Below are 113,582 nucleotides of genomic sequence, written 5' to 3' on the forward strand. Positions count from 1 at the left end.
ACCTGCCGGGCTTCGGTGTCACGCTGGATACCGACAAGCTGAAGTTCTACCAGCGCCAGGCCGCGCGCTAGAACGCCCAGCGCCAGGACAGCGTCGCGCCGTGGTCCTGGTTGCCCGAGCCGAACTGGCCGGCGTAGGCAAGGCCCACCGTGGCGTTGCGGCCGACGGCGGCGTCCAGGCCCACTTCGACCAAGGCGGCATTGCGCGCGATCGGTGCACCCGCGACGGTGAACGCGTCGCCCGCGTCGAACGCCATGCGCGATACCGGTTTGACGTCGCCGAAGGCATGGCGCCAGCCCAGGCCGCCCGTGAGAGCGCCTTGCGTTGTACCCAGTGCCAGGTCGTGGCGGGCCCGCAGGCCCAGGGTGGTGGTCGTGGTGTGGGTGGTCTGGCTCTCGCCCGACAGCGCCGCGCTGCCGCCGCTTTCGCGGAACGCCCGGCTGCGCTGGCCGGCCCAGGCCGCGCCGGCATAAGGTTCCACGGTGAGCGCATCGCTCGCTTTGAACGCCCAGCCCAGTTCCGTGAAGACCTGCGTGGTGCTGGCGCCGTAGTCGGCGCGCAGCGTCTGGTCCAGCCCGCCCGCGGCGATGCGGCGTTGGGTGCTGATGTCGTGCCAGGTATAGGCCGCGCCCAGCAGCAGGTTGAGCGTGCCGGGGCCGGCCGCAAAGGCCTTGCCGCCGTAGACGATCGCGCTGTAGCTGGAAATGTCGGTCTTGGCATCCACGCCGTCGGTGCGCAGGTTGCTGTCGGTATAGCCCAGCGCGCCGCCCAGGCGCCAGCCGCCGCCGAGGGCGCCGTCTCCGCCCGCGAAAACGCCGCCCGTATGCAGGCGCACGGCGGACGTATCGGCCGTGGCGCCCAGGCGCTGCCAGTTGCCCACCACTTGCACCCACGCCGGCTGCGTGCGGGACGTGGGCAAGGTGGCGGCGGCGGGGGCGGCGTCGCTCATGCCGGCGGCGGCCGTGGGCGCACCCGGACGCAAGCCCGCGCCCAGGTTGGCGCGCAGCTGCGCCAGCGGTACGTTGCGGACCAGGCTGCCCAGGCCCTGCAACGCGCTGGCGGCGCTGGCGTGGGTCTCGCCGGACAAGGCGGCGAAGTACGACGGCGGCGCGCCTTCGGGCAGGGTCAGGGCGTGGCGATAGACCTCGTGGCTGACGGGCAGGCTGTTCACCGCGTTGGCGGTGGCGATGCCGTTGCGGCTGAAGACCAGATCGGCGAAGCGGATGGGGCGCGTGGCCGGCGGCTCGATCACCGGGGGCACGGGATTGCCTCCGGTGGCTGGCGGCGTGCCGGGGTCCGGGTCCGGCGTCACGGGCGGTACCTGCTTGGTCGCGAATTTCAGGTTCACCGTCTGGTCGTTGGCCGAGTAGTCCAGCGTCGTGTCCAGATACGCCAGGTTGGTGGTGACACTGGCAAAGCGCGTGCCGTTGAGCGTGCCGTTCGCCTGCAGGATGGGGTAGAGCGTGCCGGTGCCATAGCTGCCCGAGCCGCCTACGACCTTCACGGTTGCCCCGGACACATTGGCGCTGCCGGTCGTGGCCAGCAAGTCGGCCTGGCCATTTTCCATGCGCACGACGAAGGTGCCGCCGGTGCCGAAATCCACTGACCCCGTGACGCGTGCCAGTGCGGTGCCGGTGCCGGCATTGCTGCCGATCGCCAGCGTGTTGCCCGTGCCGGTGAAACGGATGTTGCCCGTCGTGGTCGCACCGCGCCACAGCGTCAAGGAGTTGTTGTTGCCTTCGAAAATGACGGCATCGGTGCCGCTGGACATCGTGCCCTTGTTGATCACGGTGGTGTTGCTGCCGGCCCGCAGCGCGGCCCCGTCAAGGCCTGGCCTGTCGAGCGGTCCTGCTGCGCCGCCGCCGCCGCCAGCGATAAGGCCTTCATTGGTGACCGTGCCGGACCCGATCGAGATGCCGGTGCCGCCGTTGCCGGCCAGCACTCCCGTCGTATTGGCGGACTGCACCGAGCCGCCCAGGCCGCCAGCAACGAAGGTCGATGGGCCTATCGTGATCGTGCCCGAGGTCAGGACGATTGCATCGCCGCCGGCCCCGCCTGCGATGCGTGATTCGCCGCCGCCGCCGCCGTAGATGCTCCCTCCCAAGAGCTGCAGCGTGCCAGAGGCCGCTACCACGCCCGCGCCGCCGCCGCCGCCGCCTGCGGCGGAATACGTCTGGCCCAACATGAATTCATAGAAACTGCCACTGCCTTGGCCGCCCTGGATGATGGCGCTACCGTTCGTCGTCAATGAAATACCCGGTAGTCCCACGACCGCCGCGCCACCGCCGCCGCCGCCGCCCAACCTGAGAGCATCGACTCCGCGCGCCCCGTTGATTGCGCCGCTGCTGATCGCGAGAAGGTACGTTGGCGGGGAGGAGTCCCCCCCGTTCCCGCCAGTAGCGAGCGTGTTGTTGCTGCCGTCACTGCCACCGCCGCCGCCCGACCCGATGGTGAGGCCGCCGCCGCCTCCGCCGCCGCCCAATTGGCCTCCCGCAGACGGAGCGCCAGCGGCGCCGCCCAGGCCGCCCTTGCCGGGCAAGCCGTCATTGCCCGAGGTGCCGGGCAGGCCGCCCGCGACTGCCGCTAAGCCGGGCGCGCCGCCGCCAGCCCCTGCCTGGTAGCCTTGATTCACCGGGAGGCCCAGGATATTGCCGCCGCCGTGGCCGCCGTCGCCGCCGGTGAGGCCGCCGCCTTGGCCGCCGCCCGCCCCGGACCCCGAGCCGGTGCCGGCTTGGCCACCGCCGCCGTAGCCCGCGGCCGCCTGGACATCGGCGGGCACTGCGGCCAGTACGCAGACGGCCAGCGCCCAACCCAGGGCCAGCGGCGCCAATGCTTGCCTGCCAGGCGCGAATGAGGCGTTTTGTGCGGTGGAGGTCGCATGCGCGGCGTAGCGAACGGAGGATGCAGAACGGCGTGTACGCGACGGGCAAGGCATGGGGCTGTGTCCCTGAATGATGGCTGACTGACGTTAGTGGCACCTTGGCGCGGATCGTCTCAGGAAAAGATGTAACGGCTCGAGCGGCGTGATTCCGGATCGGTTGGGCAGGCTTGACACGTAACCGACCAACTAGTAGATTGGCTGCATCGTGAACCTGGAAATCCCCGCATGAGTCTGGATTTGTCCCCCCGCGCCCTGGAAATCGTCGAGCAGACCCGGCTGCTGCTGGCCACCGGCGGCTATCACGGGTTCAGCTACGCCGACGTGTCCGAGAAAGTGGGTATCGGCAAGCCCAGCATCCACCACCATTTCCCCGCCAAGGAAAACCTGGTGCTGACCGTGGTGACGCTGCATCGCGACCAGGCCCGCACGGGCTTGGCGGCGCTGAACCAACATGTGCCGGACCCGCAGGCGCGCTTGACCGCTTACGTCGATTACTGGGCCAAATGCCTGCGTGACGGCTCGATGCCCATGTGCATCTGCGCGATGCTGGCGGCGGAACTGCCCGCGGTGCCGCAGGCGGTCGCGCAAGAGGTTCGGGCCTATTTCGGCGAACTGACGGGCTGGATCGCGGCCGTGCTGGACAGCGGCGTGGCCCAGGGGCAGTTCCGGCTGCGCGACACGGTGCAGGTCGAGGCGCAGACGTTCATGTCGACGGTGCACGGGGCGATGCTGACCGCCCGTGCGCTGGGCGATCCCGAGGTCTTTGCCTCGATCACGCGGGCGGCCATCGGCCAGTTGGCCACCGCAGGCTGAATGCAGCAGGGCGTGCACGGAGGCGTGCGCGTTTTTTTAACTCGCAGTACCGATCAACTAGTTGGTTGCCAACAGGAGCCTTACCCATGCCACATCCCATTTCCACCTTGGGGGCCGCGCATACCCTCATCAGCCTGGTGCCCGCCACCGTGGGCCTGTACAGCTTCGTGCGCTATCGCGGCATCGTTCCCGCGACCCCCACCGGCAAGATCTACCTGGGCGGGCTGCTGCTGGCCGTGCTCACCTCGTTCGGGCTGTCCAGTTCCGGCGGCTTCAACGCCGGGCATGCGCTGGGCATCCTGGCGCTGCTTGCCGTATCGGGCGCCTTGCTCGTCTCGCGCTTGCGATGGCTGTCGCGCGCACAGCCCTATCTGTCGCAGCTGGGCTTCTCGTTCAGTTTCTTCCTGATGTGGGTGCCGGGCATCGCGGAAACGCTGACGCGGCTGCCGGTGTCGCATCCGCTGGCCGACGGACCGCAGTCGCCGCTGGTGCGCGGCGCGCTGGGGGCCTGGTTCGCGGTGTTCCTGGTGGGCGCGGCCGTGCAGCAGTTCTGGATCCGGTCGCGGCAAAAGGTGTCGGCATGAGTACCCGCGCGATCGATCCGATCGGGGCCTTGCGCTTGCATGACGTGTGGGCGGCGTACCGCGCGGCCTCGGTCAAGCCGACGCGCGAGTCCTACACGGCCCACTGCGTGCGCAACGCCGCGCAGGCGTTCCATGCGCAGCTGGACCGGCTGAATGCGCAATCCGTGGCCGAGAACCAGGCCCAGCGGGACGCGCAGACCGCGCTGCAAGTGCGCGCCCAGGCCGCCAATGACCTGGGCACGATCCAGGGCGTGCTGGCGCTGCAGGGCCAGCGCTACGCGGTGGGCCTGCCCCCGCTGCGGCCGCGCAACGGAGTGGACGAATTCGACGGCGCGTGACGCCGCCGCGCCGGCCGCGTCGTCAGTCCATCCACTGCGTTTCGCCGCTCAGCCAGCAGCCCGGCGCATCGGTGCGGGCGCGCAGCTGAATGGCCGACGGCGACCCCATGGCCACGCCCTGGCGCACCGTACAGATGCGGCCTTTGGGCACCGCGCCCACGCGGTCCAGGTAGCCCCACAAAGCGGCCGCCGCGATGCCGGTGGCCGCGTCTTCGGGGTAGCCCGAAGACTTGGGGAACTGCCGTGCGTAGACGTCGTCGCCTTCCACGGCGTAGGGGTACAGGCCCGTGGAGTCCAGCGCTTCGCACAGCGCGCGCATGGCGTTGAAGTCGGGCGCCAGGGCGTTCAGCGCGGCCGCGTCCGGCAGACGCACCAGCGTCTTCACGCGGCTGGTGCTGGCATTGATGGCGTGCAGGCCGGGCAGGGCGGGGTCGATGCGCAGCACCTCGGCGATGGCGCGCGTCTCGGCCGGCGTCAGGTCGCGCGTGGTGACGGCCGGCTGCGAGATCCAGGTCCAGCCGCGGGCGTCGTCCCATTGCACATCGACGATGCCGCTGTGCGTCTGGACCTGTGCGGCCGGGGTGGTCCAAAGGCCCCATTGGCGCAGCGCCCACAGCGTACCCACGGTGGCGTGGCCGCACATTTCCATTTCGTGGCCGGGCACGAAGAAGCGCAGCCGGCACAACGCGCCAGGCCCGTCGGCGGGAAAGACGAACGACGACTCGTGGCCGTGGTGCGCGGCCAGCGCCTGCATGTCGGCCGCGCTCATGCCGCGGGCATCCTGCACCAGCGGCACGGGGTTGCCGCCGGTCTGGCTGGCAGAGGGATCGACGAACACGCGCAGCAGGGCCACGTCGCCGGCAGGCGGCGGCGTCAGGGGGCGGGCGGAAGATAGGTCAGTCAAACTGGACTCCAACAGTGGTGATGAGGTCGCGCCAGAAGGCGAGGTCTTGGGTCACGGCGCCGGTCAGGGCCTGGGGCGTGCCGGGCTTGACGTCGACGCCCTTGGCCGCCAGGTCGGCGGCGACGGCGGGATCGCGCAGCGCGGCATTCAGGGCCTGGTTCATGCGCTCGACGACGGCCGGCGGCGTGCCTTTGGGAAACGCCAGGCCGTACCAGAGCGATTGCGCGTAGGCCGGCATGCCCTGCGCGGCAAAGGTCGGCACGTCGGGCAGGATGGGCGTGGGCTGGGTGGTGGCCACGGCGGCGACCTTGCCGCTTTGCACGAACGGCGCCAGGCCCACGGGGTTGTCGAACATGATGTCCACCTGGCCGCCGACCAGGTCCGTATAGGCGGGCGCCGCACCCCGATAGGGCACGTGGGTCAGGTCGACCTGCTGGTCCTTGGCGAACATCGCGCCCAGCAGATGCGACAGCGTGCCGGCGCCGACCGAGGCGTAGGTGCCGCGGCCGCGCTGCTTCAGGGTCTGCACCAGGGCAGGCAGCGTGGCGGACTTCAGGGACGGATGCACGGCCAGCACATAGGGCGACGTGCCGATGAAGCCGATGTAGTCGAAGTCCTGGGCCGGCCGGTAGGGCAGGTTCTTGTACAGGCTGGGGCTGAGCGCGATGGTGCTGGTGGTGACGGCCAGCGCGGTGTAGCCATCGGGCTTGGCCCGCGCGGCCTGGCCTGACCCCACCGTGCCACCGGCGCCGCCGGCATTCTGGATGACCAGGGTCTGGCCCAGGTGGCGCGTCAGCGCCGGTTGCAGCGTGCGCACGACCAGGTCGGTGCCGCCGCCGGCCGGGAAAGGCACGATCAGGGTGACGGGCTTGTCCGGCCAGGCGGCCTGGGCCAGGGTGGCGGCAGGCGCCAGGGCGAGCGCCAGGCAGGGCAGCAGGATGGATGAAAACAGGCGCGACATGACATTCCCCTTGTTGTGGTGTGATGCCGTGATCGTAGGGACCGGCGGCGGAGCGAGCGAACCGTGGCGCGACAGCATGACGTCCAAAACGCGACAGCGGCGCGCGGTCTTGCAATAACGTTGGCGCGCGTCGATACTGATTCGACCTGTCCATTCACCGCCGCCCGCCTTGCCGGGCACCCCCGCCATGACGCGCCTCGTCCCGCTATCGTCCAAACTGGACCTGATCGCCCAGACCGGTTTTGCCCTGGCCGCCAGCCGCCAGCCGCGCTATGCCTTCCATTGGCACGAGCACGATTGCGCCATGCTGCTGTGGCCGCGCGCCGGCGCGCTCGACAGCGCCTGGCGCGATACCGACGGCGAATGCCGCCGGGGCCGGCTGGTGCGGGGGCAGGCGCTGCTGCTGCCCTCGCATGTCGAGCACAGCACGCGCGCCCAGAGCATCGCGCAGCAGCATGGCGAGCTCTATCTGTCGCCCGACCTGCTGCGGGCCTGCCGCGCCATGGGGGTGCTGCAACTGGATGGCGCCGCGCAGGCCATGCTGGACGCGCTCTGGAAGCCGGCCTTGTCGGCCAAGGCGCAGCCGGCATTGATCACCGCGTTGATCGCCCAGCTGGACAGCAGCCGTCCGGGCCAGGTGCTGGCCGCGCCGCCGCCGAACCTGGCGCGTCGCTGGGTCGATTCCTTGCGCCAGTGCCTGGAAGACGGCCAGCCGCCGCCTTCCGTTGCCGAATCCGCGATTGCATTGGGGGTATCCATCCGGACCTTGCAACGCGCCTGCGTGGACGCGTTCGGGCTGCCGCCGGTGGCTGTGCGCCGCACGCTGGTGGCGCAGGTCGCGCGCCAGCGCATCGCGCTGGGCGAACCCGCCGCGCGGGTCAGCGCCGAATTGGGATTCGCCAGCAGCGGCCACCTGGGCCGGCTGCTGCGCGCCATCGATGCCGATCAGGGCGTGCCCGCCGCAAAGCTCAGCGCATCCGGCGCCGCTGCCGACTGGCCCGGAATGGACGCCACCAGCTCGCGCGTGTAGTCGCTGGACGGGCGCAGGAACACATCCTGCGCCGGGCCGATCTCCACCACCTTGCCGCGTTGCATGACGGCGATGCGATGGCATAGCCGCGCCGCCACGCGCAGGTCGTGCGTGATGAAGATCATGCTGACGCCCAGCCGCTCGCGAATCGATTCCAGCAGATCGAGAATCTGCGCCTGCACCGACACGTCCAGCGCCGACACGGCTTCGTCGGCGATCAGGATTTCCGGCTCCATCATCAGCGCCCGCGCAATCGACAGCCGCTGCCGTTGGCCGCCCGAGAACTCGTGCGGAAAGCGCTGCAAGGCGCTCGGGTCCATGCGCACCAGGTCCAGCATGTCGAGCATGCGCGCATGCACGGCCTTGGGCTCGGCGCCGAAATTCAAGGGGCCTTCGGCCAGCGTCCGGCCCACCGTGCGGCGGGGGTTGAAGGAACGGAAGGGGTCCTGAAACACCATCTGCACGCGCTTGCAGTAGCCGCGCGCGGCGCGGCCGTGCAGCTTGACCACGGGCTGGCCGCCCAGCAGGATCTCGCCCGACGTCGGTGTGGCAAAGCGCGCCAGGCAACGCCCCAGCGTGGTCTTGCCCGAACCGGACTCGCCGACGATGCCCAGGGTTTCGCCGCGCGCCAGTTGCAGCGACACGCCGCCCAGGGCGTCGACGCTGCGGCGCCGGGACTTGAACATCGATGCGGTCTGAAAGCGCAGCGTCAGGTCACGCACTTCCAGCATCGGCGGGGCCGACGGCGGCAGGGCGGCTGCGCGAAAATCGCCGCGCGGACGTGCATCGAGCAGGCGCCGGGTATAGGCGTGCTGCGGATGATTGAGCACATCGGCCGCGGCGCCCTGTTCGACGATGCGGCCCGACTGCATCACCACCACGCGGTCCGCAATCTCGGCCACCACGTCGAAATCGTGCGTGATGAACAGCACGCCATTGTCGTGGCGGCCCCGCAGCTCGTTCAGCAGCCGCAGCACCTGCGCCTGCGAGGTCACGTCCAGCGCCGTCGTCGGTTCATCGGCGATGATCAGGCCGGGCTCCATCGCCAGGGCCATGGCGATCATCACGCGTTGGCGCTGGCCGCCGGAAAGCTGGTGCGGATAGGCATGCTGCAACGTTGCCGGCGACGGCAGCCGCACGTCGGTCAAGAGCGCCAGCACGCGCTGGGCCACCGCCTGGCGGTCCAGCGCCTTGGCATGGAACTCGAACACTTCGGCGATCTGGTCGCCCACGCGCATCAGCGGATTGAGCGCGGTCATCGGCTCCTGGAAGATCATGGCCATGCGGTCGCCGCGCAGCTTCTGCAGCGTCGACAGGCCGGCCTCGGTGATGTCGCGCCCGGCCAGCAGGATCTGCCCGCTTTCCAGGGCAAGAACGCCCTTGGGCAACAGGCCCATGATGGCGCTGGACGTCACCGATTTGCCGGACCCGGATTCGCCCACGATGCAGACGATCTCGCGGGCATGCACGGTCAGCGACAGGTCTTGCACCGCATAGCGGCGGTCGCCGCCGCCGGGCAGCCGGACGTGGAGATTGCGGATGTCCAGGATGGGCGATGCGGAGCCGGCCGGCTCCGCCTGGGAACGGGATGCGTCGCGCATGGCGTCAGCCTTTGGTTTTGCGTGAAAGACGGGGGTCGAGACGGTCGCGCAGCGCATCGCCGAACATGTTGACGGCCAGGATCAGCAGCGCAAGGAATATGCCGGGATACAGCACGATCCAGGGAGCGCGCTGGAAGAACGGCCGGCCTTCGGCGATGATGCTGCCCAGGCTGGGAATCTCGGGTGGAAAGCCCAGGCCCAGAAAGCCCAGCACGGCTTCGGTCAGGATGGCGGCGGCGCAGACGAAGGTGGCCTGCACCACCAGCGGATTGATGGTGCTGGGCATGATGTGCCGCCACAGCACCTTCAGGGCCGGCGTGCCGGCGCCGACCGACGCTTCGACGTACGGTTCTTCGCGCACCGACAGCACCACGCTGCGCACCAGCCGCGCAATCCGCGGTATTTCGGGGATGGCAATCGCCGTGACCATGGACACGATGTTCGCGCCGCCCAGCGCCACCATCGCCACGGCCAGCAGCAGGCCGGGAATGGCCATGATGCCGTCCATCAACCGCATGATGGGCGCGTCCAGCCGGCGCACGTAGCCGGCGGCCAGGCCGATGACCAGGCCCGCCACCACGGCGATGGCGCTGACCATCGCGGCCAGTGCGATCGACAGGCGGCCGCCATACAGCACCCGCGACAGCAGGTCGCGGCCCAGCGAATCGGTGCCCAGCCAATAGGTCTCGGACGAGGCTTGCAGCCGGGCGCGCGGCGTGAGCGCCGCAGGGTCATGCTGCGCCAGCCAGGGCGCGCCCACCGAGACGGCCACCAGCAACAGCAGCAACAGCAGGGACCCGAGCATGACCGGGTCCTGCAGCACGGCCGCGCAGGCCTGGCGCCAGCGCGAACGCGGCGCCGCCGGGGAAAGGGGAAGGGCGGGGGAAGAAGACATCGTAGCGCTCCAGGTCGTACGCGGCTCAATAGCGGATGCGCGGGTCGAGGACGACATAGGCCAGGTCAATCAGCAGATTGACGAAGACGTAGATGAAGGAAAAGAACAGGATCGTGCCCTGCACGACGGGGTAGTCGCGGGCCAGCACCGAGTCCACGATCAGGCGCCCGACGCCGGCGATGTTGAAGATGGTCTCGGTGACCACCACGCCGCTGATCAGCGTGGTGAGCGCCACGCCGACGATGGTCACGATGGGAATGGCCGCGTTGCGCAACGCATGGCGAAACAGCACGACGCGCTCGGTCACGCCCTTGGCGCGGGCAGTGCGCACGAAGTCTTCGCCCAGGACGTCCAGCAGGCTGGCCCGCGTGATGCGTGTGATAAGCGCAACGAACACCATGGCCAGCGTGATGGTCGGCAGCAGCAGGTGCGACGCATACCGGCCCACGCCGTCGGCCAGCGGTGAATAGCCTTGCACCGGCAGCCAGTTCAGCTTCACCGAGAACACCAGGATCAGCAGATAGGCCACCACGAAGGCGGGCACGGAAAAGGCCAGCACGGCGCCGGCCATGATGCCGCGATCCGCCAGGCCGCGGTGGCGCCATGCGGCCAGCACACCCAGCGGAATTGCGGCGGCGATGGTCAGCAGGATGGCCCACGCGGCCAGCGAGAACGTCGGGCCCAGCCGCGCCTTGATCAGCGAGGTCACCGATTGCCGGGACTGGATGGAGTGGCCCAGGTCGCCCTGCGCCAGCGCGGCCATCCAGCGCACGTACTGCGTGCCCAGCGATTGGTCCAGGCCCATGTCCTGGCGGATCTGCATGATGTCCGCCTCGCTGGCCATGTCGCCCGCGATGACGCGCGCCGGGTCGCCCGGCGCCAGGCGCAGCAGCAGGAACACTACGGTGGCGACGATCAGCATGACGGGAATCGCCGCCAGCAGGCGTTTGAGGATGAGTTCGATCATGGCTATGCCTTGCCGTTCGCGGCGCGGCCCGTGGGCCGCATCGCGGTTACTTCTGGCCCAGCCAGAAAAGAGGAATGGGCGCGTCCACCAGCGTGCCGAACTTGGCGGTGTTGTAGCCCTTGGCCTTCGAGTAGGCCCCCAGCGGAATGAAGAAGACCTGCTCGTAGCTCAGCTTCTGGATCGCCGCGGCGATCTCCTTGCGCTTGGACACATCGCTTTCGGCGGCGAACCGATCGCGCAGCGATTCCATCGCCTCGCTGCCGGTCCAGCCGATGTAGCCCGCTTCGCCGCGGCCATCCAGGTTGGGGTTGGTCAGCGGGTTCATCAGGTCGATGCTGGTGAAGCCGGTCTGGAAGATGCTCCAGCCGCCCTGGTCCACCGGGTCCTTCTTCGAATAGCGGGTCAGCAGCGTGGCCCAGTCCATGGACTGGATTTCCACGTTCATGCCGATGCTCTTGAGCGCCTGCGCCGTCACCGAGGCCAGGCTGGACAGCACGGGCAGGTCGGTCGGATGCAGGATCACGACCTTGCTGCCGTCGTAGCCGCTGTCCTTGAGCAGCACCCGGGCGTGCGCCAGATCGGGCTTTTGCGTCTGCGTGGCGCCTTCCTGCGAGGCGTACGGCGAGATGCAGCTGAGCACCGCGCCGCACAGTTGGTAGACCTTGTCGTCGCCGATCTGCGCGTCCAGATAATCGGCCTGGTAGACCGCGGCAAGCACGGCGCGGCGCACCTTGACGTTGTTGAACGGCGGCTGCAGCCAGTTCATGCGCATCGTGAACATGTTGGTGCTCTCGCCGTACGGCTTGAGCGCAATCGCCTTCACGCCTTCCAGTTGCGGCATGAGGTCGGGCGGCACGTCTTCGATGAAGTCGATCTCGCCGCGGCGCAGCGCGTTCACCGCCGTCTGCGAATCGGAGATGTTGACCAGCTCGATGCGGTCGGCAATGGCCACCTTGCCGCCCGCAAAGCCGCTGGCCGGCTCGTTGCGCGGCACGTAGCCGGTGAATTTGACGTAGGCGGCCTTCACGCCGGGCTGGAAACTGGCCGCATCGAACCGGTACGGGCCCGAGCCGATCACTTCGGTGATGGCCTGCGACGCCGGCACGGACGCGATGCGCTTGGGCATGATGAAGGGCACCGGCGCGCCGGATTTGGCCAGCGCCTCGTACAGCATGCCGAAGGGCTTGTTCAGCTTGAACACCACCGTCGCGGGGTCGGGGCTTTCCAGGCTGGCGGTCGCGGCCATCAGCCGCTGGCCCAGGGCGTCGCGGCCGGCCCAGCGCTTGAGCGAGGCGACGACGTCTTCGCTGGTGACGGGCGCGCCGTCATGAAAGGCCAGGCCCTTGCGCAGCGTCAGCGTCACGGTCAGCTTGTCGGGGGATTCCGTCCAGCTGTCCACCATTTCGGGCTGCGGCGCGCCGTTGGCGTCCATGGCGAACAGCGTGTCGAACACCATGTAGCCGTGGTTGCGCGTGATGTAGGCGTTGGTCAGGATGGGGTCGACGATACGCAGGGGCGCCTGCATGACGATCTTGGCGGTGGTCTCGGCCTGCACGGCGCCGGCCGCGGTGAACAGGGCGGCGCCGGCGGCGGCGCTGACGAGGGCGGGCGCGAAGGCGCGGCCCAGGCGGGACATCAGTGTGTTCATAGAGGTACCGTTCAGGCGAACAGGGGTTTGCGATCTGCCCAGGGGGCGGCGCGTTCAAGCTGCGCCGACAGGTCCAGCAGCGTGTCTTCGTGGCCGAAATGGCCGATCAACTGCGTGGCGACCGGCAAGCCGGCTTGCGTCCACCACAAGGGCAGGCTGGCCGCCGGCAGGCCGGCGCCGTTGACCACCGGCAGGAACGTCGAATAAGTGGCCGCGCGCGCCCGGTAGTCGCGAAACCCCAGCCCGTCGGCGGGGTTCAGCGACAGGTAGTCCAGCTTGCAGGGCAACTGGGCCAGCGTCGGGGTCAGCAGCACGTCCAGCCCGGCCATGGCGGCGGCAAAGGCGCGGCCCACGGCGTGCAGCCGCGACACGGCATCGATGTACGACACGGCGTTCAGGCCCTTGCCGACGTCGTAGCCGTCGCGGATGACCGATTCCAGGTCCTCGTCGCGCAGCTTGCGGCCCAGCGCGGCCAGGCGGGCATCCACGGCCACCACGATGTTGCTGGCCAGGATGCTGCCGTGGGCGTGCACGAAGCCGTCATAGTCGATGGCGGGCAGGGCGGCCTCGAAGACCTCGTGGCCCATGGCTTGCAGCAGCGACGCGGCATGGTCGACGGCCGCCTCGCATTCGGGAGCGATACCGATGCCGTTCCAGCCTTGGCGCAGGATGCCGACCCGCCGCGCCCGATGCGGCTGTTCGCGCACGGCGTCCACGAACAGGCGAGGCTTGGGCGGGGCCGCGTAGGGGGCGCCCGGTTCGTAGCCGCCGATCAGGTCCAGCGCTGCGGCCGTGTCGCGCACGCTGCGGCTGAGCACGCCGTCGGTCGACATGCCGGCCCAGCCTTCGCCGCGGTTCGGCCCCATGGGCACGCGGCCGCGCGAGGGCTTCAGGCCGAACACGCCGCAGCAGGCGGCCGGAATGCGGATCGAGCCGCCGCCGTCGCTGCCATGCGCCACCGGCACGATGCGGGCGGCCACCGCCGCGGCCGCGCCGCCGCTGGAGCCGCCCGCCGAGCGGGTGCGGTCCCATGGGTTGGGCGTGGGGCCGCCGTTGCGCACGGCTTCGGTGGTGCCGGCCATGCACAGTTCCGGCACCGTGGTGCGCGCAAACGGAATCAGGCCGGCAGCATCGAAGCGGCCGGCGACGGTCGCGTCATGGTCGTACGCGATGTCGTTGAACAGCGCCGAGCCGATGCTCGATGGAAAGCGCCGGTGGGCGAAGCCCGAATCCTTCAACAGGAAGGGAATGCCGCGGAACGGGCCGCGCGGCGTCCAGTCTGCCGCGATCTGGCGCGATTCCTCGTAGCGTGGGTAGGTGATGGCGTTCAAGCCGGGATTGCGCGCTTGGGCCAGGGCGATGGCGCAATCCATGAGTTCGGCGGAAGTCGTCTCGCCGCGTTCCAGCAAATCGGCCAAGGCCAGGCCGTCCAGATTTTCGTAGTCGTCGATATGCATGCTTTCCCCAGATTCCAGTGGTCTCGCCGTGCCGGTCGGCCACTGGATGCCCCAGAGTCTATGGACGCGTGCCGCGAGGGCCAAACCAGAATGCGACACGCGGCTGATCCGAAATGCGGCAGCCGGCGCGTGGCGCAGGGAAGGCCGGGGCGGCGCGGTGGTGCGGTTTCGGGTAATCCCTGATGGGGGTTCGAGGCCGATTTCCCGCGCTTGGCGCCGCAGCCGCGTTCAGCGCCATCCGATTTTCAAAATGTGAGGCCGGCTGACTTCGGCCGCGACAACGGCTAGGATGAGCCTTCCCATCAACAGGAGGCACCATGGATTGTTCAGTCGAAGGAAAGATCGCGTTCGCCGACGGCCACTCGTACCATTTCGCCACGGTGGATGCTGCGCTGGCGTTCGCCGAGTGCGTGAAAGGCAGCGGCAATCCCGCCCAATGCGCGGCCACCCACGGCAGCACCAGCCGGGTCAAGCTGGAAGACGTAAAGGCGCAGGAAGAGGCCGAGCGGCGCGAAGACGACGGGCCGGCGTCCTAGCGCTGGCGAAGCTCGGTCATGGAAAAGACGTTTTCCCGGCGTCCGCTGCGCGGCATGGAGGTGGCGTACCTGGATTGCACAGGCCACGTGTTTCCCAAGCACGCGCACGACGAATTCGTCATCGGCGCCAACTGGATCGGGCGAGAGAACATCTGGCTGGATGGCAAGTCGCTGCAAGCGGCCACGGACGACATCACGCAGTACAACCCCGGTCAACTTCAGGCCGGCGGGGCCGCTAGCGGGCAGGATGCCCGCTGGGCCTTCGTCAGCGTGTATGTCGACCCGGCCGTGCTGCCGGACTGGTTCGATGTGTCCGCGCAGGCGGTCTTTGATACGGCCGTCTGCACGCAACCCGGTCTGGCTCGGTGGTTGCGGACGGCGGCGGCCCACAGCCTGCGGCGCGATCTGTCGGACGAAGAGGCCGTGGAATCCCTCATGCCGGTGCTGGGCAGGATTTTCGAGTCGGCCTCGGTCAGGTCGCGGCCTGCGGTCTCATCGGCCCTGCCCGCGGTCGGCAGGGTCGCCGAGCGCCTGTTGGCCGAGCTGCCCGCCCCGCCCTCGCTGTCCGAACTGGCCAACGAACAGGGCTTGAGCCCCGTGCAGCTGGTGCGCGCCTTCACCCGCCAATTCGGCCTGCCGCCATTTGCGTGGCTGATGATGGAAAGACTGAAGCGCGCCCGTCGTCTGTTGACGGCCGGACAGGCCGTCGCGGCCGTCTCGGCGGACCTGGGCTTTGCCGACCAGGCGCATTTCACCCGCCGCTTCAAGGCGATGCATGGCGTGCCGCCCGCCGCCTGGCGACGCGGCTGAAATCACGTTCAAGACGGGCGCGTCCGCCCATGCAATGCTGGCCGGCAGCTACATTCCGGAATCCGCCGCCATGCGCATTGCCTTTGAATCGCCCGACCAGCCCGACGTCCGCGCCTTGATCGACGCGCTCGATGCCTACCAGGTGCCGCTCTATCCCGCCGAGAGCCATCATGGCGTGGATATCGCCGCGTTGTGCCGCCCCGACGTGCTGTTTGCCGTCGCCCGCGATGCGGCGGGTCGCGCGGTGGGGTGTGGCGCCCTCATCATCGGCACCGGGTATGGCGAGATCAAGCGCATGTACACCGACCCGTCGCAGCGGGGCAAGGGCGTCGGCAGCGCCTTGCTGCGGCGGCTGGAAGACGAAGCCCGCCAACGCGGCGTGACCCGGTTCGCGCTCGAGACCGGCAATCGGCAACCGCAAGCCGTCGCCCTGTACGCCCGCCTGGGTTACCGCACGTGCGGGCCCTTTGGCCCGTACGGGGACGATCCCCACAGCGTCTTCATGCAAAAGCCGGCCGTCGCCCAGGCGGACGAGGCCGGCGTGCAGGACGCGTCGTGTCAGCCCGTGGCCAGCTCAAAGACCTTGTAGATCACCATGCCCACCGCTACCAGCAGGTAGGCGCGCAGCACGCCCATCCACAGGCGGTGCGTGGCGGACAGCGACAGCGGTTTCAACTGATGCAGCGGCGGCATGCGCCAGTGATTGCGCAGGGCTTTGCTGGCGGCCGGGTCGGCCGGGACGCGATCGCGGCGGGTCCGCTGGCCGAAGAACTGGGCGGCGACCGTGACCACGGCGCCTGCGGCCGAACCGCCGGCAAGGATCCACGTGATGACCTGGCCCGAGATGTCTGGCCACATCACGGCGGCCGTGAGGATGATGGACAGCATCACCAGCACCGACACGATCACGCCGGTAAAGAGATTGGTGATGCGCGAATTCACCCACGGCCCCAGCACCGCCTTGTCATTGCACAGCAGCAGGAGGAACACCGAGGCGCTGGGCAGCAGCACGCCCGCCAGGGTCTGGACGGCGTTGGTCAGCAGCCCGAGCGGCACGCCGGGGATCAGCACCAGCGCCGCGGCGCCCGCGATCAACAGCCCGTAGACGGCGTAGAAGGCCTTGGCGTCGGTGGGCTTGCGGTGCAGGGAATGCTTCAGGCTCAGCACGTCGGCCACAGCGTAGGCGGTGGACAGCGAGACCGCCGCCGCGCCGATCAGGCTTGCATCGAGCAAGGTGACGGCGAACAGCACGCCGGCCAGGCGTCCGTGCGTATTGGCGATGGCCGATGCGACCGCGCCTGCATCCTGGAAGTTGCCGAAATCCGGGCTGCCGGCAAAGGTCGCGGCCGAAACGGCAATGATCGCGATCGCGCCGATGATGACCAGCGCGATGCCCAGCCACAGGTCGGCGCGCTCGTACGAGATGAAGCGCGGCGTCACGCGCTTGTCGATGACGTAGCTTTGCTGGAAGAACAATTGCCAGGGGGCGACTGTGGTGCCGACGATGCCGATGATGAGCAGCATGACATCGCTGAACTTGCCGCCCTCGGGCAATCCGGGAATCAGGAAGTCCCGGCCGATCTGCGCGGCGGGCGGATGCACCATGAGAAGCAAGGGCACCAGCAAGAGGCTGCCGAACACCAGCACGAGCGAAAAGCGCTCGAATTTTCGGAAGTCGCCGGTACTGACCGCCAGCATGACGAGGGCCGCCGCCGCGGCCACGCCGAGCAATTTGGGGATACCCAGGAAATCCAGCGCCAGCGTGATGCCGATGAATTCGGTGACGATGGTCAGCGCATTCAGGACGAACAGGTCGATGGCGCTGAAGGCGCCCCAGAACTTCCCGAACCGTTCCAGGATCAGGCGGGCATGGCCCACCCCCGTGACGGCGCCCAGCCTGAGCACCATTTCCTGGTTCACATACAACACGGGAATCAGCAGCGCCAGCGTCCACAGCAGCGTCGTGCCGTAGTTCTGGCCGGCCTGGGCATACGTGCTGAACGCCCCGGCATCGTTGTCGCCCACCATCACGATCAGGCCTGGCCCCAGAATGGCCAGCAATGTTCGGAACCGGTGCCACCAGTTCTTGCGGCGGGCGACGTCGCCTTCCTTGATGGTGCCGAAGGCCCCTCGAATATCACCGATATGCGCGTCGTCCAGGACCGCGACTTCTTTCGCTTTCTTCAACATGAATCACATTCCCAAGCATTCTGTACCTGCTGTATCTACCGCCACGCGATGCAGGGAATTCGGGATTCGTTGAGCAAAAGGGGGGCTATCGCGCGCGCTTCCCCCTGTCATGGGATGGCTCGCGACGCTCCGCTCGCGCACCACCGCATGCACGGCGATGGAACACCGTGCACGAGGCAGTATCTGAAAGCCCTGCAATCAATGGCGCCGAAATTGACAATCGACGACTGTCACCGTCTGACATAGATCTCCTGGAGTGCACAACCCGAACTGGCAAAAGGGGGATCGGGTTGGGTCGCGCTTTACGACGACTGCGCGATTGCAAACTATGGAGTCACTCTAGAGTCAAGGCTTTTTATTGATGAGGGCTGGCAGGGCGTTCAGCGCGGCAGCGCCACGCAAAACCGGGTGATGTCGTCGCGCGATTCGGCGTTGATGCGGCCGCCGTGCGACAGCACGATCTGCTGGGCGATGAACAGGCCCAGGCCCAGGCCGTGGTGCCCGCCGGCCGGGCGCGCGCCGCTGCGAAAGGGGTTGAACAGGTGCGGCAGCAGCTCGGGCGGGATGGTGCCGCCATTGCTGACGGTGACGACGACCTCGTCCGCGGCCGTGCCGTCCACGTCGACGCGCACCGCAGCATCGCGGGTGCCGTGGTGCAGGGCGTTGCCCAGCAGGTTGGCCAGCACCTGGGCCAGGCGTTCGCCGTCCCAGTTGCCGCTCAGGTCGCCCTTGAAGCTGGATTCGATCTGGCGCTCGGCGAAGCCGGTGCGCAGTTCGTCCAGCGTGCGATTGACCAGGCTTTCCAAATCGAACCGCGTGGGGGCCAGCGTCAGGCCGCCCGCCTGGCGGATGCGCGTGACGTCGAGCAAGTCTTCGATCAGGCGGCTCATGCGTTCACTGCTTTGCAGCATGCGTGTCGCCAGGCTGCCGACGCGGGCGTCGTCGCTCTGGCGCTGCAAGAGCGATGCGCCCATGACGATGGCTTGCAGCGGCGTGCGCAGGTCATGGCTCAGCACGGCCATGAACATCTCGTTCACGCGCAACGCCTCGGTGCGCTCTTCCAGTTGCTGCGCCAGCGCCCGCCGGCGTTCGTGCAGCTCGAAGAACACATTGGCCTTGGTCTTGAGCATGTACGGGTCGATGGGCTTGTATAGGAAGTCCACCGCGCCGCTTTCGTAGCCGCGGAACTGCCAGTTGTGCTCGCGCGAACCGGCGGTGATGAAGATCAGGGGAATGTGGCGGGTGCGCTCGCTGCCGCGGATCAGCTCGGCCAGTTCGAAGCCGTTCATGTCGGGCATCTGCACGTCCAGCAGCGCCAGCGCCACGTCGGGATGGGTCAGCAGCAGCTCCAACGCCTGCGGGCCGGACTGCGCCTTGAGCACCTCGACGCGGTCGCCCGCCAGCAACGCTTCCAGCGCAATCAGGTTCTCTGGCACGTCATCGACCAGCAGGCACTTGATACGGGCGTCCGGGGTTTTGGCAGAGGTCAGGATCATGATGTCAGAAGGGGTTGGAGTCAGGCCGATGCGTGGGCAACTGCGCGAACAAGGCGGCGATTTCCTCAAGCGTCAGGGCGGGCAGCGCGGGCGTACGCGCCAGGGCGGCCTCGGGCATGGCGGCCATGAATGCCGTGGCCGGCGCCTGGACCAGCGCGTGGCCGCCCACGGCATGGATCGCGGCCAGGCCGTCGGCGCCATCTTCATTGGCGCCCGACAGCAGCACGCCGAGCAGCCGGCGGCCATAGCAGTCGGCGGCGGAATGGAACAGCACGTCGATGGACGGCCGTGAGAAGAACACCGGCGGGTCGATGGACAACGCCAGCCGCGGGCCCGTGTCCACCAGCAGGTGGTAGTCGGGCGGCGCGAAATACAGATGGCCCGCTTGCAACGGCTGCTGGTCTTCGGCTTCCTGCACGGGCAGGGCGCAGCGGTCACGGAAGATATCGACCAGCAGGCTGCGGCGGTCGCGCGGCAGGTGCAGCACCACGATCACCGCGGCCCGCAGGCCGGCAGGCAGCGCAGGCAACAGGACATTCAAGGCGTCGATGGCCCCCGCCGAACCGCCGATGACGATCGCGTCCCAAGGGCCGTCGGACGGCACCTGGGGCAGGGGGGCGGCCGCGTTCGAGGTCACAGGCCGGCCTTCTTGCGATAGATGCGGTCCTGCGGCACGAAGTCGTCGAAGTTCTCGGCCTGCGCCGAGAAACGGATCGACTCGCGCGACCCCAGGCCCATGAAGCCGCGATGCACCAGCGCTTCATGGAACAGGCCCAGCGCGCGGTTCTGCAGGTCGCGTTCGAAGTAGATCAGCACGTTGCGGCAGGACACCAGGTGCACTTCGGCGAAGACGCTGTCGGTGGCCAGGCTGTGGTCCGAGAACACCATGTGTTCGCGCAGCGTCTTGTCGAACATGACCCGGCCGTAGCGTGCGGTGTAGTAGTCGGACAGCGAGCTGCGGCCGCCGGATTGCGCGTGGTTCGCGGTGAAGGCAGCCACGCGTTCCAGGTCGTACACGCCTTGTTCGGCGGCGCGCAGCGCATGCGGGTTGATGTCGGTGGCGTAGATCAGCGTGCGGTCCAGCAGGCCTTCTTCATGCAGCAGGATGGCCAGCGAATAGACCTCTTCACCCGCACTGCAACCGGCCACCCACACCTTGATCGACGGATAGGTGCGCAGGATGGGAACCACCTCGTTGCGCAGCGCCAGGAAATAGCTGGGGTCGCGGAACATGTCGCTGACCTGCACCGTCAGGAACTGCAGCAGGCCGGTGAACACCGCCGGTTCGTGCAGCACGCGGTCTTGCAGCTGCGACAGGGTCTTGCAGCCGAACTGGCTCAGCGCGCTGCGCAGGCGCCGCTTGAGCGAGGCCTGGGCATACGCCCGGAAATCGTAGTGGTACTGGTGATAGATCGCATCGAGCAGCAGCCGCTGCTCGATGTCTTCGATATGGGCACGGTTCCGGTGAGGCATGGTCGTGGCCGCCCGTTACTTGCGCATCCAGACGCGCACCAGCGACAGCAGGCGTTCCACGTCCAGCGGTTTGGCGATGTAGTCGTTGGCCCCGGCCGCCAGGCATTTTTCCTGGTCGTCCTTCATGGCCTTGGCGGTCAGCGCAATGATCGGCAGGCGGCGCCATTCGGGCCGGGTGCGGATCTCGCGCATGGCCGTGTAGCCATCCATCTCGGGCATCATGATGTCCATCAGCACCAGGTCGATCGTGCGGTGGCCGTTCGCGCCGGCGCGCTCCAGGGCAGTCAGCGCTTCCAGGCCATTGCGGGCGATCTCCACGTGCAGCCCGGTGGGTTCGAGGATGCTGGACAGCGCAAAGACATTGCGTACGTCGTCTTCCACCACCAGCACCGTGCGGCCTTCCAGCGTCGTGTCGCGGCTGCGGGCCAGTTCCAGCATCTGGCGTTGCTGCGGCGGCAGGTCGGCTTCGACCTGGTGCAGGAAAAGCGTGACCTCGTCGAGCAGGCGCTCGGGCGAGCGCGCGTCCTTGATGATGATGGACTTGGAAAAGCGGCGCAGGTGCTGCTCTTCGTCGCGCGACAGCGCGCGGCCGGTGTACACGATGACAGGCGGGAACGACACGCTGTCCTGCTCGGCCATTTGTTGCAGCAGGTCGTAGCCGCTCATGTCGGGCAGGTTCAGGTCCATCACGACGCAGTCGTAGGTGGTGTCGCGCAGCAGGTTCAGCGCGGCGGTGGCGGTGGCGGCCGGTACGATCTGCACGCCGTCGCGCGCCAGCAGTTCGCGCACGCTTTCACGCTGGCGGTCGTCGTCTTCGACCACCAGCACGCGGCGCACGTTTTGCGTGAACTTGGCTTCCAGGCGTTGCAGCGCATGGATCAGTTCTTCACGCTTGACCGGCTTGAGCGCATAGCCGATGGCGCCGCGGCCCAGGGCCTCTTGCGAGTAGTCGGCCACCGACACGATGTGCACGGGGATGTGGCGGGTGTTGGGATTGCGCTTGAGCTGGTCCAGCACGCCCAGCCCCGAGAAATCGGGCAGGTTCATGTCCAGCACGATCGCGTCGGGCCGGTGCTGCGCCGCCAGGGCCAGGCCATCGTTGGCGGTGTGGGCGGCCAGGTAGCCAAAGCCCATTTCGCGTGCCAGGTCGCCCAGGATGTCGGCGAAACGCTCGTCGTCTTCGATGACGAGGATGGTGCGGCCGTTGGCCGGGCCCGCGCCGGGCAGCGGCGCAGGGGGGGTGTTCGCCATCGCCGGGGCAGGCACGGCAGGTCCGGCGGGCAGGGGCGCGGGGGCCATCGGCACGGCGGCCTCGATGGGCGCCTGCACCGGCGCGACCGGCGCCGTGGCTTGCAGGCGCAGCGGCACCAGCAGCGTGAACACACTGCCTTTGCCGGGCGCGCTGACCAGGGACAGCGTGCCGCCCAGCAGCTTGGCCAGGTCGCGCGAGATCGACAGGCCCAGGCCCGTGCCGCCATGCTTGCGGTGCGTGCTGCCGTCGGCCTGGCGGAAGGCCTCGAAGATCAGTTCCTGCTGGTCGGCCGCGACGCCGATGCCGGTGTCCTGCACCGCGAACGACAGCATGTTGCGCGGCGCGCGCGATACCTTCAGCGCCACGGTGCCCTGCTCGGTGAATTTCAGGGCGTTGGACAAGAGGTTCTTGAGCACCTGGCCCAGACGCTGCGGGTCGGTGTGCAGCGTGGCCGGCACGTCCGGGGCGATGTCCAGTTCCAGCGCCAGGCGCTTTTCCTGCGCCATGGGCCGCAGCGGGTCCAGCAGGCGGTCCAGCGCGGACGCGATGGTGACCTCTTCGACGTCGACGGTGGCCTGGCCGGCCTCGATCTTGGACAGGTCCAGGATGTCGTTGATCAGCGCCAGCAGGTCGCTGCCCGCGGCGTGGATGGTCTGGGCATATTTGACCTGGTCGGCGCTCAGGTTGCCCGGCTTGTTGTCGGCCAGCAGCTTGGCCAGGATCAGCGTGGAATTGAGCGGCGTGCGCAGTTCGTGGCTCATGTTGGCCAGGAACTCGCTCTTGTACTGGCTGGCCTGCGTCAGCAGCCGCGCCTTGTCGGTCAGCGCGCCTTGCACCCGCAGCAGCTGTTCGGCCTGGGATTCCAGGTTGACGTTGGTCTGTTCCAGTTCGGTCTGCTGCAGCTCCATGCGCGCCTGCGATTCCTGCAGGATGCGGCTTTGCTGTTCCAGTTCTTCGTTGCTGACGCGCAGTTCTTCCTGCTGGGTCTGCAATTCTTCGGATTGGCGCTGCGTTTCCGCCAGCAGGGATTCCAGGCGGGTGCGGTCCAGGCCCGCGCGGATCGCGGACGCCAGCATTTCCGAGGCGCCTTCGAGCAAGTTGCGTTCGGCATCGCCCACGGCGTGGTTGAACCCCAGTTCGATCACGGCATACACGCGCTCATTCTGGATGGCGGGCGCCAGCACCAGTTCGGCCGGGTTGGACCGCCCGGTGGCCGAGGTGATTTCGAAGTGGCCCGCCGGCACGTTGCGCACGTGCATCAGCTTGCGCGAGGCGGCGACCTGGCCCGCCAGGCCCTGCGGCGCCGGAATTTTCTGCGCCAGGCGTTCGGGCGGCAGGGCGTAGCCGCCGAACAGTTCCAGTTCGTCGCCGCTGCCGTTGACCACGTAGCCGGCGCCGACGTTGGCATCCAGGTACTGCGCCAGGAAGTCCAGCGCCCGCTTGCCGATCTCGTCCAGGCGCAGGTCGCCCCGCAGGCTCAGGCTCAGGCCCGACAGGCCGGTGGTGACCCAGGCCTGGCGCGCCTTGGCGCGGTATTCGCGGATTGTCATGCCGGCCGACGCCAGGATCAGCACCAGCAGCAGCAGCGACCCGCCCCACGAGTAATAGGCCGACGTCGTGGCGGCCGCGGACCAGGCCTCGCGTTCGTCTTCCAGTTGGCCCATCTGCCGCGTGTACAGGTCGCCCACCAGGTCACGCAGCCGGTCCATCGCATCCTTGCCCGCATCGGTACGCACCACCGCCATGGCGCCTTCCACGTCGCCAGCCTTGCGCATCTCGACAGTCTCGCGCAGTTCGCTCAGCTTCTGCTGCGTGATGGCCGAGATGTCGTTGACGATGCGGCGCTGCGCCGAGTCCGTCGACGTGGCCTCTTTCACCAGGGCCAGGCGTTCATCGATCAGGGGCAGCGAGCGCACGTACGGCTGCAGATAGGTCAGGTCGCCCGTCAGCAGGTAGCCGCGTTGCCCCAGCTCGGCATCCTTGAGCGCCGAGTTGAACAGGCTGAGCTGGCGCAGCGTCTCGGTGACGCGGTTCATGGCGTTGACGGCCTGCACCCGCGTGTCCGCCGAACGCACATTGACGAAGGCGATGACGATGGTGGCCAGCGCCGCCGTCACGAAGCCGGCCATCAGGGTCTTGGGAACGGTATATCGGCGGACAGACTGAGACGTATTCGGCATGGGAACGGGTGGGCGGGCAGGGAAGGGGGGCGGTGGGCGCAACGATTATAGGGACGGGTTAACGTCGCAACGATCGGCAAACCCATGAAATATACAGGGGACGGACGCGGGTGTTTCGTCCGGATACAATTACGACACACATGAACGACATGCGTGACCTAGCATTCGCCCATTCACGCCTCACCAATCTCTAGTGCCTGCCGCCAGGACGCCCAGACGTGCCATCGCGGCAGTGCCGGCCACAGAACCATCATGAAAAAAATCCTCCTGGTCGACGACCAGCCCACCCTTGTCGCCCTGATGGGCGAATTCCTCACCGGCGAAGGCTATGCCGTCACGACGCATACCGACGGCCTGACGGCGTTGCAGCAGATGCTGAGCCTGCGTCCGGATCTGGTCATCACCGATTTCTCGATGCCCGGCATGGATGGCGGCGCTTTACTGACCGCCATGCGCGAGAACGCCTATCTGAGCGAGACGCCGGTACTGGTGCTGAGCGGCCGTCCCGAATATGAGATTGCCGCGGCGTGCGGTGATCGGGCGACGGTGATGCGCAAGCCGGCCGAGCCGCTGGACGTGCTGGCGGCTGTGCGCCGCCTGCTGCCGGAAACCGCGGCGCCGTCGCTTCATCGCGCGCGCCCGGACCTGCTGGCCAGCGCCGCCAGCCAGGCGGCCAACGGCCCCGCGGTGCTGGTCGCCTAGCGCGCCGGCCCGGCCAACTTGCAACTTTTCTTCACGGCGCTCAGCGGGCGCCAGCGGCTTGCAGCTGTTTGACGATCGCGTCCTGCCCGCGCTGGCGGGCATGCCATAGCGGGCTGCGTCCCTCGCCATCGGCCAGGTTCACGTTGGCCCCGGCCTGGATCAACTGCGCGACGACCGCCTGGTGATCCGGCCCGCCGTCGCTCAGGATGATGGCTTCCAGCAACCCCGTCCACCCCAGCCGATTGACATGATCGGGGTCGACGCCGGCTTGCAGCAATAGCCGCACGGTGTCGACCAGGCCACGCTCGCACGCCGGGATCAGCGCGGTGCCGCCATAGCGGTTGGTGCTGCGCAGGTCGGCGCCATGGCGCAGCGTCTGCGCCAGGATTCCGTTGTGGCCGCGCGCGCCGGCATAGAGATAGGCGCTGTCCTGCATGTGGTTCTTGGCGTTGACGTCGGCGCCCGCGTCCATCAACACGGTGGCCGCGGCCTCGTGGTTGGCCAGCGTGGCGCGCAGCAGGGGCGTGTTGCCCTCGCTGTCGCGCGCTTCCAGTGGCGCACCCTGCGCCAGCAGGGCCTTGACCCGCGTGGCGTCGCCGTCGGCCGCGGCTCGCAGCAGGTCGGCGCCGGTATCGCCCGGCGCTGCCGCGCCGCTTTCCGCGACCGCCAGCAGGGCCGCCGCCATGAATGTGCGCCAGGAACGGATGATGGACATGCGGGCGAGCCTCCTTGTGATGGCATGAATCGTGTCCTCGATTATGCCGTCATGGCGCGCGGTGTCACGGATGCAGCGCCAGCCCCTTCACCGTCTTGTCCACCGCTTTCTTCGGCCCGCGCACCGCGATGCCGACCAGGTTCATGTTGGCGGCGTCCTCGGCGCGAAAGACCTCGCGGTTGGCCTCGTCGTGGCCGGTGGCGAACATGGCCTGGATGAAGGGCACGACCGTGAGTTCGCGTTCGCGCGCCGTGCGGTGCGCGCCCTGCAAGCCGGCCAGATCGCCTTCGAACACCAGGATCGGCTGCACCGACATACTGGCGTAGGGGTGCCCCGTGGCGTCCACGTAGGGGGCGCCCAGCATCTCGGGCGCGGCGGACGCCAGGCCGGTGGACAGGAAGGCCACCACGTTCAGGCGCTGCCACGTGGCCAGGTCGCTACGGACGATGATGGCAACTTTGGTATCAAACACGTCAAGACTCCGCTAGGGGAAAAGCGCCCATGGTGGCGCAGTGCCCCCGCGAGGGTCTAGAACGTTTGTGCGCAGTGCAGGTATTTCGCCGGGGTGATCCGGTAAGCCCGCTTGAACCAGCGGCCCAGGTGGCTCTGGTCGGCAAAGCCGACCTGGGCGGCGACCTCGGCCGGGGCGATGCCGCGGGCCAGCAGCGCGCGCGCCCGCCGCAGCCGGGCGTTCACCAGGTAGGCATGCGGGGCCAGGCCGAATTCGCGGCGGAACTGCCGGGCCAGGGCGTAGCGGTCCATGCCGGAATGCTCGGCCACCTGGTCCATGCTGAGATCCCATGCCATATGGGCGTCGATGTATTCCTGGGCGCGGCGTGCGCGCGACGGCGAGGGGCGGGCGGGGGCGACCAGCAGGCGCTCATGGTCGGCGGCCAGGTGCTCGATCAGCGTATCCAGGGCCTCGTCGCGCGCCAGGCGCGGGTCGTCCGGTTCGAAACTGTGCAGGGCCGTGACGATGGCGTTGATCAGCGCGGGCTCGTTGGACAGCGACGCGCGAAACATCGAAAACGCCTGGCGGCCAGGCTTGCGTTCGCGCCGCGCTATCGCGGCATCGACCCAGGCCAGGGGCAGGTACAGCATCGAATATGTGAACCCCTGCTCGCTGCCGGCATGGCCGTCGTGCACGGCGCCGGGCTCGATCAGCATGGCGTTGCCCACCGTGCTGGTGACGATGCGCTTGGCGCACTGAAACTGCTGCACGCCTTGCAGCGTGACGCCCACCAGCATTTCGTCGTGGTCGTGGGGATCGTAGGCGTGCCCGCGGAAATGGGCATGCACCACCTCGATGCCCGTCGCAGGGTCGCGCCGTACCCGGATCCAGTCGTCTTGAGTCGTCATAACGGAAATTCCCTGCCAGCAGGCAGTCTTGGCGCGCTGGGGCGGCGTGGCTGCCCAACGGCTTGTTCGCCGGGTAGATTACTTGAATAATCGATGCGGCACGCATCCGCGAGATGCATTCAGGCAAGCAAGGAGACGGTTCATGGCAACACCCGGCAACCCCAAGGCGCTGTATCTGGACGACCTGTCGGTGGGCGACACCTTCACCAGCGCGACGCACCAGCTGGACGTCGATCAGGTGCGGCGCTTCGCCTCGGAATTCGACCCGCAGCCGTTCCACCTGGACGAAGACGCGGCGCGCCATTCCCTGTTCCAGGGGCTGGCGGCCAGCGGCTGGCATACCGTTGCCATCACCATGCGCCTGCTGGTCGACAGCATGCCGCTGGCCGATGGCGTGATCGGCGCCGGCGCCGAGATCAGCTGGGCCCGCCCGACGCGCCCGGGCGATACGCTGCATGTGAAAAGCACGATTCTTTCCATCACGCCGTCGCGCAGCAAACCTGACCGCGGCATCGTGCTGGTGGAAAGCGTGACGTTTAACCAGGACGGCGACGAAGTGCAGAAGCTGACCAGCAAGGTGGTGAGCTTTCGTCGCAAGTAGCGCGATGGCCGGATTAGCAACAATCGCAACAATAATTATCGGCATTCGCCTGGCCCTGCTCTCGCAAGCGCGCCTCGCCCATTGTTTCAGCAGGCATGCGAGCTATTGCGATCCGACCTCGAATCAGTAGTATGCCGGCTCCATTCAGCTTTCTTTCAAGGACCGAACCATGATGCCATCGCGCCCGCGCCTTGCCCTGTCCGCCCTGGCGCTTACGCTTGCGCTGTCCGGCTGCGTGAACCTGCCGAATTCCAACGGCGAAGGCACCATGGACGATCCGCGCTACGGACAGCTGCTGGACCTGATCGACGAGGCGCTCAAGGACGACATGGCCGTGGTGCTGGTGGCCGACCTGATGCCGCACGCCACGCTGAAAGACGCCATGACCATGACGCAGTGGACGGGCAACACGGTCTGGATGTTCGAGAAGGACCCGCGAATCACGTTCGGCCGCAAGTTCCAGAACAACTCGCTGAAACGGGACAAGGCGGAAACGTATCTGTTCAGGGCGTTCGAGGTGCACATCCTGCCGCCCGGCAAGTACCTGCTGACCGGCGGCGACGACTACAAGCTCAATGCCTTGCTGGACCAGGTGGGCGCCCCGCGCGGCGCGGTCGGTTCGGGCCGAGGCGCCAACGGCACGGCTTATTTGTCGCCCGAGCTGTACCGCGAGTTCTACAAAGAGACCAACTGGCATGAAGGGTCCACGGGGTCCCAACTGAAGACGCGCACGGTCTGCACCGCCGTGCACCGCGGTTCGGGCGCATGCGTGGCCTGGGGCGAAGAGCAATACACCGAAACCACGCCGGGCGTGCAGGCGGGGTACTACGAAGACACGGCGTACCGGGACATTCCCTCCATCAAGGTACAAGCGCGCATTCCGCCCAAGCAGGCCCTGGCCAGCTTCACGCTCAAGGGCGGCCAACTGGTGCTGAGCCAGCGCATGCACATGAAGACGCCCAGCTACCAGTACACGCAATCGGGATGCCGCGCGGTCGATCCCAAGATGATCGAGTGCCCGCTGGAAAACCTGACGGTCTACACCTGGCCGGCGCCGATGGACTTTGCGCAAAAGCTCTTTTCCCAGCGCACCAACATCAGTGACCCGCAGCGCGAGATGCTGTCCCGGATGATCCCCATGCAGATCACGCCGCTGGGCAAGCAGGGCATGCAGGATCCGGTGTGGGGCGTGCCGCTGTCGCGCAAGTAGATGAGCGCGTCCCTGCATACCGAGAACGCGCCGCTTGACGAGGAAGACAAGCGGCTGCTGCGATTGGCCGGCCGCTTCAAGGGGCTGGCGGCAGGGATGAATGTCCTGATGCTCGGGCTGCTGCTCGCGCTGATCATCGCCTGCGTCATGGGCCTGGTCGACAGCGGCATCCGCCGGCAGGCGGGCGTGGTGCTGGCGGGCATGCTGATCGCGACCCTCGCGCTGCTCGTGTCCTGTGCGCGTTACCTGCTGCGGCTGCCGCGGTCCTGGCGGCGCGTCAACCTGGCGTTGCGGGGACGTGTGACCAAGCAGATTGTGTCGGGCGTGACGACTTCATTCGGCGTTGCCGAACGCCCAGGCGTCAGCTACGGTTTCGGCGCCGAACGCGTGGACGTCGCTGTGCCGCGGTGGAACGATGTCGTGGCCGACACGGGCCGCGGCGCCCGGCCCGCCCTTGCAGCGGGGTTGATCGGCGTGCCGGTGCGCCTGCATCTGCTGACGCTGCTGCCGGAACGACCGCCGCTGCTGTTGCGTGCAGAGTATCCGTGCAGCGCGGCGGCCACCCTCGCCATCGAGGCCGTGAGCGACGCCGATCGCCAGGAAGTGCGGCAGGAAGAGTTGTGGCTGCGCAAGCTGTTCAACTGGGCCGCCCTGGCCATGCTGGGCGCGAGCGTGTTCGTCGGGCCCCTGATCCTGGCCGTGCCGGTCCTGTTTGTGCTGGGCCTGATCCTGGGGGCGCCCAGCCGCCGGCTCAAGCGGGCGGTCTATAAGCACGGCGTGCGCGGCGTCGTCGAGGAAAGCCTGGTCTACCGCCTGCGGCACGGCACGTCCACACCGCTCATCGTGCACAACTACCGGATCGGCGGCGTGCTGTACGAGACGTCGTACGGCGGCGACCCCGTGCCGCCCGGGCAGCGCGTGGCGTTCGAATTCCTGGACATGGGCAAGGCCGGCCTGCATCCGTTGTTTTTTCGGGTGGAAGGCGAGGCGGGGCCCGCCATCAACCAAACGTAAACGCATACGCCGACACTCCCGGGTCCAGGAACTCAATGGCGAAGGTGTGGTCGGCCGACGCATCCTGTTGGCGGACCAGCTGGTATAGACGCTGCTCGGTCACGGTTCCGGTGCCATCGGCGGTGACATCCATGCCGTGGTCGTTGCCGGGCGGCTTGCCGTCGATGGTGATCTTGAAGCGCACCGGCTTGCCGTCGGCGTCGGGGCCCAGCACCAGGTGCAGGTCGCGGGCGTGGAAGCGGTAGACGAGGCGGCCGGTGCCTTGGGCCAGCGTCGAGCGTTCGGCGCCGATGCGCCAGGCGCCGTCCAGCGCCCAGTGGTTCAGGGCCAGTTCGGCCGGCGCGGTGTAGGCGACCGGCGTGTCAGCGACGAACTTGTCGCGGGTTGCGAAACCTTCGGCGCGGTCGTAACCCAGGTAGGTTTCCGGTGAACGGACCTCGGCCGAATCGGCCGATGCCTGGACGCCTTGCGCCTGCACGGTCGCCAGGCCCGCATCCACGTTGGAGGCGCCGGCTTCGCGCAGCAGCTGCTGGATCACGCGTTCGGATTGGTCGTATTCGCCTTCGCCGAAGTGGTGATAGCGGATGCGACCTTGCGCGTCGATGAAGTAGTGCGCCGGCCAGTATTGGTTGCCGAAAGCCTTCCAGATGGCGTAGTTGTTGTCGATGGCGACTGGGTAGGTCACGCCCAGCTGCTTGGCAGCGCGCGTGACGTTGCCGATGTCGCGTTCGAAGGCGAATTCGGGGGCGTGCACGCCGATGACCACCAGGCCCTGGTCGCGATACTTCTGCGCCCAGGCCTCGACGTAGGGCAAGGCGCGCAGGCAGTTGATGCACGAGTACGTCCAGAAGTCGACCAGCACGACCTTGCCGCGCAGCTGTTCGGCCGACAAGGGCGGCGAGTTCAACCATTGCACTGCGCCATCCAGCGACGGGAGCGTGCCTTCGACGGGCAGCGTATCGCCGGTGCTTGCCGTGGTGCGGGGCGCAGCGGAATCGGGGGCGGCGCCCAGGCGGCCGATCAGGGCCTGTTCGAGATTGCCGGTGGACGCGGTGGACAGTTGCGTCAGCACGCCGGTGTCCCAGCCCAGGGCGATGGCTGCGGCGCCGGCCAGCATCAACACGCCCAGGCCGCGCCGGATCCATTCGCCCGCGCCCAGCGAACGCTTCATGGCGGCGAAGACTTTGCCGCCCAGCAACAGCGCGCAGGCCAGCGACGTGGCGGCGCCCAGCGCGTAGGCCAGCAGCAGCAAGCTGGTGCTGAGGCTGGCGCCTTGCAGGGCGGCGCCGGTCAGCACCAAGCCCAGGATCGGCCCGGCGCAGGGCGCCCACAGCAGGCCGGTGGCGATGCCCAGCAGGAATGAGGTCCTGGGGTGCGGTTCGGCCTCGTTGCCTGCCGCGCTGGTCAGGCGGTTGCCGGCATTGACCAGGGGATGCGTCAGCCGTTCGGCCAGGCGCGGAAACAGCAGCGTCAGCCCGAAGATGACGACCAGCGCCAGGGCCAGCCAGCGGCCATATTGGTTGGCGGCCACGACCCAGCCGCCGCCCACGGCCGCCAGCGAGGCCACCAGGGCAAAGGTGACGGCCATGCCCGCCAGCAGTGGCAGCCCGCTGCGCACGAAGGACTGGCCGGCGCGCGAGAAGACGAAGGGCAGGACGGGAAGGATGCAGGGGCTGACGATGGTCAGCACGCCGCCCAGGTAGGCAAGGAGAAGCAGCAGCATGATCGGTCCGGCTTGTGATCGAAGGTTATGGCTTGCGGGACGCCGGCATCCGCGAGGATGCCGCCGCGTTTGCCACAGCATAAGAGCGCAGCCGTACCGGGACTTTCACGCAAATCTAAATTTTTCGTGAAGATTGCGTGGAGGCTGTCAGCCGGCGCGTCGGCCTATTTGCCGCAGGGCTGCGGCACCTTGCGCAGGCTTTCGGTGTAGCCCAGTTCGGTGACCTTGGCGGCCAGCGCCGCGTAGGCCTCGTCGCTCAGGCACGGCACGCGCGCCATGATCCACACATAGTCGCGCTTGGAGCGGCCGATGATGGTGGTCTGGTAGGCATCGTCCAGGTAGGCAATGACGTATTCCGCCTGGATCGGCCAGATGAACTGCATGCCCCACACCGCGTTGCCGGTATCCGGCCTGACGGTGGCCACGGGGTGCATCGTGCTGACGTCGGCCTCGAAGCTGCCTTTGCGGTAGCGAAAGTCGGTCTGGATGCGGCCGTCGGGCAAGCGGCGGTAGCTTTCCACGGCGTCGTAGGCGTGGCGTTCGGGCCAGCTGGGGATATGGGCGATGACGTACCAATCGCCCATGAAGCGGTCCAGGTCCACATGGCTGACCGGCGGCATGGGCGGCGGCGCGGCGCAGCCGGTCAGGATGGCTGCCAGGGCGGCGGACAGGGCGCGCAACATGGTCGTCTCCTCAAGGCCGCGTGAACCGGTAGTGGCCCACGCCCCATTGCTGGCCTGCCTCGTAGCCGAACAGCTCGGCGCAGGCCATCCAGAACATGCGCCAGCGCTGGTGCCACAGGTCGGCCAGGCGCGGGCCATAGGCCTGGGTCAGCACGGCGCGGGCGGTGGCGGCCTGGGCATCCTGGTTGGCCAGCCAGTGGTTGGCCGTGCGTTCGTAGTGGGTGCCGTCCACGAACCACTTTTCTTCCAGTTGCAGGTCGCGCTGGAAGTGCAGCAGCGTGTCGGCGGCGGGCATGATGCCGCCGGTGAAGAAATGCCGGCCCATCCAGTTGTCGGCGCCTTCGGTCTCGAACGGATAGGCGCGTTCGCGGTGGGCGAAGATGTGCACGAACAGTTTGCCGCCGGGTCGCAGCCATTGTCCGATGCGGGCCATCAGGTCCTGGTAGTTGCGCATGTGCTCGAACATTTCCACCGACACGCAACGGTCGTAGGTGCTGGCGGGCAGCGCCAGCACGTTGACGTCGCAGGTGATGACGCGCACGTGCTGCCAGCCGCGTTCGCGGCAGCGCGCTTCGATGTGCTGGCGCTGGGTGGCCGAGTTCGACACGGCGGTGATGCGGGCGTTGGGGTAGTGCTCGGCCATCCACAGCGTCAGCGAGCCCCAGCCGCAGCCCAGCTCCAGGATGTCCTGGCCATCGGCCAGTTCGGCGCGTTCGCAGTACAGGCGCAGCATGGCGGCTTCGGCTTCATCCAGCGTTTCGGCGCCGGTGGGGTAGTAGCAGCCGGAATATTTCATGCGGGCGCCCAGGCACAGCTGGAAGAAGGCGGTGGGCAGTTCGTAGTGCTGGGCGTTGGCGGCGTCGGTGTGGATGGCGACGGGGCTGGTGCGCAGGCGTGCGATCAGTTGCTGGTCGCGCGCGGTCCAGGCGTCGATGCCGCCGGCGTATTCGGCGGCCAGGCGTTGGGCGCACAGGCGGCGGATGCCCAGGCGCAGCAGCGCGTCGGGCACCAGGCCGCGTTCGGCCAGGCCCAGCAGGCCGGGAGCGGGGCGGTCGGCGGCGAGCAGGGCGTCTTGCAGGGTGGCGGTCGTCATGGCGAGCCTCGTCAGAATTTGGGAAACCACGGGAAGAAGGCCGAAGTGCGGCGCTGGTAGTCGCGGTAGTCGTCGCCGCGGGTGCGCAGGGCCTGCTGTTCGGTGAAGGGAATGCCGCTGATCCAGCGCAGGAACACGAACATCAGCACCGGGCCCAGCCACGCCAGCCCGGCCAGGGGCGAGCCCCAGGCCAGCGCCACGTAGCCGAACCAATGGCACCATTCAAAGAAATAGTTGGGGTGGCGCGAAAAGCGCCACAGGCCGGCGCGGCAGGTCTGGCCGCGATGCGCGGGGTCGTCGCGAAAGCGGTCCAGCTGCCGGTCGGCGATGACTTCGCCGGTCAGCGCGGCCAGCCAGATCGCCACGCCCAGCGCAACCGCGCCGCCCTGCGCCGGGCTGACGCCCACCGCCAGGAATGGCAGGCAGAACAGCATCACCAGGCCCGCCTGGAACATGAACAGGCCGAAGAACTTGCCCTGGTGGCCATGCCAGCGCTCGCGCAGGGCGCGATAGCGTCCGTCTTCTTCCTGCCGCACGCGGCGCCACAGATGCGACGCCAGGCGCAGCGACCAGACGCCTGCCATGATGGCCAGGCATGCGCGCGGCAAGGCGGCGCCCGTGCCGGTGGCGGCGACGAGCACGGCGCTGGCGCCCATGCCCAGCGCCCAGACCACGTCGACGATGCCGGCATTGGCATGGCGGCGCTGCCAGCGCCAGGCCAGTGCCATCGCGACGATCATGCCGGCGGCAATCACCAGCCATTGATGCCAGGGACTCATGTTGCCCCCCTTGTCCAGCGCCAGGCGCGGGAAGTCAGCGCGGGCAGGATCAGGCCCCAGCCCAGCGCCAGTGCGGCCGTGGCGCGCCAGGCGGGTGCATCGAACTGCACGGCCTGCCAGCCGCGCGCCGCGCCCCAGTAGGCCAGGGGCCCGCCGAGGGCGCCGAACGCGCAGGCCAGCCAGGGGCGCGGGCGCAGGTAGGCCAGGGAATGGTTCAAGGTCAGGGCAAAGGCGGCCCACAGCGCCAGGATCCACAGCGGCGCAGGCCAGGCGCTGGCGGCATAGACAGACCAGCCCAGCGCCGACAGGCTGCCGTCCAGCAGGCAGCCGCACAGCAGCGCGGCCAGCGCCAGCTTCACGTCGGCCTGCCAGGTGCGCGACCAGACTAGCTGCGCCGCCACGAACAGCAGCGCGGCCACCACGCCCGGCCAGGCCAGGCCGCGGCCAGCGCCGATGACGGCGCTGAACCAGACTGCCTGGTAGCCGAGCAGGTTGGCCCAGAAGCGCATCACGCGTCCCCTTGAACCCAGCGTTCACCGGCGCTGCGCGCGCCGGGGTGCGTCAGCAGCAGGTGCGAGACGCCGATGGAACGCTCGCGAAAGCCGCCTTCGCAATAGGCCAGGTAGAACTCCCACAGGCGGCAAAAGCGCGCGTCAAAGCCCTGCGCCCGCACTTCGGGCAGGTGCGCCAGGAAGCGTTCGCGCCAGGCCTGCAAGGTCAGGGCATAGGAATGGCCGAAGTCCTCCAGGTGCACCAGCGCCAGGTCGCAGGCGCGGGTCTTGGCGCGCAGCATGGCGTCGATGGATGGAATGAAGCTGCCCGGGAAGATGTGGCGCTTGATGAAATCCACCGAGCCCAGCGCCTGCTGGTAGCGGTGGTCTTCAATGGTGATGGCCTGGATCAGCGCGCGGCCCCGCGGGGCCAGCAGGCTGGCGACCTTGCCGAAATAGGTTTCCAGGTACTGCGCGCCGATGGCCTCGATCATCTCGATGGACACGACCTTGTCGTACTGGCCTTGCAGGTCGCGGTAGTCTTGCAGCACCACGTCGACGCGGTCCTGCAGGCCGGCGGCGCGCACGCGGGCGGTGGCCAGGTCGTGCTGCTCGCGCGAGATGGTGGCGGTGGTGACGTGGCAGCCATGGTGGCGCGCGGCGTACATGGCAAAGCCGCCCCAGCCGCTGCCGATTTCCACCACGCGGTCGCCGGCCTGCAAGTCGAGCTTGCGGCAGATGACGGCCAGCTTGCGCTGCGAGGCCTCTTCCAGCGTGTCGTCGGCGTCGGCCCACAGCGCCGACGAATACATCAGGTCGGGCGACAGGAACAGCGAGAAGAAGTCGTTGCCCAGGTCGTAGTGCGCGGCGATGTTGCGGCGGCTGCCTTCGGGGGTATTGCGGTTGGCGGCGTGCCAGCGCTTGAGCGCCCAGCCGGCCAGCCGCGCCAGGCCCGATTCCATGCCGTCCAGCGTATCGCGGTTGCGCACCAGCAGGCGCACCAGGCCGACCAGGTCATCGCACGTCCACATGCCGTCGCCAAACGCTTCACCGGCGCCCACGCTGCCTTGCGTGGCTACCAGCCGGTAGAAGGCCATGTCGCGGATGGTCAGGCGCACCACGGCCGAGCCCTGGCCCAGCGTGGCGCTGCCCAGGCTGTCTTCGATGGCCAGGCGGCCGCCGGCCAGTTGCGCGAGGCTGGCGAACAGGCGTTTGCGCAGCAGGCGGTCCAGCGCGCCGGCCGGGCGGCTTGCCGCGACCGCGGCGTGTTCGGATGGCGTCATGGCTTTCATTGCGGTTCTCCGTTGGGCGTGCGGGGATGGTCGTGGATGGGATTGCGCTTGAGCCACAGGCGCAGCGCCTGCCAATGGATGCCGCCGATCACCTGCAGCGTCATCAGCGGAAAGCGCCACAGCAGCCGCGCCAGCGCGGCGCTGTCGAGCTCGCGGCGTTGCAAGGCCAGGTGGGCATCGAACTGGACCTGGTCGTGGCGGCTGACGCGCATGTGCACGCGCAGGTCGTCGCCGGGCGGGCTGAAGCGCCAGTCGTAGGCGCAGTCCATCGGCATGAAGGGCGACACATGGAAGCGCTTGTCGAACTGCCAGGCCAGCGACAGGCCGTGGCGTTCGGCGGTGGCCGCCGGCAGCACGATGCAGTGGCGCTGCTTCCAGGGGGTATTGGTGATTTCGGCGACGATGGCAGCCAGCGTCACGCCGTCTGCCTCGAAGCAGTAGTAGAAGCTGACCGGGTTGAAGACGTAGCCGGCATAACGCGGATGCGCCAGCAGCCGGATCGGGCCGGTGGGCGCTTCGCCCAGCGCGGTGCGCAGGCGGGCGCGCACGGCTTGCGCCAGCGGCACGCCCGTATCGCCATCCAGGTAATCGCTGCGCCGCCACTCGACCAGGTTGGGCCGGCGGGCCGACCACAGCCAGCGGTGCTCGAAGACCTGGTCGATCTCGTCCAGGTCCAGGTACAGCTGCGCCATGCGGTAGCTGAAACCGTGCGCGTGCGGCAGGTGGCGCTGGTGCGTCACGCGACCTTCATAGACGGCGCTGTGGTAGTTCATCATGCGGCCGCCAGGGTCAGGGGCGCTGCGCGCGACTGGATGCCGCGCACGACATCGAGCGCGCTGGCCACGCCGTCTTCATGGAAACCCCAGCCCCAGTAGGCGCCGGCGTACCAGCAGCGATGCGGGCCGGATATCTCGTCGCGGCGCGTCTGCGCGGCCACCGATTCCAGCGTGTAGACGGGATGGTGATACCGCATGCGGGCCAGCACGTGCGCGGGGTCGATGGCCTCGCTGCGGTTAAGCGTCACGATGAACGGCAGGCGCGACGACAGGCCCTGCAGCAGGTTCATGCAGTAGCTGACCGAGCAGGGCGCCGACGGGTCGGCCGGCACATAGGCGTTCCAGGCGGCCCAGGCCTTGCGGCGGCGCGGCAGCAGGCGGGCATCCGTGTGCAGCACGACGTCGTTGTGTTGGTAGGGGATGGCGCCCAGCACCTGGCGTTCGGCCGGCGTCGGGTCGGCCAGCAGTTTCAGGGCCTGGTCGCTGTGGCAGGCGAAGATGACTTCGTCGTAGTGCGGCTGGCCATCGCAGGAGGTCACCACCACGCCGCCGGCCTGGCGCGTCACGGCATGCACCGGGCAGTTCAGGCGTACCAGCACATTCCAGCGTTCGCGCAGCGCGCGGATATACCGGCTGGAACCGCCTTGCACCACACGCCATTCGGGCCGCTGGCTGATCTGCAGCATCTGGTGGTTGGCCATGAACTGCACCAGGTAGCGCGCCGGAAAGTCCAGAATGCGAGCCGCGGGCGCCGACCACAGCGCCGACGCCATCGGGATCAGGTGGTCGCTGCAAAAGGCGCTGCCGTAGCGGTGCTGTTCCAGGTAGTCGCCCAGCGTGGGGCCGGAGTCCTGGCTGGCCAGCAATGCAGGCGCTTCGCGATAAAAGCGCATCAGGTCGCGCACCATGCCCAGAAAGCGCGGCGACAGCAGATTGCGCCGTTGGCAGAACAGCGTGTCCAGCGTGGTTGCGTTGTATTCCAGGCCGCCGTCCGCCTTGTGCACCGAGAAGCTCATGGTGGTGGGCTGCGAGGCCACGCCCAGCTCGTCCAGCAGGGCCGTGAAGTGTGGATAGTTCACCGGGTTGTGCACGATGAAGCCGCTGTCCACCGCGAAGGTCTTGCCGTCCTGTTCGACCGTGTGGGTGTGCGTGTGGCCGCCCAGGTAGTCGTTGGCCTCGTACAGGGTCACGTCGTGATCGCGCCCCAGCTTCCAGGCGCAGACCAGCCCCGAGATGCCCGAGCCGATGATGGCGATGCGCATGATTACTCCTTGGCGCGCGCCAGCACCCAGGCCGGCACGGCTTTCAGGTCCCAGATCAGGCCGGTGGCCGCCAAGAGGCGCAGGCCGTACCAGGTGATGTCGATTTCGCGGGCGCGAAACCCCTGGCGGGCCGAGCCGGGGTAGAAGTGATGGTTGTTGTGCCAGCCTTCGCCGAAGGTCAGCAGCGCCAGCCAGGCGTTGTTGCGGCTGTCGTCGGCGGTGTCGTAGCGGCGCTTGCCGTAACGGTGCGCCAGCGAATTGATGGTGACCGTGGCGTGAAACAGCGCCACCGTCGAGATGACGAACCCCCACACCAGCATCTGCGGTCCGGTGGTGCCCAGGCCGGGCGCCACGCGTTCGAGCAGTGCGCCCAGGCCGTAGCACAGCAGCGCCAGGGCGATGGGCACGGCGGCGTCGAAACGGTCCAGCCAGCGCAGTTCGGGATAGCGGCGCAGGTCCGGCACGCGGGCCAGGTCGGTGGCGAAGGCGCGCGGCGTCAGGAACCAACCCATGTGGCTCCACCAGAAGCCGTGGCGGGCGGGCGAATGCAGGTCCTGCTCGTCATCGGCATGGCGGTGGTGGTGGCGATGGTGCGCCGCCCACCACAGCGGGCCGCGCTGGGCGCACGACGCGCCCAGGATGGCAAACACCAGCTGCATGCCGCGTGACGTGCGAAATGTGCGGTGCGAGAAATAGCGGTGGTAGAAGCCGGTCAGGGCGAACATGCGCACTGCGTACAGCGCCACGGCGACGGCCAGCGCCACCGGCGACACACCGGTCCACAGCGCGCCCAGGCAGCCCAGGTGCAGCAGCGCAAAGGGCAGGGCCCGCGCCCAGTCGATGCGGTCGGGGTTGCCCGCGGGCACGCCCTGGGCCTGGGTATCTACCCAGCGGCGTATCGAGGCGGTCCAGCCAGTGAATTCGGGGCGCATCATCGTGTCCTGTTCGAGCCTTGCCGGGATATACGGGCGCGGCGGTGCCGCGGATGCATTGGGGTAAACCCTGGGCTGGCTTGCCCTAGTCGCACCGGCCCGTCAGCGGCGTGGCGGACGCGGCGTCCAGGTCCTGCCTGGTGGGCGCGGGCAGGATCGCTTCCGGCGGGAATTCGATGCGCACGGTCTGCGTGCCGCCGTTGCCGTCACGCAGGTTGCTCACGCCTTCGAAGCGGCGCAGGCGGCGGCTGTCGCGGTCGTAGGTGACGCGCAGCGGCGGCGCGGCAAAGCCGTACCAGGCATCCAGCCGCAGGCGGAAGGTGCGTTCGCGGGCGTCGGGCAGGTCGCGCGCCTGCACTTCCAGCGGCACCCAGGCCAGCCGGCTGGGCAGCAGGAACTGCAAGGGGGCGGTGGGCGCGTCCCAATGCTGGCGCAGCCAGGCGTCGAAGCCGGCGTCTATCACTGGGTCTGGCGCAGCTGGCAGCTTCTGGCTTTGCATGGTCGCCCCGGCGCGGGCCTGGACGTAGACGTAGCGCTCGCCATTGCGCAGGCTGGCGCCTTCGCGGTAACCCTCGCGCTGGTCGAACAGCGCAAAATCGGGGGCCGGGTCATCCAGGGCGCCGCGCACCCACTTGCGTGCAAAGGCCGCGCCGTCGGGGCAGCGGTACAGCACCAGCCGTTCTTGTTGTGCGTTGTCGCGTACCACCCAGTGTTCTTCGCGATAGCGTTCGGCGCCGCCGTGCGGGGCGTAGGCGATGCCCACGTAATGTTCGTTCTGCGCCTGGGCGGCCCAGGGCGCCGACAGCAATACCAACACGAGCAGCAGACGCATGGTCATTCCCCTTGCGCCGCGCAGGGGGCGGCCACGAACGCGCTGACGTCGTCCAGCACCGGCGCGCGCCAGCGCAGCGGCCGCGACAAGGCCCCGACCAGCAGCTTGTGGCCCAGGTCGGGGTATTCGACGAGGCGGGCGCAGGCCCCGGCCGCGCGCAGCGCGAGCGCCAGGCTGACGCTGTTGCGCTGCGGGTCGACCGTGCTGTCGGCCGCGCCGGCCAGCAGCAGTCCCGGCGGCGCGGCGGCGCTGACGTGATGGATCGGTTGCGAGTCGGGCGGCGTATCGGGAAACAGGAACACCGGCCGTACGTCGCGCGCGACGATGGGCAGGAAGTCATACGGGCCGGCCAGGCCGATCCAGCCGGCCAGGGTGGCGGGGGCGGTGCCGGCGCCGTGCAGCCAGCGCGCATCCAGCGCCAACATGGCGGCGATGTAGCCGCCCGCGCTGTGGCCGGCCACGAAGACCCGCCGCGGGTCGCCGCCATAGGCGCCGATGTGCTGCTGGGTCCAGGCCACCACTTGCGCGGCGTCCTGCAGAAAGGCGGGGTAGCGGGCTTCGGGGTACAGGCGGTAATCGGCGATCACGGCGACGATGCCGCGCGATGCCAGCGCGTCGCCCGCGAAGCGATAGTCGGCCCGTTCGCCGCTGCGCCAGCTGCCGCCGTAGAAGAACACCACCACCGGGGCATGGGCGGCATTGGGCGGCGCGTAGATATCCAGGCGCTGGCGCGGCAGCGTGCCATAGGCCAGCCCCTGCGTGGCCTGGCTGGCGCCGTCGGGAATGGCGCCGTTCAGCAGTGTCAGGGGGGAGCAGGCGGCCAGCAGGCCCAGCGCCAGGCCGGCGACCAGCAGGATTTCAAAGAGGCCACGCGGGCCGGGGCCGATCCAGGAAGACATGGGGTGCTCCGCAACGGGGACACCCCTCTATACGGGCCGCGGCCCGTACTGGATGCAGCCTAGATCTTCAGCACGTCGCCGCTCATGATGATGGGGCCGGTGGGCTTGCCGGTGGGGGAGCCGCCCGGCGGTTCCAGCGTGATGGCCAGTTGCTGCACGCCGGCCAGGCCCTGCGCGCGCCGCAGCGCCGTCAGGCCGTCGGGCGACACCAGGCCGACCGACTGCGGCGCCTGGCCGGGCGGAATGGCCCAGAGTTCCAGGGCCTTGTCGCCCGCACGCGTCGCCAGGTTCTGCAAGGCATGGATGTGCAGGCCGCCGGCTTCGTCGGCGCGCACCACCAGCATGGCCTGCGCTTCGGGGCTTTGCAGCACGGCCATGAGTTGGGCCCGCGCGGCGCGGTCGACCTGCATGGGGTAGAAGACCACGCCGGCCACCAGCAGAGCCGCCAGCGCGCCGCTGGCCACGCGCCAGAACGCCAGGCCTTGCCACCACGGCCCGGCGCCGGGGCGCAGGCGCGCTTCGATCGCGCGCCAGACGCGGCCGGGCGGCGTCTTGGCCGGCAGTGACCAGAGCAGCGGATAGATGTCGTTTTCCCACTCGCGCACCTGGCGGCGCAGGTTGGCGTCGGCCGCCATCAGCCCCTCGAAACGGCGACGGGCGCCGCCGCGCATGGCGCCGGCCACGTAGTCGGCCGCCAGGCGGGCGCGTAACTGCGGATCGCGGTAGTTCATGACAGGCACCTCTTGAGCCGTTCCATGCCGCGGCGCACCCAGCTCTTGATCGTGCCCAGCGGCGTCTGCATGCGCTGGGCGATCTCGCTATGGCTCAGGTCATCGAAGAAGGACAGCGCGATGGCGGCGCGTTGCTGACCTTCGAGTTGCTTCAGGCAGTCGGCCAGGCGGCGGGCGTCCTGGTCCGTTTGCAGCCGTTCGAACGGCCCGGGGGCGTCGTCCGCCCACGCCAGCGTCAATTCGCCGTCGGCGTCCGGGCGCTCCAGGTCCGGCCTGCGCAGCAGGTCGATACAGCGGTTGCGCACGATGCGGGTCATCCAGGTCATGACTTGGCTCTGTTCCGAAGAATAGCGGGCGGCATTGCGCCAGATATTGATGAAGCTGTCCTGGAGGACTTCTTCCGCCCAGTCGCTTCGTCGCAATATACGTACGGCAAGCGCAAACAGATGCGGGGACGTTTGGCGATAGAGTTCGGCCAGCGCGGATTCCTGGCCGCGCGCGCAATCCTGTATCAGAGCCTGCAGACGAAGCGGATCAGCCATGGCGGATATCCGGGGTCAGATAGGTGCAGCCGCGTGAGGCGACGGGGAAGAGCATGCGCCACAGGCCGGGAACGGCTGTGGCCCCCAAATAATACAGGCAAGCGCCGCACGGGTTGGCTCGGGAAAAGGCCGGGTTTGTACGGGTTACTTCCGTGGCAGTTCAGTGGCGAAAGCGTCGGCGGCCAGGAACTTCGCCGCCTGCTCGGCGGTCGGATGCCAGGCGATCAGGTGGCTTGCGGCCAAGGGAAAGCGATGCGCCGCATCGCGGTGTGCGCGGCCAGGTCGATCGCCCGTAAAGGACCTGAATATGCGGCTATCCGCGGCAGTCATCGCATTCTTCCTGGCATCGCCTGTTTCCGCATGGGCGGACGAGGCTTCCGCCAACTCGGCGCTCGTGACGGGCGACGCCTCGATCAACAAGACGCCGCTGGACGTCGATGCTGCGGCCAGCGCAACGCAGGTGGCGGACGGCATCGGTTTTCCGGAAGGCACTGTGATGGTGCAGGACACGCTGTACTTCGTCGATTACCAGGCCTCGACCGTCAACCGGTTGACGCCTTCTGGCCAGGCGGTCGTCGCCCGCTTGCCGGGTTGCGGCGCCAACGGCCTGGTGGCCACGCCCGACGCGCTGCTGGTTGCCTGCTACGACAGCGGCACCGTGCAGCAGGTATCACGGGATGGCGTGAAGCAGCGGACGTTCGAGCGCGGCTCGAAAGGCGAACCCTTCTACCGGCCCAACGACCTGGTCGCCGACGCCCGCGGCGGCGTGTACTTCACCGCGTCGGGCGACGATTCGTGGCTGGGCAAGGTGTTCTACCTGGCGCCGCAGGGCGGCGCGCCGGTGGCCGTGGCCGACAACATCCGCAACGCCAACGGCATCGCCCTGTCGCCCGATGGCGGCATCCTGTATGTGGGCGAAAGCACCACCGACAGCATTCTGCGCTTTGACGTGCATCGCGACGGCACGCTGGAAGGCCGCGCATTGTTCGCCGATCTGGATGGGCTGGCGCCCGGCGGGCAGGCCTTTCGCCATACGCCGGACGGCATCCGCAGCGATGGCAGCGGTCACCTGTTCGTCGCGCTGTACAACGGTGGCGGGATGTGGGTGCTGGACGACCAGGGTCAGCTGATGACCCGCGTGGCCCTGCCGGGGGAACATCATTCAAACCTGGCTTTGTCGCGCGATCAGAAGACGATCTATGCGACGGCGCTGTCGGGGGCATCGGGGCAGATTTTCAAGCTGCCGAATCCGTTGCTGGGCCGCGCGCCTTGAGGGGCGCGCGCCGTCACACCCTTTCATTTCTTCACTGCACCCGAGTCGGCGTGGCCGTGCGCGAAGTCTGCGTTGGCATGCGTTCCTGCGTCAGCGTGCCCGGTTCGGCAGAAGACGGGCGCACCACCACGGCGTTGCCAGGCGGATTGGCGCCCAGGTTGGGCAGGTCGGCCGGGCGCGCGGCGACCGCGGCGAAGGGGCCGCCGCCGGTGGCGGGCACGCCGTCCAATGTCAGGGCGGTGGCCCACTGGCCGTCGCGGCGGGACAGCACCTGGTAGCGCTGCGGGCCGCCGGTGCTGCGCGCGACGATGTACACCGTGCCGTCGATCAGGTGCATCGCGGGCGGCGAGGCGGCTTCGGCGTCCAGTTTGGCGGGCTTGCCGTGTTCGACCAGCCAGAGCGGGCCGTTGGCGCGTTCCAGGATGGCCAGCACCACGTTGCCTTGCGCATCCGCATCGATGGCGGGGCGGCCGATGTAGGGCACGCCCAGGTCGGTGGGGGCGCTCCAGTCCATGTTGAGGTCGGTGGTGTCGCCGGTTTCTTCCAGGCGCGTCAGGTGGTTGTCGGCGCGTTGGCGGAAGTAGAGTTCGACGCGGTGTTCGTGGTTGCGGATCGCGGCCAGGCCGCCGGCGGCTTCGGGCGCGGGGATGCGGCGCCAGTGCTGCCAGTCGGGGCGTTGGCCCTTGGCGGCGGGCAGTTGCCGCGTGTAGAACAGTTGACCGGCGCCGGCCGACGCAAAGACGATGTAGCGGCCGTCGTCGCCGCGCACGACGGCGGGCGCGCCGGTGGCGCCGTCCAGCGGCGGCAGTTCCTGCCAGGGGCTCCAGCTGCCGTCGATGCCGGTGGGCGCGATCCAGTGCAGCCGGCCGTCGTAGCCCAGCGCCACGGCGGCGGCTTCGCCTCGTGGCGCCACGGCCGGAATCTGCGTGACGCGGATGCCGGCCAGCGCCTGCCAGCCTTGCCAGGTACCGTCATGGCGCTGCTTGTTGGCCCAGACGCCGCCCAGCGGGTCGCGCGCCATCAGGCCGGCGGTGCCGTCGGCGTGGGTGAATGACACCAGCGGCCCGCTGGTGCGTCCGCCCAGGCTTTGCCAGCGGTGTTGGCCGGCGTCCCAGCGGTTGACGGCGGCGTTGGTCTCGCCCGCCGCGAACACGACCAGGCCGCCGCGGCCGTCCGGATAGATCTGCGGCGGCATGTCCTGGCGCGACACGTAGTAGGCGCGCTGGACCCAGGCGGCCGCGGGGCCGGCGGGTTCCTTGCAGCCGGTGGGGCCGGCGCAATAGTGGTAGTCGTTCCAGGCGTAGTGCTGGAAGATCACCGACTTGCTGGCGATCTCGGCGTCGGCCAGGTTGGTGGCGCGTTCCTGGCTGGGGTAGTCGATGTAGCCGGTTTCGGCGTAGTTGCCCGGCACGCGCAGCATGGCCGCGCGCACCAGCCGCGCGCTGGCGATGTGGTCGGGATGGCCGTGGCCGGCGCAGCGCCAGCACAGCTGGGTGTAGGGCACGGCGATGGTGTCGTCCAGGTGGCGCACGGTGGTGGGCGCGTACTGGCGGATCAGTTCGGCAAGCGTGTCGACCAGTTGTTCGCGGGTGTAGGTTTCCGGGTAGGGGCCGAGGGTGTCGACGCTTTGGCCAGGCTCGGATTCCGTGCGGCTGAGCGGCGTGAGGCTGCCCCAGCCCTTGCCCAGCCAGGGGTCTTTCAAGCGCATGTGCCAGAGCTGCACGCGGGGGTCGCCTTCCAGGGTGAAGCGCGCGATGCGGCGGCCGGCGACGATGCCGGTGTCTTCCTTCCATTGGTCGGGCTTGCCGGCCATGTAGGCGTAGGCGGCGCGCACGCCGCGTTCGCGGCCCAGCATGTAGGTGTCGCCTTCGCCCGCGTCGCTGGCGGTCAGGTAGACCACCCGCACGCAGCCGCCCGCCGCCACGTTCGAGGCGATGTCGGGGTTCATGAACAGCAGGTCGTCATCCAGGTGGGCGACAAAAGCCAGGTCCTTGATGCCGTGGCATTGCGCCAGCGTGGGCGGCGCGGCAAGCACTTGGGGGCTGATCAGGGCGGCCAGCGTGAAAAGCAGTATCCGGCCAAGGGGGCGCAACAGGTCCGGGAGTCGGGGCATGGCATAGGGGCAGTCTGGCCCCGTTATTTTTAGACCCTTATTTATAGCGGATATGCCGAGCCGGGGTTCGTCATGGCCGTTACGCTTTTGTGCCGGACGTAACGGCGGCCGCGCGCGTCACACCGAAAACCCGGCGCAGCGCCCGGTTCGCCGGGTTGGAATAGCACCCCGCCACGAGGGCGCCGATCAGGCAGGAGGCCGCCAGATAGGCGCACAGCAAGGCCAGTCTGGCATCGCCGGGCGTCAAGGCGGGCGGCCAGGCCGTGCGCAGCAGGCCCAGCACGACCAGATGCAGCAGGTAGATCTCGTAGCAGTCGCGGCCGCAGCGTCCGAGCAGGCGCTGCGCCAAGCCGGTGCGTGGCCGGTCTGTCGCCGGCCGACGCAGCAGCAGCACGGCCGTGCCCAGCGCCATCGCGCTGGCGCCCAGTACATTGCTGGCGCTGATGGGCCAGGCCAGGTAGAAGAGCAGCATGGCGATGCCGACCGCTGCGTGCACGAGCCGCCGTTGCAGGAAGGCGGGCGGATGGCGACGGGCCAGGACCGCGGCAACGCCACCGATGGCGATGGCGTCGAAGCAGGCCAGGTAGCCATACAGATAGGCCTCGCTGCCGTCCTGGTGCGCCAGGCGATAGAGCGGGCCGGCGATGATGAGCGCCGCCGCCAGCACGCTGCGCATCCTCGCGCGGCGCAGCAGCAGGCACGCCAGCGGAAAGAGCAGATAGAAGGCCAGCTCGACCGACAGCGACCACATCACGCCCAGGGCATAGTTGAGCCACCCCTCGCGGATCACCAGCACGTTCATCCAGCCCGTCAGCGCGGCCAGGTTGGTCGTCCACAGCGACACGGCGGCGTCCGCACGGTTGCCAAACAATGCCACGCCCGCCAGCGCCAGGGCGTTCACCACGGCCAGCGTCAGCAACAGCGTGGGCACGATGCGCGCCAGCCGCAGCCCGTAGAAGGGCGCGAGCCGCACGGCGCCCAGGCTGCCCCAGCGGTCCAGCGCGTTGCGCGTGACCAGATACCCCGAGATGACGAAGAACATCGTCACGCCATAGTTGCCGTTGCGCGCAATGGCGTGCAGCAGCGGCCAGCCCAGCAGGCCGGCGAGCAGGGTGTCTTGCATGGGATAGGCGATGTTGAAGTGGTGCAGCAGCACCAGCAGGATCGACATGCCGCGCAGCGTGTCGATGCCGCCATCGCGCGCATCGGTCAGCATGGGCGGGGCCTACTGCTGCGCCGCCGGGGCGGTCAGCGCCGGCCACTGGCTGATCAGTTCGTCGCGCGCCCGCAGGCCGGCGTTGGGCCGGGTGGCCTGTTCGTCCTGGATCAGGCGGGCGAACACGAGCTGGCGGCCATTCTTGCGGGCCCAGCCGACGAACCAGCCGTAGGCGTTGGCGGGCGTGTACACGCCGGCATTGCCAGGCGACCCGGTGCCGGTCTTGCCATAGATGTGCCAGCCGTCGGCGCTGCCGGCTTCGAAGAGGGTGTCGGCCAACTCGTAGGCGGCGGGCTTGACGGGCAGTTGCCGGTTGACGACCTGGCGCAGGAAACCAATCTGCTCCAGCGGCGAGATACGCAGCGACGAGATGATCCAGGCGACTTGCATGCCGTTGTGCTTGCCGGGCTCGCCCGAGACGTCTTCATTGCCGTAGCGGAACGCGGACGTGTACTGCTGGAAGCGCTGCGCGCCCAGGCGCTGGGCGATTTGCTGCGAATACCAGACCACGGAATACGTGATCCAGCGCGCCGGGTCGGTGGGCTGGCGCCAGGCGTCGCCGCCCCAGTCGGGGTAGCCGGGCTGGTAGTCCAGCACGGGCGCGTGCGGGCCTTGCAGGATGCCGGCGTCCGCGCCCATCAGGGCGATGGCAAGCTTGAAGGTCGAGGCCGGCGTGTAACGCGCGCCGCAGGCCTCGGCCGTGCCTTGCTGGAACACGATATTGCCCGTGGCGGCGTCGGCCACGACGGTGCAGAGTTCACGCGCCTGGGTGGGCGCGGCGGCCAGCGCCGTCAGGGAAAAAGCGACGCCCAGGGCGTGGGGCAAGAGTCGAACGGTCATGATCGATGCAGTCATCAGGGAAAAAAGCCAACACTCAGGCGCGCGGCGTGCGCCCGTTGAGCAGAACCAGCGTCAGGTCGCGGTCGTCGATATGCAGGCGCATGGCCAGGCAGCGGCCCGCCTCGGTCGAGGCCCCGGTCTTGGACAGGCGGATGTCCCAGCCCTGCGCGCCGACCAGCGGATTGGTATTGCGGTAGTGCAGCGACGCGCCGGCCGTGGCGACGGTCTCGGCGAGCGCGGTGGTGTCGCGGGCGATCTGCGGATAGGCGGACGCGGCGGCCATGATCTTGCCGATGTCCACGGCGCTGGCGCGGTTGGCGCCCGACAGGCCGGTGGGTTCTTGCAGCGTCGTGTGTTGCAGGTGCAGCGCGGCGGTCTTGCGCTGCACGGCGGCCTGGAACGCGGGTGGACCGCCCGGGTAGCTGCGCGCCAGCGCATGGGCGGCGCGATTGTCGGAAGACATCAGCGCCAGTTTGAGCAGGGTGTCCAGCGTGGTGGCGGTGCCCACCGGCAGGGCGGATGGGGATGCCGCGGTGGCCTGCGCATCCTGTTCGTCGATCACGATGCGGCGGTCCAGGTCGGGCGCGGTGTCCAGCACGACCATGGCGGTCATCAGCTTGGTCAGCGACGCGATGGGCACGGCGTCGTTTTCGGCGCGGCCGAGCAGGGTGGCGCCGGACGCGTCGTCCTGCAGCAGCACGTGCGTGGCGCCGCTGGAGGCGATCAGGGCCTGGATGCCGGGTAGCTGGGCCAGGATGTGGCGGGCTTCGGTGGCCGTGGGCGCTTGAGCGGGCCGGGCCGCTTGCAGTGCGGGCCAGGCGATGAACCCCGCCAGCGCCAGTGTCATTGCCAGGATGGGCCCGGCGGCCGTGCGCCGCGCCGGCAGGCTGGCGGGGGCGGCCAGGCGGCGGATGCGGTCCAGCAGATCGCCGTCACGTGCGCCGGGGGCGACAGCCGCGGGGGGGCGGGGGGCGTCGCTCAACCTATGCAAGGCGCGGGCCAGCGTCAACGGGCTGGGCAGCACCGAGGCGGCCATGGCGTCGGCAATGCGCTCGCGTTCGATGCGCAGGCGCTGCGACAGCCACCACACCGAGGGATGGAAGAACAGCAGGGCCTGGGCGGCATGCTGCAACAGGTTCACCAGGTAATCGTGGCGCCGCACGTGCGCCAATTCATGCGCCAGCAGGGCTTGCAGCAGGTCGGCCGGCATGCCGGTCACCAGCGTAGCGGGCATCAGCACCACGGGCTTGAGCCAGCCAGCGGTGACGGGCGTGGCCAGGTGGTGCGCCACGCGCAGGCTGACGCCGCGTGCCAGGCCCAGGCGGCGCGACAGGTCGGCGGCGCGCGCCTGCCAGACCGGGTCGGCCCAGGCCTGGCTGCGGCGCAATTGGCCGCGCAGCCAGCCGATGCCCAGCAAGACGCGCACCGACCCCAGGAGGCTGCCGATCAGCCAGGCCAGCGCCAGCCACAGCGGCCAGCGGGCGGCGGCCGGCGCGGCAGGGTCCAGGCCCGTCGGCCCCGGCAACGCGCGCCAGGCCGAGGCCACATCGGCCGCCAGCACTGCCACGCAGGCGCACAGGGCGGCGCACAGCAGCGCATAACGCAAGCGATTGTCGCCAGGCCGGGTCAGCGCCAGCAGGCCCGCCGTGGCGGCGTGCAGGCACAGGATCTTCCAGGCCACGGCCGGCAGGCTGCCGCCGATGGCCCAGGCCGTGGCGAGCAGGTACGCGTTCACGGCTTGTCTTTGCGCAGCAGCGCTTCGATTTCGGCGCGGTCTTTCTTGCTGACGTGGCCATCGCGCAGCGCGGCCAGCACCAGCGCCTTGCCCGAGCCGGCGAAGGCGCGGCGGATCAGGTCCTTGACCAGGCCGCCCTGCGTGGCCGCCTGGCTTTGCGCCGCCGCATAGACATGCGAACGCTCGCTTTCGTCGCGCGTCAGCAGGCCTTTGCCGTGCATGAGCTGCATCTGCCGCAGCACGTTGGCGTAGGTCAGGTCGTCACGCTGGGCGGCCATGGCGGCGTGGACCTGCTTGACGGTGGCGGGGCCGGTTTCCCACAGCGCGCGCAGCACGTCGAGTTCGGCGCTGGTGGGCTTGGCGGCGGGCGGAGTCGTGGGGGGCATCGAGGCGGACGTGGACAGAAACGTTGATAGAATTATTTTTCTAGAATAGTTTTTCTAGAAAAAAATGTCTACTTTGATTTTCCGGGGCCTCGCCGCGCTCCTGCCGCGCGCCTGGGAACGGAAACGTCCGGGAGCGGGCGCGCAGACGCCGCTCAGTCCTTGGCCGGTGAAAGCGCCTTCAGGCCGACGATGCCCGAGATGATCAGGACAAAGCACATGACGCGCATGAAGCTGCGGTCTTCGCCCAGGAAGAGCGAACCATAGATGGCGGTGCCGACGGCGCCGATGCCGACCCAGACGGCGTAGGCCGTGCCCACGGGAATGGTGCGCGTGGCCAGTGACAGCAGGTACATGCTGACGCCGATGAAGAAGATGCAGAACAGGCTGGGGCCGAGGCGGGTGAAGCCGTCGGTGCGTGGCATGGCCGCCGCGTAGAAGACTTCCGCGACGCCGGCCAGCGCCAGATAGATCCATCCCATGCCGTTCCCCTTATTGCTCTGCACAAAAAGGGAAATATACCGGAGGGCAATGCGCGGGCGGCGCCAGGCCCATTCGCCCGGACCGCCCGCCAAACGCAGCGTTCATGCGCTTTACCGCGCCAGCCGGGGATTGAAGGCGTCGTTCAGCGCATCGCCCAGCAGGTTCAGCGACAGCACGGTCAGGATGATGGACACGCCCGGCAGCGCGGTCAGGTACCAGGCGGTGCGCAGCATTTCGCGGGCGCTGCCGATCATGCTGCCCCACGACACTGCGTTGGGGTCGCCCATGTTCATGAACGACAAGGCCGATTCCATCAGGATGGCGTTGGCGACCAGCACCGAGGTCGTCACGATGACCGGCGGCAGGGCGTTGGGCAGGATTTCGAGCAGGGCGATGCGGGCGTGGCTGTAGCCCAGGCTGCGCGCGGCCTGCACGAATTCCGATTCGCGCAGGGTGCGGAATTCGGCGCGCACCAGCCGCGCGATCACGGGCCAGGACGCCACGCCGATGGACAGCGCGATCACCGCCACCGACGGCCGGGCGATGGCGACGATGACCACCACGAGCAGGAACGACGGAATGGTCTGCAGCAGCTCGGTGACGCGCATCAGCGCCATGTCGACCCAGCCGCCGAAATAGCCGGCGGCCGCACCGACCGCGATGCCGATGACCAGACTGAGCAGCGCCGCGGTGAAACCCACGGTCAGCGATACTCGCGCGCCGTGCGCCAGGCCGGCGGCCACATCGCGCCCCATGGTGTCGGTGCCCAGCCAGAAGCCGGGGTCCTGTCCGGGCCACAGGATGGGCGGGCCGACCATGTCGAGCGGGTCGTTCGGAAACACCCACGGCGCGGTCACCGCGGCCAGCAGGATCAACAGCAGCAGCACGCCGCCCGCGACGGCGGCGGGGTTGGCGAGCAGGCGGCCCAGCGCGCCGCGGCGGCGCCAGGGCAATCGGGCGGGCGGGGCGCCCAGCGTGGATTCGATAGAAGCGGACATGAGGGAACTCAGGAAAGAAGCGGCGTCGTGTGAGCAGGCATTCGTGGCCCAGGCAAGCAGCAGGCGCCGTTCAGCGCGCGCGGATGCGCGGGTCCAGCACGGTCTGCAGCAGGTCGACCAGGATGTTGGCCACGATGACCAGCAGCGACGACAGCACCAGGATGCCCAGCAGCACGACGTAGTCGCGACCCATGACAGAGTCATAGGCCAGGCGGCCCAGGCCGGGCCAGCTGAAGACGGTCTCGACCACCACCGCGCCGCCCAGCAGCGTGCCGACGTTCAACCCCGCCACGGTGGTGACGGGAATGAGGGCGTTGCGCAGCACATGGCGCAGCGCCACCGCGCGCGGTGTCAGGCCCTTGGCGTGGGCGGTGCGCACGAAGTCCTGGCGGTTGACTTCCAGCATCGAGGCGCGCGTGAGCCGCGCGAAGATGGCGACATAGAAGCTGGCCAGCGCCAGCGTGGGCAGCACCAGGTGGCGCGCCACGTCCAGCGCGTGCGCAAGACCCGTGGCGCCCGAGCCGATGGTGGAGACGCCGCCCGGCGGCAGCCAGCCCAGCTTGACCGACAGCAGGATGATGGCCATCAGGCCCAGCCAGAAGCCGGGCGTGGAATACAGCAGCAGCGCGGCCAGCGACAAGGCCCGGTCCAGCCAGCGGCCGGCAAAGCTGGCCATCAGCGCGCCCAGCGCGATGCCAGCGGCCAGGGCGCAGGCCAGCGCGCTGCCCATCAGCAGCACCGTGTTGCCCAGCCGGCTGAAGATCAGGTCTGACACCGGCAGGTTGTAGCGCGGCGATACCCCCAGGTTCAGCGTGGCCAGGTTGCGCAGGTAGTCGCCCAGCTGCTGCAGCACGGGCTGGTCCAGCCCGAAGTGCGTGCGCAGCGCCGCCATGCTGGCCTCGGTGGCCGAGCCGGACTCGGCCGCGATCACGTCCGCGGCATCGCCCGGCACGGCCTGCAGCAGGAAGAAGCTGAGCAGGACGACGCCGATGACCGTGGGCACGGCCTGCAGCAGCGAGCGTCCCAGGACGCGCAGGGTGCGTGCGCTCATGGTTGCAGGTAGACGTCGGCCAGGTTGGATTCCACGCCGTCGGCGGTCAGCGAATGGTCGTGCACGCGCTGGTTGGCGATGGTGATGAATTCCGGCTGGTACAGGTTCAGGTCGGGCACCTCGCGGGCCACGATCTGCTGGAATTCCTTGAACAGCTGCACGCGGCGGGCCGGGTCGTTTTCGACGGCGGCGGCTTCCAGCAATTCATCCACCTTGGGGTTGTTGTAGTGCGTGCCGTTGGAGAAGGGCACTCCCTTGATGAAGTTCTTTGACCAGTACAGGCGCTGCACGCCCACGGTGGGGTCGAACAGGTTGCTGGCGCCGTTGGTGGTGAACGAGAAGTCGCGGTCGGTGTAGACGCGCTTGATGAAGGCCGACGCATCCTGCGCGCGGACGGTGACGGCAATGCCGACGCGCGCCAGCGTGGTGCGCAGGTAGTCGGCCAGGCGCGGGCCATCGGCGCCGATCGGGTTGTAGTCCAGCGTCACGCGGTACCGCACGCCGTCGGCGCCCTTGGGATAGCCGGCTTCGTCCAGCAGCGCGTTGGCGCGCTTCAGGTCAAAGGGGTAGGGCGTGACGGCCGGGTCGTTGTACGTCTTCAGGCCGGGCGCGATGGGCGAGTACGCCACCTGGCCGACGCCGTAGTTCACGACCTTCAGGATGACGTTGCGGTCGACGGCGTGGGCCACCGCCTGGCGCACTTTCTCGTTCTTGAAGAACGGGTCGTCCAGGTTGAATTCCAGCCGCGTGACGTTGTAGGAATAACTGTTGCCCTTCGTCTCGAAGCGCAGCGTGGGCACGGCCTTCAGGCGCGCCAGGTCGGCCAGCGGCACGGGGGTGCGGTAGCCCAGGTCGGCCGTGCCGGTCTCGAAGGCGATGGCCGCGGCGGCGGGGTCGGCCACCACGCGCACGATCAGGCGGTCGATGTAGGGCTTGGGCTTGTCCCAGTAGTCGGGGTTGCGCTCATACACGATGTGGCTGCCGCGCACCCATTCCTTGAACTTGTAGGGGCCGGTGCCGATCGGCGCGGACGTGGCCGGGTTGGTCAGCGGGTCGGTGCCTTCGTAGATGTGCTTGGGGATGATCGGCGTTTCCGTGGCGACGAAGGCGCGGATCAGGTAGGGCGCAGGCTTGGACAGGCGCAGCACCACGGTGTGGTCGTCGGGCGTTTCGATGGCGGTGACGTTGGCGAAGGTGTTGCGCCCGCGCGGATGGATCTTCTTGAGCAGGTCGATCGAGAAGGCCACGTCGGCCGCGGTGAACGGCTTGCCGTCATGCCATTTCACGCCCTGGCGCAAGGTGAAGGTGTACACCGTGCCGTCGGGGCTGATGGTCCAGGCGGTGGCCAGCTGCGGCTCGGGTTTCAGGTCGTAGTCGTACTTCAGCAGGCCTTCGGTGACCTTGGCGCTGACGCTGAGGATGGGCGTGGCGACGTTGCCCACGGTGACCAGCGCGGTGGGTTCGGACGGCAGCAGCAGCGTCAGCGTGCCGCCGCGGGCGGGTTCGGCGTGGGCGTATGGCGCGGCGGCCAGCAGCAGGCCGGAGAACAGCAGTTTCAGGAAGGGACGGCGGAGCGGTTTCATGGTCGTCGGCAAAGAGGGGGACGCCCGGCGCGCAGGGCGCCGGGCCGGGGTTCAAGGGATCAGGTAGGGGCGACGGGGCGGCCGTAGGCGTCTTCGGCCTGCGCGGCGCTGACCAGGCCGTACTGCACGTCGCGTTGCAGGCGGGCGTCGGCGCGTTCGGCAGGATCGCCCAGCCCGCCGCCGCCGGGGGTATGCACCACCAGGCGTTCGCCGGCCGGAATCAGCTGGCGGCCCTTGGCGCGCAGCACGGCGCCGGACGACAGTTCCAGCCTGCCGCCGGCCCCGGCCTGGCCGCCAAGCGCGCCGCGGGCCGGATGCACCACGCGGTCAAAGGCGGCGGCGATGATCATGCCGGCCTGCGGATCGGCGTGGCGCACCACGATGGTCTGGCCCAGGCCGCCGCGTACCGTGCCCGGGCCGCCGGAATCCTGGCGGTATTCCTTTTGCTCGAATACCAGCGGGTTGGCGCTTTCCAGGATTTCAAGCGACACGTTGCGCACGCCGCTGGGGTAGGACGTGACCGACAGGCCATCCTTGCCGGGCCGCGCGCCGGTGCCGCCTGTGGAAAAGCTGGTGGCATTGAAACGCCGGCCGGCCAAGAGACTCTGCTGCTCCGCCTGCGTGGCGCCGGCCAACGGCTCGCCGCCCACCAGGTGCAGGTTCCACAGCGACGAGGCGCCTTCGGCGGGCACCTGGTCGGCGCGCGCCTGGCGCAGGGCGCCGAACACCACGTCGGGCAGCATCTGCCCGATGATGTGGCGGGCGGTGACCGCGGCGGGAAAGCGCGCGTTCAGAATGGAGCCTTCGGGCGCGGACACTTCCACCAGCGACAGCGAGCCGGCATTGTTGGGCACATCGGCGCCGATCAGGCAGCGGATGCCGAACGAGGTGTAGGCGTCGGTGTAGGCCTTGACCACATTGATGCCGCGCGTGACGCTGGGCGAGGTGCCGTCGAAGTCCACCAGGATCTTGCCGGCCTGCACGGTGACGCTGGCTTGCAGCGTGATGGGGGCGTCGTAGCCGTCGATCACCAGCGTGTTGTGCCAGGTGCCCTGGGGCCATTGCGAGATCGCCTGGCGCATCGCCTGCGCCGATTGCTCGACGATGTAGCCGCCCAGCGCGTCCAGGTCGGCCAGCTGGAATTCCGTCAGCAGCGACTTCAGGCGGCGACCGCCGATGTCGTTGCAGGCCACCAGCGCATACAGGTCGCCTTCGACCTGTTCGGGTTCGCGCACGTTGGCGCGGATGATGGCCAGCACGCCGGGGTCGACCTGGTGCTGGTGAAAGAACCGCAGGATCGGCAGGAACAGGCCTTCGTGGTAGACCTCCAGCCCGTCGGCGCTGCTGCCGATGCCGCCGATGTCGATCACGTGCAGGGTCGAGGCAAACAGCGCCACCAGCGCACCGTCATGGAACACCGGCGACACCATGGTCATGTCGAACAGGTGGCCGGTGCCTTTCCAGGGGTCGTTGGTCAGCAGCACGTCGCCGTCTTTCAACGTGTCGGGCGGGAACACTTTGAGGAAGTGCTTGACCGATTCGGCCATGGCATTGACGTGGCCCGGCGTGCCGGTGACGGCCTGCGCGATCATCCGGCCGTCCGGCAGGAAGACGCCGGCGGACAGGTCGCCGGCCTCGCGCGTGGCGGTGCCGAAGGCCGAGCGGATCAGGACCTGGGCCTGTTCTTCAACGACCGACAAGAGGCGGTTCCAGGCCAGCTGGAAGCGGATGCGTTCCTGGGGCGTGTGTTGTTGCGTACTCATGCTGCGTGTTCCTTTCCAGCGCGCGGCGCCGAGGCCGCCTGGATGTCGTCCAGCACCAGCGAGCCGAGCCGGCTGCGCCGCGCCTCGAAGCCCGCGGGCACAAAGGTGGTGGTCTCGTCTTCGACGACCAGGGCGGGGCCGCTCAGCTTCTGCTCTGCGTCCAGCGCCTGGCGCTCATAGGTGGGCACGTCGGCCCAGCGGTTGTGTTCGAAGTCATACAGAGCGCGCGTGCCGGACGAGCGCGCCGCGGTGGCCGGGCCGCTGGCGATGTGGTCGCGCGGCCGTTCGCGGCGCGCGCCGGCCTGGGCGGCGACCGACCAGCTGACGGTTTCGGGCGCTACGTGCGGCAGGCTGCGGCCATAGAGCTGGGCGTAGCGTTCGGCGAATGTGGCGTCCAGCTGACGGCTGGCGGCGGCGTCGAAGGGGCCTTCCGGCAGGTCGACGGGGATCTCGTGGCCCTGGCCGCTGTAGCGCATGAAGACCACACGCTTGTGGCTCAGCGGCGCATCGGGCGCGGCGCGCCGCACCACGGTGTCCACGCCCGCGGTCAGTTCGTCCAGCAGGCGCTGCACGGCGGCGTGGTCGATCGTGGCCAGGCGTTGATGAAAGCTGCGCACGGCCTGGTAGGCAATGGGCGCCCACAGGAAGCCCACCGCCGAGCCCACGCCGGCCGATTCCGGGATGATGACGCGGCCGATGCCCAGCTTGCGCGCCAGCCGCGCGGCATGCAGCGGCGCCGCGCCGCCAAAGGCGATCAGGGTGTGTTCTTCGGCGGCCTTGCCCAGTTCCGATGCGTGCACGCGGGCGGCGTTGGCCATGTTCTCGGTGACCACGTCGATGATGGCCTGCGCGGCCTGCGGACCGTCCAGGCCGGCGGCCGCGGCCAGGTGGGTCTCGATGGCGTGGCGCGCGCGTTCGGGCTGCAGGCTGACCTTGCCCACGGCGAAGCGGTCGGGCGTCACCGTACCGATCAGGGCGTGCGCATCGGTCACCGTCGGCAGTTCGCCGCCATTGCCGTAGGCGGCCGGGCCGGGCGACGAGCCGGCGCTGTCGGGGCCGACCTGCACCACGCCCAGGTGGTTGACGCGCGCGATCGAGCCGCCGCCCGCGCCGATCTCGACCATCTCGATGACCGGAATGCGGATGGGCAGGCCGGAGCCCTTCAAGTGGCGGTGCACGCGGCCGAATTCGAAGCTGCGGCTCACTTGCGGTTCAAAGTCGTCGATGTAGCAGATCTTGGCGGTGGTGCCGCCCATGTCGAACGACAGCGCGCGGGCGGCGCCGGTCTGCTCGGCAATGTGCTGCGCCAGGATCGCGCCGCCCGCGGGGCCGGATTCGACCAGGCGCACCGGTTCGTCGACCCCGGTCTGCAAGGTGGCGATCGAGCCGCCGGACGTCATCAGGAATGGCTCGCCGCGCAGGCCGCGTTGGCGTGCGGCCTCGTTCAGGCGGCGCAGGTAGCCGGACACCTGCGGCTGCACATAGGCATTGGCGCTGACGGTGGACAGGCGCGGATATTCGCGGATTTCGGCGCACACGTCGGACGACAGCGACACCCACAGCTGCGGCGCGTGTTCGCGCAGCAGCTCGCGGATGCGGCGTTCGTGGTCGGGGTAGGCGTAGCTGTGCAGCAGGCAGACGGCCACGCTTTCGACGCCGGCACGGGTCAGCTCGCCGGCCAGCGCGACCACCTGGGCCTCGTCCAGCGGCGTCAGCACCTGGCCCTGGGCGTCGACGCGTTCGGTGATGCCGTGGCGCCAGGGGCGCGGCACCAGCGGTTCGGGCTTGTCCAGGAAGATGTCGTACTGCGCGAAGCGATCTTCCAGGCCGATCTCGACCAGGTCGCGAAAGCCGGCCGTCGTCAGCAGCGCGGTGCGCGCGCCCTTGCGTTCGATCAGCGCATTGGTGGCCAGCGTGGTGCCCAGGATCAGCAGGCTGACCTGCGGCCAGGACAGCCCTGCCTGGTCCAGCAGCTCTTCGATGCCTTGCAGCACGGCGGTCTCGGGCGCGTCCGGCGTGGTCAGCAGCTTGGCGGACCAGCGGCGGGGTTCTTGTTCAAGGACGATGTCGGTAAACGTGCCGCCGACGTCGACGGCAACGCGAACCGGCGCCGTCGAGGCGGTCTCGGAAGGGGATAGGGACATGGGGGCGGAAAGAGAGAATGCGAAGAGGAAACGCGAGGCGCCCAGAGGCGTCTGGTGTGCAAAACCCTGATCCTAAGCACTCCGCGTGCCGGCTAGAAGGACGTTTTCCGCATGTCGATATGCGGATTCCGAGCGGTGATTTGCTTATCGCCGAACGGTCGTTAGACGCTTGCGGCCCGCGTCTTACCATCGCCGTCTCATGACCGAATTGCTCCGCATCCAGAACCTGACCGTCGACCTGCCGGCGGGCGCCGACCGCCCGCACGCGCTGCACGACCTGTCCCTGTCGGTGAACGCCGGCGAAATCGTCTGCGTGGTCGGCGAAAGCGGGTCGGGCAAGTCGCTGACCGCGGGCGCCATCCTGGGCCTGTTGCCGCAGGGCGTGCGCGCCAGCGGCGGCCAGGTGCTGTGGCAAGGGCAGGACCTGCTGCGCCTGCCGCCCGACGCGTTGCGGCGCCTGCGCGGCCATCGCATCGGCATGATCTTCCAGGAACCGATGACGGCGCTGAACCCCTTGCGCACCATCGGCGACCAGATTGCGGAAGTGTTCCGCACGCATACCCGCCTTGCCGGCGCCGAGATCCGCCGCCGCACGCTGGAGCTGCTGGAATCCGTGCGCCTGCCGGACCCGACGCACGCGCTGGGCGCCTACCCGCATGAATTGTCCGGCGGCCAGCGCCAGCGCGCCATGATTGCCATGGCCTTGGCCCTGGAGCCCGCGCTGCTGATCGCCGATGAACCGACCACCGCGCTGGACGTCACCACGCAGGCGCAGATCCTGCATTTGATTCACGACTTGCAGCGGCGGCGCGGCACCGCGGTGCTGTTCATCACGCACGACTTCGGCGTGGTGGCGGAAATTGCCGACCGCGTTGCCGTCATGCAGCGCGGCGTGCTGGTGGAAAGCGGCGCGGCCGACGAGGTGCTCGAACGCCCGCGCCACCCCTACACCCGCGCACTGATCGCCGCCGTGCCGCCGCTGGCGCCCGCCGCCAGCCGGCAAGCCGTGGCGGCGGACGCACCCAACATCCTGACCACCCAGGCGTTGTCCAAGACCTATCGCAAGCGCGGCTGGTTCGGCCAGCCGGGCCGCGTCACGCATGCGTTGGACGACGTGACGCTGGCGCTGCGCGAAGGCAGCACGCTGGGCATCGTCGGTGAAAGCGGTTCGGGCAAGTCGACCCTGGCGCGCACCCTGCTGGGCTTGCTGGCGCCCGATGCCGGCGCCATCACGCTGGCCGGCGACACCGTGACGTTCAAAGGCAGCCGCGCGCGGCGCGAGCATGCGCGGCGCGTGCAGATGGTGTTTCAGGACCCCTATGGGTCATTGAACCCGCGTCAGCGCGTGGGCGAGATCGTGGCGCGCGGCCCCATCGTGCACGGCATGCCGCGGCGCGAGGCCTGGGCCCAGGCGCGCGAATTGTTCGAGCTGGTGGGGCTGTCGCCGGACGCCCTGCGCCGCTACCCACATGAATTTTCCGGCGGCCAGCGCCAACGTGTCGGACTGGCCCGCGCGCTGGCGATGCGGCCGCGGGTGCTGATCGCCGACGAACCGGTATCGGCGCTGGATGTGTCGGTGCAGGCCCAGGTGCTGGCCCTGCTGGCGCGCCTGCGCGAACAACTGGGCCTGTCCATCGTCTTCATCACCCACGACCTGCGCGTGGCCGCGCAGGTGTGCGACCACATCGCCGTCATGAAGAACGGCCAGGTGGTCGAACAAGGGCCGTGCGCGGAGGTCTTCGCGGCCCCCGCGCATCCCTACACCCGTGCGTTGCTGGCCGCGGTACCGGGGCGCCGGTGGGATCCGGACGCGGCGGCCGCGCGGCAGGCGGCTTGATCCGTCGCGTGGTCGCGTTCAGCCCGGTCGGCCGGTGGCTTGCAGGATCAGTCGGGTGATTTCGTCCGGGTGCGACAGCAGCGACAGGTGACCCGACGCCAGTTCGATGGTGTGGGCGTTCATGCGCTTGGCCAGGAAACGTTCCAGTTCCGGCGAGGTGGTGCGGTCGTTGGTGGACACGGCGTACCAGGTGGGCTTGTGGCGCCAGGCGGCTTCGGTGGTGCGGGACGCGAACAGCGTGTCCGAGATGCGGCCTTGTTCGGCATACAGCACGCGCGCCTTGACCGGGTCGATGTCGCCGGCAAAGTCGTGCAAGAAGGCCGGCTCGCTCAGTTGCGCGAAACCGCCGGCTTTCACCAGGCCGGCACTGGCGGGCGGGGTGGGGAAACGGGCAGCCAGCGCGCCGTAGTCTTCACCGGCGTCCGGCGCGCGGGCGGCCACGTACACCAGGCCCGCGACCTTGGGGTCGTTGCCGGCCTGGCTGATCACCGTGCCGGCCCACGAATGGCCCACCAGGATCGTCGGGCCGTCTTGCAAGGCGATGGCGCGCTGGGTAGCGGCGGCATCGTCGGCCAGCGAGGTCAGCGGATTCTGTACCGACGTCACGTGCAGGCCGGCCTTCTGCAGGCGTTCGATCACTTCAGACCAGCTCGACCCGTCGGCGTAGGCGCCGTGCACCAGCACGACATTGTTGATGGGGGCAGCCACGGCGCCGTGGGCCAGACCCAGCGTCGCCAGCGCGAGTGCGGCGGTGGTCAGGGCGTGTTTGATCTTCATGCGGATTCCTTCGGTTTCAAGAGAGGGGCAGGCCAGCGACGCCTGGCGATGTGCCGCAAGATGTCTGCCTGTCCGCGGTAAGACGAACGGGCGGCGGGCTTATTCCCGGTTCTTGAAAAAAAGCGGCCGGGCATGACCCGGCCGCGTAGGCATTCCTTATTCAAACGTGTCCCTGATTCAAACGTCCGGCGCCACCGCCTGCTGCACGGCGCGCGCTGCGGGCGTGTCGCTGGGGCTGACCACGCCATAGAAATAACGCCCCTGTTTCCAGTACTGCGCCAGCAGGTCGCCGTCGCGTCGCTTGCCGTCGCCGAAGTTGACGACGCCTCCGGGCGGGCGCACGTAATACAGCACGGTTTCGCCGGCGGCGTTCTGGTACAGCACCATCGCGGCCGGCCCGTATTCGGATGACATCAGGCGGCCGCCCACCGGCTGGAAACCGAAGGCATTGAAATCAGGCAAGGGCGCGGGCTGCACGAAGTGCCGGTTCAGCCAGTCCTGCAGTTCGGCCGGTTGGGTCGAGCGAAAGTCCACCATCGATGCGGTCGCATCCGATGAGGCGAACATCCGGTAGGCCTGCACCGCATCGGCCATCGGCAGGTAGCTGCTGCGGATGGCGGCATCGCGCACCTGCCAGCCGCCCAGGCCGCCCAGCCCCAGTGTCAGCACCAGCGTGGCGGCCAGCGCCAGGTAGCGGCGCGAACGGGCGTGCAGGGTATGGCGGATCTGCGCCGGGTCCAGGCGCGGCGGCGGGGCGTAGCGGCTCAGGTCGGCGTGCTGCTGGCGCAGGCGCTCGGTCTGCGCCCGAATGTCGTCCACCTGGCGGGCCGCGTCGGGGTGGCTGGCCAGATAGCGTTCCACGTCGCGGCGGCGGTCGGCATCCAGTTGGCCGTCGGCATAGGCGTGCAGGTCTTGTTCGGTGGGCGTGGTCATTTCATCAATCGCAGGGCGGGCTTGCTGGGGGCATGGCCTTCGGACAGGTCGCGCAACGCCTTGCGGGCGCGCGACAGCCGGGACATGACGGTGCCAATGGGAATGTCGAGCACGTCGGCGGCTTCCTGGTAGCCCAGGCCTTCCACCGACACCAGCAGCAACAGGCTTTGCTGGTCGGCAGACAGGCGGGCCAGGTCGCCCAGGGCGGCGCGAGCGATGGCGACATCTTCGGCTGACGGGGCCAGCGGTTCGGGCGCACCGCTGAAGAAATCCAGGATGCGCGCATATCGTTTGCTGCGCCGCTGGCTATCCAGGAAACATCGGTACAGGATGGAAAACAGCCAGGCGCGCAGGTCGCCGTCGGCGCGGCGGCCGGCCGCGCGGGACAGCGCGCGTTCCATGCAGGCCTGCACCAGGTCGTCGGCATTGGCCAGGTCGTGGGTGAGCGACAGCGCAAAGCGGCGCAGCCGGGGCAGCACCTCGCGCAGGTCGTCGTCGGTAAAGCCGCCAGTCATGGGAAAACAAGCCTTTCAAAGGTCTCGAGTTGCCGTAAGACGACTGGCCGAAGGTTTTATTCCCGGCCGTGGGCGGATTATTGCATCTGGGCCGCGCCCCGCATGAACAGCGCCCACGCCTGCTCGAAATACGCCTCTTGCTCGGCGGCGCCGGCAAAGCGGGTCTCGCCCAGCATGGTCGCCACCAGCGGCTTGATCGACGTGGCGTACAGCAGTTGTTCGGCGATGAACAAGGCATCGCCTGCGCGCAACGCATGGGCGGCCTGCGCCGCTTCGACCAGGCCGGCCAGGCGGCGCATGAAGGGGTCTTCGGCGGTGGGGGTGGGCGTCACGCCCTTGGCCTGCACCGCTTCGCCCAGCGCCACGCGGTTCAGCGCCACCAGTTGCGGCCGCAGGTTCACGCCCAGCAGGGCGCGCGCATAGCGGCGCAGCCGTTCCTCGGGCGGGCCGTCGGCGGCCATACAGGCTTCCAGCTCGGCCACGATTTCACCGCGAAAGCGTTCCATCATGGCGGTGAACAGCGCGCTCTTGGACGCATAGCGGCGGTAGATGGTGTCCTTGCCGGCCTGGCAGGCATCGGCCACCTGTTCCATCGAGGTGGCCGCATAGCCTTGCGCGGCGAACAGGCCTGCCGCCACGTCCAGGATGCGCCGTTCCAGCTGGGCCGCCGCTTCCTTGGTGGGCCGGCCGCCTTGCGCCTTTTTGCGGGGCGGCGCGGCCTGGGGCTGCGGGGCGGCGGTCGGGGTCGCGCGGGCGGGTTTCGGGGGCATCCAGTCGGTCCGGGGTGGGGTGTCGTCGATGGCGGCATTGTCCCGCAGGAACGCCGGGGGTGCAAATAACCATACGGACAAATCCCGTTATCACCCAGGTTCTATCTTCGTCAAGCGGATTATTTTCGATCCGATAACTGGACGATAACGTCCCGTTTATGGGATTATGATTGCAATTGAGATTTCTTTTCATTTGCAACAGGTGTTGAAATGGCGATTGATGTCCGGGAAGCCGTGATCCTCGGCACGGTGTCGGGCTTGCTGGCGGCGGCGGGGGCCGCCCAGGCGCAGGAACAGGCGGTGCAGCAACTCAGTCCGGTGGTGGTGCGCGGCGTGGCGCTCGACCCGGTCGACACGGGCGACCGGGTCTGGCTGCCGGTCAACACGTCGGCCACCAAGACCGGCACGCCGGTGCTGGAAACCGCGCAGTCGGTCAGCACCGTCACGCGCAAGCAGCTCGACGAGCAAGCGCCGCAGACCGTCAGCGAAGCCCTGCGCTACACGGCCGGCGTGCTGTCCGACCGCGACAGCAACACACGCTACGACTCGGTCTTTTTGCGTGGCTTCGGCGCGTTCGGCACCGCCACCAATTACGTCAGCTTTCTGGATGGCCTGAAGCTGCCGCGTGGCCAGGCCTTTGCGCAGACGTCGATCGATCCCTATCTGCTGGACCGCATCGACGTGCTCAAGGGGCCGTCGGCGCTGCTGTACGGCCAGATCAGCCCGGGCGGCCTGGTGAACCAGGTCAGCCGCCGGCCGTCCGACCAGGCCTCGCACGAGATCCTGCTCGAAGGCGGGTCGGAAGGCCGGGCCCAGGCCGGCTTCAGCTCGGCCGGCGCGCTGAATGCGGACGGCACGCTGCAATACAGCGTGGCCGCCATCGGCCGCCGCGCCGACAGCCGCTACAGCGGCGTGAAGGAAGGCCGCGTCGGCGTGGCGCCGTCGATCACCTGGCAGCCGAACGGCGACACGACGTTCACCCTGTCGGCCTACTACCAGAAGGACCCGGACGGCGGCTATTTCAATTCGCTGTATCCGACATTCCTGGCGCCGTCGCAGTACAAGGACGACCTGGGCCGCAAGCTGAACATCGGCGATCCGGACTTCGACGCCTTCAAGCGCGAACAGCACGGCATCGGCTACCAGCTCGAACACCGCGCCAGTTCGACGCTGACGCTGCGTTCGCGCCTGCGCTATTCCGACGTGGATGTGGATTTCCGCTCGCTGCAGATGGCCGCGCCCATGACGGCCGACGGCATCATCGCGCGCCAGGCGCTGCGGTCCATCGAACATGTGCAAGGCGTGTCGATGGACAACCAGGCGCAGTTCGACTTCGCCACGGGCGCCGTGCAGCACACGCTGCTGACCGGCCTGGACTACCAATACACGCGCAGCGACTGGCGCTACAACTGGGGCCCGGCGCCGTCCTTGAACGTTGCCAACCCGCAGTACGGCGTGCCCATCGGCGCGCTGACCACCATCATCGACAGCGGCCAGACGCTGCGCCAGACCGGCGCCTATGTGCAGGACCAGCTGCGCTTCGGTGGTTTCCGCGCCACGCTGGGCGTGCGCCACGACTGGACCGAGCAGGACACCGACAACCGCCTGGCCAAGACGTCCACCGACCAATCCAGCGAGGCCACCAGCTACCGTGCGGGCCTGTTGTACCTGTTCGACAACGGCCTGGCGCCGTACGTCAGCTATGCCACCTCGTTCGAGCCCAACGTGGGCGTGGATGCCAACGGCGCGCCGTTCGTGCCGAGCAAGGCGCGGCAATACGAGGTCGGGCTGAAATACCAGCCCACCGGCGTGGACGCGCTGTTCACCGTGTCGGCGTTCGACATCAGGCAAACCGATGCCCTGGTGCCGGATCGTTTCGGCTTCAACACGCAGGAAGGCCGCATCCGCTCGAAGGGCCTGGAATTCGAGGCGCGCGGCCAGGTCACGAACAACCTGGAACTGATCGCGGCGCTGACGCTGCTGGACACCAAGGTGACGCAGGCCGCGGTGGCCGGGAACAACGGCAAACGGCCGCAGGCGGTGCCGGACTATTTCGGTTCGGTCTGGGCCAACTACCGCTTCGGCAGCGGCGTGCTGGAAGGGCTGAAGGCCGGCGCTGGCGTGCGTGTGGTGGGCAGCAGCTACGCCGACAACGCCAACAAGGTCAAGGCCGATGGCTACACGCTGATCGACGCCGCGCTGCGCTACGACTTCGGCGCCACCATCCCCAGCCTGAAGGGGCTGGAAGGCCGCTTGAACGTGAACAACGTGTTCGACAAGACCTACTACAGCAGCTGCAGTTCCGACTATTTCTGCCAATACGGCAACGGCCGCCAGATCGTGGCGGGCCTGCGCTACCGCTGGTGAGGACGGCATGATCGACAGGCGCCAATTCTGCGGGGGGCTGTTGCTGGCCGGGCTGGGCGCGGGGCGCCTGGCCGTGGCAGGCCCGCCGCGCACGATCACCGACCTGGCGGGCCGCACGGTCACGCTGGCCGGCACGCCCCGGCGCATCATCCTGCTGGAAGCGCGCGACCTCTTCACCATGGGGCTGTTGCAGGCGGACCCGGCCGCCAGCGTGGTGGGCTGGGCCGCCGTGGACCGCATCGACAGCAGCGGCCTGCAGGCGCAGTTCGAGCGCGGCCGGCGCATTCCCGTGGTGGGCAAGCAGGCGCCCACCACGATCTCGCTGGAAGGCATCGTCAACCTGGCGCCCGACCTGGTGGTGGCCAGCGCCTTCATGGCGCCGCCGGGGCAAGGCGGCCTGGTGGACCGCCTGGCGGGCCTGGGCATTCCCGTGGTGTTCAGCGACGTGGCCAGCAACGCCGATGCGCCGCAGGCCGGCCCCATCGACACCCTGCGCCGCCATGTGCGCCTGTGGGGCGAGATCCTGGACGCGCGCGACCGCGCGGCCGCCTACCTGGCGTTTGTCGACGCGCACCTGGCCGAGGTCGCACGCCGGCTGGCCGGCGCGGCGCCCGTCACGACCTACCTGGAGGTGCAGTCCACGGTGGACGATTGCTGCTGGGCCGCGGGCAAGCAGGTGTGGGGCGAACTGCTGGCGCTGGCAGGCGGCCAGCCCTTGCCGGGCGTGACCGCGCCGTGGTTCCAGAAGCTGCAGCGGGAATACCTGCTGGCCACGCCGCATGATGTGTATATCGCCTCGGGCGGCGGCTGGGCGTCGGGCGGGCGGCCGGCCATCGGCCCGGGCCTGGACCCGGCGCAGGGCCGCGAAGGCCTGCGCCGGCTGGTGGCGCGACCGGGCTTTGCCGACCTGGCCAGTACCCGCCATGGCCGGGTGCACGGCATCTGGACCGGCCTGATCAGCATGGCGCCGCTCAACATCCTGTTCGTGGAAATCGCGGCCAAGTGGCTGCATCCCGACCGCTTTGCCGACCTGGACCCGGCCCAGACCCTGGCCGAGATCAACCGGCGCTTCCTGGCCGCGCCGCTTGGCGGGCCGCTGTGGGTCTCTCTTGTGGAGTGAATCGCTTGTCCCCTGACCAAGACCGGCCCTGTACGGCCTCGGCCCGCATCGCGTTCGCGGCGCTGGCCGATTATCTCGACCCCATCCTGGCCTCGATCGCCACGCACGACATGACGGTGACGCCGGACGGCGACGCGTACCGGGTCACGGCCGCCTTCGGCCAGGCCACGTTGCGGGCGCTACCGGGCGAACTGCTGATCCAGGTGCAGACCCGCGACCGCCAGGCGCTGAACCGCATGAAGCATGCCCTGGCCGGCCCCATCGGCTTCATCGCCGCGCGTGAACGGCTGCACATCGAATGGACCGGCGACACGGGCGGCCTGGCGCCGCTGGCGGATTTGCGGGTGGTGCGCGTGGCCGCCGTGCAAGCGTTGACGCCGCACCTGCGCCGCATCGTGTTCCGGGGCGACGACCTGGCCCACCTGGACCGAGCCGACCAACTGCATTGCCGCCTGATCTTCGCGCCCAGGGGCGACGCGGCGCCCGTCTGGCCCATGCTGGACGATGCCGGCCGCGTGGTCTGGCCCGGCGGCAAGATGGCGACGCGGGTCTACACCCTGCGCGCCGTCGACGTGGCGCAGGGCACGCTGACCATCGATTTTGCGCTGCACCAGGACGCCGGCCCGGCGACCCGATGGGCGCAGGCCGCCACTCCCGGCGACCAGGTGGGCCTGGTGGGCCCGGCGGCGGGGGGGCCGAAACCGGCGCCGTTCCGGGTGTTCGTGGGCGACGAAACCGCGCTGCCGGGCATTGCCCGCATCCTGGAAACGCTGCCGGCCGATGCCCGCGGCCACGCCTGTATCGAAGTGCGCGACGCGGCCGAAGAACTGCCGTTGCAAAAGCCGCCTGGCGTCCAGCTGCACTGGCTGCATCGCGGCCCGGCCCCCGCCGGCACCACCCCACTGCTGCCGGATGCGCTGCGCGCGCTGCCCTGGCCGGCGGACCCGGGTGACGTTTTCGTCTGGGGCGGGTGCGAGCACAAGGCGTTTCGGGCGATCCACCACTACCTGAAGCACGAGATCGGCCTGGCGCCCGGGCAGCAGGTGCTGTATTCCCACTGGCACCGCCGGCTGAGCGAAGAACAGATCATCGAGATCGGTGCCGAGGCGTATCTGCCGGAGTAGGGGCGGGACGCTTGCCGGACCGGCCGCCGTCGAGCGCCCGGGCGGCAATCGGGGCGGGACACATCAAGAAAGCCATATCGGCCGATGCCGCGCTCCAGCGCGCCATCGGCCGAAGGCTTTTCCGGCATGGAACTGATTCGGGCTTCGTGTTACTCACCGGTAGGATCGGTGGCCGATCACCCAGGCATACGCCTTTAGTATGCCCAGCCGGGTGAACGTCCGCCCTTTTTGTAACCTAAATTGTAAAAAATAATTGCAGGGCGTTATAGTCACGCCCCGGGCGGAAACAGATCGCGTCGTTGCCGTCACCGCCCGTTGTCGTTGCGCGTTGCGCACGCCCAGCATCGATTGCCGCCAACTCAGGAGGAGCAGGCCTTGAATCACGTATACCGCTTGGTATGGAACCGCGCTATGCGCATGTGGCAGCCCGTGTCGGAACTGGCGGCCCAGCCGCGCGGGGGCGCGGCGCCATCGGCGGTGTACGCGCCGGTGCGGTGGCGGTTGCACGCGGTGGCCGTCGCCTTGGGGCTGGGGCTGGCCGGGTGGGGCTCTGCGGCCCAGGCGATGTGTTCGGCGGCAGGGCTCACCGTGACGTGCAGCGGGCCAGCCTACCCGCTGCAGCCGAGCTACTCCAACGCGGCGAGCGGTCTGGACGTGACGCTGAACCAGGGCAGCGGGTTGGGCGTGTTGGTGGGCACTGGCGGTACGGCGCTGCGGCTGCAGAACAACAATGTGACGGTGACCAATAACGGCGCCGTTGACGTGTACGCATTGGGCGCCGGCCTGAGCATTCTGTCGTCGGGGCTGGTCCTGGGCGTGCCGGAAGCGACGGCGCCGGCCTTTGGCACGTATACGGTCAACAACAACATCTTCGGCATGCTTCGGGGCTCGGGCGACCCGATCTACCAGGCGCAGTTGGCGGGCCTGACGGGGATGGCGCTGTCCATCCACAATGGCGAGGGCGGCGTTACCAATGTCACCAACGACGGCCGCATTGAGGCCAAGGCGCTGAACGACGGCGCCCGCGCCAGCGCGGATATCGCAGCGGTGGCCATCTATGGCGGCGGGGTGACCAGTTTCAAAAACACCAGCAGTGGGACCATTGCCGGCCGCGTTGCGTTTGAATCGGCCGGCCTGTCCCTGGGCAACAGTTTCACCAACGCGGGCACGATCAACGGCAGCGTGTCGTTGGGGGCGAACAGCAAAAACACCTTCGTTGCCGAATCCGGCTCGGTGATCAGCGCGGACAGCCAGACGACCGGAACCATCACCGTCGCCAACGTTCCGGGCCTGCTCTTCGCGGCGCCGGGCACGGTGGACGGCGGCGCGGGCGGCGTGAATTCACTGATTTTTGCGGATACCGCCAACCGCGGGATAGACACCCCCGTCGCCGCCGGCACGTACCAGAACTTCAACAGCCTGACCGTCACCGGCGGTACCTGGAGCCTGTCGGGCGGTCCGGTGCTGCCTGGGGTCGGCAACATTACGCTCAATGGCGGCATGGTGCTTCTGGACAATACCGGCGGGCTGGGCACCATTGCGATTGGTGCGTCCGGCGGTGGCGTCGGCGCGACGAGCGCAGGCGTGTCGGTGGGCAACAACTTCATGTTGAGCTTGCTTGGCCTGCGCGCGGGCGGCGCCTACGACTTCACGCTGTCCGGCGTGCTGTCGGGCTCCGGCGGCTTGACGGTGGCAAGCCCCGGCACGGTCACGCTCACGGGTGCGAATAACTATTCCGGCGGCACCACCGTCGTCTCGGGCGCCACGGTCAAGGGCGATGCCACGAGCCTGCAGGGCTCGATTGTCAATGACGGGACGGTGATCTTTTCCAGCCCGGCCAACGGCACCTATGCGGGCGCGATGTCCGGCACGGGCAACCTGACCAAGCAAGACACCGGCACCCTGACGATTGCCGGTACGCTTCTTCATCAGGGCAACACCGCTATCGAGGCAGGCACCCTGCAGGTGGCGCCGGGTGGTTTGATGAGCCCGTTGTCGCGGGTGACCCTGAGCCCGAACGCCGCGCTTGACCTTTCCTCAAGCGTCGCCACCCAGTACGTCAATGGCCTGGCCGGCACGGGGGGTACGGTGTCGCTCGGCGCCAACACGCTGAATATCCAGAACAACGCCGTGTCTACCTTTGGCGGCGTGATCGAAGGCACGGGTAGCCTGATCAAGGGCGGCCTGGCCAAGCAGACCTTGACCGGCGCCAACACCTTCACGGGCGGCGTCACCATCCAGTCGGGCACGCTGGCGCTGGGCACGGGAGGCAGGCTGGCAGCCGGTTCCATCGTAAGAATCGGGAGCGCGGGCGAGTTCGACATGTCGGCGGCGGGCGCTAACGCGCTGGGCATGCTCAACGGCGATGCGGGCGGGCGGGTCACCTTGGGCGCCAACACGCTCACGCTGGGCGCGGGCAGCTATGACGGCGTGATTGCCGGTACTGGCGGCCTGAACAAGGACACGACCGCTTCGCTGACGCTGAACGGCGTCAACACCTATACCGGCGCGACCCAGGTGAACGCGGGGACCCTGTGGGTGGGCGGGTCGTCCCTGAACAGCGGCGCGCGGCTGAACAGCACGGTGACGGTGGCCAGCGGCGCGTCGATCGGCGGCTTCGGCCAGGTGAACGGCGACGTCAACGTGCAGTCCGGCGCCAGCCTGGCGCCTGGCGCGTCGGGCGGCACCTTCACCGTCAATGGCAACCTGAAGCTGGCGCAGGGCAGCCAGATGAACTATACGTTCGGCGCCCCGGGCAGTGCGGGCCACAGCGTGCAGGTCAACGGCAACCTGGCATTGAACGGCACCCAGCTCAACGTCAACGATGCCGGCGGCTTCGGCTATGGGGTGTATCGCCTGTTCGACTACACCGGCTCGCTGTTGCAGACCAACGGTGGCATCACCGGTGTGCAGACCGGCCAGACCGTGCAGTACCGGTCTGACGTGAAGCAGATCAACCTGATCAATTCGGGCAACCTCGTCCTCAACATCTGGAACGCCAATGGCCTGGCCACGCCCACTCAGTTTGGCGGCGGGTCCGGCACCTGGTCCAGCAACAGCGCCACCTGGACGGACACCACCGCGGCCTTGACCTCGATATTCACGCCGAGCAACGGTTTCGCCATCTTCGCGGGCGCGCCGGGCACGGTCACCGTGGATGCATCGCAAGGCAGCATCGGCGCCAACGGCGTGCAGTTCGCCGCCGACGGCTATCGCATGAATGGCGACGCGCTCAACCTGGTGGCGCCGTCTGCCGGCCTGTTGACCGAGGTGCGCGTGGGCGACGGCAGCGCGCCGTCGGCGGGCTGGACCGCGACACTGGACAACACCCTCGCCGGCAATGGCCTGAACAAGACGGGCGCGGGCACGCTGGTGCTGAACGGCGCCAACACCTACGCCCAGACGCAACTGTCCGCGGGCACGCTGTCGGTGTCGTCCGACGCCAACCTGGGCGCGGCCCTGGGCGGCCTGGACTTCCAGGGCGGCACGCTGCGCGTGACCGGCACGGCCTTCCAGAACACGGCCCGCGCGATCACGCTGGGCGCGGCAGGCGGCGGGCTGGATATCGCCGACGCCGCCAACACCTTCACGGTGTCGCAATCGCTCTGGGGCATTGGCGGCCTGAACAAGCTGGGCGCGGGCACGCTGGTGCTGACCGGCGCCAACTCTTACCTGGGCGCCACCACCGTGGCCGCAGGCAAGCTGCAAGTGGGCGATGGCGGCACCGCGGGCAGCATCGCCGGCAACGCCGACATCCAGGCTGGCGGCACGCTGGCCTTCAAGCGCAGCGACCGCGTGGTCTACGACGGTGCAATTTCCGGTTCGGGCAACCTGCGCCAGGAAGGCTCCGGCACGCTGGTGCTGACGGGCGACAGCACATTCACCGGCATCACCACCATCGCCTCGGGTTCGCTGCAGGTGGGCGACGGCGCCAACAGCGGCACGTTGGGCGGCACCATCATCAACAACGGCAGCCTGACCTTCAACCGCGCGACCGATTCGACGTTCGCAGGCGCCTTCGCCGGCACGGGCTCGGTCTTCAAGGTGGGCGCCGGCACGCTGGCATTGACGGGCGACAGCAGCGCGTTCACCGGCACGACGCTGATGTCGACGGGCGGGCTGCAGGTTGACGGCAAGCTCGGCGGCACGGTGATCACGACCGCGCAGGACAACACGGTGTCGGGCACCGGCACGCTGAACCATCTGTTGCTGGGCGGAGGCGCCACCTTGGCGCCGGGCAATGCCGCCACGCCGTTTGGCACGCTGAACATACAGGGCAACCTGAGCATGCAGCCGGGTTCGTCGCTGCGCGTGGCCGCGACGGCCGACGGCCAGCACAGCGCCGTCCATGTCGGCGGCATCGCCAGCCTGGCCGGCTCGGTGCTGCACGTGGGCCAGAACGGCTCCTATGCGCCGTCCACCACCTATACGATCCTGACCGCAGGCGCAGGCGTGCAAGGCCGCTTTGGCGATGTGTCCAGCAACCTGGCCTTCCTGACGCCGTCGCTGGCCTATGGCGCGAACCAGGTGGACCTGTCGATGCAGCTCAAGCAGGTGCCGGATACCGGCAACGGCGGCACGGGGGGCAACAACGGCAACGGCAACGGCAATGGCGGCAATGGCGAGAGCGGCGGCGGTACGCGTCCGATCCAGTTCGCCGACGTTGCCGTCACCAGCAACCAGCGTTCGGTGGCGGATGCGCTGCAAAGCCTGCCTGCCAATAGCCCATTGCGCCTTCGCGTACTGAACCTGTCCACCGGTGAGCCGATCGATGTCTTCAACGGCCTGTCCGGCGAGGCCCACGCGACCAACGTGGCGGTGGTGCAGGGGGTGGCCAACACCTTCGTGCAGGTGCCGATGAACCGCCTGCGCGCCAACCTGGCGGCAGGCATGCTGCCTGGCGTGCCCACCGCCCAACTGGGCCTGGGCAACGCGGCCGCCTTGCCGCAATCGTCGGCGCAGCCGCTGTGGGCGCAGGTCTTTGGCAACTGGAGCTCGCTGAGCGGCAACGGCAACGCGGCCAGCACCACGCAGAGCGACAGCGGCGTGTCCGTGGGCGGCGATGTGGCCGTCGGCGGCGGCTGGCGCCTGGGCGGGGCCTTGGGCTTTGCCAACAGCCGCAGCCGCACCGGCGACCGCGCTTCCAGCTCGCAGGCCGACAGCTACAGCGTGACCGTGTATGGCGGCAAGGCGTTCGACGCCGGCAGCGCCAAGCTCAATCTGAGCCTGGGCGCGTCCTACACCTGGCACGACATGAAGACCCAACGCTACGCGAATGCCGCCGGCCTGCCGCAGACGCTGAAGGCCGACTACGACGGCAACACCAGCCAGGTGTTCGGCGAACTCGGCTACGCCATGCCGCTGACCGACCGCGTCACGCTGGAACCGTTCGTGGGCGCCGGCTTCAGCAGCCTGCGCACGCAGGGCTTCACCGAGTCGGGCGGCGATGCCGCACTGCGCGGCGATGCCGGCCGCAACAACGTCACCACCACCACGCTCGGCCTGCACGCACGCAGCGCCTTCGAAAGCGCCGGGGCGCAAGGGCAGTTGTTCGGCACGCTGGGCTGGCGTCACGCCTTCGGCGATGTCGATCCGGCCAGCACCCTGTCGTTCGTGCAGGGCGGCGATTCCTTCACCACCAACGGCGTGCCGATTGCGCGCAATGCGGCGCTGGTCGAGCTGGGCGTGAACATGGCGGTCAGCAAGCGCACCACCGTGGGCGTGAGCTACGGCGGCCAGTATGGCGAAGGCAACCAGCAGCACTCGGGCACGCTGGACGTGCGTTACCGGTTCTGATGGAAAGCGGGAAATCCCCTGCGCGGGGGGCGCTGTGGTTGTCCGGGCTGGCGCTGCTCGGCGGCCTGGCTGCCCCCGCCTGCGCGCAGGAGGTTTCCCTGCCCGAGCAAGGCATCGCCTTCACCTTGCCCGACGGCTGGACCTACCAGGTGCAGCAAGAACAGGGCGCCTGGCTGATCTCGCTGGAATCCGGCCCGGCCAGCCAGCACGGCTGTTCGCTCAACGCCCGCAAGCTGCCGTCCGGCCAGTCGCAAAGCGCGCTGAACCTGAAGATGGAACAGTTCCCCAGCACCCGGGAATACTGGGAAGACAACCTGCGCAAGAAGGGCAGCGTCGTGACCGTGCTGAAAACCGGCAAGGACATGATCGGCCAGGCCCTGGCGCCATGGGTCGTGTACGAGTCGGCCGAAGGCCCGGTCAGCGGCGGCGCTTTCATCACCGCCAAGAACTTTGCCGCCGTGACGCCCACGCAGGTCTGGACGATCGTGTGCGGCGCGCAGCACGCCACGCGGGAAGGCGCCAAGGCGGAGTTTGTCCGCTGGACGCCGGTGTTCGATCGGTTTGCGGCGTCGATTCGGTTCAGTCAATAGAGCGTTGCTTGCGCGTGACGGCCCGAGCCACGCGCAGCGTTCCTTGAATCAACCTCGCAATGCCATTGCACGAAGCAAGGCATCAACCTGTCCGAACGCGTCCTGCTGCCATTGTGCTGGCGTGCGTTCGGCCAGCGCCTGGGTGTCTTCGACAAAACACCTGACGCAGGTGGGGCCGTAGCCTTCGAACGAGTCGAACTTGTCCGAGATATATCGAAAGCCCTGCTCGCCGCTCGCATGGGCGAGCAAGGGCAGGCATTCTTGCGCCAACGCGGGGATGCCGTCGGGATAGTTTCTTACGCAGTAGTAGATGTCGTAGGCATCCTTTTGCTTGTAGCGTCCGGCCAGTGCATGCCCTTTCATTGCCAGCAATGCGGGGATCGAACACACGGCAATCTCGACACGGTTGGTGCCGCCGTCGGGCATGGGGCCGGCAATAGCCACCATTTGATAGAAGCGCATTGCCAGGTCTGCGCCACTGGCGCGCTGGACTGCGAAGTCGTTGATCAAGGGGGGATTGTTCTTGACGATTTCGGCGTCACGCGGCATCAGGAAGTCGACCACCACATCGATGGCCTTGCCGGCATCACGCGCCGGCACCCGACGCACCAGTTGAAAGCGGCGCAAGCTGTTGCGCTGGGCGTACCCGTGATTGCGTAGCGCTTCGATCAGCGTGGCGTATTCACCGTCGCCAAGCGCGGCGGCATCCAGACCCACGTCGACGTCGACCGTGCCGACGTGCGGCATGTCCGCGCTATCGAGCAGCAGCCAGGGGACGGCGCCACCCACAATGGCGAATTTTCCCCGGAAGCTTCCCAGGATCTGTCCGATTTCAAGCAGGACGGCTTTTACGGCAGCGGTGGTGCGATCGTCGTAGTCGGCGGCGGATTGGGGTTCGGGCGGTGTTATCGGGGCCATTCGAGCTTTTCGTTGCGCAAGTATTCAGCAGCTTCGGCGCCGCGCTCACCCGCAATGGAGAGATCAAGATAGGTTTGCAGGACGCTCGTGCAGACAATGCCATGGGCGGGCTCGATCACATCGGCAAGGCATTCGTCGTCGTTGGGCACGGTGATGATCACGTTTTCTCCGTGCGCAGCCGGCGTCAGCGCCAAGGCTGTCTTGAGCTTGCCCAGCCCGTCTTGGTCGGCAAGAAAATAGTGCATGCCGGTACGACCATAAGGGGCAAGCCATTGCGCGGCAGAAAACGAAGAGAATGCCGCGACCCCGGGGCCGCCCTGTGTGCCCAATACGTTATGCACCGCGTCTTCCAGCGCCTTGCCGTGCAGCGGGGTGTAGAAGCGCAAGCGTTCGCCTCGCGGCGATTGATAGGCATCCCGCCAGGCGTCCAATAGCGCATCAGGTTGCGACAGCATCAGTCCGTCGTGTGTGGTCATCGCCCATTCCTGGTCGATCAGGCCTTTGCGGACATTGCTGACATGCCCCAGGCTGACGTGTGACGCTGCGGCGAGTTCGGCGACACGCCAGGCGCGGCCGGGGTCGCGGAACATCGTGCGCAGCACCTGTGCCGATTTGGGACTGAAGATCGACTTCAACTGCCGTTGTTGGTTTGCGCCTTTGTCCATCACGACGCGTTCGATGAATACGCCATCGAACGCGATGCGGGCATTGCCGGCAAGGTCGAGATAGTTGACGTTCTTTTCCTCGCACAGGCGCCGGACGGCGGGTGAAATGAACGGCGCGATGAAGACGGGTGACACCCTGGAGGAGTGCTTTTGGATCGAATCGCGCAGTTGCAGCAAGGCGGCACGCGCATAGCGCGGCTGCCCATTGGATTTGACATCGCACACCAGCACCCGAGGCCGCCCGTTCACAAGGATGCGGGCAACCAGGTCTGGTTCCCATCCCGTCGAAGCGGCATCATGTTCGATGCCCTCGACCTTGATGATCGGGACTTCCTCCAGCAGTTGCCGCAGCGCCAGGCCGGCGTGCAGTTCCGCAGATTTCATCGAATTGGCTATTTTCAGCATTTGTTGAAAATAGCCTTTCTGATGAAATGAAGCAACAATTTTCAATGAAAATATCTATTTCAGCGTTTGCTGAAATAGGTTGTTTTAGTGAAATTAGTTCAAAGCCACCCTCGTGACAATGCTTCCAAATTGCGAACCCGTCTGATTTTGACGATAATGAATAAGAATTGTTCTTGTTTTTCGGCGAGCCGTCCCCGTGCTGGCCTTTGAGGTCGCCAGGGCATTGTGAGCACCGCTGAGTTCGAGCATCAGGTCAAGACGCTGTACGCCGACCACTACGGTTGGTTGCGCGGGCTATTGCGCCGCAAGTTGGGCAATCCGTTCGATGCCGCGGACCTGGCCCACGACGTCTATCTCTATCTGCTCAAGACCGGCCGCATTCCGCCGCCCGACCATTCGCGCCGCGACCTGACGCAGATTGCCAACGGCATGGTGGTGGATCTGTACCGCCGCCGCCAGATCGAAGCCGCCTATCTGGAAGCGCTGGCCCTCGTGTCCGACCCGTTCGGGCCGTCCGAGGAAACGCGCGCGCTGGCCGTGGAAGCGCTGGTGCAGATCGACGCCGCGCTGAACAAGCTGGCGCCCAAGGCGCGCAAGGCGCTGCTGCTGTGCAAGCTGGATGGCATGAGCTATCGCGAGATCGCCGCCGAGCTCGGGGTGTCGGTGTCGTCGGTGGAAAAGTACATCGCCGCCGGCATGGCCGCCTGCTACCAGACGATGTACGGCGCGGCGCGTTGACGCGGCCAAGCCCATGCCCGCGTCTTATCCCACCCCCCCATTGAATAGCCCGGACGGCGCCGATGAAGCGCTGGATGCGGCCGTGATCCTGCGCGCATCCGAATGGCTGGCGCGGCTGGGCGCGGACGACGCTTCCGACGCCGACCGGGCGGCCTGTGCGCGCTGGCGCGCCGAACACCCCAAGCATGAGCTGGCCTGGAACCGGCTGAACGATTGCGACGGCCGCTTGCGCAGCCTGCCACGCGACGTGGCGCGTCATGCGCTGCGTGAATCGGCGTCCGGCGCACGCCAGGGCCGCCGCCGGCTGCTGCAGTTGCTGGGCCTGGGCGTGGTGGTGGGGGGCGTAGCGTATGCCGTGCGCGGCACGCAGGCCTGGCAACTGGCCACCGCGGCGCACAGCACCGGCACGGGCGACATCCGCGACCTCACTTTGCCCGACGGCACGCGGGTGGTGCTGGCGTCGGCCTCGGCGATCGACGTGCGCTTTGATGACAACGAACGCCTGCTGGTGCTGCGCGCCGGCCAGATCCTGGTGACGACCGCGCCCGACCCCGCACCCGCCGCGCGGCCCTTCCGGGTGCGCGGCCGTGACGGCGTGGTGCAGGCCCTGGGCACGCGCTTTTCACTGCGGCAGGACGATGCCACGTCCAGCGTGGCCGTGTTCGAAGGCGCGGTGGAAGTGCGGCCGACCTATGCGGGCAGCAGCCCCACGCGGGTCGATGCGGGCCAAGGGGCGACCTTCAACGCCGACCGGGTGCAGGCGCCCGAAGCGGTGCCCGACAGCGACGCGGCCTGGACGCGCGGCATGCTGGTGGCCGACAACATGCGGCTGGACGACCTGGTGGCCGAGCTGGCGCGTTACCGCAGTGGGCACCTGGCCTGCGATCCCGCCGTGGGCGACCTGCGGGTGAACGGCATCTTCCCGCTGCGCGATACCGACCGGGCGCTGCATAACCTGACGCTGGCGTTGCCGGTGGCGATCAGCCGCCATACGCGCTACTGGGTGACGGTGCTGCCAGCGCAGTAAGGCCGGCCCTGAGAAAGGCGCAGTTACAGCTTGATGCAATGCCGGATTGAGGGATTTCCGGTCTCGTTCGAGAGACAGGATGAGAACCATCCATTTTTCGAACCCGAGGAGTCCCGCAACGTGGCCGCATCTTCCGCCCGCCCGGTCAGCCCTGTGCGCCGTGTGCTGGCCCCCATCCGCAGCCGATTGATCTGCGCCGGCGTGCTGGCGGCGCTGGGCGCCATGCTGACGCTGGTGCCGCTGGCCGGCATCGTCCGGCTGGCGCATATCGCGCGGGATGCCTCGGGCGGCCTGGCCATGGCGCAGGACGAAATCGTGCGCACGGTGGTCGTCAGCCTGGCCAGCCTGTTCGCAGGCATCGTGCTGATCGGCCTGGGCGAACTGGTGGCCCACCTGGCCGACAACCGCATGACGCATGCGCTGCGCCTGGCCGTGATGCGGCGCCTGGCGCAGGTGCCGCTGGGCTGGTTCACCAGCCGTGCATCGGGCGAGGTCAAGCAGGTGATGCAGGACGACATCGGCACGCTGCATGAACTGACCGCCCATTTCTACACGACTACGGGCCGCGCGGTGGGGGCCATCGCCATCTCGGTGCTGTTCCTGTTTGCGCTGGATTGGCGCATGGCGATCGTGTCGCTGCTGCCGTTTCCCGCCTTTCACCTGGTGTTCGGCGCCGCCAAGAAAGCCATCGACCCCGCCAACATGCAGGCCTTCGTTGCCACGCAGACGCGGCTGAACAACGCGGTGAACGAATTCGTCGGTGGAATTGCCGCGGTGAAAGCCTTTGGCGCCGACGGCCGCGCGCACCGCGGTTATCACGAGGCGGTGGACGGCTTTGCCGGCGCCTTCCTGGCCTTCACGCGGCCCCTGGTGGCGCCGCTGGCCAACGCCAATGCGCTGATCGCGCCGGCCGCCGTGCTGGCCGTGGTGCTGGCGTCCGGCACGCTGTTCGTTGGCCTGGGCTGGATCGCGCCCATCGACATCCTGCCGTTCGCGCTGGTGGCGCCGGGCATTGCCGCCCCGTTGCAGCTGCTGGGCTTCATCACCCACGGCGTGGCCCACGCGACAGGCGCCGCGCAGCGCGTGCAGGCGCTGCTGGACACGCCCGTGCTGGCGCAGCCGGACCCGGCGCTGCGCCAGGTGCCGGACGGCAACGCCGTGCGCTTCGAGCAGGTCTCGTATGCCTACGACGCGCGCGAGCCGGTGCTGTCGGACGTGAGCTTCACCCTGGCGCCCGGCTCGGTGACGGCGCTGGTGGGCGCGTCGGGGTCCGGAAAATCGACGCTGGCGCGGCTGCTGCTGCGCTTTTTCGATCCGGCACAGGGCCGCATCACCGTGGGCGGCGCGGACCTGCGGCTGATCGAATCGACCACGTTGTACCGCCGCATCGGCTTCGTGCTGCAAGAGGTGCGGCTGATCCATGCCAGCGTGCGCGACAACATCGCGCTGGGCCGCCCCGACGCCAGCGCGCACGAGATCGAGCAGGCCGCGCGCGCCGCCAATATCCACGACCGCATCCTGGCGCTGCCCCGCGGCTACGACTCGGTCGTCGGCGAAGATGCGCGCCTGTCGGGCGGCGAGCAGCAGCGCGTGAGCATCGCGCGCGCGATCTTGCTGGACCCGCCGGTGCTGGTGCTGGACGAAGCCACCTCGGCCGCGGACGCGGGCAACGAGGCGGCGATCCAGGAAGCACTGTCACGCTTTGCACAAGGCCGCACGCTGCTGGTGATTGCCCATCGGCTGGATACCGTCATGCATGCCGACCGCATCATCGTGCTGGACCAAGGCCGGGTATGCGAGCAGGGCAGTCACGCGGAACTGCTGGCGCGGCAGGGACGCTACGCGCGGTTGTGGCAGATGGGCGGGTATGCCGAGGCGCAGGACGGGCCACCGCTTCGGGCCGCGCCGCTGCACCAACCCCAGGAGGTGCCGTCATGCTGAAGCGCTTTCTTTTCCTGCTGGGCGATGACGCACCCGTAGGCCGCCGCTACGTCTGGATGGCCGTCGCCTACGGCGTGTTGTGCGGGCTGACCATCGTGACGGTTGCCCCGGTGCTGACGCGGCTGCTGGCCGGCGATTGGAGCGGCGCATTGCCGTGGCTGGCGCTGCTGGCCGCGGGCGCCGTGGCCGCATGGGCCTGGCGGCGACGGGTCGAGCGCGCCGGCGTGGGCGTGGGCTATGCCGTGCTGCAAGGCGTGCGCCACCGCATCGGCACGCATGTGGCCGGCCTGCCGGTCAGCTGGTTCACGCCCGCCAACACGGCTCGGCTGGGCCATGTGGTGTCGCACGGCATGATGGAAGTGGCGCAGTTGCCGGCGCACGTGTTCACACCGGTCATCAGCGGTGCGGTCGCGCCCCTGGTGGTGGTCGCGGCCTTGCTGGCGCTGCACTGGCAGATCGGCCTCATCACGCTGCTGGCCCTGCCGCTGGTGGCGGCGGCGCTGTGGCTGTCGGCGCGCCTGGGCCGGCGCGCGGACCAGGCGTTTCATGACGATGCCGCCCGCGCCAGCCATCGCATGGTGGAATTCGCGCAGGCCCAATCGGTGCTGCGGGCGTTCAATGGCGCGGAGGGCGGCACGCGCTTCATGGCCCAGGCCATCGATCGGCAAGGCCGCTCGGCCCTGCGTGCGATCTTCGTGTCGACGCTGTCGGTGGTGTTGAACGCGTGGATGGTGCAGGCGGCTTTCGCCGCGGCGCTGATCGTCGCCGCACTGGGTTTGTTGCAGGCGATGCAGGGCGGCATGGACCCTGGCGCGGCGGCCACGTTGATCGTGTCGTTGCTGCTGGTGTGCCGCTATGTCGATCCGCTGCTGGAAGTGGCCGGCTACGGCGAAGCCTTGCGCGGTGCGCGGGTGCATCTGGACGCCCTGACGGACATCCTGTCGGTGCCGCCCATGTCGCAGCCGGCGTCGCCGCGCCAGCCGCAGGACGCCTCGGTGGCGCTGCGCGGCGTGGGCTTTCGCTATGACGCGGCCGGCCCGGACGTGCTGTCGGATGTCAGCCTGTACGTGGCGCCGGGCAGCATGACGGCGCTGGTGGGCGAATCCGGTTCGGGCAAGTCCACCGTGTTCGGCCTGATCGCGCGGGCGTTCGATGCGGATCGCGGCAGTGTGTGCGTGGGCGGTGTGGATGTGCGTGGGCTGTCCGCCGCGGGCCTGGCCGGGCATCTCAGCCAGGTGTTCCAGGATGCGTGGCTGTTCCAGGGCAGCATTGCCGATAACCTGCGCGTCGGCAAGCCGGATGCCAGCGATGCCGAACTGCGCGAGGCGGCCCGCGAAGCCGGCGTGGACGAGATTGCCGCGCGCTTGCCGCAGGGCCTGGATACACCGGTGGGCGAGGGCGGCGCGCGCCTGTCCGGCGGCGAACGCCAGCGCATCGCGATCGCCCGCGCCCTGCTCAAGGACGCGCCGATCCTGCTGATCGACGAGGCCACCGCGGCGCTGGACGCCGAGAACCAGGCGGCCGTGGCCGGCGCGCTGGCGCGGCTGCGCGGCAAGCGCACGCTGATCGTGATTGCGCACCAGCTGTCCACCATCGCGGCAGCCGACCAGGTCGTGGTGCTGGCAGGCGGTGAAGTGGTCGAGCAGGGCACGCCCGCGCAGTTGCGGGCGCTGGGCGGGCGCTATGCGCGCTTTCTGGCCCAACGCCAGGCGGCCAAGGGCTGGCGCATCGCCGGCCAGGGCCAGGCGCGGTGACCGCTGTGCGTTCGGCCTGGGGCCCGGCCGCCATGCTGGCGCTGTTCGCCATGCTGTGCCTCGCGTCGGTGCTGGTGGGCGCGCGCCAGGTGGCCTGGGCACAACTGGCGTCGGGCACCGGCGACGCCTGGCTGACGCTGACCGCCAGCCGGCTGCCGCGCCTGGCGGCGTTGATCCTGTCCGGCGTGGGCCTGGCCATCTGCGGGGTGATCCTGCAGCACATCGTGCGCAACAAGTTCGTGGAACCCGCGACGTCGGGCGGGCTGGACGCCGCCAAACTGGGCATCCTGGTGTCGCTGGCCTGGCTGGCCGATGCCGGGCCGGCCACGCGCATGGCGTTTGCGCTGGCCTTCAGCTTCGCGGCCAGCCTGTTGTATGTGGCGATCATCCGCCGCATCCATTTCCGCAATACGGTGCTGGTGCCGGTGATCGGCCTGATGTATGGCGGCGTGCTGAGCGCGGTGGCCGAGTTCTACGCCTACCGCCACAACATCCTGCAAAGCATGCAGGGCTGGCTGATGGGCGATTTCTCGAAAGTGGTGCAGGGCAACTACGAAATCATCTACCTGATCCTGCCCATCGTCGCGCTGACCTACCTGTACGCGCAGCGCCTGACGGTGCTGGGCATGGGCGAGGGCATGGCGCGGGCGCTGGGCCTGAACTACGCCGCCACCGCCGCGCTGGGGTTGATGCTGGTGGCGGTGACGGTGGCGGCCACCGTCATCACGGTGGGCGCGATTCCGTTCGTCGGCCTGGTGGTGCCGAACCTGGTGGCCCTGAATTATGGCGACAACCTGCGCCGCACGCTGCCGCTGGTGGCGCTGGGCGGCGCCTCGCTGCTGCTGGCCTGCGACATCCTGGGCCGCCTTGTCATCTATCCGTTCGAAGTGCCCATCGGCCTGACGGCCGGCGGCATCGGCGGCCTGCTGTTCCTGGCGTTGATATGGCGCAGCCGGCGATGACGCGCGGGACCACGCTGCTGTGGCTGGGCGTCGCCGTGCTGGCGGCGGTATTCGTGCTGGCGGGTTCGGGGCTGGATGTCGATTACGTGATTCCCAAGCGGCTCGTGCGCCTGGCCGCGATGCTGGTTGGCGGCGTGTGCGTGGCCACGTCGTCGATCCTGTTCCAGACCCTGACCGGCAACCGCATCCTGACCCCCGCGATCATGGGCTACGAAGCGGTGTACCTGCTGTTGCAGGCGTCGCTGGTGCTGGCCCTGGGCATGGGCAGCGTGGTGCTGCTGGGCCGCGATGGCAATTTCTGGGTATCGATGCTGGCGATGCTGGCCTATTCGTGGGGCATCCACCGCTGGCTGTTCCGCGGCGCGCGCCGCGACGTGGTGTTCCTGCTGCTCTTGGGGCTGGTGCTGACGATGGTGATGAGCACCTTCACGCAATTCGTGCAGCTGCGCACCAGCCCGGGCGAATTCGCGGTGCTGCAAGGGTTCAGCCAGGCGTCGTTCAATCGCGTGGCGCCGGGCCAGTTGCTGCAAGGCGCCTTGCTGGCCGCCGTGGCCTGCGTGGCTGCCTGGCGCATGCTGCCGGTGCTGGACGTGCTGGCGCTGGGGCGCGACCAGGCGCAGTCGCTGGGGGTGGACCATGGCCGCTACGTGGCGCGCGTGCTGGCCGTGATCGCGGTGCTGGTGGCGGTGTCGACCAGCCTGCTGGGGCCGACGGCCTTCATGGGCATCTTCGTGGCCAACATCGCCTATGCGCTGGCGAACACCTCGCGCCATCGGACCACGCTGCCGCTGGGCTGCGGCATCGCGATCGGCATGTTCATCGCCGCGCAGACGCTGGTCGAGCAGGTCTTCAACTACCGCACCACCGTCGGCATCCTGGTCAACCTGGTGTGCGGCGCCTATTTCCTTTTCCTGATGATCCGATCCCGAGGCCCCGCATGATCCGCGTGCAAGACGTGCAGATGGAATACGCCGGCAAGCGCGTGCTGGCCGGCGTCAGCACGGCGTTCCCGGCAGGCCGGCTGACGTCGTTGATCGGCCCCAACGGCGCCGGCAAGACCACGCTGCTGATGCTGATGGCGCGCCTGCTTGAACCCACGGCGGGCAGCATCCTGCTCGATGATCGCGAGGTGTCCGGCATCCGCATCGGCGACTATGCCCGGCGCGTGGCCACGCTGCGGCAGTCGCCGGGCTTTCACCTGCGCCTGACGGTGGACGAGCTGGTCGCGTTCGGGCGTTTTCCGCATAGCCGCGGCACGCTGACCCCGGCGGATCGCCGGGCCATCGACGAGGCCATCGCCTTCCTGTCGCTGCAATCCTTGCGGCACGCCTACATCGATGAACTGAGCGGCGGGCAGCGGCAGCTGGCTTTCCTGGCCATGACCATTGCGCAGCAGACCGATTGCCTGCTGCTGGACGAGCCGCTGAACAACCTGGACATGAAGCACGCCGTGCGCATCATGCGCGCGCTGCGGCGGCTGTGCGACGAGCAGGGCCGCACCGTGATCCTGGTGGTGCACGACATCAATTTCGCGGCCCGCTATTCGGACCACGTGGTGGCGCTCAAGCAGGGCGCGCTGCATGCCGCCGGGCCGGTTGCCGACGTGGTGACGCAGGCAGGCTTGCGCGAGCTGTACGAACTGGACTTCGACATCGTCCACGGCGCGCGCGGGCCGCTGTGCGACTACTTCAATCCTTCAGGAGACCTGGAATGAACCGGAACATCGGACCCCGTCGCTGGGCCGTCGGCGTGCTGCTGTGCGCCTTGGCGGCGTTGCAAGGCTGCGAGCGCCAGCCGGCCGACGCGCCGTCGGCGAGCGGCGCGGCAACGCCGGCCAACACCACCAGCGCGGCCAGCGCGCCGGCCTACCCCGCCATCACCGTGACCCACAAGCTGGGCGCCACCGTGATCGAACGGCGGCCGCAGCGCGTGGCCGCGCTGGACATGAACGAGGTGGACCTGCTGGATCAACTGGGCGTACCGGTCGTCGCCATGCCCAAGGACTTCGTGCCGCACTTTCTGGCCCGATACAAGACGGATGCCGCCGTGCAGGACATCGGCGCCATCGTCTCGCCGAACCTGGAACGCATCCACGCGGCCCGGCCCGACCTGATCCTGATGACGTCGATCCAGGCCAACCACTACCGCGAACTGAGCGAGATTGCGCCCACGATTCATTTCGACGTGGACTTCGGCAACAGCGAACACGGCCACCTGGGCGTCGTGAAAGACCACCTGATGACGCTTGGCAGAATCTTCGGCAAGGAAGACGTGGCGCGCGCCAAGGCCGCCGAGCTGGACGCCAAGGTGGCCGAGGCCCGGCAAGAGATCCAGGGGCGTCCGGAAAAAGCCCTGATCGTGCTGCACAACAACGGCGCCTTCAGTTCCTTTGGCCCCAAGTCGCGCTATGGCTTCGTGTTCGATGCACTGGGCGTCACGCCCGCCAGCAGCGCCGTCGAGGCCGGGCTGCACGGCCAGCCGATCTCCAGCGAATTCATCCAGCAGGCCGACCCCGACATTCTCTATGTCGTGGACCGCACGGCCGTCATGGAACGCCGGCCGGTCCTGACCGCAGACGCCATTGCCAACCCGCTGCTGCGCCAGACCACCGCCTGGAAGACGGGCCGGGTGGTGTTCGTGGATGCCGACGCCTGGTACGTGGCGGGCGCCAGCGTGACGTCCTTGAACCTGGTGATCGACGACGTGATGAAGGGCTATCGGCCGTGAAGGGATGGACGGCCGGGCGGGTTACATATTCGTCGAAAAAAAGATTGAGGGTTTCTCATTCTCATTCGAAAGATAGGGTGAGCAGCAAGCAACTCATCTCTATCCAAAGGAACTGACCATGGCGCCACGTCGCCCTCGACCCCAAGCCCGCCGCGCCGTCCCGACGCCGGCCTCCCGCGCGTTCGCGTTCGCCCTGAACCCCACCGCCGCCGCGGTCAGGATGGTGTTGCTGGTGGGCGTGGCGCTGGCCACCCTGGCGGTGACGGCGCCCGCCGCACAGGCCCAAGCTGCCCAGCCGGCTGCACCCGCGCGCCAGTCGTTCAACGTGCCGGCCGGCCCGCTGGGCCCGGCGCTCAACGCCTACGCGGCGCAGGCCGGCGTGGAAATGACGGTCAGCGCGGGCCTGCTTGCCGGCCGCAGCAGCCAGGGCCTGTACGGCGCCTACAGCGTGGGCGAAGGCTTTGCCGAATTGCTGCGCGGGCAGGGCCTGCGGGCGGTGCGCGCGGCCAATGGCAGCTACACGCTGGTGCCCGTGGAAACCGGCGCGGACGGCACGACCATACTGCCTGCGGTGACGGTGCAGGGGTCGGGCGTGGCCGGCCTGCCGGACGTATACGCGGGCGGGCAGGTGGCGGCCGGCGGCCGGGTGGGCATGCTGGGCGCAAAGGACTTCATGGATACGCCGTTCAGCACCATCGCGTACACCGAGAAATTCATCGAAGACCGGCAGGCCCGCGACATCACCGACGTGATCGCGGCGACCGATCCCACGGTGTTCAGCACCGGCATGGCCGGCATCATCAGCGAGAACTATTCGATTCGCGGCTTCAACTCGGGCATCAGCGATGTGACGATGAACGGCCTGTTCGGCATTTCGCCGTACTACCGCACGTCGCCCGAGATGTTCGAGCGCATCGAGGTGCTCAAGGGCCCGTCCGCGCTGCTGAACGGCATGCCGCCGGGCGGCTCGGTGGGCGGCACGGTGAACCTGGTGTCCAAGCGCGCGGGCGATGAGCCGCTGGCGCGCCTGACCACCAGCTACATGTCGGATTCGCAGTTCGGCGGCCATGTCGACGTGGGCCAGCGCTTTGGCGAGACCAAGCAGTTCGGCATCCGCTTCAACGGCGTCTATCGTGATGGCAACACGGCCATCGACCACCAGCAGAAAAAGACCTCGCTGGCCGCGCTGGCGCTGGACTGGCGCGCCGAGCGCGCCCGCCTGTCGGCCGACTTCTACAGCAGCGAAGACCGCACCGACGGCCTGAACCGCGGCATCAACCTGGTGCCGGGCCTGGGCGTGCCCAAGCCGCCCAAGGCCACTACGCTGCTGAACCCCAGCTGGGCCTTCTACGACACCCGCGACACGGGCGTGATGGTGCGCGGCGAGGTCGATGTGAACGATCAGCTGACGGCGTACGCCGCCGTCGGCACCAGCCAGACCCGCTACAAGTCGACCGGCGCCTACCTGATCCAGGTGTTCAACGAGGCCGGCGACTACCGCACCAACCTGGCCGACCTGGGCTTTGACGTGGAACGTTCGTCCGCCGAGATCGGCGTGCGCGGCAACTTCAAGACGGGCGCGGTGGGCCATACGTGGTCGATGAACGCCACCCACTACAACCATACGGACGAGCAGTACGGCCGCCGCAACGTGCTGTCGCAGAACTGGGTCACCAACCTGTACGACCCTCAGTGGGGCCCGGCCACCCGCTTCGACGCGCCCAAGATATCCAAGGCCAAGCTGCGCCTGGTCAGCTACGGCATCGCCGACACGCTGTCGTTCGCGCAGGACCGCATCCAGCTGACGCTGGGCCTGCGCCGCCAGGAAGTGATCAGCGACACCTATAGCGTGGCGACCGGCGAGCGCACCGCGCGCTACGACGCCGCCGCCAACACGCCCGCGGCCGCGCTGCTGCTCAAGGTCACCGAGCACATCTCGGTGTACGGCAACTACATCGAAGGCCTGAGCCAGGGCGCCACGGCGCCGGTCACTGCCGCCAATGCCGGCGCGGTGTTTCCGCCATACAAGTCCAAGCAGAAGGAAGTGGGCGTGAAGTTCGACCTGGGCGACTTCGCGCACACCATCAGCCTGTACGAGATCACCCGGCCCAGCAGCTACACCGATCCGGTCACCAACATGTTTTCGTTCGGTGGACGCCAGCGCAACCAGGGCGTCGAGTGGGGCTTCTTCGGCTCGCCGCTGGACGGCGTGCGCCTGATGGGCGGTATCGCCTACGTGGACCCCAAGATGACCAAGACGGCGGGCGGCGTGAACCAGGGCAAGATGGCCCCGGGCGTGCCCAAGCTGCAGGGCAAGCTGGGCGTGGAATGGGACGTGCCGGTGGTGCACGGCCTGACGCTGACGGCCAACGCCACCACCGCGTCCAAGCAGTACGTCAATGCCGACAACTCGCTGTCGGTGCCGGGCCGCACGATCTACGACGTGGGCGCGCGCTATGCGACGTCGGTCGCCAGCCACCCGGTGGTGCTGCGCGCAGCCATCAACAACGTCACCAACAAGTCGTACTGGGCGACGCCGCAATGGACCAGCCTGGGCCTGGGCGCGCCGCGCACCTTCATGCTGTCGGCCACGGTCGACTTCTGATCGACGCCGGGCGTGGGACGGCGGCTGGCCGTGCCGCCGCCCGAACGTCTGGCCGAAGGGCCGCCCACCCCGCAATTCCCTGGCGACGACCCGGGAATTGCGGTTTTTTTTGGGTCTCAGTAATATAGTCCCCCATACTATATTGAACAGGTAGACCATGGCACACACCATCCGCCAGAAGGAAAAGCTGATTGCGCGCGTGCGCCGCATCCGGGGCCAGCTGGACGGCCTGGAGCGGGCGCTGGAGGCCGAAACGGCCTGCGGCGAAGTCCTGCGCCAATTGGCTTCCGCCCGCGGCGCGCTCAGCGGCCTGACGGCCGAAGTCATGCAGGGGCACCTGGACGAGCACGTCGTCCATGCGGCCACCGAGGCAGAGCGCGAGCAGGGCGCCGCGGAAATGATGGACGTGATCCGGGCCTACATGAAATAGCGGCTGCCGCTGACCTGGCAGCCGTCCCCACGCGCGCCGTGCCCGCTTTCAATGCGGTGCGGCGCGGACACCAGGAGCCTCCCATGCATCCCACCCCCACACACGAACACCTGTTCCTGGGCCAGGACCACCAACGCAACGAACGCCGGGTGTGGTTCGTGATCGCGCTGACGGCCGCCATGATGGCCGTCGAAATCATCGCCGGTAATCTCTACGGCTCGATGGCGCTGGTCGCCGACGGCTGGCACATGTCCACGCATGCGGGGGCGATGCTCATCACCGCGCTGGCCTACGGCTATGCGCGCAGGCAGGCCCGGAACCCGCGCTTTACGTTCGGCACCGGCAAGCTGGGCGACCTGGCAGGGTTTGCCAGCGCCGTGGTGCTGGCGCTGATCGCGCTGTTCATCGGCTGGGAAAGCGTGGTGCGGCTGGCCAATCCGGTGGATATCGACTTTGACCAGGCCATTGCCGTGGCGGCCGCCGGGCTGGCGGTGAACCTGGTGTCGGCGTGGCTGCTGCGCGGGTCGCACGGGGCGCATCACGGGCATGGACATGGGCATGCCCATGCGCGGTCGCAGGCGCACTCGCATGATCACGGGCACGCTCATGACGACAAGCACGTCCATGCTCACGAGGACAACCACGCTCATGCCGATGCGCACGTCCACGACGAACACCACGCCCACGGCCACGCAGACACTCACGCCAAATCCGGCCACGACAACAACTTCCGCGCCGCCTACGTCCACGTGCTGGCCGACGCGCTGACCTCGGTGCTCGCCATCGGCGCGCTGCTGGCCGGGCGCAGCTACGGCTGGCAATGGGCCGACCCGGCGATGGGCGTGGTCGGCGCCGTGGTGATCGCGCGCTGGTCGTGGTCGTTGATCCGCGACGCGGGCAATGTGCTGCTGGATGCGCCGGCCGAAGGCGGTGAAATTCGCCGGCAGATCGGCCAGGCGTTACAGGCGGGCGACTGCCAGATCGCCGACCTGCATGTGTGGCAGGTCGGGCCGGGGCATTTCGCGGCGATCGTGTCGCTGGCGGCGCGCCAGCCCCGCGACAGCGCGTACTACAAGGCGCGGCTGGCGCACATCACCGGCTTGTCGCACCTGACGGTCGAAACCCAGGCGGTCTGACGCGAACCCCCAGACCCTACTCGCAGGCCTGGGCGTCGCGCCGTGATGGGTCGATGCACGCCTGCCAGGTCTTGTCACCGAGCGCGGTGACCGGCAGGAAGCGGGTCATGTCATGCACATACAGGAACACCCGGCCGGGCGTTTCGCGCAGCGCCTGGTGAAAGGGGGCAATCTGTTCGGGAGTCAGCACGACCTGGCCCTGCGCGTTGCTGCGGCCTTGCATCAGCACGGTCTGCACGGCGGGGTCCCAGGAGGGCAAGGCGTCGTCGTCGAGCGTGTCGGCCGGCACGCGTACCACGCGCCAAGGCTCGTCGGGAATCTCGGTGGTGACGATCGGCGAGGCGCCTGCCGGCACCACCAGCACGCGGTCTGCCTTCGAGGGCGGCACGGCGTAGGTGAGCAGGGCATCGGGCCGGTCGGGATCAGGACGCGAGCGGTACACGGCGCGCAGGGTGCCATCCGCATTCAGGTCGCGCACCACTGCGCCCGCCGTGCCCGCGCGCAGATCGATGGTGCGCAGCAATTGGCCAGCTTCGCTGCGCACGAAATAGACGGGGCGCGTGGGCGTGGCATCGCACTGGTCGGCGTACACGGCGCGGATGGCGCCGTGCGCGTCGCGGGCCACGCAGGCCTGGCGCACCAGGTGGTGGCCCGGCGAGAATTCGGCGTAGGCGGACAGGCGCCCCTGGGCATCGTAGGCCAGCCGGTAGCCGCCGGCATCCAGCAGACGGCCGCGCACGATCTCGTTGCGGTCGATGCGGCACAGGCGGCCATCGGCGTCGCGTTGCAGCACGGCGGTCGCCGGCTGCCCGGCGGCGCTGGTGTAGACGCGCCAGTCCACGTCTTCGGTCCAGAAGCGCGGGGTGGGGTCGCCGTCGTTGGCGACCGAGATCAGTTCGGCCCGAGCCGGCACGCGTTCCCCGCGCAGGCCCAGCAGGATGCCTTCGCCGTCCAGGAGCAACGCCAGGGGCTGGGCGCGCAGGCCTTCGGCGGTGGGGTCAGTGTTGAACGGCGCGGTGAGGGGCGGGCAGGCGGCCCGGCTCAGTGTCGGCGCCAGCGCCAGCAACGCGGCAGTCAGCGCCAGGGCCATCTTGTGCCCGGTGGCGAGAGGCCGCGATGCGGGCGTGGCGGGCAGGCTTGCGCAGCGTGGGTCGAACATCGGATCAGCCATGTTGCGCGTTATCCAGAAAACGCACCACGCCCCAGAATTCGCGGGTAATGGCGCCCAGCCGCAATCGTGGCCCGTCTTCGAATACCAGGAACGGATAGGCATCGCGTTCCAGCGTGCCATCCGGTGGCAGGTGATAGGGCTTGAAGCTGTCAGGGTCGTTGAAATGTCTTTCCAGCCTGCCGCCGCCGTCGATGTGCAGATACCAGGCGCGCAGCGTCAGCGGCGGCTTGCCGGGGGGCGTGTCGGTGTAGGGACCGCCATCGCCGGCCACCACCGCCTGACGCAGGACGCCCACGGTCAGGCGCGCGGCGCCCTGGAAGGCGATGCCGCCCGACACCGAGCCTCTCGGCTGCGCGGCCAGCTGCCGCACGAAGGCCACGGCGCGTGATGACGGCACCACGGTATTGGCGAACAGGCGTTCGATATCCGAATCGCTGGGGGCGCGCACCGCGGCCAGCTGGGTCAGGTCGTTTTCGAAGTCCTTGACCCACTGCTGGTAGCGCTGGGTCGCGGCCACGTGGTCAAAGGCATGCGCCGCGGGCGCCAGGGCCAGGCTGCACAGCAGGATGGTCATGCACTGCACCATTCTCAGGTGACGTCGCCAGGGCCAGCTGAACGCGGGAAATGCCAGGTGCATGCCAAGGTCTCCGAAAAAAAAGGGGCTGCCGCATTGGCTACCGCCGCACTGAACTTCGCACGGCGAGGGCTGGCGGCGCATCGTGCAGATTATGCCCTTGGCCCGTGCCTGACGAAAATGATCGTCGGATGGAACTCTTTCGGCCGTGATGTTACTGATCGGGATCGCCGATGTGCTGGAGTTCCGTCATGACCCTGTTCTGTACCCGTCCCTTGCCGCTGATGCTGGCCCTGACCGCCGCGCTGTATGGCGCACCGCCCGCTTTCGCCGCGGGCGCAGGGGGCAATAGCGGAGGGGGCGTGTCCGGCGGCGGCGCGTTTGGCGGACCGTCCTTGGTGGGCGATGGGGGCGCTGCGTTCGGCCAGGTCGGACAGAACGGGACCGGCGTGAGCGGGGGCGCGCCCGGTAACAGTGGCGGTGATGTGTTGGGGTCCGGAAGCGCGGGGCAGACTGGGTTGCAGGGGCCGGTCGTGAGCTTGAACCCTTTCGCGTCCGTCGTCGGCGGGGGCGGCGGCGGCGGCGGCCTGATCATCGTCCAGTCCATGCTCGGACTCACCTCCGTGGGCGGCAGCGGCGGTATCGGGGTGCAGCTATCCGGCGCGGCGGCGCACCAATTGGATAACCAGGGGCTGATCGTGGGCGGGGGCGGCGGCGGCGGTGGGATGATCGACTGGGGCTCAGTGCCGAATCCGATTCCGGACCCGTCCAGCGCGCGGGGCGGCCAGGGCGGCGCGGGCGTGCTGGCGCAAGGAACTGGCGCGGTGCTGGTCAATAGCGGGCAGATCTGGGGCGGCGGCGGGGGCGGGGGCGGTCGAGTGGTCACCCTGGACAGCAGTAACGCATCGGTGATCCTGGTCAACCGCGGCGGCGACGGCGGCGCGGGCGTCGTGCTGGCGGGCGACACGCAGCGCCTGCTCAACCTGGGTGAAATCCGCGGCGGCAACGCCGGGACGGGGGGAACGTCGGGCCAGGGCAAAGGCGGCATCGGCGTGCAGGTGACCGGCAATGACACCATCGTCACTCAACAGGGCACGATCATCGCGGGGCTGGACGGTGGCGGCACCCGCGGCGTTGCTGTCTCGCTGTCGGGCACCGGCAATACGCTGGTGCTGACGCAAGGGTCCACGACCCTGGGCGACGTGGTGTTCAGCGCGGCGGGCGGCAATCGCTTGCAGATCGGTGGCGGGTCGACGGCCACGGTTGCTCTCACGGGCAATCTCACGTTTGGCACGACCGGCCTGTACGGCGTGCGCGCCACGCCCACCGCGATGGACCGATTGAACATCAGCGGCCTGGCAGCGCTGGCGGGCGCCACGGTCGAGGTGGCGGCGCAGGCCGGCACCTATAACGAACATTTCAGCCAGGTGGTGTTGACCGCGGGCGGCACCTTTGCGGGGTCGCGCTTTGCCGGGGTGACCAGCAACCTGGCGTACCTGACGCCGTCGTTGTCGTATTCGGCCGACGACAAGCAGGTGACCTTGACGCTGTCGCGCACGGTGGTGCCGCCCGTCGATCCGGTTACGCCCGTTGACCCCGTCACACCGGTCGACCCGGGTTTGCCCGTCAATCCCGGCACGCCGGTCGATCCGGGCACTGGCGGCACGCCGCTGCGCTTTGCCGACCTGGTGTCCGGACGCAACGCCCGCGCCGCGGCCAATGCGGTCGAGTCGATGCCGGCGTCGAACAGCGTCTACGGCGCGGCCATCGGCCTGCCCGTGGGCGCACCGCAAGGCTTTTTCGCGGGCCTGTCGGGCGAGGCGCATGCCACGGTGGCCGCCGGCCTGAACAATCTGACCAGCGCCGTGCGCAACACGCCGCTGGATCAACTGCGCGGCAACCTGGCCGCGGGCAGCACGGCGGGGGCGCCGACCGCCGCCGCAGGGGTCAGCGATGCCGCGCCGTTGGCGTCGGCCCTGCCGGCATCGCAAGCGCGTCCGGTCTGGGCCCAATTGATCGGCAATTGGCAAAGCATCGGCGCCAGCGGCGGCAATGCCTCGGCGCGCCAGCACACCGGCGGCGTGTTCGCAGGGGCAGATGGCGCGGTGGGCGGCGGCTGGCGCCTGGGCGGCGCGGTCGGGTACACGGACTCGCGCCTGACGGTGAATGACCTGGCCTCGCGCGCCGATGTTTCCAGCTACAGCGCCATCGTCTACGGCGGCAAGGCTTTCTCGGTCGGCGCGGGCAAGCTCAACCTGATGGCGGGCGCGGCGTATTCCTGGCACGACATCCAGACCCGTCGCCAGATCGGCGGGGGCGGACTGGACCAGACGCTGACGGCAGACTACGGCGGCAACACGACGCAGGTATTCACTGAACTGGGTTACGCGTTTGGCGTCACCGACGGCCTGACGCTGGAACCGTATGCCGGCGTCGCCTGGGCGGGTCAGCGCGTGCGCGGCTTCAGCGAATCCGGCGGCAGTGCGGCCCTGTCCGGCGAATCGAGCAAGAACGACACCACCACCACCACGCTCGGCCTACGCGGCAAGCAGGCCGTGACGTTGGGCACGCTGGCCGGTTCCGTTTCGGCCGGCCTGGGCTGGCGTCACGCGTTCGGCGACCTGACGCCGGCCTCGCGCCTGGCCTTCGATGCGGGCCAGGCCTTCACCGTCACCGGTGCGCCGATCAGCCGCGACGCGGCCCTGGTGGAATTGGGCGCGGACCTGGCCGTCAGCCGCGGCGCGACCATCGGCCTGGCCTACGCGGGCCAATATGCCAGCGCCAACCGCGACCATACCGGCCGCATCGAAGTGCGCTGGCAGTTCTGAGCACGCCTGGGCCGCGACGAACCCGGCTTTGCACCGGGCGATGCGCGGCGGCACGGATGCGCCGCGTCCGCCACGCTTGCCACGGTCACCACGCTTGCCTGGCCAACGCCTCGCCGGCCAGATCGAACAGCCGGCGTGCGTCCGGCGTCAGCCCCAGCATATGGATGCACGCATGCACCATGCCTGGCAGCAGATGGTCGCGCGCATCCACGCCGGCCTCGCGCAGCTTGCGGGCATACGCCTGCCCTTCATCGCGCAGCGGATCGTATTCGCAGATCAGCAACGTGGCGGGCGGCAGGCCGGCCAGGTCGGCACGCAGCGGCGACGCATAGGGCGACGCACCGTCGGCCTCGTTCACCAGATAGGTGAACCAGCAATAGCGCATCACTTCTTCGGTCAGGAAGAAATTCTGGCCGTACGCCTGGTACGACGCTGTGGAAAAGTCATGGTCCACCACCGGATAGCACAGCAACTGGTGGGCAATGGCCGGACCCTGGCGATCGCGCGCCATGATCGCGGCGGCCGCGGCCAGGTTGCCGCCCGCGCTGTCGCCGCCCACCGCAATGCGGGCGGGGTCGATGCCCAGGCGGTCCGCGTGCTCGGACACCCAGACCAGCGCGGCATAGAAGTCCTCGAGCGGAATCGGGAACTTGCTTTCCGGCGTCAGCCGGTAGTCCACCGACAGCACCTTGCATTGCGTCGCGTTGGCGAGCGCGCGGCAGGGGTTGTCGTAAAGTTCCAGCGAACACTGGAACCAGCCGCCGCCGTGTGCGAACACCAACGCCGGCAGCACGGCATCGGGCGCCGCGCCGTCTGGGATATAGGCGCGCACGCGGATCGGATGGCCCTCGTGGCCAGGCACCGTCCAGGTGTCGATGGCCGCCACCGCTTCGAGCGGGCCATGCAGTTCACGCAAGCCGATCTCGGCGGCCTCGCGGCGCGCCGCCAGCTCCAGCGGTGCAGCCACCGACGACAGGCGCCGCAGATAGGTATTGATGCGGGGATCCAACGGCATGGCTCAACCCTCGCGCGACAGGAACGGCAGCAGGTGCGCCAGGAATTCATCCGGGCACTCTTCCGTCACGAAGTGGCCGCAGTCCGGGATGATGGCGCCGCGCACGTCCGTGGCCGCGCGCTGCATGGTCACCAGCGGGGCATCGCGCGTGGCGTGCTCGGCGCCGATGGCCAGCACCGGCATCGTCAACCGCGTGCGAGCGCGCTCGGTGTTCTGGCGCACCGTCTCGGGAATCGCGCGGTAATACGCGAAGCCGCCGCGCAGCCCGCCCGGCGCCGCATACGCATCGATGTACGCCTGCGACGCCACGCGGTCGCGGCGGTGCGACCACTTGTCGAACATATACGTCAGGTAGGCCTGTTCGCGGCCGGCGATCAGCGCCTCGGGCAGGTCGGGCAGTCGGTTGAACATGAAATGCCACAGGAACACATTGTCGGCCGGCGGCGCGAAGATCGTCGGTTCGGGCGCCAGGCCGGGAATCACGGCCTCGGTCAGCGCCAGGCGCGAGACGACGCCCGGGAAATCGCTGGCCAGCGCATAGGCCACCCACATGCCGATATCGTGCCCCACCACCTGGTAGCGCGCGTGGCCCAGCTGCGTCATCAACTGATGCAGCGTGGCAGCGATGGCGCCGGTGTCGTAGCCGCAGGTGGGATGGTCCGAATCACCGGTGCCCGGCGGGTCCACGGCAATGGCCATGTAACCCTGGGCGGCCAGCGCGTGCATCACGTGACGCCAGGTCAGCCAGGTCTGCGGCCAGCCGGGTATCAGCAGTACGGGCGTGCCGCTGCCGGCAATGGCGCAATGCACGCGTGCGCCGTTGACGATGAGATAACGATGCGAAAAGTCTGCGCCTGCGGGAAGGTAGGCGTCGTGGGGATGGGTCATGACTGCGAGTCCAGATTCGTTATGGTTCAAGAGTGAATTCAGGCAATGCCGAGCAGCGTGTTGATCTGGCGCTGATCGATCGCGGCGCCCGCGAAGTCATCGAAGATCTTGTCGGTCACCGGGATGATGTGCTGCTTGATGAAGGCCGCGCCTTCACGCGCGCCGGTCTGCTGGTCCTTCAGGCAGCATTCCCATTCCAGCGCCGCCCAGCCCTGATAGCCGTGGTGCGCCAGCTTCGAGAAGATCGCCTTGAAGTCCACCTGGCCGTCACCCAGCGAGCGAAAGCGCCCGGCGCGGTTCACCCACGACTGATAGCCGCCGTAGATGCCCTGGCGCCCGGTTGGATTGAACTCCGCATCCTTCACATGGAACATGCGGATGTGGTCCTTGTAGATGTCCAGGTAATCCAGGTAGTTCAGCTGCTGCAGCACGAAATGGCTGGGGTCGAACAGAATGCCGCAGCGCGCGTGGCCGCCGACGCGTTCGTGGAACATCTCGAACGTCACCCCGTCGTGCAGGTCTTCGCTGGGATGGATCTCGAAGCACAGATTCACGCCTTGTTCATCGCAGGCATCCAGCACCGGCAGCCAGCGGCGCGCCAGCTCGTCGAAAGCGGTCTCGATCAGCCCTTCGGGGCGCTGCGGAAACGGAAACAGATAGGGCCAGGCGAACGAGCCCGAGAACGTGCCCATCTCCGTCAGGCCCAGCCGGCGCGAGGCCTGGGCCGCCAGCACCAGATTGCGGCGCGCCCACTCGGTGCGCGCCTGCGCATTGCCACGCACCTGCACCGGTGCAAACGTATCGAACATCGCGTCATAGGCCGGATGCACCGCCAGCAACTGACCGAAGATATGCGTCGTCAGTTCGCTGATCACCAGACCGTGACTCGCCAGCATCCCGGTGATCTCGTCGCAGTAGTCCTGGCTGGTCGCGGCCAGCTCCACATTGAAAAAGCGCTCGTCCCAGGCCGGCACCTGCAACGCCTTGAAGCCCAACCCGGCCGCCCATTCGGCCACGGCTGGCAAGCTGTTGAACGGCGCGGCCGCGTCGCTGAATTGCGCCAGGTGGATGCTGGGGCCTTTGAGAGTCTGCAGGGCAGGGGCTTGCTTGGAGTGCGTATGCATGATGATTTCAGTCAGTGACCCGCCGCCAATCGGCAGGTTCAATTGTTTGTCGACCGACAAAGAATAGACCGAAACAGGCACCCCACGCAAGCGCCGCCGCGCACATCGCCATCGCCAGGCGCGGCGGTACACTACGAAAAACGTCAACTTTTCAGGCACGACATGGCAGGCAGACCCCGCGAATTCGACCGCGACACCGCATTGCAACAGGCCATGCTGGCCTTCTGGCAGCATGGCTACGAAGGCACGTCCATGGCCGACCTGGTCGCCGCCACGGGCCTGGCATCAGCGCGCCTGTACGCCGCCTTCGGCTCCAAGGAAGCCCTGTTCCGCGAAGCCGTCGAACGCTACGAAACCGGCGACGGCAGCTTCGCCGAAACCGCCTTGCAATCCGCCGACGTACGCGAAGCCGTCGAAAAAATGCTGCAGGACGCCGTCGCCACCTACACCCGCCGAGGCCGTCCGCAAGGCTGCATGGTCGTCACCGCCGCCACCAACTACGCCGCCGACAACGAGCCCGTCATGCGCTGGCTCACCTCGCACCGCAAGGCCCGCACCCAATCCATCATCGACCGCCTGGACGCCGCGCAACGCAGCGGCGAACTCAAGCCTGGCACCGACGTGCAAGCCCTGGGCGACTACTACGCCGCCGTCCTGCACGGCCTCTCGGTACAAGCCCGCGACGGCGTCAGTCGCCCACGCCTGCTGGCCCTGATCGGCCCGTCCATGACACCGCTGGCCGAGGCCAAGGCTTGACGTAGCGCTCGTCGCTACGGGAAAAGTCCGCTTCAACCTGCGCCTCAACTCGCGTCCAAAACCAGCACCTCGACGTGCGTCAGCCCCCGCCAAATTGCAGCCGTCATGAGCCTGTTGCGTGCGTGGCCTGTGGGGCGGGGCGTGTAGATGCGCCCGAGGGAATCCGTAGGGAAGGCCGAAGGCCTGTACGAGGATGACGAAGGGGCAGTCCGGAGCGAAGGCTCCGGACCGCAATCGTAGCCCCGCCCCACAGGCCACGCACGCAACAGGCGGCTCAAGAACTCCACTCGTCCACGTACAACAACGCGCGAGTCCAAAACCAAAAAAACCAGGGCCACTCCCCCCTGGAACGCCACTTGCGGATACCCAGGTTCCGAGCGCAAACACCGCTCCGAACCCGGCCGGCCTTCCCCAAGCACCGGTCATTTCTTCAAGCAAGTGGCAAGACGACACCTCCCATGATGGACAGCGCGGCAACCCCGCACAGGAGAACAGCGATGGAACAACAGCAGACCACCAATATCGTCGGCGGCCCCAAGACCTCGGCCCAAGGCCCCGGCCCCGAAGTCATGGCCGCCAACACGCTCGAAGGCAACGACGTCTACAACGCCGAAGGCGACACCCTTGGCGACATCAAAGCCATCATGATCGACGTGCCCCGCGGCCGCGTTGCCTACGCCGTGCTGTCGCGCGGCGGCATCCTGGGCATGGGCGAAAAGCTCTTTGCCATTCCGTGGGCCGCCCTGAAACTGGATACCGACCGCAAATGCTTCGTGCTGCACGTCGACAAGGAAACCCTCAAGAACGCACCCGGGTTCGACAAAGACAACTGGCCCCGCATGGCCGATGAAACCTGGGCCCGCGACCTGCACAAGTACTACAACCAGGACATCTACTGGTAGGCGCTTTCCACCAGGCGCAGCAGCAGGCGGGCCAGCAGCTCGCGTTCCGCCGGCTCGAAAATCGCACAGGCCTCGTCGTCCATCTGTTTCAGGACGGCGCGGCCTGGCTCCAGCTTGCGCATCGCCGCCGGTGTCAGCGACACCAGGCTGCTACGCCCGTCAGTCGGCGACGGTTCGCGCCGCACCAGCCCGTCGCGTTCCATGCGCGCCAGCAGTTGCGCCATGCTGGGCTGCTCCACCCCTGTCGTCTCGGCCAATGCCTTTTGCGTCATCCGGCCGCCACCCTTCAACGCCACCAGCACCGGCAGCTGTGACGCCGTCACGCCCAGCGGCCGCAACCGCTCGTCGACCTGTTTGGCCATGACGCGGGCGTACTGGTTGATGAGCAGGGTCGGCATCTGCCGGGGTTGCCAATCGACGGGGTCGGGCATGAATATCCTTTTACTTTAATAGGCACCTATGTAATATACATAGGCACCTATCAAGTTAAAGGAAATGCCGCCATGCCGCAACCCCTTGCCATCGCCATCATCGGCGCCGGCCCCGCCGGCCTGACCGTCGCCAACGTGCTGCAGCGCCACGGCTGGCGCGCCGACATCTTCGAGGCCGACGCCGCCCTCGGCGCCCGCGACCAGGGCGGATCACTGGACCTCCATCCCGGAGAAGGACAATTGGCGCTGCACAAGGCGGGCCTGTTCGATGCCTTCATGGCGGTGGCCCGGCACGAAGACCAGGAACAGCGCCTGGCCGACCATGCCACCGGCGAACTGCTGCGCGAGGAAATCCCCGAACCCGGTGCCGGCGATCATCCGGAAATCGACCGCGTGGTGCTGCGCGAACTGCTGCTGCAACGCTTGGCGCCCGACACGGTGCGCTGGGGCGTACGCCTGCACGAGGTCGTGGCGCGCCCCGACGGCCGCTACGACCTGCGATACCAGGGCGGCCTTGCAGGCCCCTACGACCTCGTGGTGGGCGCGGACGGCGCCTGGTCCAAAGTGCGCGCCGCGCTGACGCCCGTGCAGCCGGCCTACACCGGCGTCACCTTCGTCGAACTATGGCTCACCGATGTCGACCGGCGTCACCCCGAGATCGCCCGGCGCGTCGGCCACGGCACCTATTTTTCGATGCATGGCGGCGCGGGCATCGTCGCGCAGCGCAACGGCAACGCCACCTTGCGCGTCTATGCTGCAATCCGCACAAGCCCCGAAGAAACCGACCGCCCCGATCTGGCGCTGGCCGGCATGACCCGCGAAGACCTGTTGGCGCGCTTTCCCGGCTGGGCGCCGTCGCTGCTGGCCATGATCCGCCAGGCAGACCGGATCGCCGCGCTGCGGCCCATCGTCGCCTTGCTGCCCGGCACGCGCTGGCCCCACCGCGCGGGCCTGACCCTGGTCGGCGATGCCGCCCACGTCATGCCGCCGCTGGGCGTGGGTGTGAACCTGGCGATGCTGGATGCGGCGGAACTGGCCGAAGCCCTGGTCGGCGGCGGCGACTGGCGGGCGGCGCAGCAACGTTACGAAGTGAGCATGCTGGATCGCGCTGGCGAGATCGCGGCGCAATGCGCCCAATCATTTGAAGAGATGTTCGAGGAAGAGGGAGGGCTGGCCTTGCAGGCGCAGCTGGACGCGCATCGGCCGCCGACGGCGCACTGAGCGCGCCGCGGTCGGTCGCCCGGCAAGTCCCCGTGACGGGGCCAGGGCGCCTTTCGCCTCAGTCGGTCGCCAGGTACGCCTGTCCGCCCGGCTTCAGATACGGCGTCAGATCGCTGAACGGCACCAGCGCCAGCGTGCCCAGGCAGATGCCCGACGCATGGCCCACGCCGGACACCGACAGGCTCAGCGCGCCGGGCGCCTGGGCGCCCAGCACCAGGTTGTCGGGCCACAGGCTGGCGCAGCCATCCTTGGACGGGTCCTTGGTGGTGCCTTCGGCTTCGGCAGCGGCCAGCGTGCGTTGCACGGTGGCCGTGATGTCGACCAGGGTCGCGCTGGCCTGGGGGCGGCCGCGGCCGCGCGGCGCGTAGGCGTCGAAGACGCGGTTCCAGTCCAGGTATTCGCCGCGCAGCAGGTCGTAGGTGTAGGGCTCGAAATGGTTGTCGGGGTGCGCGCCGCCGCAATCCAGGCTGCCGCTTTCGGTCACCGTCATCAGTGCGCGCGACAGCCAGGTGACGGTGATGACCTCATCGTTGAAATTGCCCAGCGTGCCTGCACCGGGAAAATCGCCCATGCGGGTGTAGGCCTCGGCTTTGCATTGCAGCGCGCCCAGGCTCTTTTGCCAATGGCGCTGTTCCAGCAGGTGATTCACGCGCGTGCGGACCTGTTCGTCCGGGTGGCGCGTCAGGCGCGGATACGGAAACTGCGTGCGCGGATCGCGCCACATGCGGTAGGCCACCGCGCCCTGGCTGATCTCGTCGCCCACCGGTTCGGCATGGCCGGTCAGCTTCAGCGTGTCGTAGGGGGCTTGTTCGGCGTTGATCTCGGGCAAGGTGGCAATGCCGTTGTGGACTTCGGTGGCCGGCCGCGCCTTGGGGTCGTATTCGGCCACGCGGCGCAGTTCGAATGCGCGCGGCTTGCCGCTGCGCGCATCCGTCCAGGTGCCGCGATAACCCTGCGCATCCAGCGTGCCCTGCCAGGTGGCCGCGGTGGGCGGCGTCTCGGCCGCTGCCGTATTGCCCGGTTGATCGCGTTTCCAGAAGGGCGGCGGTTCCGCCAGCGCCTGCGCAGTGCCGTGCAGGGGAATGTCGACGCCCGTCTTCGGGTAGAAGTAGCGCCCGTTCAGCACGCCGTCCGCGGCCGCCTGGGCATCCAGTTCCATCACGACTTCGCCGGCGCCTTGCAGCGTACCGGTGTAGACGACTTTCGGGGCGGCGTGGGCGGCGCCGAGAGACAGCGCGGCAAGCAGGCAGCCGTGCAAACGGGTGGAGAAGCGGGGCATCGGATCGCCGTCCAGGAGTTTGGGGGTCGGATCAATATACCAGTGCGCGCAATGCGGTGCGGAAGTGGCGGCCGAAGATCTCGGTCAGTTCGTTCGGCGCGTTGTGGCTGGCCTTGATCTCGGCAAAAGAAAAATCGATGGGACGCGTCAGCGGCCGCACTTCGCAGCCGGACAGCGGCGCGGTCTGCGCGCTGAAGGGGTCCAGGATGGCCAGCCCCATGCCCTGCGCCACGAACCCCATGACTCCGGCGGACCAACTGGCCTCGAAGCGCGCGGATGGCGCGACGTTGGCGCTGCGGAATATGGCGTCGATCTTGAGCCGGGTGGAATTGTTGGCCGCCAGCGCCACGAAGGCCTGGCCGTCGAAGTCGGCCACGTCGATGCGGGACTTGGCGGCCAGCGGATGCCCGGGCGGCAGCACGCAGACGCAGTCCGCCGTCATCACATCGCAATCGACGCCTCGGTCGCGGTCGATGGGCGTCATGGCGTAGCCCAGGTCGAACTGGCTCGAGGCGGCCAGCTCGATGACTTCGGGCGAGTTGTAGGTGAACAGCGACACGCCGACGCCGGGGCATTCGGCGCTGAACGAGCGGATCACCCCCTGAATGAAATGGCTGCTGAGGCTGGGCATGACTACCAGCCGCAACTGCCCCTCGCGCCGGGAACGGATGCGCTCGGCGGCACGCGACACCTTGTCCAGGCCCAAAAAGACGCGTTCGACCTCGACGAACAGCGACTTGGCTTCGGCCGACGGCACCAGCCCGCTATGGCGGCGTTCGAACAGCACGAAGCCGACGTCTTCCTCGAGCTCGCGAATGATCTTGCTGACCGCGGACTGGGTGACGAACAGCGTGTCGGCCGCGACGGTCATGCTGCGCACCAGCATCACGGTGCGAAAGACTTCGATGTGGCGCAGGGACAGCATGCGGTGCTCGACCAGGAGGGAAACAGCCCAGACGGCACATGAGTTCAGCTACTGCTTCAATGAAAAAAGGTCCTTTGACGGAATGTATGGCCGGTTCTGTAATGACCCCATGAACACGACACACACCCCCTCTCAGGCCGAATCCGCTGTCAGCGGCCTGTTGCGCCACGCCCTGGCGCCCGAAGCGCAGCACGGCATCTTCCTGCCCTGGATACAAGCCGGTTTCGCGGCATCGCTGCCGCTGCTGACGCAGGTCAACCAGGCGCACCTGGCGGCGCTGGATGCCGCCGGCCTGATCGACCGCGGACATGCCGCGGCCCTGGCGCGCGAGATTGCCGCGCTGGACACCGCCGGCGCCGATGCCTTTGCGCTGGACGGCGCGCTGGAAGATGTCTATTTCAACTACGAGGCCGAACTGATCCGGCGCGTCGGCCCCGAACTGGGCGGGCGGCTGCATCTGGCGCGCAGCCGCAACGACTTGCAGTCGACCCTGGACCGGATGCGCGCCCGCGATGTCGCCGTCACCCTCCTGACCGAAACGCTGCGCCTGCGCCGCGCGCTGCTGGCGCGCGCCGATGGCTTTCTCGATTGCGTCATGCCTGGCTACACCCACATGCAGCATGCCCAACCGATCACCTATGGCTTTTACCTGCTGGGCATCGAGCAGAGCTTGCAGCGCGATACGCGGCGACTGCTGGCGGCGCTGCAGGAAATCAACCACTGCCCGCTGGGGGCGGGGGCGTTGGCCGGCAACCCCTTTGCCATCGACCGCAAGCTGACGGCCGTGCTGCTGGGGTTCGATGCGCCGGTGCCGCACACGCTGGACGCGGTGGCCTCCAAGGACGCGCTGCTGGAATTGCTGATCGCCGCGACCTTCGTGGCCACTACTTTCGGCCGCCTGGCGCAGGATTTCTATTTCATGTCCACATTCGAGGTGGGTACGCTGGCGCTGCCCGACAGCCTGGCCATCACGTCCAGCATGATGCCGCAGAAGAAAAACCAGGCGGTGCTTGAATTCCTGAAAGGGCGCCAGGCCCATCTGCTGGGCGCCGCCATGACCGGTTTTGCCGCCTTCCGCGCCGCGCCGTTCACCCATGTGCTGGACAGCAACGCCGATGGCCTGCAATGGCTCTGGGCCGCGTTGGACGGCGTGGCCGGCCTGCTGCCCGTGGTGCGCCTGGTGGTGGAAGGCGCCGAACCGCAGCGCGCGCGCATGGCCGAACTGGCCGCCGCCAACTTTGCCACGGCCACCGATTTTGCCGACCTGCTGGTGCACCGCGAAAAGCTGCCGTTCCGCGATGCCCACCACGTGACGGGCCGGGTCGTGCGCCGGGCCATCGACCAGGGCATCGCGCCGGCTGCGATCACGCCGGACCTGGTGGCGCAGGCCTCGCAGGAAATCCTGGGCCATCCGCTGCACCTGGATGCCGCGGCGTTGCGCGACGCGTTCGATCCGGTGCAGGCCGTGGCGCGGCGCGTGGGGTGCGGCGGTCCGTCGCCAACGGATGCGCGGCAGATTCTGGACCAGTCGCGCGTTCGACTGGCCGACGACGACGCCGCGCTGCTGCGCATCGGCACGCGCCTGCAATCGGCCAGCCGGTCGCTGGCCGATGCCGTGGCGCAATTGCATCGCTGATTTTCCGGCCCCGCGTCATTCGCACGCATTCATCGCATTGATCAACCCGGGCGTGCAGACCCGGGCCTGTCGACCTGGGCATTTCGCATCGGGCACTCTGGAGACATCCATGTTCAAGCATTCCCGCGCAGCATTGTTGGCATCCCTGGCGGTCATCGCCGCGGCGGCCGCGCCACCCGCCTTGGCGCAAGTGCGCCTGATCGTGCCGTTTGCCGCGGCGGGCACGCAGGACCTGGTGGCCCGCGCCATCCAGCCCGCGCTCGGCCAGGCGCTGGGCCAGACCATCGTGGTCGAGAACCGCGCAGGGGCGGGCGGCACCGTGGGCATGGCGGTGGTGGCCACCAGCCCACCCGATGGCAACACGATGGCGCTGGTGTCTTCCAGCCACAACACCAGCGCCTGGCTTTACCCGAAGCTGCCGTACGACGCGCAAAAGAGCTTTGCGCCCGCCGCGCTGATCGGCCGGACCGGCTTTGCGCTGGCGGTGGCCAACGACGTGCCGGCATCATCGGCCGGTGAGCTGATTGCCTACGCCAAGGCGCATCCCGAAGGCTTGAACTATGCGTCGGCCGGCAACGGCAGCGCAGGCCATCTGGGCATGGCGCGCTTTCTGGAAATGGCGGGCATCCCGATGCAGCACATTCCCTATAAATCCACCGGCGAGGCCATCAACGACGTGCTGGCCGGCCGGGCGCAGGTCATCATGGCCCCCACCATCGGCATCATGCCGTTCATCGCGGGCAAGCGGCTGAAGGTCATCGGCCTGACGTCCACCATCGGCCGCAGCGGCGCGCTGGCGCAGGTGCCGCTGGTCAGCGAGACCGGCCTTCCGGGCTTCACCTACGACTCCTGGTACGGCCTGCTGCTGCCGGCGGCCACGCCCCGCGCGGTGGTGGAAAAGATCAACGCGGCCGCGGCCAGGGCGATCAAGGATCCGGCCGTCGTCACGGCGCTGGACAAGGCGGGTATCGAGCCGGCGTCGATGAGCGTGGATGCGTTCGCCGCGTTCTTCGCGAAGGACTACACCGACATGCGCGAGCTGGTGCGCACATCAGGGGCCCGGGTCGAATGACAGGAGCCGGACGGGGAAAAACAAAAACCAACCAATACGGTTGAAAATAAACCGTTGTGGTTTATCATGCGGGATCGTCAAACCCCGCGGTCGGCCTGCGCCGGCCGCCCCAGCGCCTTACACGGAACCCGCCACGGCATGTCCACGCTTTCCCCTTCCGAATTCCCCGCCGATCTTCCGTCCGACAACCGGGGGGCAACCCCGGCCGAGGCCAAAGCCCAGGCCGACATCATCGACCATGCCGCCGCCTTGTTCGCCCGGCGCGGTTTCGACCAGACCTCGATGCAGCAGATCGCGGATGCCGCCAGGCAAACCCGCGAAACCCTGCTCACGCACTTTGCCAGCAAGTTCGCCATCTACGAAGCCGCCATCGACACGCTGCGCGCCCACATGCGGCAGGTGTTGGCCGACGTGCGCGATCTGCCGGTCGGCCCCGAGCGCGACCGCGCCGTGGTCGAAGCGGGCGTGCAGTTCACCTACGACTGGCCCGGCGTATCGGCCCTGTCCAGCGGCATTGCCGACAGCGAACCGGATGGCGATCCGCAACTGGTCGAGATCGGCATGATCGCGTACGAAGCGCTGGGCATCGACTTCAAGCAGCTGGACATGGAACGCATCGTGCGGGTGACCTGTGCATTCTCGGGCATGGGCATGACGGCGATGCAGGCCGTGCGCACGGGCCTGACGCGCGAATGGCGCGCCCACATCGTGCAGACCACCATGGACGCGCTGCGACCGGCTGCTACCCTGCCGGCTCCCACGCCCCGCAATCCGGCCTGACCCCCAGGCGCATGCCGTCGCCGAGCACCTGCTCTTCGTCTTGCCGCGCGGCGTCGGCGGCCACATCGAATGCGATGCCCAGCGCGCTTGCCACGCGGGCGTCTTCGATCGGCAATTCCCACGTCAGGAACACCTGCGACAGGTCCCGCGCATCGGGAAAATCGGCCTCGTCAAAGCGGCTGGCCCCGCGCGGCACCACGCCGTGCGGCTGGCAGGTGTCGAACAGCACGGCAGTGCCGCGCGTCAGCGCAATGCGCTGGCCGGTGCCGGAGTAGATCAGGTCCAGTCCCTTGTCTTCGCTGATGAACAGGTTGCAGAAGGCCGCGCTGCCGTACTGCATGCCGTCGTGGTGATAGCGCGCGCCGCGGCAGGCCATCAGCGCGATGTCGCTGGAGGCCAGCACGTCGCCCAGGCCCAGCGTGGCGGTCCAGTCGCGCATGGCCTTGAGGCACAGGCCGTAGTCGGGCCAGCGCGTCATGGTGCGCGCCAGGGGCATCTGTTCCACATCGCCGGGTTCCAGCGCCAGCCGCGATTCGATTTCGCGGGCCCAGTCGGCCGCGAGGCGGGCGGGGGCTTCGGGCACGTCCAGCGTGGCGGTGGCCACGCGGGCGCTGACGCTGCGGCTGCGAATGACGTCGCCGCTCCAGAAATAGGAGGTCAGCGCTTGCGGGGAAGGAAAGAGGGCGGGCATGGCGGCGACCATGTTACCGCCTGGGGCGGGCGCCGGGGGCGGCGGGCCTGTCCCGTCGTCAGGTCCTTGGCCCGCGCTGCAGCCGGTACGGTTGGCGCATGCCCTGGGGCCGGAAGATCAGCACCGCGATCAGCGCCGCGCCGATCAGCATCAGCCGCAGGGCGGCAAGCTGGGCGGACGTCAGCCAGGTCGTGTAGGCATCGAGATACCGCGTGCCCTCCAGCAGCAGTACCACCGTGAACGCGCTGGCCAACACCCCCACATGGCTGCCGCGGCCGCCGATGATGACGGCCATGAAGGCATAGGCGGTGATGATGGCGCCGAATTGCGTCGGGTCGATGTACTGGTAGTAGTAGGCGTGCAGCCCGCCCGCCAGCCCGATGGCCGCGCCACCCGTGGCGAACAGGCGGATGCGAAAGCCCAGCACGTTCTTGCCGGCCGTGGCGGTCACCACCGGGTCGTCGCGCAGCGCGCGGGCGGTGCGGCCGACGGGCGAACGGGTCAGGATCTGCGCCAGGATGAACACGACCGCCAGCGCGGCGACCGCCACGGCCAGGAAGGCGCCGTTGCCCTCGACCGGCCGGGCGATGCCCGAGATGCCCAGGCTGCCGCGGGTCCAGCGGTCTTCGTGGATGGCAATCAGTTTCAGGCTTTCGGCAAAGCCCAGCGTGACGATGGCCAGGTAGTCGTCGGCCAGCCGGATCGACACCAGGCTGACCAGCGCGCTGAGCCCGGCGCTGGCGGCCACGGCCGCGGCCAGCGCGGCCCAGGGATTCCAGCCCGCCTGGGTCAGCAAGGCGGCCACGTAGGCGCCCAGCATGTAGAAGCCGAACAGGCCGAAGTTCACCAGCCCCGCCAGGCCCCATTGCAGGTTCAGGGCCAGTGCGGGAATGGCGGCCAGGCACACAAGGGTCAGGATGGAAATCAGGTAGGGAGTCATCGCGTTACCCAACGGGAACCGAACAGCCCGGCAGGGCGGAGCAGCAGGCACAGCGCCATCAGCGCAAAGGCCACCACGGCGCGGTAGTGGGGCGGCAGCCACAGCGTGGACAGTTCGGCCGCCACGCCCAGCAGCAGCGCGCCCGGCACGGCGGCCAAAGGCTGGCCGATGCCGCCCAGGACCGCGGCGGCAAAGACGGGCAGCAGGTAGTTCCAGCCCATCAGCGGGTCGACACCGATGTCCAGCCCGACCAGCAGGCCGGCCAAGGCGGTCAGCACGCCGGCCACGGCCCAGGTGGCCGCGACTACGCGGCCTTGCGAGATGCCGCGCACGGCGGCCAGCGGCGCGTTGTCGGCCACCGCCCGCATGGCGCGCCCCAGCCGGGTGTGGCGCAGCAGCAGCCACACCGCCGCCAGCGCCGCCACGGTGACGGCCAGCGTCAGTACCTGTTCCTGGTTGATGCGCAGGCCGGCCAACCGGATGGGCCGCGAGGCGGCCACCTCATAACCGCGGGTGGCGCCGCCGGCCGCGAGCCGCACGGCGTTCTCCAGCACGAAGGCCAGCCCCATGGATGCCACCAGCAAGGTCACGCCAGAGCGATCGCGCAAGGGACGAAACACCAGCCAGTCTGCCGCCAGGGCCAGCAGCGCGGACCCGGCGGCGCCCGCCGCCACGGCCGCGGGCAACGGCCAGCCGGCCAGCGCGTTGAAGGCCCAGATGAGATAGGCGCCCGCCGTCAGCATGGCGCCGATGGCAAAGTTGGCAAAGCGCAGCACGCCGAATGTCAGTGACAGCGCCAGCGCAGGCAGCGCCACCAGCAGGCCTGTCACCAGGCCATTGAACAGCAGTTGGATCACGTCGCGACCCCCATGTACAGCCGCTGGAAATCGGGATCGGCCAGCAGCGCCTGCGGCGTGTCGACGCGCCGCACTTGTCCCGCGGCCAGCACCGCGACGCGTTCGGCTACCGACAGCCCCAGCTTGACGTTCTGTTCGATCAGCAGCAGCGTCGCGCCGCCCGTACGGATGCGCGCGATGGTCTCGAACAGCAATCCGGCGTTGCGCGGCGACAGCCCGGCCGACGGCTCGTCCAGCACCAGCAGGGCCGGGCGCGGCATCAGCGCCGCGGCCATCGCCACCATCTGCCGCTGGCCGCCGCTGAGCAACCCGGCCGGCGTGGCCAGCCGCGGACGGATCTCGGGGAACAGCGCCAGGACTTCCTCGACCCGCGTGCGCCAGCCCGCGCGGGCGCGCCGGTCCAGCAGGAATTCACCGCCCAGTCGCAGGTTTTCCAGCACGCTCAGGTTGCGAAACACATTGGCTTCCTGCGGCACGTAGCCCATGCCGGCGCGGGCCCGCGCGGGTGCATCCAGCCGCGTCACGTCGCGTCCGGCCAGCCAGACCTGGCCGCCACCGGGCCGCAGCAGGCCCACCACGGTCTTCATCAGGGTGGATTTGCCGGCGCCGTTGGGGCCCACGACCGTCAGTGCGGATCCGGCCGGCAGGTCCAGCTCGACGCCGTGCAGGATGGTGGACGCGCCATAGCCGGCTTCGATGCCGCACAGCGCCAGGCCGCCATGTTCGGGGGCGGCGCTCATGCCGGTTCTCCCAGGTAGGCCTGCATGACGCGGTGGTCGGCGGTGACCTCGGCAAAGCTGCCGCGCGTGAGGACAGTGCCTTCGGCCAGCACGTAGACCTGGTCGCACAGGGCGGCGATGACGTCCATGTTGTGCTCGACGATGGCGAACGCCACGCCTTCGCCGCGCAGCGCCAGGATCAGGTCGCACAGATCGTCCATCAGCGCCGGGTTGACGCCTGCCGCGGGCTCGTCCAGCAGCACCAGGCGCGGCGCCAGCATCAGGGCGCGGGCGATCTCCAGCAGTTTCTTCTGCCCGCCGGACAAGGCGCCGGCCGGGCGGTCGGCGTGGGCGTCCAGCCGCACGCGCCGCAGCAGCGCCTCGGCCCGCGCGATCAGCGCGGCCTCGTGGCGGCGTACGTGGCCGGGGGTCAGAAACACCCGCCACAGAGCGTCGCCGGGATGGCCGGGTGAAGCGATCAGCAGGTTTTCCAGCACGGTCAGGCTGTCCAGCTCGCGCGCAATCTGGAAGCTGCGCGCCAGGCCCAGGCCGGCGCGTTGGTGCAGCGGCGTGCGGGTGATGTCGTGGCCGTCGAACTGGATGCGGCCGGCGTCAGGGCGGCGCACGCCGGCCAGCACGTCGAACAAGGTCGACTTGCCGGCCCCATTCGGGCCCACGATGCCGGTGATGGCGCCGGCGGGAATGGCCAGACTGGCGCCGTTCACCGCAGTGACGCCGCCAAATCGCACCACCACGTCATCGGCGCGCAGCAGCGGGGAAGCGGGGGGCGGCGTCAATTAATGCAAGACCTCGAGCAGCTGGTTGGCGCCGTTCTTGATGACGAAGTGGCCGAACTCGCGGTTGAGCTGGTCGCCGTTGGGCGTGAACGTGAACTGCGAGCCGGCGCCGCTGTAGGCCACGGCCTGGCCGGCGCGCAGCGCCTTCAGCCCGTCGACCGGCGATTCCACCTTGGCGCCCTGGCCATTGGCCACCAGCGGGATGGCCGCGGCGTAGCGCGCCGGATCGGCGCTGCCGGCCTGTTCGATCGCCAGCGCCAGCACCGAGATCTGGTCCCAGACATTGGACGGAAAGATCGCCAGCGTGGCGGGGTCGATGCCGGCAGCTTGCGCGAAGCGCTTGTAGGCCGACGAATTGACGGGCGGAATCGACTGGATGTGGTGGATGCCTTCGGCCACGTCGCGGCCCACGGCCTTGATGAAAGCACCTTCGGCGTCGGCCGCGGACGAGTTGGCGTAGATCGGCGATTCAAAGCCGGAACGGTAGACCTCGCGGGCAATCGCCGACAGGTCGGGCAGGTAGCTCGGCACGAACACGGCGTCGGGCTTGCGCGCAAAGACCTTCTCTACTTCGGCGCGGTACGAGGCCTGGTTGGGGTTGTAATAGACCACGTCCAGGATCTCGCCGCCCTGCGCCTTGAAGGTCTCGGCAAAGGGGTTGGCCAGGCTCAGCGTGAACGGCGTCTGCAAGGCCAGCACCGACGCGCGGCGGCCGCCGGCCTTGTGGATGGCGCGGGCAAACACCGGCCCCCAGTCGCTGCCGCGCGCCTGGAAGCGGTACACCAGGCCCTTGTTGTCGCCCTGCGTCACTTCGTCGCCCGAGCCGCTGACCAAGAGCGGCACGCCGCGTTCCAGCGTGATGGGCTTGATGGCCATGGCGACCGCGCTGCTCCACACACCGGCAATCGCGATCACCTTGTTCACGTCCAGCAGCTTGCGCACCGCGGCCACGCCGGCCGTGGGGTTGCTTTCGTCGTCGATCACCACCACTTCCAATGGCCGCCCGCCCAGCACGCCGCCGGCCGCGTTGATGGTCTCGGCCGCCTTTTGCGCCGCGTTTGCCATGCCCTGGCCATAGGGGCCGCCGCCGCCGGTCAGCGGCGCCAGCACGCCGATGCGCACGGGCTCGCCGGTGGCGGCGCGCGCCAGGCGCGGGATCAGCGGCAGCGCCAGGGCGGCGGCGGACAGGGACAGGAAGTAGCGGCGGTTCAGCGTGGGCATCGACATGGCGGCGTAAAGAGGGCGTGAAGGAAGAGGATTCAGGCGTGTACGTCGGACGCGTGTTCGCCGATCTGCAGGGCCTGGTTGAAGCGGTTGAAAAAGCCGCACAGCGCGATGCGCAGCGTCAGTTCGACCAGTTGGCTTTCGGTGAAATGCGCGCGCAATGCGTCGAACAGGTCGTCGGGCACGCGTTGGGCCGACCGCGTCACCTCGATGGCGTAGCGCACGACCAGCTTGTCGACGTCGGTCAGCTCGGGATGGTCGGCGTAGTCCAGCAGGCGGTTGGCGCCGGCCTCGGTGATGCCTTCGACCGCCAGGCGCGGCGCGTGGCTGGCCACGCAATAGGGGCAGTCGTTCAGCAACGACACGACCACGATGGCGATTTCGATGTAGCGATACGGCACGGCGGCGCGCGCCTTCAGTTCGGCCAGCATGCCGTACAGGTGGCGCGCGGCCGGGTCCACCTGGGCCAGCACCGAGAACTGGTCGGCGAACACCGTGCCGCCCTGCGTATAGCTGTCGTACAGGGCGCGCAGGGCGGGTTCGAGGGTGTCGGGGGCGCGTTCGGCAACACGTGGCATGGTCGGTTCCAGTGGATCGATGAAAGGGGGAAGATCAGTCGGCAAGGCGGTCGATGTCGGCGGCGATGCGCGCCGCCGGATGTGCCGCGTCGATGCGGGCGCTGGCGGCGCCGAGCTTTTCGCGCAGCGTGCCGGGCGCGTAGCGCGTGGGGTAGGCGCCACGGCGTTGCAGCTCGGGCACCAGGTAGCGGGCGATGTCGGCGTAGGTGCCGGGCGTTTCGGCGCAGGCCAGGTTGAAGCCGTCCAGGTCGGCCTCGTCGGCCCACGCTTGCAGCGCGTCGGCAACCGTGGCCGGGCCGCCGGCAATCACCGGCCCGCGCCCGCCCAGGGCCACGTAGTCGATCGCATCGCGCACCGTCCAGCGGCGCGTCGGGTCCAGCTTGCTGAACGCCGCCAGCGCCGATTGGCCCGCGATGGTGTCCACGTATTCGAGCGGATCGTCCAGCGCGTGGCGCGACAGGTCCACCCCCGTCCAGCCGGCCAGCAAGGCGGCGGCGCCGGTGGTGTCCGCCTGCGCCTGGTAGCGCGCCAGGCGGGCCTGGGCAGCGGCATCGTCGGCGTCGACGATGACAGTGAACATGGCGTAGACCTTGACGGCGCGTGGGTCGCGCCCGGCGGCGGCAATGGCCTCGCGCACCTGGGCCGTGGCCTTGCGCGTGCCGGCCAGCGTCGGCGCGCCCACGAACACGCATTCGGCGTGGCGCGCGGCGAACGCCAGCCCGCGCGCCGAGCCGCCGGCCTGGAACAGCACCGGCGTGCGTTGCGGCGAAGGCTCGCATTGGTACACGCCTTCGGATTGCAGGTAGCGGCCGCGATAGCGCACGGGGCGGATATGCGCGGGGTCTGCGTACAGTCCGTCGCGCGCGCCGTGCACCACGGCGGCGTCGTCCCAGCTGCGTTCCCACAGCTGGTAGCAGATATCCAGGCATTCATCGGCCAGGTCGTAGCGCTGGTCATGCGACATCAAGGCGTCGCGCCCCAGGCTGCGTGCGCCGCTGTCCAGGTACGACGTCACGACGTTCCACGCGATGCGGCCGCGCGACAGGTGGTCCAGCGTGGTGAAGCGGCGCGCCAGCACGTAGGGCGCTTCGTACGAAGACGACGCGGTGATGCCGAACCCCAGGTGGCGCGTCGCGCCCGCCATGATGGCGGCCAGCGGAAACGGATCGTTCATCGGGGTCTGCGCACCCGAACGCAGCACCGCGTCGGCGCTGCCGCCGTAGACGTCATACACGCCCAGCACATCACCCAGGAACAGTGCGTCAAAGCACGCGGCTTCCAGCAGGCGGGCGAGATTCGTCCAGTGTTCGGCGTCCAGATACGAGGCCGCCGCATCCGGCCCGTGCCGCCATTGTCCCGGCGCCAGGTGCCCGCCTGCACAGTTCATCAGGAAGGCATTGAAACGTAGGGTCTTGGGCATCGGGGGAAAGCGGCGGCGAAAAAAATAACCGGCTTGCAGGGCAAGCCGGCTGGAACGTGTGATACGGAGACAAAGCCGAAATCGCGTGAACCCAGTGTAGGCAGCGCGCCGCCGCGCCGCCAATATGGATTGGCTATAAACACATCCTGGACGCTCGCGCGCCGTGGGCTTTACAGGAGGCCGGGCGTGCCTTATCCGCGTACGAGCGCGCAGGGGGACGTGCGCGCGTCGTTGCGATCAGGATGGGGTAACGGCTATTGTCAGCCGCGCGCCGCGCCGGCCCAGAGACGCTGGAACCACGAGCGGCGCTCGGGCCGCGGCCGGTTGCCGGTGTAGTCCTTCTGCGAAGCCTTGATGACGTCGCCGAACGGGACGGCGTTGCGGTAGGCGTCCGGCATGTAGCCGGCATCGATGGCTTCGCGGTAGTAGCGGTCGAACAGCTCGGTCAGGTCGTGGCGCGCGTGCGGCACGACTTCGCCGTCGAACCAGTGATGGCGGCCTTCGGCGCGCAGGCGCGGCAGCGCGTAGCGGTGCGAGAACTGCGTGCCCATGTCGGAGTAATGCAGGATGCGGATGTCGTCTGCGGCCAGGCCTTCGCCGTCGATGCTGTTGTAGCGGGCGTCCAGGTGTTGCACCAGGTGCGGCCGGTCGGCGAAGTATTGCTTCATCTCGCGGTTGGCGTGGCGCTTGGCGCGCAGCGCTTCCAGGGACGGCAGATGGGCGCGTGCGCGTTCGCAGTCCCACAGGGCCACGCACGAGCGCCAGCCGTTGCCGTCGCCATCGCGGCGGCCGGCGACGATGGCATCACCGTGCAGGGGCAGGTCCCAGAGCTCGGCCAGGTCGCAACGCACCAGCATGTCCGCGTCCATGTACAAGGCGCGGCCCTGGAAGCCGGCGGCGGCGGGCACCGCCCAGCGGAATGCCGAGAACGGCGTCGACCATTTTTCAGTGCGCCAGCCGCGGCCGCGCGCGGGGTCGCAATACCAGGGGCTGGCGGGGTCGCGCGACAGGCGCATCCAGGTGATCTCGACCGGGCGGGATGCATGTTTGCGGGCGCTGTATTCCAGCACCATCATCTGTTCCAGGTCGCAATCGTTGGGGTCGCAGCCGACGAAAATCCTGATGGCGTTGTGCATGTTGTCTCGTCATCCCTGGCAATGGCGCCGGTCCTCGAGGCCGGCGAACCTGAATTATTGCTGAATTGTAGGGGAATCAGAGCCAATACGCGTTAAAAAGTGTCGAGTTTTTGCGTAAATCTGTCCTAATGTGTCGCGGGCGCAAGACGCTTCACAGCACCCGAAGCATCATGTTGGCCCCCGCCGCCAGCAGCGTCAGCAGCACGATGCGGTTGAAGACGACGACATTGATGCGGTGGTAAAGCCG

Annotated in this window: 101 protein-coding genes (2 of these 101 running past the window's edge); 37 read left to right on the forward strand and 64 right to left on the reverse strand. The window is 68.5% G+C overall.

The window, feature by feature from the left end:
- Positions 1-71 carry the final stretch of a muconate/chloromuconate family cycloisomerase gene (locus HV798_RS03500; protein WP_175191344.1) on the forward strand. It extends 1,039 nt beyond the left edge of the window, so 71 of the gene's 1,110 nt are visible here — the last part of the coding sequence; its start codon lies beyond the left edge, outside the window; its stop codon occupies positions 69-71.
- On the opposite strand, the gene HV798_RS31830 is transcribed toward HV798_RS03500, so the two are convergent.
- Complete coding sequence (locus tag HV798_RS31830) at positions 68-2,830, reverse strand: autotransporter family protein (protein WP_281360736.1); 2,763 nt, start codon at positions 2,828-2,830, stop codon at positions 68-70. The genes HV798_RS03500 and HV798_RS31830 overlap by 4 nt on opposite strands.
- Before the next feature lie 276 nt (positions 2,831-3,106).
- Between HV798_RS31830 and HV798_RS03510 the strand changes: the two genes are divergently transcribed.
- The 3 genes from HV798_RS03510 to HV798_RS03520 all read left to right on the forward strand — a co-directional run bounded on the left by HV798_RS03510 (position 3,107) and on the right by HV798_RS03520 (position 4,616).
- A complete protein-coding gene (locus HV798_RS03510; protein WP_175191343.1) occupies positions 3,107-3,694 on the forward strand; it encodes a TetR/AcrR family transcriptional regulator in 588 nt (195 codons plus the stop codon).
- An 86-nt stretch (positions 3,695-3,780) separates the two neighbouring features.
- Complete coding sequence (locus HV798_RS03515) at positions 3,781-4,278, forward strand: hypothetical protein (protein WP_175191342.1); 498 nt, start codon at positions 3,781-3,783, stop codon at positions 4,276-4,278.
- Complete coding sequence (locus tag HV798_RS03520; protein ID WP_175191341.1) at positions 4,275-4,616, forward strand: hypothetical protein; 342 nt, start codon at positions 4,275-4,277, stop codon at positions 4,614-4,616. Before HV798_RS03515 ends, HV798_RS03520 begins: the two co-directional genes overlap by 4 nt.
- Before the next feature lie 22 nt (positions 4,617-4,638).
- On the opposite strand, the gene HV798_RS03525 is transcribed toward HV798_RS03520, so the two are convergent.
- Both HV798_RS03525 and HV798_RS03530 read right to left on the reverse strand, forming a co-directional pair.
- Positions 4,639-5,520: a PhzF family phenazine biosynthesis protein gene (locus HV798_RS03525; RefSeq protein WP_175191340.1), complete on the reverse strand. Its 882-nt coding sequence runs from the start codon at positions 5,518-5,520 to the stop codon at positions 4,639-4,641.
- Positions 5,513-6,481: a Bug family tripartite tricarboxylate transporter substrate binding protein gene (locus HV798_RS03530; RefSeq protein WP_175191339.1), complete on the reverse strand. Its 969-nt coding sequence runs from the start codon at positions 6,479-6,481 to the stop codon at positions 5,513-5,515. Before HV798_RS03530 ends, HV798_RS03525 begins: the two co-directional genes overlap by 8 nt.
- A gap of 187 nt (positions 6,482-6,668) precedes the next feature.
- On the opposite strand from HV798_RS03530, the gene HV798_RS03535 reads away from it, so the two are divergent.
- On the forward strand, positions 6,669-7,511 hold the full coding sequence (locus tag HV798_RS03535) for an AraC family transcriptional regulator (RefSeq protein ID WP_175191338.1): 843 nt from the start codon (positions 6,669-6,671) through the stop codon (positions 7,509-7,511).
- Here the strand turns inward: HV798_RS03535 and HV798_RS03540 are convergent.
- From HV798_RS03540 to HV798_RS03560, 5 genes are read right to left on the reverse strand one after another with little or no spacing between them, the layout of a single operon-like run.
- Positions 7,427-9,112 (reverse strand): dipeptide ABC transporter ATP-binding protein, encoded by a 1,686-nt coding sequence (locus HV798_RS03540; RefSeq protein ID WP_175191337.1) that lies wholly within the window; start codon positions 9,110-9,112, stop codon positions 7,427-7,429. The two genes, HV798_RS03535 and HV798_RS03540, sit on opposite strands and share 85 nt — an antisense overlap.
- Positions 9,113-9,116: 4 nt before the next feature.
- The gene (locus HV798_RS03545) at positions 9,117-10,007 is read right to left on the reverse strand and encodes an ABC transporter permease (RefSeq protein WP_175191336.1); all 891 of its coding nucleotides are present in this window, start codon (positions 10,005-10,007) and stop codon (positions 9,117-9,119) included.
- A gap of 25 nt (positions 10,008-10,032) precedes the next feature.
- Positions 10,033-10,974 (reverse strand): ABC transporter permease, encoded by a 942-nt coding sequence (locus tag HV798_RS03550; RefSeq protein ID WP_025141251.1) that lies wholly within the window; start codon positions 10,972-10,974, stop codon positions 10,033-10,035.
- Between the two features lie 46 nt (positions 10,975-11,020).
- Complete coding sequence (locus HV798_RS03555) at positions 11,021-12,622, reverse strand: ABC transporter substrate-binding protein (protein ID WP_217481141.1); 1,602 nt, start codon at positions 12,620-12,622, stop codon at positions 11,021-11,023.
- 11 nt (positions 12,623-12,633) lie between these two features.
- A complete protein-coding gene (locus HV798_RS03560) occupies positions 12,634-14,079 on the reverse strand; it encodes an amidase (RefSeq protein ID WP_175191335.1) in 1,446 nt (481 codons plus the stop codon).
- 317 nt (positions 14,080-14,396) lie between these two features.
- Here HV798_RS03560 and HV798_RS03565 point away from each other — a divergent pair, with 317 nt between their 5' ends.
- Genes HV798_RS03565 through HV798_RS03575 form a run of 3 tightly spaced genes read left to right on the forward strand, consistent with a single transcriptional unit; the run spans position 14,397 to position 16,014 of the window.
- Positions 14,397-14,615: a hypothetical protein gene (locus HV798_RS03565; protein WP_175191334.1), complete on the forward strand. Its 219-nt coding sequence runs from the start codon at positions 14,397-14,399 to the stop codon at positions 14,613-14,615.
- A gap of 18 nt (positions 14,616-14,633) precedes the next feature.
- On the forward strand, positions 14,634-15,425 hold the full coding sequence (locus tag HV798_RS03570) for a helix-turn-helix domain-containing protein (RefSeq protein WP_175191333.1): 792 nt from the start codon (positions 14,634-14,636) through the stop codon (positions 15,423-15,425).
- On the forward strand, positions 15,391-16,014 hold the full coding sequence (locus HV798_RS03575; RefSeq protein ID WP_343038532.1) for a GNAT family N-acetyltransferase: 624 nt from the start codon (positions 15,391-15,393) through the stop codon (positions 16,012-16,014). The genes HV798_RS03570 and HV798_RS03575 overlap by 35 nt, the downstream gene beginning before the upstream one ends.
- Here the strand turns inward: HV798_RS03575 and HV798_RS03580 are convergent.
- From HV798_RS03580 to HV798_RS03600, 5 genes are all read right to left on the reverse strand, one after another.
- Positions 15,984-17,615: an NRAMP family divalent metal transporter gene (locus HV798_RS03580; RefSeq protein WP_175191332.1), complete on the reverse strand. Its 1,632-nt coding sequence runs from the start codon at positions 17,613-17,615 to the stop codon at positions 15,984-15,986. The two genes, HV798_RS03575 and HV798_RS03580, sit on opposite strands and share 31 nt — an antisense overlap.
- 380 nt (positions 17,616-17,995) lie before the next feature.
- Positions 17,996-19,111: a hybrid sensor histidine kinase/response regulator gene (locus HV798_RS03585; RefSeq protein WP_175191331.1), complete on the reverse strand. Its 1,116-nt coding sequence runs from the start codon at positions 19,109-19,111 to the stop codon at positions 17,996-17,998.
- Positions 19,112-19,115: 4 nt separating this feature from the next.
- Positions 19,116-19,748 (reverse strand): chemotaxis protein CheB, encoded by a 633-nt coding sequence (locus HV798_RS03590; protein WP_246288560.1) that lies wholly within the window; start codon positions 19,746-19,748, stop codon positions 19,116-19,118.
- Complete coding sequence (locus tag HV798_RS03595; protein ID WP_025141259.1) at positions 19,745-20,584, reverse strand: CheR family methyltransferase; 840 nt, start codon at positions 20,582-20,584, stop codon at positions 19,745-19,747. The genes HV798_RS03590 and HV798_RS03595 overlap by 4 nt, the downstream gene beginning before the upstream one ends.
- A 15-nt stretch (positions 20,585-20,599) precedes the next feature.
- A complete protein-coding gene (locus HV798_RS03600; RefSeq protein ID WP_175191330.1) occupies positions 20,600-24,016 on the reverse strand; it encodes a response regulator in 3,417 nt (1,138 codons plus the stop codon).
- 252 nt (positions 24,017-24,268) lie between these two features.
- Between HV798_RS03600 and HV798_RS03605 the strand changes: the two genes are divergently transcribed.
- The gene (locus tag HV798_RS03605) at positions 24,269-24,718 is read left to right on the forward strand and encodes a response regulator (protein WP_246288561.1); all 450 of its coding nucleotides are present in this window, start codon (positions 24,269-24,271) and stop codon (positions 24,716-24,718) included.
- Positions 24,719-24,758: 40 nt separating this feature from the next.
- Here the strand turns inward: HV798_RS03605 and HV798_RS03610 are convergent, their stop codons facing one another.
- The 3 genes from HV798_RS03610 to HV798_RS03620 all read right to left on the reverse strand — a co-directional run bounded on the left by HV798_RS03610 (position 24,759) and on the right by HV798_RS03620 (position 26,792).
- Entirely contained in the window at positions 24,759-25,433 is a 675-nt protein-coding gene (locus tag HV798_RS03610) for an ankyrin repeat domain-containing protein (RefSeq protein WP_175191329.1), read from the reverse strand.
- A gap of 64 nt (positions 25,434-25,497) precedes the next feature.
- Complete coding sequence (locus HV798_RS03615; protein ID WP_175191328.1) at positions 25,498-25,905, reverse strand: DUF2000 domain-containing protein; 408 nt, start codon at positions 25,903-25,905, stop codon at positions 25,498-25,500.
- A 56-nt stretch (positions 25,906-25,961) separates the two neighbouring features.
- On the reverse strand, positions 25,962-26,792 hold the full coding sequence (locus HV798_RS03620; protein WP_175191327.1) for an AraC family transcriptional regulator: 831 nt from the start codon (positions 26,790-26,792) through the stop codon (positions 25,962-25,964).
- Positions 26,793-26,934: 142 nt separating this feature from the next.
- Here HV798_RS03620 and HV798_RS03625 point away from each other — a divergent pair, with 142 nt between their 5' ends.
- From HV798_RS03625 to HV798_RS03635, 3 genes are all read left to right on the forward strand, one after another.
- A complete protein-coding gene (locus tag HV798_RS03625; RefSeq protein WP_175191326.1) occupies positions 26,935-27,393 on the forward strand; it encodes a MaoC family dehydratase in 459 nt (152 codons plus the stop codon).
- Positions 27,394-27,562: 169 nt separating this feature from the next.
- Complete coding sequence (locus tag HV798_RS03630; RefSeq protein ID WP_175191325.1) at positions 27,563-28,603, forward strand: hypothetical protein; 1,041 nt, start codon at positions 27,563-27,565, stop codon at positions 28,601-28,603.
- Positions 28,604-29,617 carry a hypothetical protein gene (locus tag HV798_RS03635; RefSeq protein WP_175191324.1) on the forward strand — a complete coding sequence of 338 codons (1,014 nt, stop codon included), beginning with the start codon at positions 28,604-28,606 and terminating at the stop codon, positions 29,615-29,617.
- On the opposite strand, the gene HV798_RS03640 is transcribed toward HV798_RS03635, so the two are convergent.
- The 13 genes from HV798_RS03640 to HV798_RS03700 form a co-directional block, all read right to left on the reverse strand.
- Entirely contained in the window at positions 29,604-31,340 is a 1,737-nt protein-coding gene (locus tag HV798_RS03640) for a cytochrome c biogenesis protein DipZ (protein WP_175191323.1), read from the reverse strand. The genes HV798_RS03635 and HV798_RS03640 overlap by 14 nt on opposite strands.
- Before the next feature lie 164 nt (positions 31,341-31,504).
- On the reverse strand, positions 31,505-32,023 hold the full coding sequence (locus tag HV798_RS03645; protein WP_175191322.1) for a lipocalin family protein: 519 nt from the start codon (positions 32,021-32,023) through the stop codon (positions 31,505-31,507).
- Positions 32,024-32,033: 10 nt separating this feature from the next.
- Positions 32,034-33,116, reverse strand: a complete 1,083-nt coding sequence (locus HV798_RS03650; RefSeq protein WP_175191321.1) for an SAM-dependent methyltransferase — start codon at positions 33,114-33,116, stop codon at positions 32,034-32,036.
- An 11-nt stretch (positions 33,117-33,127) separates the two neighbouring features.
- Complete coding sequence (locus HV798_RS03655) at positions 33,128-33,895, reverse strand: DUF1295 domain-containing protein (RefSeq protein ID WP_175191320.1); 768 nt, start codon at positions 33,893-33,895, stop codon at positions 33,128-33,130.
- Positions 33,892-34,404, reverse strand: coding sequence for a DUF2878 domain-containing protein (locus HV798_RS03660; RefSeq protein ID WP_175191495.1), 513 nt, complete (start codon positions 34,402-34,404; stop codon positions 33,892-33,894). The genes HV798_RS03655 and HV798_RS03660 overlap by 4 nt, the downstream gene beginning before the upstream one ends.
- The gene (locus HV798_RS03665; protein WP_175191319.1) at positions 34,404-35,678 is read right to left on the reverse strand and encodes an SAM-dependent methyltransferase; all 1,275 of its coding nucleotides are present in this window, start codon (positions 35,676-35,678) and stop codon (positions 34,404-34,406) included. The genes HV798_RS03660 and HV798_RS03665 overlap by 1 nt, the downstream gene beginning before the upstream one ends.
- A complete protein-coding gene (locus HV798_RS03670) occupies positions 35,675-36,454 on the reverse strand; it encodes a DUF1365 domain-containing protein (protein WP_246288562.1) in 780 nt (259 codons plus the stop codon). Before HV798_RS03670 ends, HV798_RS03665 begins: the two co-directional genes overlap by 4 nt.
- A complete protein-coding gene (locus tag HV798_RS03675) occupies positions 36,451-37,716 on the reverse strand; it encodes an NAD(P)/FAD-dependent oxidoreductase (RefSeq protein ID WP_175191318.1) in 1,266 nt (421 codons plus the stop codon). Before HV798_RS03675 ends, HV798_RS03670 begins: the two co-directional genes overlap by 4 nt.
- Positions 37,717-37,718: 2 nt before the next feature.
- Positions 37,719-38,651, reverse strand: a complete 933-nt coding sequence (locus tag HV798_RS03680) for an acyl-CoA desaturase (protein WP_051593742.1) — start codon at positions 38,649-38,651, stop codon at positions 37,719-37,721.
- A gap of 82 nt (positions 38,652-38,733) precedes the next feature.
- Positions 38,734-39,480, reverse strand: coding sequence for a hypothetical protein (locus tag HV798_RS03685; protein WP_175191317.1), 747 nt, complete (start codon positions 39,478-39,480; stop codon positions 38,734-38,736).
- Between the two features lie 2 nt (positions 39,481-39,482).
- A complete protein-coding gene (locus HV798_RS03690) occupies positions 39,483-40,379 on the reverse strand; it encodes an alpha/beta hydrolase (RefSeq protein ID WP_175191316.1) in 897 nt (298 codons plus the stop codon).
- Positions 40,380-40,438: 59 nt separating this feature from the next.
- Positions 40,439-41,110 (reverse strand): anti-sigma factor, encoded by a 672-nt coding sequence (locus HV798_RS03695; RefSeq protein ID WP_175191315.1) that lies wholly within the window; start codon positions 41,108-41,110, stop codon positions 40,439-40,441.
- Entirely contained in the window at positions 41,107-41,652 is a 546-nt protein-coding gene (locus tag HV798_RS03700; RefSeq protein ID WP_025141280.1) for an RNA polymerase sigma factor, read from the reverse strand. The genes HV798_RS03695 and HV798_RS03700 overlap by 4 nt, the downstream gene beginning before the upstream one ends.
- Positions 41,653-41,959: 307 nt before the next feature.
- Between HV798_RS03700 and HV798_RS03705 the strand changes: the two genes are divergently transcribed.
- Positions 41,960-42,925 carry an SMP-30/gluconolactonase/LRE family protein gene (locus tag HV798_RS03705; RefSeq protein ID WP_175191314.1) on the forward strand — a complete coding sequence of 322 codons (966 nt, stop codon included), beginning with the start codon at positions 41,960-41,962 and terminating at the stop codon, positions 42,923-42,925.
- A 31-nt stretch (positions 42,926-42,956) separates the two neighbouring features.
- Here the strand turns inward: HV798_RS03705 and HV798_RS03710 are convergent, their stop codons facing one another.
- From HV798_RS03710 to HV798_RS03760, 11 genes are all read right to left on the reverse strand, one after another.
- A complete protein-coding gene (locus tag HV798_RS03710; RefSeq protein ID WP_175191313.1) occupies positions 42,957-45,038 on the reverse strand; it encodes a DUF8189 domain-containing protein in 2,082 nt (693 codons plus the stop codon).
- A gap of 79 nt (positions 45,039-45,117) precedes the next feature.
- A complete protein-coding gene (locus HV798_RS03715; RefSeq protein WP_175191312.1) occupies positions 45,118-46,254 on the reverse strand; it encodes an acyltransferase family protein in 1,137 nt (378 codons plus the stop codon).
- 9 nt (positions 46,255-46,263) lie between these two features.
- Positions 46,264-47,094: a class D beta-lactamase gene (gene blaOXA, locus HV798_RS03720; protein ID WP_175191311.1), complete on the reverse strand. Its 831-nt coding sequence runs from the start codon at positions 47,092-47,094 to the stop codon at positions 46,264-46,266.
- 34 nt (positions 47,095-47,128) lie between these two features.
- Positions 47,129-48,829: a M56 family metallopeptidase gene (locus tag HV798_RS03725; RefSeq protein ID WP_175191310.1), complete on the reverse strand. Its 1,701-nt coding sequence runs from the start codon at positions 48,827-48,829 to the stop codon at positions 47,129-47,131.
- Positions 48,826-49,215, reverse strand: a complete 390-nt coding sequence (locus HV798_RS03730; RefSeq protein ID WP_025139093.1) for a BlaI/MecI/CopY family transcriptional regulator — start codon at positions 49,213-49,215, stop codon at positions 48,826-48,828. The genes HV798_RS03725 and HV798_RS03730 overlap by 4 nt, the downstream gene beginning before the upstream one ends.
- Before the next feature lie 152 nt (positions 49,216-49,367).
- Positions 49,368-49,694, reverse strand: a complete 327-nt coding sequence (locus HV798_RS03735; RefSeq protein WP_025139094.1) for a DMT family transporter — start codon at positions 49,692-49,694, stop codon at positions 49,368-49,370.
- Positions 49,695-49,805: 111 nt separating this feature from the next.
- Positions 49,806-50,693, reverse strand: coding sequence for an ABC transporter permease (locus tag HV798_RS03740; RefSeq protein ID WP_175191309.1), 888 nt, complete (start codon positions 50,691-50,693; stop codon positions 49,806-49,808).
- A 70-nt stretch (positions 50,694-50,763) separates the two neighbouring features.
- Complete coding sequence (locus HV798_RS03745) at positions 50,764-51,744, reverse strand: ABC transporter permease (protein WP_175191308.1); 981 nt, start codon at positions 51,742-51,744, stop codon at positions 50,764-50,766.
- Positions 51,741-53,327: an ABC transporter substrate-binding protein gene (locus tag HV798_RS03750; protein WP_175191307.1), complete on the reverse strand. Its 1,587-nt coding sequence runs from the start codon at positions 53,325-53,327 to the stop codon at positions 51,741-51,743. Before HV798_RS03750 ends, HV798_RS03745 begins: the two co-directional genes overlap by 4 nt.
- A gap of 59 nt (positions 53,328-53,386) precedes the next feature.
- Positions 53,387-55,090, reverse strand: coding sequence for a hydantoinase B/oxoprolinase family protein (locus HV798_RS03755; RefSeq protein WP_175191306.1), 1,704 nt, complete (start codon positions 55,088-55,090; stop codon positions 53,387-53,389).
- On the reverse strand, positions 55,087-57,234 hold the full coding sequence (locus HV798_RS03760; protein ID WP_175191305.1) for a hydantoinase/oxoprolinase family protein: 2,148 nt from the start codon (positions 57,232-57,234) through the stop codon (positions 55,087-55,089). The genes HV798_RS03755 and HV798_RS03760 overlap by 4 nt, the downstream gene beginning before the upstream one ends.
- Positions 57,235-57,433: 199 nt before the next feature.
- On the opposite strand from HV798_RS03760, the gene HV798_RS03765 reads away from it, so the two are divergent.
- Positions 57,434-59,071 (forward strand): ABC transporter ATP-binding protein, encoded by a 1,638-nt coding sequence (locus HV798_RS03765; RefSeq protein ID WP_175191304.1) that lies wholly within the window; start codon positions 57,434-57,436, stop codon positions 59,069-59,071.
- Positions 59,072-59,089: 18 nt separating this feature from the next.
- On the opposite strand, the gene HV798_RS03770 is transcribed toward HV798_RS03765, so the two are convergent.
- From HV798_RS03770 to HV798_RS03785, 4 genes are all read right to left on the reverse strand, one after another.
- Positions 59,090-59,848, reverse strand: a complete 759-nt coding sequence (locus tag HV798_RS03770) for an alpha/beta fold hydrolase (protein ID WP_175191303.1) — start codon at positions 59,846-59,848, stop codon at positions 59,090-59,092.
- 177 nt (positions 59,849-60,025) lie between these two features.
- On the reverse strand, positions 60,026-60,781 hold the full coding sequence (locus tag HV798_RS03775) for an anti-sigma factor family protein (RefSeq protein ID WP_175191302.1): 756 nt from the start codon (positions 60,779-60,781) through the stop codon (positions 60,026-60,028).
- Positions 60,778-61,296: a sigma-70 family RNA polymerase sigma factor gene (locus HV798_RS03780; protein WP_175191301.1), complete on the reverse strand. Its 519-nt coding sequence runs from the start codon at positions 61,294-61,296 to the stop codon at positions 60,778-60,780. Before HV798_RS03780 ends, HV798_RS03775 begins: the two co-directional genes overlap by 4 nt.
- A 77-nt stretch (positions 61,297-61,373) precedes the next feature.
- Positions 61,374-62,066, reverse strand: coding sequence for a TetR/AcrR family transcriptional regulator (locus HV798_RS03785; RefSeq protein ID WP_175191300.1), 693 nt, complete (start codon positions 62,064-62,066; stop codon positions 61,374-61,376).
- Between the two features lie 210 nt (positions 62,067-62,276).
- Here HV798_RS03785 and HV798_RS03790 point away from each other — a divergent pair, with 210 nt between their 5' ends.
- The 5 genes from HV798_RS03790 to HV798_RS03810 all read left to right on the forward strand — a co-directional run bounded on the left by HV798_RS03790 (position 62,277) and on the right by HV798_RS03810 (position 73,063).
- Positions 62,277-64,433, forward strand: a complete 2,157-nt coding sequence (locus tag HV798_RS03790; protein ID WP_175191299.1) for a TonB-dependent siderophore receptor — start codon at positions 62,277-62,279, stop codon at positions 64,431-64,433.
- Positions 64,434-64,440: 7 nt separating this feature from the next.
- Positions 64,441-65,553 carry an ABC transporter substrate-binding protein gene (locus HV798_RS03795; RefSeq protein WP_175191298.1) on the forward strand — a complete coding sequence of 371 codons (1,113 nt, stop codon included), beginning with the start codon at positions 64,441-64,443 and terminating at the stop codon, positions 65,551-65,553.
- A 5-nt stretch (positions 65,554-65,558) separates the two neighbouring features.
- The gene (locus HV798_RS03800; RefSeq protein WP_175191297.1) at positions 65,559-66,677 is read left to right on the forward strand and encodes a siderophore-interacting protein; all 1,119 of its coding nucleotides are present in this window, start codon (positions 65,559-65,561) and stop codon (positions 66,675-66,677) included.
- A gap of 375 nt (positions 66,678-67,052) precedes the next feature.
- Complete coding sequence (locus tag HV798_RS31605; protein ID WP_217481142.1) at positions 67,053-72,473, forward strand: autotransporter domain-containing protein; 5,421 nt, start codon at positions 67,053-67,055, stop codon at positions 72,471-72,473.
- Positions 72,473-73,063 carry a hypothetical protein gene (locus HV798_RS03810; protein ID WP_175191295.1) on the forward strand — a complete coding sequence of 197 codons (591 nt, stop codon included), beginning with the start codon at positions 72,473-72,475 and terminating at the stop codon, positions 73,061-73,063. Before HV798_RS31605 ends, HV798_RS03810 begins: the two co-directional genes overlap by 1 nt.
- A gap of 48 nt (positions 73,064-73,111) precedes the next feature.
- Here the strand turns inward: HV798_RS03810 and HV798_RS03815 are convergent, their stop codons facing one another.
- Together HV798_RS03815 and HV798_RS03820 are read right to left on the reverse strand one after the other, a co-directional pair.
- Entirely contained in the window at positions 73,112-73,981 is an 870-nt protein-coding gene (locus HV798_RS03815) for a nucleotidyl transferase AbiEii/AbiGii toxin family protein (protein WP_175191294.1), read from the reverse strand.
- The gene (locus HV798_RS03820) at positions 73,969-75,051 is read right to left on the reverse strand and encodes a hypothetical protein (protein ID WP_175191493.1); all 1,083 of its coding nucleotides are present in this window, start codon (positions 75,049-75,051) and stop codon (positions 73,969-73,971) included. The genes HV798_RS03815 and HV798_RS03820 overlap by 13 nt, the downstream gene beginning before the upstream one ends.
- A gap of 225 nt (positions 75,052-75,276) precedes the next feature.
- Between HV798_RS03820 and HV798_RS03825 the strand changes: the two genes are divergently transcribed.
- The 11 genes from HV798_RS03825 to dmeF all read left to right on the forward strand — a co-directional run bounded on the left by HV798_RS03825 (position 75,277) and on the right by dmeF (position 88,371).
- On the forward strand, positions 75,277-75,789 hold the full coding sequence (locus HV798_RS03825) for a sigma-70 family RNA polymerase sigma factor (protein WP_175191293.1): 513 nt from the start codon (positions 75,277-75,279) through the stop codon (positions 75,787-75,789).
- A gap of 13 nt (positions 75,790-75,802) precedes the next feature.
- A complete protein-coding gene (locus HV798_RS03830; protein WP_175191292.1) occupies positions 75,803-76,816 on the forward strand; it encodes a FecR domain-containing protein in 1,014 nt (337 codons plus the stop codon).
- 222 nt (positions 76,817-77,038) lie between these two features.
- Positions 77,039-78,757 (forward strand): ABC transporter ATP-binding protein, encoded by a 1,719-nt coding sequence (locus tag HV798_RS03835; protein WP_246288581.1) that lies wholly within the window; start codon positions 77,039-77,041, stop codon positions 78,755-78,757.
- Positions 78,751-80,511 (forward strand): ABC transporter ATP-binding protein, encoded by a 1,761-nt coding sequence (locus tag HV798_RS03840; protein WP_175191290.1) that lies wholly within the window; start codon positions 78,751-78,753, stop codon positions 80,509-80,511. The genes HV798_RS03835 and HV798_RS03840 overlap by 7 nt, the downstream gene beginning before the upstream one ends.
- Before the next feature lie 32 nt (positions 80,512-80,543).
- Complete coding sequence (locus HV798_RS03845) at positions 80,544-81,473, forward strand: ABC transporter permease (RefSeq protein ID WP_175191492.1); 930 nt, start codon at positions 80,544-80,546, stop codon at positions 81,471-81,473.
- On the forward strand, positions 81,470-82,414 hold the full coding sequence (locus HV798_RS03850) for an iron chelate uptake ABC transporter family permease subunit (RefSeq protein ID WP_175191289.1): 945 nt from the start codon (positions 81,470-81,472) through the stop codon (positions 82,412-82,414). Before HV798_RS03845 ends, HV798_RS03850 begins: the two co-directional genes overlap by 4 nt.
- Positions 82,411-83,187 (forward strand): iron ABC transporter ATP-binding protein, encoded by a 777-nt coding sequence (locus HV798_RS03855; protein ID WP_175191288.1) that lies wholly within the window; start codon positions 82,411-82,413, stop codon positions 83,185-83,187. The genes HV798_RS03850 and HV798_RS03855 overlap by 4 nt, the downstream gene beginning before the upstream one ends.
- A complete protein-coding gene (locus tag HV798_RS03860) occupies positions 83,184-84,200 on the forward strand; it encodes a siderophore ABC transporter substrate-binding protein (protein ID WP_175191287.1) in 1,017 nt (338 codons plus the stop codon). Before HV798_RS03855 ends, HV798_RS03860 begins: the two co-directional genes overlap by 4 nt.
- A 118-nt stretch (positions 84,201-84,318) precedes the next feature.
- The gene (locus tag HV798_RS03865) at positions 84,319-86,805 is read left to right on the forward strand and encodes a TonB-dependent receptor (protein WP_175191286.1); all 2,487 of its coding nucleotides are present in this window, start codon (positions 84,319-84,321) and stop codon (positions 86,803-86,805) included.
- A gap of 157 nt (positions 86,806-86,962) precedes the next feature.
- Complete coding sequence (locus HV798_RS03870) at positions 86,963-87,235, forward strand: metal/formaldehyde-sensitive transcriptional repressor (RefSeq protein WP_025139120.1); 273 nt, start codon at positions 86,963-86,965, stop codon at positions 87,233-87,235.
- Between the two features lie 83 nt (positions 87,236-87,318).
- Positions 87,319-88,371 carry a CDF family Co(II)/Ni(II) efflux transporter DmeF gene (gene dmeF, locus HV798_RS03875; protein ID WP_175191285.1) on the forward strand — a complete coding sequence of 351 codons (1,053 nt, stop codon included), beginning with the start codon at positions 87,319-87,321 and terminating at the stop codon, positions 88,369-88,371.
- Positions 88,372-88,387: 16 nt separating this feature from the next.
- On the opposite strand, the gene HV798_RS03880 is transcribed toward dmeF, so the two are convergent.
- A complete protein-coding gene (locus HV798_RS03880) occupies positions 88,388-89,542 on the reverse strand; it encodes a hypothetical protein (protein WP_246288563.1) in 1,155 nt (384 codons plus the stop codon).
- Complete coding sequence (locus tag HV798_RS03885) at positions 89,535-90,179, reverse strand: hypothetical protein (RefSeq protein WP_246288564.1); 645 nt, start codon at positions 90,177-90,179, stop codon at positions 89,535-89,537. Before HV798_RS03885 ends, HV798_RS03880 begins: the two co-directional genes overlap by 8 nt.
- Positions 90,180-90,649: 470 nt before the next feature.
- Here HV798_RS03885 and HV798_RS03890 point away from each other — a divergent pair, with 470 nt between their 5' ends.
- Positions 90,650-92,944 carry an autotransporter family protein gene (locus tag HV798_RS03890; protein ID WP_246288565.1) on the forward strand — a complete coding sequence of 765 codons (2,295 nt, stop codon included), beginning with the start codon at positions 90,650-90,652 and terminating at the stop codon, positions 92,942-92,944.
- Between the two features lie 85 nt (positions 92,945-93,029).
- Here the strand turns inward: HV798_RS03890 and HV798_RS03895 are convergent, their stop codons facing one another.
- The 3 genes from HV798_RS03895 to HV798_RS03905 are packed head-to-tail and all read right to left on the reverse strand — an operon-like array spanning position 93,030 to position 95,941.
- Positions 93,030-93,959 (reverse strand): alpha/beta hydrolase, encoded by a 930-nt coding sequence (locus tag HV798_RS03895; RefSeq protein ID WP_175191284.1) that lies wholly within the window; start codon positions 93,957-93,959, stop codon positions 93,030-93,032.
- A gap of 3 nt (positions 93,960-93,962) precedes the next feature.
- Positions 93,963-94,847 carry an alpha/beta fold hydrolase gene (locus HV798_RS03900; RefSeq protein WP_175191283.1) on the reverse strand — a complete coding sequence of 295 codons (885 nt, stop codon included), beginning with the start codon at positions 94,845-94,847 and terminating at the stop codon, positions 93,963-93,965.
- A 38-nt stretch (positions 94,848-94,885) separates the two neighbouring features.
- On the reverse strand, positions 94,886-95,941 hold the full coding sequence (locus HV798_RS03905; RefSeq protein ID WP_175191489.1) for a sugar phosphate isomerase/epimerase family protein: 1,056 nt from the start codon (positions 95,939-95,941) through the stop codon (positions 94,886-94,888).
- Positions 95,942-96,133: 192 nt separating this feature from the next.
- Between HV798_RS03905 and HV798_RS03910 the strand changes: the two genes are divergently transcribed.
- The gene (locus HV798_RS03910) at positions 96,134-96,727 is read left to right on the forward strand and encodes a TetR/AcrR family transcriptional regulator (protein ID WP_175191282.1); all 594 of its coding nucleotides are present in this window, start codon (positions 96,134-96,136) and stop codon (positions 96,725-96,727) included.
- A 497-nt stretch (positions 96,728-97,224) separates the two neighbouring features.
- Entirely contained in the window at positions 97,225-97,629 is a 405-nt protein-coding gene (locus HV798_RS03915) for a PRC-barrel domain-containing protein (protein WP_175191281.1), read from the forward strand.
- Here HV798_RS03915 and HV798_RS03920 read toward each other — a convergent pair.
- Entirely contained in the window at positions 97,620-98,060 is a 441-nt protein-coding gene (locus HV798_RS03920) for a MarR family winged helix-turn-helix transcriptional regulator (RefSeq protein ID WP_246288566.1), read from the reverse strand. The two genes, HV798_RS03915 and HV798_RS03920, sit on opposite strands and share 10 nt — an antisense overlap.
- A 72-nt stretch (positions 98,061-98,132) precedes the next feature.
- Here HV798_RS03920 and HV798_RS03925 point away from each other — a divergent pair, with 72 nt between their 5' ends.
- A complete protein-coding gene (locus tag HV798_RS03925) occupies positions 98,133-99,281 on the forward strand; it encodes an FAD-dependent oxidoreductase (RefSeq protein ID WP_175191280.1) in 1,149 nt (382 codons plus the stop codon).
- 58 nt (positions 99,282-99,339) lie between these two features.
- On the opposite strand, the gene HV798_RS03930 is transcribed toward HV798_RS03925, so the two are convergent.
- A complete protein-coding gene (locus HV798_RS03930) occupies positions 99,340-100,560 on the reverse strand; it encodes a hypothetical protein (RefSeq protein ID WP_175191279.1) in 1,221 nt (406 codons plus the stop codon).
- A gap of 31 nt (positions 100,561-100,591) precedes the next feature.
- Positions 100,592-101,485 (reverse strand): LysR substrate-binding domain-containing protein, encoded by an 894-nt coding sequence (locus HV798_RS03935; RefSeq protein WP_175191278.1) that lies wholly within the window; start codon positions 101,483-101,485, stop codon positions 100,592-100,594.
- 109 nt (positions 101,486-101,594) lie between these two features.
- Between HV798_RS03935 and argH the strand changes: the two genes are divergently transcribed.
- The 3 genes from argH to HV798_RS03950 all read left to right on the forward strand — a co-directional run bounded on the left by argH (position 101,595) and on the right by HV798_RS03950 (position 104,973).
- Complete coding sequence (gene argH, locus HV798_RS03940; RefSeq protein ID WP_175191277.1) at positions 101,595-103,121, forward strand: argininosuccinate lyase; 1,527 nt, start codon at positions 101,595-101,597, stop codon at positions 103,119-103,121.
- Between the two features lie 109 nt (positions 103,122-103,230).
- Complete coding sequence (locus HV798_RS03945) at positions 103,231-104,193, forward strand: tripartite tricarboxylate transporter substrate binding protein (RefSeq protein ID WP_175191276.1); 963 nt, start codon at positions 103,231-103,233, stop codon at positions 104,191-104,193.
- Positions 104,194-104,331: 138 nt separating this feature from the next.
- The gene (locus tag HV798_RS03950; RefSeq protein ID WP_175191275.1) at positions 104,332-104,973 is read left to right on the forward strand and encodes a TetR/AcrR family transcriptional regulator; all 642 of its coding nucleotides are present in this window, start codon (positions 104,332-104,334) and stop codon (positions 104,971-104,973) included.
- On the opposite strand, the gene HV798_RS03955 is transcribed toward HV798_RS03950, so the two are convergent.
- The 10 genes from HV798_RS03955 to HV798_RS04000 all read right to left on the reverse strand — a co-directional run.
- Complete coding sequence (locus HV798_RS03955) at positions 104,936-105,676, reverse strand: hypothetical protein (RefSeq protein WP_246288567.1); 741 nt, start codon at positions 105,674-105,676, stop codon at positions 104,936-104,938. The genes HV798_RS03950 and HV798_RS03955 overlap by 38 nt on opposite strands.
- A gap of 46 nt (positions 105,677-105,722) precedes the next feature.
- Complete coding sequence (locus tag HV798_RS03960) at positions 105,723-106,604, reverse strand: branched-chain amino acid ABC transporter permease (protein ID WP_175191274.1); 882 nt, start codon at positions 106,602-106,604, stop codon at positions 105,723-105,725.
- Positions 106,601-107,461, reverse strand: coding sequence for a branched-chain amino acid ABC transporter permease (locus HV798_RS03965; RefSeq protein ID WP_175191273.1), 861 nt, complete (start codon positions 107,459-107,461; stop codon positions 106,601-106,603). Before HV798_RS03965 ends, HV798_RS03960 begins: the two co-directional genes overlap by 4 nt.
- Positions 107,458-108,201 (reverse strand): ABC transporter ATP-binding protein, encoded by a 744-nt coding sequence (locus HV798_RS03970; RefSeq protein ID WP_175191272.1) that lies wholly within the window; start codon positions 108,199-108,201, stop codon positions 107,458-107,460. The genes HV798_RS03965 and HV798_RS03970 overlap by 4 nt, the downstream gene beginning before the upstream one ends.
- Positions 108,198-108,977 carry an ABC transporter ATP-binding protein gene (locus HV798_RS03975; RefSeq protein WP_175191271.1) on the reverse strand — a complete coding sequence of 260 codons (780 nt, stop codon included), beginning with the start codon at positions 108,975-108,977 and terminating at the stop codon, positions 108,198-108,200. The genes HV798_RS03970 and HV798_RS03975 overlap by 4 nt, the downstream gene beginning before the upstream one ends.
- Positions 108,978-110,204, reverse strand: coding sequence for an ABC transporter substrate-binding protein (locus HV798_RS03980; RefSeq protein ID WP_175191270.1), 1,227 nt, complete (start codon positions 110,202-110,204; stop codon positions 108,978-108,980).
- A gap of 32 nt (positions 110,205-110,236) precedes the next feature.
- Positions 110,237-110,779, reverse strand: a complete 543-nt coding sequence (locus HV798_RS03985; RefSeq protein WP_175216334.1) for a carboxymuconolactone decarboxylase family protein — start codon at positions 110,777-110,779, stop codon at positions 110,237-110,239.
- Positions 110,780-110,813: 34 nt separating this feature from the next.
- A complete protein-coding gene (locus tag HV798_RS03990) occupies positions 110,814-112,199 on the reverse strand; it encodes an LLM class flavin-dependent oxidoreductase (RefSeq protein WP_175191268.1) in 1,386 nt (461 codons plus the stop codon).
- 260 nt (positions 112,200-112,459) lie between these two features.
- A complete protein-coding gene (locus HV798_RS03995; RefSeq protein WP_175191267.1) occupies positions 112,460-113,335 on the reverse strand; it encodes a glycosyl transferase in 876 nt (291 codons plus the stop codon).
- Positions 113,336-113,486: 151 nt separating this feature from the next.
- A protein-coding gene (locus HV798_RS04000; protein WP_217481143.1) for a sulfite exporter TauE/SafE family protein crosses the window boundary here: on the reverse strand, positions 113,487-113,582 show its 3' end. Its footprint extends 645 nt past the window's final position; the window shows 96 of its 741 coding nt (coding positions 646-741); its start codon lies beyond the right edge, outside the window; its stop codon occupies positions 113,487-113,489.

Origin of the sequence: Achromobacter deleyi, from assembly GCF_902859705.1 — a bacterium.
GTDB classification, from domain to species: Bacteria; Pseudomonadota; Gammaproteobacteria; order Burkholderiales; family Burkholderiaceae_B; genus Achromobacter; species Achromobacter deleyi.

Bases quoted from the DNA above. Each gene is read 5' to 3' on its own strand.
- HV798_RS03510 (WP_175191343.1), top strand. From the start codon at position 3,107: ATGAGTCTGGATTTGTCCCCCCGCGCCCTGGAAATCGTCGAGCAGACC.
- HV798_RS03515 (WP_175191342.1), top strand. From the start codon at position 3,781: ATGCCACATCCCATTTCCACCTTGGGGGCCGCGCATACCCTCATCAGC.
- HV798_RS03520 (WP_175191341.1), top strand. From the start codon at position 4,275: ATGAGTACCCGCGCGATCGATCCGATCGGGGCCTTGCGCTTGCATGAC.
- HV798_RS03530 (WP_175191339.1), bottom strand. From the start codon at position 6,481: ATGTCGCGCCTGTTTTCATCCATCCTGCTGCCCTGCCTGGCGCTCGCC.
- HV798_RS03535 (WP_175191338.1), top strand. From the start codon at position 6,669: ATGACGCGCCTCGTCCCGCTATCGTCCAAACTGGACCTGATCGCCCAG.
- HV798_RS03540 (WP_175191337.1), bottom strand. From the start codon at position 9,112: ATGCGCGACGCATCCCGTTCCCAGGCGGAGCCGGCCGGCTCCGCATCG.
- HV798_RS03545 (WP_175191336.1), bottom strand. From the start codon at position 10,007: ATGTCTTCTTCCCCCGCCCTTCCCCTTTCCCCGGCGGCGCCGCGTTCG.
- HV798_RS03550 (WP_025141251.1), bottom strand. From the start codon at position 10,974: ATGATCGAACTCATCCTCAAACGCCTGCTGGCGGCGATTCCCGTCATG.
- HV798_RS03555 (WP_217481141.1), bottom strand. From the start codon at position 12,622: ATGAACACACTGATGTCCCGCCTGGGCCGCGCCTTCGCGCCCGCCCTC.
- HV798_RS03560 (WP_175191335.1), bottom strand. From the start codon at position 14,079: ATGCATATCGACGACTACGAAAATCTGGACGGCCTGGCCTTGGCCGAT.
- HV798_RS03565 (WP_175191334.1), top strand. From the start codon at position 14,397: ATGGATTGTTCAGTCGAAGGAAAGATCGCGTTCGCCGACGGCCACTCG.
- HV798_RS03570 (WP_175191333.1), top strand. From the start codon at position 14,634: ATGGAAAAGACGTTTTCCCGGCGTCCGCTGCGCGGCATGGAGGTGGCG.
- HV798_RS03575 (WP_343038532.1), top strand. From the start codon at position 15,391: ATGGCGTGCCGCCCGCCGCCTGGCGACGCGGCTGAAATCACGTTCAAG.
- HV798_RS03580 (WP_175191332.1), bottom strand. From the start codon at position 17,615: ATGTTGAAGAAAGCGAAAGAAGTCGCGGTCCTGGACGACGCGCATATC.
- HV798_RS03585 (WP_175191331.1), bottom strand. From the start codon at position 19,111: ATGATCCTGACCTCTGCCAAAACCCCGGACGCCCGTATCAAGTGCCTG.
- HV798_RS03595 (WP_025141259.1), bottom strand. From the start codon at position 20,584: ATGCCTCACCGGAACCGTGCCCATATCGAAGACATCGAGCAGCGGCTG.
- HV798_RS03600 (WP_175191330.1), bottom strand. From the start codon at position 24,016: ATGCCGAATACGTCTCAGTCTGTCCGCCGATATACCGTTCCCAAGACC.
- HV798_RS03605 (WP_246288561.1), top strand. From the start codon at position 24,269: ATGAAAAAAATCCTCCTGGTCGACGACCAGCCCACCCTTGTCGCCCTG.
- HV798_RS03610 (WP_175191329.1), bottom strand. From the start codon at position 25,433: ATGTCCATCATCCGTTCCTGGCGCACATTCATGGCGGCGGCCCTGCTG.
- HV798_RS03620 (WP_175191327.1), bottom strand. From the start codon at position 26,792: ATGACGACTCAAGACGACTGGATCCGGGTACGGCGCGACCCTGCGACG.
- HV798_RS03625 (WP_175191326.1), top strand. From the start codon at position 26,935: ATGGCAACACCCGGCAACCCCAAGGCGCTGTATCTGGACGACCTGTCG.
- HV798_RS03630 (WP_175191325.1), top strand. From the start codon at position 27,563: ATGATGCCATCGCGCCCGCGCCTTGCCCTGTCCGCCCTGGCGCTTACG.
- HV798_RS03635 (WP_175191324.1), top strand. From the start codon at position 28,604: ATGAGCGCGTCCCTGCATACCGAGAACGCGCCGCTTGACGAGGAAGAC.
- HV798_RS03640 (WP_175191323.1), bottom strand. From the start codon at position 31,340: ATGCTGCTGCTTCTCCTTGCCTACCTGGGCGGCGTGCTGACCATCGTC.
- HV798_RS03645 (WP_175191322.1), bottom strand. From the start codon at position 32,023: ATGTTGCGCGCCCTGTCCGCCGCCCTGGCAGCCATCCTGACCGGCTGC.
- HV798_RS03650 (WP_175191321.1), bottom strand. From the start codon at position 33,116: ATGACGACCGCCACCCTGCAAGACGCCCTGCTCGCCGCCGACCGCCCC.
- HV798_RS03655 (WP_175191320.1), bottom strand. From the start codon at position 33,895: ATGAGTCCCTGGCATCAATGGCTGGTGATTGCCGCCGGCATGATCGTC.
- HV798_RS03660 (WP_175191495.1), bottom strand. From the start codon at position 34,404: ATGCGCTTCTGGGCCAACCTGCTCGGCTACCAGGCAGTCTGGTTCAGC.
- HV798_RS03665 (WP_175191319.1), bottom strand. From the start codon at position 35,678: ATGAAAGCCATGACGCCATCCGAACACGCCGCGGTCGCGGCAAGCCGC.
- HV798_RS03670 (WP_246288562.1), bottom strand. From the start codon at position 36,454: ATGATGAACTACCACAGCGCCGTCTATGAAGGTCGCGTGACGCACCAG.
- HV798_RS03675 (WP_175191318.1), bottom strand. From the start codon at position 37,716: ATGCGCATCGCCATCATCGGCTCGGGCATCTCGGGGCTGGTCTGCGCC.
- HV798_RS03680 (WP_051593742.1), bottom strand. From the start codon at position 38,651: ATGATGCGCCCCGAATTCACTGGCTGGACCGCCTCGATACGCCGCTGG.
- HV798_RS03685 (WP_175191317.1), bottom strand. From the start codon at position 39,480: ATGCGTCTGCTGCTCGTGTTGGTATTGCTGTCGGCGCCCTGGGCCGCC.
- HV798_RS03690 (WP_175191316.1), bottom strand. From the start codon at position 40,379: ATGTCTTCCTGGATCGGCCCCGGCCCGCGTGGCCTCTTTGAAATCCTG.
- HV798_RS03695 (WP_175191315.1), bottom strand. From the start codon at position 41,110: ATGAACTACCGCGATCCGCAGTTACGCGCCCGCCTGGCGGCCGACTAC.
- HV798_RS03700 (WP_025141280.1), bottom strand. From the start codon at position 41,652: ATGGCTGATCCGCTTCGTCTGCAGGCTCTGATACAGGATTGCGCGCGC.
- HV798_RS03705 (WP_175191314.1), top strand. From the start codon at position 41,960: ATGCGGCTATCCGCGGCAGTCATCGCATTCTTCCTGGCATCGCCTGTT.
- HV798_RS03710 (WP_175191313.1), bottom strand. From the start codon at position 45,038: ATGCCCCGACTCCCGGACCTGTTGCGCCCCCTTGGCCGGATACTGCTT.
- HV798_RS03715 (WP_175191312.1), bottom strand. From the start codon at position 46,254: ATGCTGACCGATGCGCGCGATGGCGGCATCGACACGCTGCGCGGCATG.
- blaOXA (WP_175191311.1), bottom strand. From the start codon at position 47,094: ATGACCGTTCGACTCTTGCCCCACGCCCTGGGCGTCGCTTTTTCCCTG.
- HV798_RS03730 (WP_025139093.1), bottom strand. From the start codon at position 49,215: ATGCCCCCCACGACTCCGCCCGCCGCCAAGCCCACCAGCGCCGAACTC.
- HV798_RS03735 (WP_025139094.1), bottom strand. From the start codon at position 49,694: ATGGGATGGATCTATCTGGCGCTGGCCGGCGTCGCGGAAGTCTTCTAC.
- HV798_RS03740 (WP_175191309.1), bottom strand. From the start codon at position 50,693: ATGTCCGCTTCTATCGAATCCACGCTGGGCGCCCCGCCCGCCCGATTG.
- HV798_RS03745 (WP_175191308.1), bottom strand. From the start codon at position 51,744: ATGAGCGCACGCACCCTGCGCGTCCTGGGACGCTCGCTGCTGCAGGCC.
- HV798_RS03750 (WP_175191307.1), bottom strand. From the start codon at position 53,327: ATGAAACCGCTCCGCCGTCCCTTCCTGAAACTGCTGTTCTCCGGCCTG.
- HV798_RS03755 (WP_175191306.1), bottom strand. From the start codon at position 55,090: ATGAGTACGCAACAACACACGCCCCAGGAACGCATCCGCTTCCAGCTG.
- HV798_RS03760 (WP_175191305.1), bottom strand. From the start codon at position 57,234: ATGTCCCTATCCCCTTCCGAGACCGCCTCGACGGCGCCGGTTCGCGTT.
- HV798_RS03765 (WP_175191304.1), top strand. From the start codon at position 57,434: ATGACCGAATTGCTCCGCATCCAGAACCTGACCGTCGACCTGCCGGCG.
- HV798_RS03770 (WP_175191303.1), bottom strand. From the start codon at position 59,848: ATGAAGATCAAACACGCCCTGACCACCGCCGCACTCGCGCTGGCGACG.
- HV798_RS03775 (WP_175191302.1), bottom strand. From the start codon at position 60,781: ATGACCACGCCCACCGAACAAGACCTGCACGCCTATGCCGACGGCCAA.
- HV798_RS03780 (WP_175191301.1), bottom strand. From the start codon at position 61,296: ATGACTGGCGGCTTTACCGACGACGACCTGCGCGAGGTGCTGCCCCGG.
- HV798_RS03785 (WP_175191300.1), bottom strand. From the start codon at position 62,066: ATGCCCCCGAAACCCGCCCGCGCGACCCCGACCGCCGCCCCGCAGCCC.
- HV798_RS03790 (WP_175191299.1), top strand. From the start codon at position 62,277: ATGGCGATTGATGTCCGGGAAGCCGTGATCCTCGGCACGGTGTCGGGC.
- HV798_RS03795 (WP_175191298.1), top strand. From the start codon at position 64,441: ATGATCGACAGGCGCCAATTCTGCGGGGGGCTGTTGCTGGCCGGGCTG.
- HV798_RS03810 (WP_175191295.1), top strand. From the start codon at position 72,473: ATGGAAAGCGGGAAATCCCCTGCGCGGGGGGCGCTGTGGTTGTCCGGG.
- HV798_RS03815 (WP_175191294.1), bottom strand. From the start codon at position 73,981: ATGGCCCCGATAACACCGCCCGAACCCCAATCCGCCGCCGACTACGAC.
- HV798_RS03820 (WP_175191493.1), bottom strand. From the start codon at position 75,051: ATGCTGAAAATAGCCAATTCGATGAAATCTGCGGAACTGCACGCCGGC.
- HV798_RS03830 (WP_175191292.1), top strand. From the start codon at position 75,803: ATGCCCGCGTCTTATCCCACCCCCCCATTGAATAGCCCGGACGGCGCC.
- HV798_RS03835 (WP_246288581.1), top strand. From the start codon at position 77,039: ATGCTGACGCTGGTGCCGCTGGCCGGCATCGTCCGGCTGGCGCATATC.
- HV798_RS03840 (WP_175191290.1), top strand. From the start codon at position 78,751: ATGCTGAAGCGCTTTCTTTTCCTGCTGGGCGATGACGCACCCGTAGGC.
- HV798_RS03845 (WP_175191492.1), top strand. From the start codon at position 80,544: ATGCTGGCGCTGTTCGCCATGCTGTGCCTCGCGTCGGTGCTGGTGGGC.
- HV798_RS03850 (WP_175191289.1), top strand. From the start codon at position 81,470: ATGACGCGCGGGACCACGCTGCTGTGGCTGGGCGTCGCCGTGCTGGCG.
- HV798_RS03855 (WP_175191288.1), top strand. From the start codon at position 82,411: ATGATCCGCGTGCAAGACGTGCAGATGGAATACGCCGGCAAGCGCGTG.
- HV798_RS03860 (WP_175191287.1), top strand. From the start codon at position 83,184: ATGAACCGGAACATCGGACCCCGTCGCTGGGCCGTCGGCGTGCTGCTG.
- HV798_RS03865 (WP_175191286.1), top strand. From the start codon at position 84,319: ATGGCGCCACGTCGCCCTCGACCCCAAGCCCGCCGCGCCGTCCCGACG.
- HV798_RS03870 (WP_025139120.1), top strand. From the start codon at position 86,963: ATGGCACACACCATCCGCCAGAAGGAAAAGCTGATTGCGCGCGTGCGC.
- dmeF (WP_175191285.1), top strand. From the start codon at position 87,319: ATGCATCCCACCCCCACACACGAACACCTGTTCCTGGGCCAGGACCAC.
- HV798_RS03880 (WP_246288563.1), bottom strand. From the start codon at position 89,542: ATGGCTGATCCGATGTTCGACCCACGCTGCGCAAGCCTGCCCGCCACG.
- HV798_RS03885 (WP_246288564.1), bottom strand. From the start codon at position 90,179: ATGCACCTGGCATTTCCCGCGTTCAGCTGGCCCTGGCGACGTCACCTG.
- HV798_RS03895 (WP_175191284.1), bottom strand. From the start codon at position 93,959: ATGCCGTTGGATCCCCGCATCAATACCTATCTGCGGCGCCTGTCGTCG.
- HV798_RS03900 (WP_175191283.1), bottom strand. From the start codon at position 94,847: ATGACCCATCCCCACGACGCCTACCTTCCCGCAGGCGCAGACTTTTCG.
- HV798_RS03910 (WP_175191282.1), top strand. From the start codon at position 96,134: ATGGCAGGCAGACCCCGCGAATTCGACCGCGACACCGCATTGCAACAG.
- HV798_RS03915 (WP_175191281.1), top strand. From the start codon at position 97,225: ATGGAACAACAGCAGACCACCAATATCGTCGGCGGCCCCAAGACCTCG.
- HV798_RS03920 (WP_246288566.1), bottom strand. From the start codon at position 98,060: ATGCCCGACCCCGTCGATTGGCAACCCCGGCAGATGCCGACCCTGCTC.
- HV798_RS03925 (WP_175191280.1), top strand. From the start codon at position 98,133: ATGCCGCAACCCCTTGCCATCGCCATCATCGGCGCCGGCCCCGCCGGC.
- HV798_RS03930 (WP_175191279.1), bottom strand. From the start codon at position 100,560: ATGCCCCGCTTCTCCACCCGTTTGCACGGCTGCCTGCTTGCCGCGCTG.
- HV798_RS03935 (WP_175191278.1), bottom strand. From the start codon at position 101,485: ATGCTGTCCCTGCGCCACATCGAAGTCTTTCGCACCGTGATGCTGGTG.
- argH (WP_175191277.1), top strand. From the start codon at position 101,595: ATGAACACGACACACACCCCCTCTCAGGCCGAATCCGCTGTCAGCGGC.
- HV798_RS03945 (WP_175191276.1), top strand. From the start codon at position 103,231: ATGTTCAAGCATTCCCGCGCAGCATTGTTGGCATCCCTGGCGGTCATC.
- HV798_RS03950 (WP_175191275.1), top strand. From the start codon at position 104,332: ATGTCCACGCTTTCCCCTTCCGAATTCCCCGCCGATCTTCCGTCCGAC.
- HV798_RS03955 (WP_246288567.1), bottom strand. From the start codon at position 105,676: ATGGTCGCCGCCATGCCCGCCCTCTTTCCTTCCCCGCAAGCGCTGACC.
- HV798_RS03960 (WP_175191274.1), bottom strand. From the start codon at position 106,604: ATGACTCCCTACCTGATTTCCATCCTGACCCTTGTGTGCCTGGCCGCC.
- HV798_RS03970 (WP_175191272.1), bottom strand. From the start codon at position 108,201: ATGAGCGCCGCCCCCGAACATGGCGGCCTGGCGCTGTGCGGCATCGAA.
- HV798_RS03980 (WP_175191270.1), bottom strand. From the start codon at position 110,204: ATGTCGATGCCCACGCTGAACCGCCGCTACTTCCTGTCCCTGTCCGCC.
- HV798_RS03985 (WP_175216334.1), bottom strand. From the start codon at position 110,779: ATGCCACGTGTTGCCGAACGCGCCCCCGACACCCTCGAACCCGCCCTG.
- HV798_RS03990 (WP_175191268.1), bottom strand. From the start codon at position 112,199: ATGCCCAAGACCCTACGTTTCAATGCCTTCCTGATGAACTGTGCAGGC.
- HV798_RS03995 (WP_175191267.1), bottom strand. From the start codon at position 113,335: ATGCACAACGCCATCAGGATTTTCGTCGGCTGCGACCCCAACGATTGC.